111 protein-coding genes (2 of these 111 running past the window's edge) are annotated in these 111,222 nt (G+C 59.9%); 64 read left to right on the forward strand and 47 right to left on the reverse strand.

The window, feature by feature from the left end; translation table 11 throughout:
- Together QOL84_RS18770 and QOL84_RS18775 are read right to left on the reverse strand one after the other, a co-directional pair.
- Positions 1–541, reverse strand: the beginning of a protein-coding gene (locus QOL84_RS18770; RefSeq protein ID WP_283438159.1) for a CaiB/BaiF CoA transferase family protein. The gene continues 680 nt to the left of window position 1, outside the view; 541 of the gene's 1,221 nt are visible here — the first part of the coding sequence; it begins with the start codon at positions 539–541; its stop codon lies off the left edge, out of view.
- 13 nt (positions 542–554) lie between these two features.
- Positions 555–1,736 carry an acyl-CoA dehydrogenase gene (locus tag QOL84_RS18775; RefSeq protein WP_150652811.1) on the reverse strand — a complete coding sequence of 394 codons (1,182 nt, stop codon included), beginning with the start codon at positions 1,734–1,736 and terminating at the stop codon, positions 555–557.
- Positions 1,737–1,894: 158 nt separating this feature from the next.
- On the opposite strand from QOL84_RS18775, the gene QOL84_RS18780 reads away from it, so the two are divergent.
- From QOL84_RS18780 to QOL84_RS18825, 10 genes are all read left to right on the forward strand, one after another.
- Complete coding sequence (locus tag QOL84_RS18780) at positions 1,895–2,794, forward strand: LysR family transcriptional regulator (protein WP_129387232.1); 900 nt, start codon at positions 1,895–1,897, stop codon at positions 2,792–2,794.
- 434 nt (positions 2,795–3,228) lie between these two features.
- Positions 3,229–4,350 (forward strand): Re/Si-specific NAD(P)(+) transhydrogenase subunit alpha, encoded by a 1,122-nt coding sequence (locus tag QOL84_RS18785; protein WP_283438160.1) that lies wholly within the window; start codon positions 3,229–3,231, stop codon positions 4,348–4,350.
- A gap of 15 nt (positions 4,351–4,365) precedes the next feature.
- A complete protein-coding gene (locus QOL84_RS18790) occupies positions 4,366–4,686 on the forward strand; it encodes an NAD(P) transhydrogenase subunit alpha part 2 (RefSeq protein WP_003187417.1) in 321 nt (106 codons plus the stop codon).
- Complete coding sequence (locus QOL84_RS18795) at positions 4,686–6,119, forward strand: NAD(P)(+) transhydrogenase (Re/Si-specific) subunit beta (RefSeq protein ID WP_016985542.1); 1,434 nt, start codon at positions 4,686–4,688, stop codon at positions 6,117–6,119. Before QOL84_RS18790 ends, QOL84_RS18795 begins: the two co-directional genes overlap by 1 nt.
- Before the next feature lie 214 nt (positions 6,120–6,333).
- On the forward strand, positions 6,334–7,827 hold the full coding sequence (scpC, locus tag QOL84_RS18800; RefSeq protein ID WP_129387226.1) for a succinyl-CoA:acetate CoA-transferase ScpC: 1,494 nt from the start codon (positions 6,334–6,336) through the stop codon (positions 7,825–7,827).
- A gap of 321 nt (positions 7,828–8,148) precedes the next feature.
- Entirely contained in the window at positions 8,149–8,364 is a 216-nt protein-coding gene (locus QOL84_RS18805; protein WP_053116413.1) for a DUF1127 domain-containing protein, read from the forward strand.
- A 366-nt stretch (positions 8,365–8,730) separates the two neighbouring features.
- Positions 8,731–9,048: a DUF2388 domain-containing protein gene (locus QOL84_RS18810; protein ID WP_007911658.1), complete on the forward strand. Its 318-nt coding sequence runs from the start codon at positions 8,731–8,733 to the stop codon at positions 9,046–9,048.
- Between the two features lie 108 nt (positions 9,049–9,156).
- The gene (locus tag QOL84_RS18815; protein WP_283438161.1) at positions 9,157–9,474 is read left to right on the forward strand and encodes a DUF2388 domain-containing protein; all 318 of its coding nucleotides are present in this window, start codon (positions 9,157–9,159) and stop codon (positions 9,472–9,474) included.
- 41 nt (positions 9,475–9,515) lie between these two features.
- Positions 9,516–9,836 carry a DUF2388 domain-containing protein gene (locus tag QOL84_RS18820; RefSeq protein WP_007911662.1) on the forward strand — a complete coding sequence of 107 codons (321 nt, stop codon included), beginning with the start codon at positions 9,516–9,518 and terminating at the stop codon, positions 9,834–9,836.
- Positions 9,833–11,794 (forward strand): DUF7844 domain-containing protein, encoded by a 1,962-nt coding sequence (locus QOL84_RS18825; RefSeq protein WP_283438162.1) that lies wholly within the window; start codon positions 9,833–9,835, stop codon positions 11,792–11,794. Before QOL84_RS18820 ends, QOL84_RS18825 begins: the two co-directional genes overlap by 4 nt.
- A 170-nt stretch (positions 11,795–11,964) precedes the next feature.
- Here the strand turns inward: QOL84_RS18825 and QOL84_RS18830 are convergent, their stop codons facing one another.
- The 3 genes from QOL84_RS18830 to trpB all read right to left on the reverse strand — a co-directional run bounded on the left by QOL84_RS18830 (position 11,965) and on the right by trpB (position 14,587).
- Positions 11,965–12,420, reverse strand: coding sequence for an anti-virulence regulator CigR family protein (locus tag QOL84_RS18830; RefSeq protein WP_283438163.1), 456 nt, complete (start codon positions 12,418–12,420; stop codon positions 11,965–11,967).
- Positions 12,421–12,542: 122 nt separating this feature from the next.
- Positions 12,543–13,355: a tryptophan synthase subunit alpha gene (trpA, locus tag QOL84_RS18835; RefSeq protein WP_283438164.1), complete on the reverse strand. Its 813-nt coding sequence runs from the start codon at positions 13,353–13,355 to the stop codon at positions 12,543–12,545.
- Complete coding sequence (trpB, locus tag QOL84_RS18840) at positions 13,355–14,587, reverse strand: tryptophan synthase subunit beta (RefSeq protein ID WP_105704795.1); 1,233 nt, start codon at positions 14,585–14,587, stop codon at positions 13,355–13,357. Before trpB ends, trpA begins: the two co-directional genes overlap by 1 nt.
- Positions 14,588–14,701: 114 nt before the next feature.
- On the opposite strand from trpB, the gene QOL84_RS18845 reads away from it, so the two are divergent.
- Complete coding sequence (locus tag QOL84_RS18845; RefSeq protein WP_283438165.1) at positions 14,702–15,619, forward strand: LysR family transcriptional regulator; 918 nt, start codon at positions 14,702–14,704, stop codon at positions 15,617–15,619.
- Here QOL84_RS18845 and QOL84_RS18850 read toward each other — a convergent pair.
- Positions 15,592–15,918 carry an ElaB/YgaM/YqjD family protein gene (locus QOL84_RS18850; protein WP_129387205.1) on the reverse strand — a complete coding sequence of 109 codons (327 nt, stop codon included), beginning with the start codon at positions 15,916–15,918 and terminating at the stop codon, positions 15,592–15,594. The genes QOL84_RS18845 and QOL84_RS18850 overlap by 28 nt on opposite strands.
- Before the next feature lie 157 nt (positions 15,919–16,075).
- On the opposite strand from QOL84_RS18850, the gene QOL84_RS18855 reads away from it, so the two are divergent.
- Both QOL84_RS18855 and QOL84_RS18860 read left to right on the forward strand, forming a co-directional pair.
- Positions 16,076–16,291, forward strand: a complete 216-nt coding sequence (locus tag QOL84_RS18855) for a dodecin (protein WP_129387202.1) — start codon at positions 16,076–16,078, stop codon at positions 16,289–16,291.
- A 127-nt stretch (positions 16,292–16,418) separates the two neighbouring features.
- Positions 16,419–16,640 carry a DUF1161 domain-containing protein gene (locus tag QOL84_RS18860; RefSeq protein ID WP_283438166.1) on the forward strand — a complete coding sequence of 74 codons (222 nt, stop codon included), beginning with the start codon at positions 16,419–16,421 and terminating at the stop codon, positions 16,638–16,640.
- A 260-nt stretch (positions 16,641–16,900) separates the two neighbouring features.
- On the opposite strand, the gene QOL84_RS18865 is transcribed toward QOL84_RS18860, so the two are convergent.
- Entirely contained in the window at positions 16,901–17,902 is a 1,002-nt protein-coding gene (locus tag QOL84_RS18865) for an LLM class flavin-dependent oxidoreductase (RefSeq protein WP_283438167.1), read from the reverse strand.
- A 242-nt stretch (positions 17,903–18,144) separates the two neighbouring features.
- On the opposite strand from QOL84_RS18865, the gene QOL84_RS18870 reads away from it, so the two are divergent.
- Positions 18,145–18,576, forward strand: a complete 432-nt coding sequence (locus QOL84_RS18870) for an OsmC family protein (RefSeq protein ID WP_283438168.1) — start codon at positions 18,145–18,147, stop codon at positions 18,574–18,576.
- A gap of 259 nt (positions 18,577–18,835) precedes the next feature.
- Entirely contained in the window at positions 18,836–19,075 is a 240-nt protein-coding gene (locus QOL84_RS18875; protein WP_129387190.1) for a DUF1161 domain-containing protein, read from the forward strand.
- A 6-nt stretch (positions 19,076–19,081) separates the two neighbouring features.
- On the opposite strand, the gene QOL84_RS18880 is transcribed toward QOL84_RS18875, so the two are convergent.
- Together QOL84_RS18880 and QOL84_RS18885 are read right to left on the reverse strand one after the other, a co-directional pair.
- Positions 19,082–19,501 (reverse strand): PA0061/PA0062 family lipoprotein, encoded by a 420-nt coding sequence (locus tag QOL84_RS18880; protein WP_283438169.1) that lies wholly within the window; start codon positions 19,499–19,501, stop codon positions 19,082–19,084.
- A 40-nt stretch (positions 19,502–19,541) separates the two neighbouring features.
- Positions 19,542–19,964 carry a PA0061/PA0062 family lipoprotein gene (locus tag QOL84_RS18885; RefSeq protein WP_283438170.1) on the reverse strand — a complete coding sequence of 141 codons (423 nt, stop codon included), beginning with the start codon at positions 19,962–19,964 and terminating at the stop codon, positions 19,542–19,544.
- A gap of 58 nt (positions 19,965–20,022) precedes the next feature.
- Here QOL84_RS18885 and QOL84_RS18890 point away from each other — a divergent pair, with 58 nt between their 5' ends.
- Positions 20,023–21,105 (forward strand): aminopeptidase, encoded by a 1,083-nt coding sequence (locus QOL84_RS18890; RefSeq protein ID WP_283438171.1) that lies wholly within the window; start codon positions 20,023–20,025, stop codon positions 21,103–21,105.
- 93 nt (positions 21,106–21,198) lie between these two features.
- On the opposite strand, the gene QOL84_RS18895 is transcribed toward QOL84_RS18890, so the two are convergent.
- Both QOL84_RS18895 and QOL84_RS18900 read right to left on the reverse strand, forming a co-directional pair.
- Complete coding sequence (locus QOL84_RS18895; RefSeq protein ID WP_283438172.1) at positions 21,199–21,849, reverse strand: HAD family hydrolase; 651 nt, start codon at positions 21,847–21,849, stop codon at positions 21,199–21,201.
- 29 nt (positions 21,850–21,878) lie between these two features.
- Positions 21,879–22,424: a gamma carbonic anhydrase family protein gene (locus QOL84_RS18900; RefSeq protein ID WP_283438173.1), complete on the reverse strand. Its 546-nt coding sequence runs from the start codon at positions 22,422–22,424 to the stop codon at positions 21,879–21,881.
- A gap of 88 nt (positions 22,425–22,512) precedes the next feature.
- On the opposite strand from QOL84_RS18900, the gene prlC reads away from it, so the two are divergent.
- Together prlC and QOL84_RS18910 are read left to right on the forward strand one after the other, a co-directional pair.
- The gene (gene prlC, locus QOL84_RS18905) at positions 22,513–24,564 is read left to right on the forward strand and encodes an oligopeptidase A (protein WP_283438174.1); all 2,052 of its coding nucleotides are present in this window, start codon (positions 22,513–22,515) and stop codon (positions 24,562–24,564) included.
- On the forward strand, positions 24,561–24,848 hold the full coding sequence (locus QOL84_RS18910) for a YheV family putative zinc ribbon protein (RefSeq protein WP_283438175.1): 288 nt from the start codon (positions 24,561–24,563) through the stop codon (positions 24,846–24,848). The genes prlC and QOL84_RS18910 overlap by 4 nt, the downstream gene beginning before the upstream one ends.
- Positions 24,849–24,893: 45 nt before the next feature.
- On the opposite strand, the gene QOL84_RS18915 is transcribed toward QOL84_RS18910, so the two are convergent.
- Positions 24,894–25,538: a dual specificity protein phosphatase family protein gene (locus QOL84_RS18915; protein ID WP_283438176.1), complete on the reverse strand. Its 645-nt coding sequence runs from the start codon at positions 25,536–25,538 to the stop codon at positions 24,894–24,896.
- 303 nt (positions 25,539–25,841) lie between these two features.
- On the opposite strand from QOL84_RS18915, the gene QOL84_RS18920 reads away from it, so the two are divergent.
- From QOL84_RS18920 to QOL84_RS18930, 3 genes are read left to right on the forward strand one after another with little or no spacing between them, the layout of a single operon-like run.
- On the forward strand, positions 25,842–26,588 hold the full coding sequence (locus tag QOL84_RS18920) for a gluconate 2-dehydrogenase subunit 3 family protein (RefSeq protein WP_283438177.1): 747 nt from the start codon (positions 25,842–25,844) through the stop codon (positions 26,586–26,588).
- Between the two features lie 2 nt (positions 26,589–26,590).
- Positions 26,591–28,375: a GMC family oxidoreductase gene (locus QOL84_RS18925; protein WP_283438178.1), complete on the forward strand. Its 1,785-nt coding sequence runs from the start codon at positions 26,591–26,593 to the stop codon at positions 28,373–28,375.
- A 12-nt stretch (positions 28,376–28,387) separates the two neighbouring features.
- A complete protein-coding gene (locus tag QOL84_RS18930; protein ID WP_283438179.1) occupies positions 28,388–29,689 on the forward strand; it encodes a c-type cytochrome in 1,302 nt (433 codons plus the stop codon).
- Positions 29,690–29,764: 75 nt separating this feature from the next.
- On the opposite strand, the gene QOL84_RS18935 is transcribed toward QOL84_RS18930, so the two are convergent.
- Entirely contained in the window at positions 29,765–30,067 is a 303-nt protein-coding gene (locus tag QOL84_RS18935) for a hypothetical protein (protein WP_283438180.1), read from the reverse strand.
- Between the two features lie 233 nt (positions 30,068–30,300).
- On the opposite strand from QOL84_RS18935, the gene QOL84_RS18940 reads away from it, so the two are divergent.
- The 3 genes from QOL84_RS18940 to QOL84_RS18950 all read left to right on the forward strand — a co-directional run bounded on the left by QOL84_RS18940 (position 30,301) and on the right by QOL84_RS18950 (position 33,942).
- On the forward strand, positions 30,301–31,359 hold the full coding sequence (locus tag QOL84_RS18940) for a PA0069 family radical SAM protein (RefSeq protein WP_283438181.1): 1,059 nt from the start codon (positions 30,301–30,303) through the stop codon (positions 31,357–31,359).
- 237 nt (positions 31,360–31,596) lie between these two features.
- The gene (locus QOL84_RS18945; RefSeq protein ID WP_129387148.1) at positions 31,597–32,325 is read left to right on the forward strand and encodes a carbonic anhydrase; all 729 of its coding nucleotides are present in this window, start codon (positions 31,597–31,599) and stop codon (positions 32,323–32,325) included.
- 90 nt (positions 32,326–32,415) lie between these two features.
- Positions 32,416–33,942 (forward strand): SulP family inorganic anion transporter, encoded by a 1,527-nt coding sequence (locus QOL84_RS18950; RefSeq protein ID WP_283438182.1) that lies wholly within the window; start codon positions 32,416–32,418, stop codon positions 33,940–33,942.
- Between the two features lie 123 nt (positions 33,943–34,065).
- Here the strand turns inward: QOL84_RS18950 and QOL84_RS18955 are convergent, their stop codons facing one another.
- The gene (locus tag QOL84_RS18955) at positions 34,066–34,716 is read right to left on the reverse strand and encodes a hypothetical protein (protein ID WP_250605512.1); all 651 of its coding nucleotides are present in this window, start codon (positions 34,714–34,716) and stop codon (positions 34,066–34,068) included.
- Positions 34,717–35,085: 369 nt separating this feature from the next.
- Between QOL84_RS18955 and coxB the strand changes: the two genes are divergently transcribed.
- From coxB to QOL84_RS18975, 4 genes are all read left to right on the forward strand, one after another.
- Complete coding sequence (coxB, locus tag QOL84_RS18960) at positions 35,086–36,216, forward strand: cytochrome c oxidase subunit II (RefSeq protein WP_283438183.1); 1,131 nt, start codon at positions 35,086–35,088, stop codon at positions 36,214–36,216.
- 82 nt (positions 36,217–36,298) lie between these two features.
- Positions 36,299–37,885, forward strand: a complete 1,587-nt coding sequence (ctaD, locus tag QOL84_RS18965) for a cytochrome c oxidase subunit I (protein WP_129387135.1) — start codon at positions 36,299–36,301, stop codon at positions 37,883–37,885.
- A 261-nt stretch (positions 37,886–38,146) separates the two neighbouring features.
- Complete coding sequence (locus QOL84_RS18970; protein ID WP_064116612.1) at positions 38,147–38,698, forward strand: cytochrome c oxidase assembly protein; 552 nt, start codon at positions 38,147–38,149, stop codon at positions 38,696–38,698.
- A gap of 25 nt (positions 38,699–38,723) precedes the next feature.
- Positions 38,724–39,611, forward strand: a complete 888-nt coding sequence (locus QOL84_RS18975) for a cytochrome c oxidase subunit 3 (RefSeq protein WP_129387129.1) — start codon at positions 38,724–38,726, stop codon at positions 39,609–39,611.
- A 9-nt stretch (positions 39,612–39,620) separates the two neighbouring features.
- On the opposite strand, the gene QOL84_RS18980 is transcribed toward QOL84_RS18975, so the two are convergent.
- Positions 39,621–39,824: a twin transmembrane helix small protein gene (locus QOL84_RS18980; protein ID WP_127925322.1), complete on the reverse strand. Its 204-nt coding sequence runs from the start codon at positions 39,822–39,824 to the stop codon at positions 39,621–39,623.
- A gap of 71 nt (positions 39,825–39,895) precedes the next feature.
- Here QOL84_RS18980 and QOL84_RS18985 point away from each other — a divergent pair, with 71 nt between their 5' ends.
- From QOL84_RS18985 to QOL84_RS19005, 5 genes are read left to right on the forward strand one after another with little or no spacing between them, the layout of a single operon-like run.
- Positions 39,896–40,636, forward strand: a complete 741-nt coding sequence (locus QOL84_RS18985) for an SURF1 family protein (RefSeq protein ID WP_283438184.1) — start codon at positions 39,896–39,898, stop codon at positions 40,634–40,636.
- Positions 40,602–41,195: a hypothetical protein gene (locus QOL84_RS18990; protein WP_283438185.1), complete on the forward strand. Its 594-nt coding sequence runs from the start codon at positions 40,602–40,604 to the stop codon at positions 41,193–41,195. The genes QOL84_RS18985 and QOL84_RS18990 overlap by 35 nt, the downstream gene beginning before the upstream one ends.
- Before the next feature lie 10 nt (positions 41,196–41,205).
- The gene (locus tag QOL84_RS18995; protein ID WP_283438186.1) at positions 41,206–42,285 is read left to right on the forward strand and encodes a COX15/CtaA family protein; all 1,080 of its coding nucleotides are present in this window, start codon (positions 41,206–41,208) and stop codon (positions 42,283–42,285) included.
- Positions 42,273–43,172, forward strand: coding sequence for a heme o synthase (cyoE, locus tag QOL84_RS19000; RefSeq protein WP_283438187.1), 900 nt, complete (start codon positions 42,273–42,275; stop codon positions 43,170–43,172). The genes QOL84_RS18995 and cyoE overlap by 13 nt, the downstream gene beginning before the upstream one ends.
- Positions 43,169–43,804, forward strand: coding sequence for an SCO family protein (locus QOL84_RS19005; RefSeq protein WP_283438188.1), 636 nt, complete (start codon positions 43,169–43,171; stop codon positions 43,802–43,804). The genes cyoE and QOL84_RS19005 overlap by 4 nt, the downstream gene beginning before the upstream one ends.
- Before the next feature lie 251 nt (positions 43,805–44,055).
- Here QOL84_RS19005 and QOL84_RS19010 read toward each other — a convergent pair whose 3' ends face one another.
- The 3 genes from QOL84_RS19010 to QOL84_RS19020 all read right to left on the reverse strand — a co-directional run bounded on the left by QOL84_RS19010 (position 44,056) and on the right by QOL84_RS19020 (position 46,584).
- Entirely contained in the window at positions 44,056–44,826 is a 771-nt protein-coding gene (locus QOL84_RS19010; RefSeq protein WP_129387111.1) for a MetQ/NlpA family ABC transporter substrate-binding protein, read from the reverse strand.
- A gap of 76 nt (positions 44,827–44,902) precedes the next feature.
- The gene (locus tag QOL84_RS19015; RefSeq protein ID WP_129387108.1) at positions 44,903–45,577 is read right to left on the reverse strand and encodes a methionine ABC transporter permease; all 675 of its coding nucleotides are present in this window, start codon (positions 45,575–45,577) and stop codon (positions 44,903–44,905) included.
- Complete coding sequence (locus QOL84_RS19020; protein ID WP_129387105.1) at positions 45,577–46,584, reverse strand: methionine ABC transporter ATP-binding protein; 1,008 nt, start codon at positions 46,582–46,584, stop codon at positions 45,577–45,579. Before QOL84_RS19020 ends, QOL84_RS19015 begins: the two co-directional genes overlap by 1 nt.
- Before the next feature lie 260 nt (positions 46,585–46,844).
- Between QOL84_RS19020 and katE the strand changes: the two genes are divergently transcribed.
- Positions 46,845–48,986 carry a catalase HPII gene (katE, locus tag QOL84_RS19025; protein WP_283438668.1) on the forward strand — a complete coding sequence of 714 codons (2,142 nt, stop codon included), beginning with the start codon at positions 46,845–46,847 and terminating at the stop codon, positions 48,984–48,986.
- Positions 48,987–49,069: 83 nt separating this feature from the next.
- Here katE and QOL84_RS19030 read toward each other — a convergent pair whose 3' ends face one another.
- Genes QOL84_RS19030 through QOL84_RS19045 form a run of 4 tightly spaced genes read right to left on the reverse strand, consistent with a single transcriptional unit; the run spans position 49,070 to position 51,869 of the window.
- Complete coding sequence (locus QOL84_RS19030; protein WP_283438189.1) at positions 49,070–49,783, reverse strand: PA5502 family lipoprotein; 714 nt, start codon at positions 49,781–49,783, stop codon at positions 49,070–49,072.
- A 37-nt stretch (positions 49,784–49,820) separates the two neighbouring features.
- Entirely contained in the window at positions 49,821–50,609 is a 789-nt protein-coding gene (gene znuB / locus QOL84_RS19035; protein ID WP_283438190.1) for a zinc ABC transporter permease subunit ZnuB, read from the reverse strand.
- Entirely contained in the window at positions 50,602–51,387 is a 786-nt protein-coding gene (gene znuC / locus QOL84_RS19040) for a zinc ABC transporter ATP-binding protein ZnuC (RefSeq protein WP_007911759.1), read from the reverse strand. Before znuC ends, znuB begins: the two co-directional genes overlap by 8 nt.
- A complete protein-coding gene (locus tag QOL84_RS19045; RefSeq protein WP_007911760.1) occupies positions 51,387–51,869 on the reverse strand; it encodes a Fur family transcriptional regulator in 483 nt (160 codons plus the stop codon). Before QOL84_RS19045 ends, znuC begins: the two co-directional genes overlap by 1 nt.
- Before the next feature lie 66 nt (positions 51,870–51,935).
- Here QOL84_RS19045 and QOL84_RS19050 point away from each other — a divergent pair, with 66 nt between their 5' ends.
- The gene (locus QOL84_RS19050; RefSeq protein ID WP_283438191.1) at positions 51,936–52,856 is read left to right on the forward strand and encodes a zinc ABC transporter substrate-binding protein; all 921 of its coding nucleotides are present in this window, start codon (positions 51,936–51,938) and stop codon (positions 52,854–52,856) included.
- 97 nt (positions 52,857–52,953) lie between these two features.
- On the opposite strand, the gene QOL84_RS19055 is transcribed toward QOL84_RS19050, so the two are convergent.
- Together QOL84_RS19055 and QOL84_RS19060 are read right to left on the reverse strand one after the other, a co-directional pair.
- Positions 52,954–53,907, reverse strand: a complete 954-nt coding sequence (locus tag QOL84_RS19055) for a homoserine kinase (protein WP_283438192.1) — start codon at positions 53,905–53,907, stop codon at positions 52,954–52,956.
- 61 nt (positions 53,908–53,968) lie between these two features.
- Positions 53,969–54,265: a DUF2782 domain-containing protein gene (locus QOL84_RS19060; RefSeq protein ID WP_008081231.1), complete on the reverse strand. Its 297-nt coding sequence runs from the start codon at positions 54,263–54,265 to the stop codon at positions 53,969–53,971.
- 74 nt (positions 54,266–54,339) lie between these two features.
- Between QOL84_RS19060 and polA the strand changes: the two genes are divergently transcribed.
- Entirely contained in the window at positions 54,340–57,144 is a 2,805-nt protein-coding gene (gene polA, locus QOL84_RS19065; RefSeq protein WP_283438193.1) for a DNA polymerase I, read from the forward strand.
- A 424-nt stretch (positions 57,145–57,568) separates the two neighbouring features.
- On the opposite strand, the gene yihA is transcribed toward polA, so the two are convergent.
- Positions 57,569–58,213 (reverse strand): ribosome biogenesis GTP-binding protein YihA/YsxC, encoded by a 645-nt coding sequence (yihA, locus tag QOL84_RS19070; RefSeq protein ID WP_008081236.1) that lies wholly within the window; start codon positions 58,211–58,213, stop codon positions 57,569–57,571.
- Between the two features lie 191 nt (positions 58,214–58,404).
- On the opposite strand from yihA, the gene QOL84_RS19075 reads away from it, so the two are divergent.
- From QOL84_RS19075 to QOL84_RS19105, 7 genes are all read left to right on the forward strand, one after another.
- Positions 58,405–58,710 carry a c-type cytochrome gene (locus tag QOL84_RS19075; RefSeq protein WP_045123119.1) on the forward strand — a complete coding sequence of 102 codons (306 nt, stop codon included), beginning with the start codon at positions 58,405–58,407 and terminating at the stop codon, positions 58,708–58,710.
- A 30-nt stretch (positions 58,711–58,740) separates the two neighbouring features.
- A complete protein-coding gene (locus QOL84_RS19080; protein ID WP_283438194.1) occupies positions 58,741–59,352 on the forward strand; it encodes a c-type cytochrome in 612 nt (203 codons plus the stop codon).
- Positions 59,353–59,608: 256 nt separating this feature from the next.
- On the forward strand, positions 59,609–60,250 hold the full coding sequence (locus QOL84_RS19085) for a thiol:disulfide interchange protein DsbA/DsbL (protein WP_283438195.1): 642 nt from the start codon (positions 59,609–59,611) through the stop codon (positions 60,248–60,250).
- A gap of 14 nt (positions 60,251–60,264) precedes the next feature.
- Positions 60,265–61,143 carry an endonuclease/exonuclease/phosphatase family protein gene (locus QOL84_RS19090; protein WP_129387080.1) on the forward strand — a complete coding sequence of 293 codons (879 nt, stop codon included), beginning with the start codon at positions 60,265–60,267 and terminating at the stop codon, positions 61,141–61,143.
- Positions 61,140–63,215: a diguanylate cyclase gene (locus tag QOL84_RS19095; RefSeq protein ID WP_283438196.1), complete on the forward strand. Its 2,076-nt coding sequence runs from the start codon at positions 61,140–61,142 to the stop codon at positions 63,213–63,215. Before QOL84_RS19090 ends, QOL84_RS19095 begins: the two co-directional genes overlap by 4 nt.
- A 101-nt stretch (positions 63,216–63,316) precedes the next feature.
- Positions 63,317–64,099: an N-acetylmuramoyl-L-alanine amidase gene (locus QOL84_RS19100; RefSeq protein ID WP_283438197.1), complete on the forward strand. Its 783-nt coding sequence runs from the start codon at positions 63,317–63,319 to the stop codon at positions 64,097–64,099.
- Positions 64,100–64,175: 76 nt separating this feature from the next.
- Positions 64,176–65,789 carry an EAL domain-containing protein gene (locus QOL84_RS19105; protein WP_174823955.1) on the forward strand — a complete coding sequence of 538 codons (1,614 nt, stop codon included), beginning with the start codon at positions 64,176–64,178 and terminating at the stop codon, positions 65,787–65,789.
- On the opposite strand, the gene QOL84_RS19110 is transcribed toward QOL84_RS19105, so the two are convergent.
- Together QOL84_RS19110 and algB are read right to left on the reverse strand one after the other, a co-directional pair.
- The gene (locus tag QOL84_RS19110; RefSeq protein ID WP_283438198.1) at positions 65,786–67,576 is read right to left on the reverse strand and encodes a KinB sensor domain-containing domain; all 1,791 of its coding nucleotides are present in this window, start codon (positions 67,574–67,576) and stop codon (positions 65,786–65,788) included. The genes QOL84_RS19105 and QOL84_RS19110 overlap by 4 nt on opposite strands.
- Before the next feature lie 10 nt (positions 67,577–67,586).
- The gene (gene algB, locus QOL84_RS19115; protein WP_129387064.1) at positions 67,587–68,933 is read right to left on the reverse strand and encodes a sigma-54-dependent response regulator transcription factor AlgB; all 1,347 of its coding nucleotides are present in this window, start codon (positions 68,931–68,933) and stop codon (positions 67,587–67,589) included.
- Positions 68,934–69,360: 427 nt separating this feature from the next.
- On the opposite strand from algB, the gene QOL84_RS19120 reads away from it, so the two are divergent.
- The 5 genes from QOL84_RS19120 to QOL84_RS19140 all read left to right on the forward strand — a co-directional run bounded on the left by QOL84_RS19120 (position 69,361) and on the right by QOL84_RS19140 (position 73,838).
- A complete protein-coding gene (locus QOL84_RS19120) occupies positions 69,361–69,648 on the forward strand; it encodes a hypothetical protein (RefSeq protein ID WP_283438199.1) in 288 nt (95 codons plus the stop codon).
- Positions 69,649–69,724: 76 nt separating this feature from the next.
- Positions 69,725–69,889, forward strand: coding sequence for a DUF1328 domain-containing protein (locus QOL84_RS19125; RefSeq protein WP_003177151.1), 165 nt, complete (start codon positions 69,725–69,727; stop codon positions 69,887–69,889).
- Between the two features lie 2 nt (positions 69,890–69,891).
- Positions 69,892–70,356 (forward strand): inhibitor of vertebrate lysozyme family protein, encoded by a 465-nt coding sequence (locus QOL84_RS19130; protein ID WP_283438200.1) that lies wholly within the window; start codon positions 69,892–69,894, stop codon positions 70,354–70,356.
- Between the two features lie 706 nt (positions 70,357–71,062).
- Positions 71,063–72,394 carry a glutamate/aspartate:proton symporter GltP gene (gene gltP / locus QOL84_RS19135; RefSeq protein WP_129387055.1) on the forward strand — a complete coding sequence of 444 codons (1,332 nt, stop codon included), beginning with the start codon at positions 71,063–71,065 and terminating at the stop codon, positions 72,392–72,394.
- A gap of 214 nt (positions 72,395–72,608) precedes the next feature.
- Positions 72,609–73,838, forward strand: a complete 1,230-nt coding sequence (locus QOL84_RS19140) for a nucleoside recognition domain-containing protein (RefSeq protein ID WP_283438201.1) — start codon at positions 72,609–72,611, stop codon at positions 73,836–73,838.
- Between the two features lie 121 nt (positions 73,839–73,959).
- Here the strand turns inward: QOL84_RS19140 and QOL84_RS19145 are convergent, their stop codons facing one another.
- The 9 genes from QOL84_RS19145 to QOL84_RS19185 form a co-directional block, all read right to left on the reverse strand.
- The gene (locus QOL84_RS19145) at positions 73,960–74,586 is read right to left on the reverse strand and encodes an ABC-type transport auxiliary lipoprotein family protein (RefSeq protein WP_283438202.1); all 627 of its coding nucleotides are present in this window, start codon (positions 74,584–74,586) and stop codon (positions 73,960–73,962) included.
- Positions 74,583–75,521, reverse strand: coding sequence for an MlaD family protein (locus QOL84_RS19150; RefSeq protein ID WP_283438203.1), 939 nt, complete (start codon positions 75,519–75,521; stop codon positions 74,583–74,585). Before QOL84_RS19150 ends, QOL84_RS19145 begins: the two co-directional genes overlap by 4 nt.
- 1 nt (position 75,522) lies before the next feature.
- A complete protein-coding gene (locus tag QOL84_RS19155) occupies positions 75,523–76,326 on the reverse strand; it encodes an ABC transporter ATP-binding protein (protein ID WP_007911797.1) in 804 nt (267 codons plus the stop codon).
- On the reverse strand, positions 76,323–77,471 hold the full coding sequence (locus tag QOL84_RS19160) for an ABC transporter permease (protein WP_283438204.1): 1,149 nt from the start codon (positions 77,469–77,471) through the stop codon (positions 76,323–76,325). Before QOL84_RS19160 ends, QOL84_RS19155 begins: the two co-directional genes overlap by 4 nt.
- Before the next feature lie 54 nt (positions 77,472–77,525).
- The gene (locus tag QOL84_RS19165) at positions 77,526–78,554 is read right to left on the reverse strand and encodes a DUF5924 family protein (protein WP_283438205.1); all 1,029 of its coding nucleotides are present in this window, start codon (positions 78,552–78,554) and stop codon (positions 77,526–77,528) included.
- A 185-nt stretch (positions 78,555–78,739) separates the two neighbouring features.
- Positions 78,740–80,119 carry a M16 family metallopeptidase gene (locus QOL84_RS19170; RefSeq protein ID WP_283438206.1) on the reverse strand — a complete coding sequence of 460 codons (1,380 nt, stop codon included), beginning with the start codon at positions 80,117–80,119 and terminating at the stop codon, positions 78,740–78,742.
- Positions 80,120–80,287: 168 nt separating this feature from the next.
- The gene (locus QOL84_RS19175) at positions 80,288–81,946 is read right to left on the reverse strand and encodes a Na/Pi cotransporter family protein (protein WP_283438207.1); all 1,659 of its coding nucleotides are present in this window, start codon (positions 81,944–81,946) and stop codon (positions 80,288–80,290) included.
- 455 nt (positions 81,947–82,401) lie between these two features.
- The gene (locus QOL84_RS19180) at positions 82,402–83,169 is read right to left on the reverse strand and encodes a TerC family protein (RefSeq protein ID WP_283438208.1); all 768 of its coding nucleotides are present in this window, start codon (positions 83,167–83,169) and stop codon (positions 82,402–82,404) included.
- A gap of 70 nt (positions 83,170–83,239) precedes the next feature.
- Positions 83,240–84,547, reverse strand: coding sequence for a CitMHS family transporter (locus QOL84_RS19185; RefSeq protein ID WP_007954069.1), 1,308 nt, complete (start codon positions 84,545–84,547; stop codon positions 83,240–83,242).
- 322 nt (positions 84,548–84,869) lie between these two features.
- Between QOL84_RS19185 and QOL84_RS19190 the strand changes: the two genes are divergently transcribed.
- On the forward strand, positions 84,870–85,271 hold the full coding sequence (locus QOL84_RS19190; RefSeq protein ID WP_283438209.1) for a GFA family protein: 402 nt from the start codon (positions 84,870–84,872) through the stop codon (positions 85,269–85,271).
- Here QOL84_RS19190 and QOL84_RS19195 read toward each other — a convergent pair whose 3' ends face one another.
- A complete protein-coding gene (locus QOL84_RS19195; protein ID WP_283438210.1) occupies positions 85,272–85,598 on the reverse strand; it encodes a DOPA 4,5-dioxygenase family protein in 327 nt (108 codons plus the stop codon).
- A gap of 80 nt (positions 85,599–85,678) precedes the next feature.
- Here QOL84_RS19195 and QOL84_RS19200 point away from each other — a divergent pair, with 80 nt between their 5' ends.
- Positions 85,679–86,347 (forward strand): NAD(P)-dependent oxidoreductase, encoded by a 669-nt coding sequence (locus tag QOL84_RS19200; RefSeq protein ID WP_283438211.1) that lies wholly within the window; start codon positions 85,679–85,681, stop codon positions 86,345–86,347.
- Between the two features lie 30 nt (positions 86,348–86,377).
- Here QOL84_RS19200 and QOL84_RS19205 read toward each other — a convergent pair whose 3' ends face one another.
- Positions 86,378–87,328 carry a choline sulfate utilization transcriptional regulator gene (locus QOL84_RS19205; protein ID WP_283438212.1) on the reverse strand — a complete coding sequence of 317 codons (951 nt, stop codon included), beginning with the start codon at positions 87,326–87,328 and terminating at the stop codon, positions 86,378–86,380.
- A gap of 114 nt (positions 87,329–87,442) precedes the next feature.
- Here QOL84_RS19205 and betC point away from each other — a divergent pair, with 114 nt between their 5' ends.
- The 3 genes from betC (at position 87,443) to QOL84_RS19220 (ending at position 91,634) form a co-directional block, all read left to right on the forward strand.
- Positions 87,443–88,957 carry a choline-sulfatase gene (betC, locus tag QOL84_RS19210; protein ID WP_283438213.1) on the forward strand — a complete coding sequence of 505 codons (1,515 nt, stop codon included), beginning with the start codon at positions 87,443–87,445 and terminating at the stop codon, positions 88,955–88,957.
- A gap of 16 nt (positions 88,958–88,973) precedes the next feature.
- Entirely contained in the window at positions 88,974–89,894 is a 921-nt protein-coding gene (gene choX / locus QOL84_RS19215) for a choline ABC transporter substrate-binding protein (protein ID WP_283438214.1), read from the forward strand.
- Between the two features lie 171 nt (positions 89,895–90,065).
- The gene (locus tag QOL84_RS19220; protein ID WP_283438215.1) at positions 90,066–91,634 is read left to right on the forward strand and encodes a SulP family inorganic anion transporter; all 1,569 of its coding nucleotides are present in this window, start codon (positions 90,066–90,068) and stop codon (positions 91,632–91,634) included.
- Between the two features lie 114 nt (positions 91,635–91,748).
- Here QOL84_RS19220 and aroE read toward each other — a convergent pair whose 3' ends face one another.
- Together aroE and hemF are read right to left on the reverse strand one after the other, a co-directional pair.
- Positions 91,749–92,570 (reverse strand): shikimate dehydrogenase, encoded by an 822-nt coding sequence (gene aroE, locus QOL84_RS19225; protein WP_283438216.1) that lies wholly within the window; start codon positions 92,568–92,570, stop codon positions 91,749–91,751.
- A gap of 9 nt (positions 92,571–92,579) precedes the next feature.
- On the reverse strand, positions 92,580–93,494 hold the full coding sequence (hemF, locus tag QOL84_RS19230; RefSeq protein WP_283438217.1) for an oxygen-dependent coproporphyrinogen oxidase: 915 nt from the start codon (positions 93,492–93,494) through the stop codon (positions 92,580–92,582).
- Positions 93,495–93,643: 149 nt separating this feature from the next.
- Between hemF and QOL84_RS19235 the strand changes: the two genes are divergently transcribed.
- A complete protein-coding gene (locus QOL84_RS19235; protein ID WP_283438218.1) occupies positions 93,644–94,621 on the forward strand; it encodes an NADPH:quinone reductase in 978 nt (325 codons plus the stop codon).
- A gap of 88 nt (positions 94,622–94,709) precedes the next feature.
- Here the strand turns inward: QOL84_RS19235 and tsaC are convergent, their stop codons facing one another.
- The 3 genes from tsaC to QOL84_RS19250 all read right to left on the reverse strand — a co-directional run bounded on the left by tsaC (position 94,710) and on the right by QOL84_RS19250 (position 97,529).
- Positions 94,710–95,267 carry an L-threonylcarbamoyladenylate synthase type 1 TsaC gene (tsaC, locus tag QOL84_RS19240; protein ID WP_129386983.1) on the reverse strand — a complete coding sequence of 186 codons (558 nt, stop codon included), beginning with the start codon at positions 95,265–95,267 and terminating at the stop codon, positions 94,710–94,712.
- A gap of 55 nt (positions 95,268–95,322) precedes the next feature.
- Positions 95,323–96,420 carry a DNA-processing protein DprA gene (gene dprA / locus QOL84_RS19245; protein ID WP_283438219.1) on the reverse strand — a complete coding sequence of 366 codons (1,098 nt, stop codon included), beginning with the start codon at positions 96,418–96,420 and terminating at the stop codon, positions 95,323–95,325.
- Positions 96,421–96,503: 83 nt separating this feature from the next.
- Positions 96,504–97,529, reverse strand: a complete 1,026-nt coding sequence (locus tag QOL84_RS19250) for a LysM peptidoglycan-binding domain-containing protein (protein ID WP_283438220.1) — start codon at positions 97,527–97,529, stop codon at positions 96,504–96,506.
- A 160-nt stretch (positions 97,530–97,689) separates the two neighbouring features.
- Here QOL84_RS19250 and def point away from each other — a divergent pair, with 160 nt between their 5' ends.
- From def to QOL84_RS19275, 5 genes are all read left to right on the forward strand, one after another.
- Positions 97,690–98,196, forward strand: coding sequence for a peptide deformylase (gene def, locus QOL84_RS19255; protein WP_129386974.1), 507 nt, complete (start codon positions 97,690–97,692; stop codon positions 98,194–98,196).
- A 57-nt stretch (positions 98,197–98,253) separates the two neighbouring features.
- Positions 98,254–99,213: a methionyl-tRNA formyltransferase gene (fmt, locus tag QOL84_RS19260; RefSeq protein WP_283438221.1), complete on the forward strand. Its 960-nt coding sequence runs from the start codon at positions 98,254–98,256 to the stop codon at positions 99,211–99,213.
- The gene (rsmB, locus tag QOL84_RS19265; RefSeq protein WP_283438222.1) at positions 99,210–100,520 is read left to right on the forward strand and encodes a 16S rRNA (cytosine(967)-C(5))-methyltransferase RsmB; all 1,311 of its coding nucleotides are present in this window, start codon (positions 99,210–99,212) and stop codon (positions 100,518–100,520) included. Before fmt ends, rsmB begins: the two co-directional genes overlap by 4 nt.
- Before the next feature lie 22 nt (positions 100,521–100,542).
- A complete protein-coding gene (gene trkA / locus QOL84_RS19270; RefSeq protein ID WP_064389689.1) occupies positions 100,543–101,919 on the forward strand; it encodes a Trk system potassium transporter TrkA in 1,377 nt (458 codons plus the stop codon).
- 148 nt (positions 101,920–102,067) lie between these two features.
- On the forward strand, positions 102,068–102,382 hold the full coding sequence (locus QOL84_RS19275; protein ID WP_283438223.1) for a tetratricopeptide repeat protein: 315 nt from the start codon (positions 102,068–102,070) through the stop codon (positions 102,380–102,382).
- Between the two features lie 4 nt (positions 102,383–102,386).
- On the opposite strand, the gene QOL84_RS19280 is transcribed toward QOL84_RS19275, so the two are convergent.
- From QOL84_RS19280 to QOL84_RS19290, 3 genes are all read right to left on the reverse strand, one after another.
- Positions 102,387–102,626: a PilZ domain-containing protein gene (locus tag QOL84_RS19280; protein ID WP_201229523.1), complete on the reverse strand. Its 240-nt coding sequence runs from the start codon at positions 102,624–102,626 to the stop codon at positions 102,387–102,389.
- 108 nt (positions 102,627–102,734) lie between these two features.
- Entirely contained in the window at positions 102,735–103,622 is an 888-nt protein-coding gene (locus tag QOL84_RS19285) for a lysophospholipid acyltransferase (protein WP_283438224.1), read from the reverse strand.
- Between the two features lie 40 nt (positions 103,623–103,662).
- Positions 103,663–104,220: a DNA-3-methyladenine glycosylase I gene (locus QOL84_RS19290; protein WP_283438225.1), complete on the reverse strand. Its 558-nt coding sequence runs from the start codon at positions 104,218–104,220 to the stop codon at positions 103,663–103,665.
- Between the two features lie 81 nt (positions 104,221–104,301).
- Between QOL84_RS19290 and glyQ the strand changes: the two genes are divergently transcribed.
- The 4 genes from glyQ (at position 104,302) to QOL84_RS19310 (ending at position 108,713) form a co-directional block, all read left to right on the forward strand.
- Positions 104,302–105,255: a glycine--tRNA ligase subunit alpha gene (gene glyQ / locus QOL84_RS19295; protein WP_025112261.1), complete on the forward strand. Its 954-nt coding sequence runs from the start codon at positions 104,302–104,304 to the stop codon at positions 105,253–105,255.
- Complete coding sequence (gene glyS / locus QOL84_RS19300) at positions 105,252–107,306, forward strand: glycine--tRNA ligase subunit beta (protein ID WP_123454912.1); 2,055 nt, start codon at positions 105,252–105,254, stop codon at positions 107,304–107,306. The genes glyQ and glyS overlap by 4 nt, the downstream gene beginning before the upstream one ends.
- A 4-nt stretch (positions 107,307–107,310) precedes the next feature.
- A complete protein-coding gene (gene gmhB / locus QOL84_RS19305) occupies positions 107,311–107,850 on the forward strand; it encodes a D-glycero-beta-D-manno-heptose 1,7-bisphosphate 7-phosphatase (RefSeq protein WP_283438226.1) in 540 nt (179 codons plus the stop codon).
- 83 nt (positions 107,851–107,933) lie between these two features.
- Positions 107,934–108,713 (forward strand): lysophospholipid acyltransferase family protein, encoded by a 780-nt coding sequence (locus tag QOL84_RS19310; RefSeq protein ID WP_283438227.1) that lies wholly within the window; start codon positions 107,934–107,936, stop codon positions 108,711–108,713.
- Between the two features lie 168 nt (positions 108,714–108,881).
- Here the strand turns inward: QOL84_RS19310 and QOL84_RS19315 are convergent, their stop codons facing one another.
- A complete protein-coding gene (locus tag QOL84_RS19315) occupies positions 108,882–110,414 on the reverse strand; it encodes a sensor histidine kinase (protein ID WP_283438228.1) in 1,533 nt (510 codons plus the stop codon).
- A 167-nt stretch (positions 110,415–110,581) separates the two neighbouring features.
- Here QOL84_RS19315 and QOL84_RS19320 point away from each other — a divergent pair, with 167 nt between their 5' ends.
- Positions 110,582–111,222, forward strand: the 5' portion of a protein-coding gene (locus QOL84_RS19320; RefSeq protein ID WP_283438229.1) for a response regulator transcription factor. 79 nt of this gene lie beyond the right edge of the window; only the first 641 of its 720 coding nucleotides appear in the window; it begins with the start codon at positions 110,582–110,584; its stop codon lies beyond the right edge, outside the window.

The following is a 111,222-nucleotide window of genomic DNA, read 5'->3' on the forward strand; positions in this document are numbered from 1 at the left end:
GGATATCCGTCAACGCTACGCCAACCTTTACCGGCCCAGCACCTTCATCACCCTCGGGACGACCGGTCAGACTCATCAGCCCGCCCAGCCCCTGAATCATGAAGTCATAGCCAGCACGCTTGGCATAAGGCCCGGTCTGGCCGAACCCGGTAATCGAGCAATAGATCAGGTTCGGATTGATCGCCTTCAGCGACTCATAGTCCAGCCCATAAGCCGCGAGACCACCGACCTTGAAGTTCTCGATAAGGATGTCCGACTTGGCCGCCAACTCGCGCACCAGCTTCTGACCCTCGGGGCGGGTGAAGTCGATGGTCACCGATTGCTTGTTGCGATTGGCCGACAGGTAATAAGCCGCTTCCGAGGTGTTCTCGCCATAAGCGTCCTTGAGGAACGGCGGCCCCCAGGCGCGCGTGTCGTCACCATTGCCCGGGCGCTCGACCTTGATCACTTCGGCGCCAAGGTCGGCGAGAATCTGCCCGGCCCATGGCCCGGCCAGCACTCGCGATAAATCCAGTACCCGCAGATGCGACAGCGCGCCCATGGTCGCTCTCCTATTAATAGAACGCCTGCAGACCGGTTTGCGCACGCCCGAGGATCAGCGCGTGAACGTCATGAGTACCTTCATAGGTATTCACCACTTCCAGGTTAACCAGGTGGCGTGCCACGCCGAACTCGTCGGAGATTCCGTTACCACCCAACATGTCGCGCGCCATACGGGCGATGTCCAGCGACTTGCCGCACGAGTTGCGCTTCATGATCGAAGTAATCTCGACTGCGGCAGTGCCTTCATCCTTCATACGACCCAGACGCAGGCAGCCTTGGAGGGCCAGCGTGATCTCGGTCTGCATGTCGGCCAGCTTTTTCTGGATCAACTGAGTAGCGGCCAATGGACGACCGAACTGCTGACGATCCAGTGTGTACTGGCGAGCGGTGTGCCAGCAGAACTCGGCAGCGCCCAGTGCGCCCCAGGAAATGCCGTAGCGCGCAGAGTTGAGGCAGGTGAACGGGCCTTTCAGACCGCGCACGTCCGGGAAGATGTTCTCTTCCGGCACGAACACGTTGTCCATGACGATCTCACCGGTAATCGACGCGCGCAGGCCAACCTTGCCGTGAATCGCCGGAGCGCTCAGACCTTTCCAGCCCTTCTCCAGTACAAAACCACGGATGTCGCCGGCATCGTCCTTACCCCAGACCACGAACACATCAGCGATCGGGCTGTTGGTGATCCACATTTTCGCGCCGGTCAGGCTGTAGCCGCCTTCGACTTTGCGCGCGCGGGTGATCATCGCGCCCGGGTCGGAACCGTGGTTCGGCTCGGTCAGACCGAAGCAGCCGATCCATTCGCCGGAAGCCAGTTTCGGCAGGTATTTCTGTTTCTGTGCTTCGGTACCGAATTCGTTGATCGGCACCATTACCAGCGACGACTGCACGCTCATCATCGAGCGGTAGCCGGAGTCGACACGCTCCACTTCGCGAGCAATCAGGCCGTAGCTGACATAGTTGAGGCCGCTGCCACCGTACTGCTCGGGGATGGTCGCACCCAACAGGCCGACTTCACCCATTTCGCGAAAGATCGCCGGGTCAGTCTTCTCATGACGGAAAGCTTCGAGAACACGCGGTGCGAGGCTCTGTTGAGCGAATTGCTCGGCGGTGTCGCGGATCATGCGCTCTTCTTCGGTGAGCTGTTGATCCAGCAGCAGGGGATCGATCCAGTTGAAGCTAGCTTTACCGCCCATGAGTGTGTCCTCGCAAATCGGGTGAATTAACGTGGCATTGATCCTAGGCGTGGTTCGCCGTCGCGGCAAACGAGGATTTCGCATTCTGTTGTGCTAATTTCTCACTCCGAAACGTCGCGAGATGCCTTTTATGCGGCGCATTAGTGAGGTTGATGTACATGCGCAGAAAGATCCCCAGCACCACCGCCCTGATCAGTTTCGAGGCTGCCGCGCGCCACGAGAGTTTTACCCGGGCTGCTGAAGAGCTTTCCCTCACCCAGGGCGCGATTTGCCGACAGATCGCCAGCCTTGAGGAGTTCCTCAGCGTCGAACTGTTCCGCCGTTCGCGACGCGGGGTGAAGCTGACCGAGGCGGGACTTTCCTACAGTCGCCGGGTCGCCACGCAACTGGATGCAGTGGAGCGCGACACGTTGTCGGTGATGGGCCAGCAAGGCACCAATGTGATCGAACTCGCGGTGGTGCCGACATTCGGCACGCAATGGCTGCTGCCGCGCCTCAAGGATTTCCAGCTCAAGCACCCGGAAGTCACGGTCAACCTGACCAACCGCACCCGGCCCTTTCTGTTTGCCGATACCGAATTCGATGCAGCGATCTACTTCGGCGATGCCGATTGGTCCGGTACCGAATCCCACAGGCTGATGGGCGAGAATCCGATGCCGGTGTGCAGCCCTGCCCTACTCGGCAACAAGACACATCTGACAGCCGAAGCCATCGCTGAATTGCCACTGCTGCAGCAGACCACGCGGCCTTATGCCTGGCGCCAGTGGTTCAACTCGCAACAGCTGAATATCCCCCGCGACATGACAGGCCCGCGCTACGAGCTATTCTCCATGCTCGCCCAAGCGGCCATGCACGATATGGGCATTGCGCTGATTCCGCCGTTCCTGATTCAGCGCGAGCTGGCCGAGAAGCGCCTGGTGATTGCCAACCCGCAGGCACTCTCCAGCATCAAGGCCTATTACCTGATGATTCCCGAACGAAAAGTCGAATCGGCGTCGTTAAAGGCATTTCGTGACTGGTTGGTGAATCAGGCGCAGAGCTACAGCCTAGAAGGATAAAGGCTTACAGCGATAACTAACCCCGTAGTCAGGAAAGTCGAAGCCCTACAGATATAACTATTTGTCGCAATTTCACTGACTGTACCCAAAAGTCGTACAGACGTCCCACAAGCGCCTGACTACGTGGCTTTGAGCCTTCATCAACGACTCATTACTGCCTATTCACGCCACCGATAAGAAATTTTTCGTTATTCAGCCAGAATCCTTGCAGGGCACGGCCTGTAAGGGATTCGACCAGCCATGTGCGACATTCGGTCACGGCATGACTTGTAGTTAATTTTCCGTCACCCGTCATAATCCCTTGAAGGGCATAAAGTTCGCCTGCAAAATGCCGCGCCCCGCCCTGATTTGGCGGGATCGTGCTGATCGGCCGCCCCAGTCGCACCATCCGTAGTGCATGGGTTTACTCAATAAGATCACGCAGGAGATTTGACGTGCACATTGGTGTTCCTCTCGAAACCCAGACCGGTGAAACACGGGTTGCTGCAACCCCGGAAACCATTAAAAAGCTGATCAGCCAAGGTCATAAGGTCACTGTGCAAACCGGCGCCGGCGTTAAAGCCAGTGTGGTCGACAGTGCCTATGAAGCGGCAGGCGCAACCATTGGCAGTGCCAATGACGCGTTTGCCGCCGAGCTGATTCTCAAAGTGGTCGCCCCAAGCGATGCCGAACTGACGCTGATCAAGCGCGGTACGGTGCTGGTGGGCATGCTCAACCCGTTCAACAACGAAACCATCGCGAAGATGGCCGAATGCGGCATTACCGCGTTCGCCCTCGAAGCGGCGCCGCGCACCTCGCGCGCGCAGAGTCTCGATGTGTTGTCGTCGCAGGCGAACATTGCCGGCTATAAGGCTGTGTTGCTGGCCGCTCACCACTATCCGCGATTCATGCCGATGCTGATGACCGCTGCGGGCACCGTGAAAGCGGCGCGCGTGCTGATTCTCGGCGCCGGCGTGGCTGGATTGCAGGCGATTGCCACGGCGAAACGCCTTGGTGCAGTGATCGAAGCGTCCGACGTGCGTCCGGCGGTGAAAGAGCAGATCGAATCCCTCGGCGCCAAGTTCGTCGACGTGCCTTACGAGACCGATGAAGAGCGTGAATGCGCCGTCGGTGTCGGCGGTTACGCGCGGCCAATGCCGGCGAGCTGGATGCAGCGTCAGGCCCAGGCTGTGCATGAGCGCGCCAAGCAGGCTGACATCGTCATCACCACCGCGCTGATTCCGGGCCGCAAGGCGCCGACGCTGTTGAGCGCCGACACCGTGGCGCAGATGAAACCAGGCTCGGTAGTCATCGACCTCGCCGCGGCTCAGGGTGGCAACTGCCCGCTGACCGTGGCTGATCAAGTCGTGATCGAGAATGGCGTGACCATTTGCGGCCCGACCAATCTGGCCGGTGAAGTCGCTGCAGACGCTTCGGCACTGTACGCACGCAACCTGCTGGACTTCCTCAAGCTGGTGTTCACCAAAGAAGGCCAGTTCGACGTCAACCTCGAAGACGACATCGTCGCCGCGTGCCTGATGTGCCGCGACGGCCAAGTCATCCGCAAAAACGCCTAAGCAGGGATTCAGACGATGGAAGAGCTTATCTCCCCCGGTATCTACAACCTGATCATCTTCGTGCTGGCGATTTATGTCGGTTACCACGTGGTCTGGAACGTTACACCTGCGCTGCACACGCCATTGATGGCAGTGACTAACGCCATCTCGGCAATCGTGATCGTCGGCGCCATGCTCGCGGCCGCACTGACCGTCACGCCGCTGGGCAAAACCATGGGCACCCTCGCCGTGGCGCTGGCTGCGGTCAACGTGTTCGGTGGCTTCCTGGTCACCCGCCGCATGCTTGAGATGTTCAAGAAGAAAGCCCCGAAAGTAAAAGAAGAGGCGCCGAAGTAATGAGCATGAATCTCGTCACGACGCTCTACCTGATCGCGTCGATCTGTTTTATCCAGGCCCTCAAAGGCCTGTCGCACCCGACCACCTCGCGGCGCGGCAACCTGTTCGGCATGCTCGGCATGGCGTTGGCAATTCTTACCACCGTCGGCCTCATCTATAAGTTGGGCGCCGAGTTGGCCACTGCCGGCATCGGTTACGTCATCGTCGGCCTGTTGGTCGGCGGCACGGCCGGTTCGATCATGGCCAAGCGCGTTGAAATGACCAAGATGCCGGAACTCGTCGCCTTCATGCACAGCATGATCGGCCTTGCGGCAGTGTTCATCGCTATCGCCGCAGTCGTTGAACCGCAATCGCTGGGTATCGTTAAACAGCTCGGCGACTCGATCCCGACGGGCAACCGTCTGGAGCTGTTCCTCGGCGCAGCCATCGGTGCGATCACCTTCTCCGGTTCGGTGATTGCGTTCGGTAAGCTCTCGGGCAAGTACAAGTTCCGGCTGTTCCAGGGCGCACCCGTACAGTTTGCTGGTCAGCACAAGCTCAACGCAGTATTGGGTCTGGCCACGCTCGCTCTCGGCCTGACCTTCATGTTCACCGGTAACCTCACTGCGTTCGCGCTGATGCTGGCGCTGGCGTTCGTGATGGGTGTGCTGATCATCATCCCGATCGGTGGCGCCGACATGCCGGTGGTGGTGTCGATGCTTAACAGCTACTCGGGCTGGGCGGCGGCAGGTATCGGCTTCTCGCTGAACAACTCGATGCTGATCATTGCCGGTTCCCTGGTGGGTTCGAGCGGTGCGATCCTCTCGTACATCATGTGCAAGGCGATGAACCGTTCCTTCTTTAATGTACTGCTCGGCGGTTTCGGCAACACGGCAGATGCTGGCCCTGCCGGTGCGAAAGAAGCCCGTCCGGTGAAATCCGGTTCCGCTGACGACGCGACTTTCCTGCTGACCAACGCCGACACCGTGATCATCGTGCCGGGTTATGGCTTGGCAGTAGCGCGTGCACAACATGCGCTGAAAGAGCTGACCGAGAAGCTGACCCACCGTGGCGTGACCGTGAAGTATGCGATTCACCCGGTAGCGGGCCGTATGCCAGGGCATATGAACGTTCTGCTTGCCGAGGCCGAAGTGCCTTACGACCAGGTGTTCGAGATGGAGGACATCAACTCCGAGTTCGGCCAGGCCGACGTGGTGCTGGTGCTCGGCGCGAACGACGTGGTCAACCCGGCCGCGAAGAACGATCCGAAGTCGCCGATTGCCGGCATGCCGATTCTCGAAGCGTTCAAGGCCAAGACCATCATCGTCAACAAGCGCTCGATGGCCAGCGGCTATGCCGGCCTGGACAACGAACTGTTCTACCTGGACAAGACCATGATGGTGTTCGGCGACGCGAAGAAAGTCATCGAAGACATGGTCAAAGCGGTCGAATAATTCCCCGCTGCAACACCGAACGCCCCGACTTGTCGGGGCGTTTTTGTTTGCGCAAACAGTCGGACAATTTGCCGCGTTGTTGCAGATCCGGTAACGGTGTTTTACTTGAAACCCGCTGAATAGACGCCTCGTTTGCGACCTTGGTAGCGGGACAGGCGCCCGTCAAATTCACTAGACTGCGCATCCTGCTACTCGCTTCCCGAGATAATAATCCATGTACCGTGACCGTATTCGCCTGCCTTCGTTGTTGGATAAAGTGATGAGCGCCGCCGACGCCGCCGCTCTGATTGAGGACGGCATGACCGTCGGCATGAGCGGTTTCACCCGTGCCGGCGAAGCCAAAGCCGTCCCTCACGCACTGGCCGAGCGCGCCAAGGTCACGCCGCTGAAGATCAGCCTGATGACCGGCGCCAGCCTGGGCAACGACCTCGACAAGCAATTGACCGAAGCCGGCGTACTGTCGCGACGCATGCCATTCCAGGTCGACAGCACTTTGCGCAAGGCGATCAACGCCGGCCAGGTCATGTTCATCGACCAGCATCTGTCGGAAACCGTTGAGCAACTGCGCAACCAGCAACTGAAGCTGCCGGACATCGCGGTCATCGAAGCCGTGGCCATTACCGAGCAAGGCCACATCGTACCGACCACGTCGGTGGGCAACTCGGCGAGCTTCGCGATCTTCGCCAAACAGGTGATCGTCGAGATCAATCTGGCGCACAACGCCAACCTCGAAGGCCTGCACGACATCTATATCCCGACTTATCGTCCGACGCGTACGCCGATCCCGCTGGTAAAAGTCGACGACCGCATTGGCAGCACGGCGATTCCGATTCCGCCGGAGAAGATTGTCGCCATCGTCATCACCCAGCAGCCGGATTCGCCATCCACCGTGTCGTCGCCTGACGTCGACACCAATGCCATCGCCGATCACTTGATCACGTTCTTCAAGCAGGAAGTCGACGCCGGGCGCATGACCAACAAGCTCGGCCCGTTGCAGGCGGGGATCGGCAATATTGCCAATGCAGTGATGTGCGGCCTGATCGATTCGCCGTTCGAAGACCTGACCATGTACTCCGAAGTGCTGCAGGACTCGACCTTCGACCTGATCGACGCCGGCAAGCTGAGTTTTGCTTCGGGCAGCTCGATCACTTTGTCGGAGCGCCGCAACAGCGACGTGTTCGGTAATCTGGAGAAGTACAAGGACAAACTGGTGCTGCGTCCGCAGGAGATCTCCAACCACCCGGAAGTGGTACGTCGCTTGGGCATCATCGGCATCAACACGGCGCTGGAATTCGACATCTACGGCAACGTCAACTCCACCCACGTCTGCGGCACGCGGATGATGAACGGCATCGGCGGCTCCGGCGATTTCGCCCGCAACGCGCATCTGGCGGTGTTCGTGACCAAGTCGATCGCCAAGGGCGGGGCGATTTCCAGCGTGGTGCCGATGGTCAGCCACGTCGATCACACCGAGCATGATGTCGACATTCTGGTAACCGAAGTCGGTCTGGCCGACTTGCGTGGTCTGGCGCCACGGGAGCGCGCGCGGGTGATCATTGATAACTGTGTGCACCCGGACTTCCGTCAGGCACTCAACGATTACTTCACGGCGGCCTGTGCGATTGGTGGCCACACCCCGCACATCCTGCGTGAAGCGTTGAGCTGGCACATGAATCTGGAAGAAACCGGGCGCATGCTGGCGGTGTAATTCACACAGATAAACCGCTGATGCAAACACAGTTTGCGTCAGCGGAATCTCGCAAGCCTTCAGAACGACAAAAACTGTACTGCTGTACTGGTCACTTCCTACGGTATTTGCCTACCTTTTCGGACTAATCACGCCAAAACGCACCACGTTAGTGCAGACAGGTACAGTTTGCCCAATTTCGACCCGTACACCCCGTATAAACAGTTAACTGGTCACTCACAATACAGTTGAACTGTATCTAGAGAGACTAGGCAAACGAGAGGATCATGGGCACCAGTCAAACCACTACCTGATCCCGCCACAAGCGGAAGGATGTCAACCATGGAACGTACACTCAGTTCCGAACTGTTCTTCGAAGACAAAGCTGCAAAAAACCAGGCTTCCATGCCTCTGCGCGTTCTCGCCAACCTGATGTTGTGGCAGCGCCGCATCTCCAGCCGCCATCAACTGGCTCGTCTGGATTCGCGTCTGCTGGCTGATGCCGGTATCAGCGAAGCACAACGCTACGAAGAGCTGAGCAAGCCGTTCTGGCGCTAAGTAGCGTCGCTGGCTCTGGTCGTTAGACCCACCGCCAGCAACCCGAATTGAACAAACAAAACCCGTCGTGGGAAACCACGACGGGTTTTGTCGTTTGGCCCTTAAAAAGCCAAACAAGTACAGTTCACATAAATTGAAATTAGACCATAACAATTGTAGGAGCTGCCGAAGGCTGCGATCTTTTGATCTTGAAAATCCAGACCAAAAGATCGCAGCCTTCGGCAGGGTTTTTCGTCTGGATGCTGGTTTGGCGAACGGATCTGAGCCTAGTATCCACACAGAACGTGGCGAATGTTGCGCAACAGGCGTCTGACTCCTCAGATACCGAGCCACCTCTCAATACGGTTTATCCACAGGAGTTACCCTATGTCCCGTCTTCGTCTGCTCAGCGCTGCCGCCCTGCTGGCCGTGGCTGCCAACGCCAGCGCCACCAGTTTCATCGTCACCACCGATGCCGTGGTTGGCGCATTGAAGTCTTCGTCTGACGCTACTTCCGACGTCACCTCGTCCTTCCGTGACGACAAAATCGTTTTGGCTGCCCGTGATGACGCCGCCAGCTTCGTTGCCAGCGAAGGCGAGATTCGTGGCGTGAAGCTGGAAAGCGCACTGGACCATATCCGTCACCAGGCACCACAGCTGCAAGCGACTGACGCACAGCTGGCTCAGGCCATCCTGACGATCTAAACGCTGCAAGGCATTGCGGGACACGCCGGGCGTGTCCCGATGTTTCGGCGCTGGCTCTGGCCCGGGCATTGCGCTAGCCTTTGGGTTCGCCAACAGTTACCGAGTCCAATGCGCTTTCTTCCAAATCTGCTGATCCCTTCCTTATTGTTCACCGCCTGCTGGGCGACGTCGGTCGCTGCCTTTGATGCTTTCAATGCGTCGACACAAGGCACTGTCGTCAGCGTCTACGCCACCAGCATGGTGTCTTCAGCGCCTTTCGACCGTAAACTGTTGCTCGCCGCCCATGATGACGCGGCAGCATTTGTGGCCACGGAGGGTGAATGGCGAGGCGCCCGGCTGGAATCGGCGCTGCATTACCTGCGCAAAACCCGGCCGAAACTTCATGTCAGCGACCTTGAACTGGCAGAGGCAATTCTCGTCCAATAGTTATCCCAGTCCCTGGTCATCTTTCCCTCCGGAGTCGTTCCATGCGTAGCCCGCTGATTGCTGCCGCCCTTGGCCTGTTTTTGTTGGCCGACGTCGCCCAGGCGCACACCCTGGTAGCCACCAGTAACATCATCGTTCGTGCCTCCCAGCGCACCATCGATTTCACTTCCGACACCACCACCTCGATTCGCGACTCGAAGATCATCCGCGAAGCCCACGACGACGCCGCCAGTTTCGTCGCCACCAACGGCGATATCCGTGGCGCGCATCTTGAAGCCGCACTCAACACCTTGCGCACGCGCGTGCCGGAAGCGCGCGACGCCAGTGATCAGGTACTCGCCGAAGCCATTCTCGCACTGTGAAGTCACTCGGCGCCTGGCTGCTGGCCGGGATACTGTTGCTGCTTGGCAACAGCGCCCACGCCAGCCTGCAATTGCGGCTCAAGACCGCCGGTCTGAGCCCCGCCCAACAACAGGCCAGTCAGGCGTTGATCGATGAGGCCATGCAGAAGCTGCCGCCGAGTTTCATCGAGCGGCTGGATCGGCGCATCGATGTCGGCTGGACCGACGACATGCCGGGCAATGCCTACGGTCAGGCCACGCTGGTCTCTGAACTCGATCTGAACCGCAAACTGCTCGCCGGTCTTACCGACGGCAGCGCCGCCAAAGAAAAAACCAATCGCCCCCACGGCACGGTTCGGCAAGAACTGCTGGCCACGGTGCTGCACGAAATCACCCACATTTATGACCGCGCGCGCTTGTGGCCGGACGCCGAGCGCACGCTGATCCAGCGCTGCACACGCCGCTTCAACAGCGCCGGGCTGATTGGCATCCCCGATGAATGCCGTGGCCAGAACGGCCGGCGCTTCACCCTCAGCGATGACCCGCGCCTGCTCGACCTCGCCGGTTGGCAGCAATACGTCGGTCGCCGGGGCGAGCGCGAGCAACACAACCGACAGATCGCCCGCAGCCCGGATTTGTACGAGATCTCCAGCCCGAAGGAGTTCGTCGCGGTCAACATGGAGTATTTCCTCCTCGACCCGAGCTACGCCTGCCGACGTCCGGCGCTGTATCGCTATTACCAGCAACACTTTGGCTGGGCGCCGACGGCCAAGGACACTTGCAGCAAGACCTTCGCGTTTTTGAACGCGGGCAACGACTTTGCCAAGCAACCCTTGGGACAAGTCGATCCGGAGCGGGTCTACGCCGTTGATTACCTGCTGGCCGAGGCCAATCAGAACTGGGTCAGCCGTTGGGGCCACAGCATGTTGCGCCTGGTGATCTGCGCGCCGGGACGTCCGCGTGGCCCGGATTGCCGTCTCGACCTGGATCAGCATCTGGTGTTGTCGTATCGCGCGTTTGTCGGCGATGTGCAGTTGTCGAGTTGGGACGGACTGGTCGGCAAATACCCGTCGCGGCTGTTCGTCCTGCCATTGGCTCAAGTCATCGACGAATACACCAAGACCGAACTGCGCAGCCTTGCCTCGGTGCCGCTGAACCTGTCACGCGATGAGATCGAAGGCGTGGTCGAGCACGCGGCAGAGATGCACTGGAGCTACGACGGCAACTACTTCTTCCTCTCCAACAACTGCGCGGTAGAAGGTCTGAAGCTGTTGCGCAGCGGCAGTGACAACAGCCAGTTCGTCGGACTGGATAGCATCATGCCCAACGGCTTGCTGGAAGTTATGAAGGGCCGTGGTCTGGCGGACACCAGCGTGTTGGATGATCCGAAAGAAGCGCTGCGCCTGGGTTATCGCTTCGACTCGTTCCGCGATCGCTATCAAGCAATGTTCGATGTGTTGAAGAAGCAACTGCCGATCAAACAGACCACCGTCGAGGAATGGCTATCGCTGAAGGCCGAAGAGCGCCGCGAGTGGTTCGAACGTGCGGATCTGCGCACCAGTGCGGCATTGCTGTTGCTGGAGCAGGCCAGTTACAGGCGCCAATTGCTGCTGGCACAGGACGAGGTCAAGCAACGCTACCTCGGCGCGCGCGAGCTGGAAAACGGCGGCATGGACAAGGCCAACGCGACCCTGCAGGAAATCCTCGCCAACAGTGGGTTCCTCAGTCGCCCGGCAGAGTTGCTCGATAGCCGTGGTTACGGTTTACCGCAACCGAGCGAATTCAAGCGACTGGAAGATGAAAGCAGCCAGCGGCAGAAGAAGTTGCTGGTGCTTTCCGGGGATCTGGACGCAGAAGTGCGTAAGTTGCTGGAGCCCAAGCGCGCTGCGGAGATTGCCGCCAGTGAGGAGAACGTGAAGCAGATTGGCGCGCACTTGCGCAAATTGCACAAAGCCTCGGGCGGCCTGGAACTGCCCTGAGACTGAGCCTGAGTGCATACCTTGTGGCGAGGGGATTCATCCCCGTTGGGTCGCGAAGCGGCCCCAAAATCAGCGAACCCGGTCAATCAGATAAACCGCGTCCGCTGAACTGCGACTGCTGCGCAGCCGAACGGGGATAAATCCCCTCGCCACAGGTGATATGTGTCAGATCAATAGAGGACACCATCCAGAATTTCGTAGACGATCCCGGTGCCCACCGCGATCAGCACGATATCGCCCCCAGCCCGGCGCCACTCGTAACCCGGATACACCGGCAAACGACCCAACGCGCGATTGTCCAGACGCTCGCCGTAATACCCGTGCGGCAACGGTCGGCCACGCTCCAGATGAATCCCCGGAGGCGGCGGCGCCCCGCGGACAAAGTAGCCATGATTGTCGCGAATGGTCTGGCGCACCGGCCCGAAGTCGTGCGGTGGCGGGCCGCCACGGTGATCGTTTGGCGGGCCACGGTGATCGTCGCGATGGTCATTACCATGATTGTCGTACTGGCCCTGCTGCGGGCCGCCGTGGTCGTGATCATCGCGCTGATCGGCGCTGGCCAGCAGCGGTGTCGCACTGATCAACAGCACGCCCAATCCGGCCATCAGACGTTTCGGCATTTTCATCGGGTCTTTCCTCACGGCACAAACAGCAAAAAGGGCCTCAGAACGATGTTCTGAAGCCCTCGGTCTTGCTCATTTAGTCTGTGCCGCGAGGCGCTAATTCCTCTGTATCAGGAACTTTACCTTCAGCTGACACGGGCCTTACGCACGCCTTCGGAGAGTGCCGAGCACAGGCTCAACACGCCGTCGATGGCCTGAGCTGGCGTCGCTGCATTGGCGATGTGATCGATCAGCGCCGAGCCCACCACCACACCGTCGGCCAGACGCGCGATGGCCGCTGCCTGCTCCGGCGTACGGATGCCGAAACCGATGCTGATCGGCAGATCGGTATGACGACGCAGACGAGTGACCGCCTCTTCGACATGCTCCAGCGTTGCGGCGCCAGCACCGGTCACACCGGCCACCGACACGTAGTAAACGAAACCGGAACTGCCATTGAGCACTTTCGGCAGGCGTGCATCGTCAGTGGTCGGCGTGGTCAGACGGATGAAGTCCAGACCGGCAGCCTGCGCCGGGTCGCACAACTCAGCATTGTGCTCAGGCGGCATGTCGACCACGATCAGACCGTCAACGCCGGCCTCTTTCGCGTCAGCGATGAAACGTGGCACACCGTACATGTGGATCGGATTGAAGTAGCCCATCAGCACCAGCGGCGTGTCGCTGTTGCCTTCGCGGAATTCGCGAACCATTTGCAGGGTTTTCACCAGGTTCTGTTTGGCGCCCAAGGCACGGATGTTCGCCAACTGGATCGCCGGGCCGTCGGCCATCGGGTCGGTGAAGGGCATGCCCAGCTCGATCACGTCGGCGCCGGCACCCGGCAAACCTTTGAGAATCGCCAGCGAGGTGTCGTAGTCCGGATCACCGGCGGTGACGAAGGTCACCAGCGCGGCGCGGTTCTGTTCTTTTAGGTCGGCAAAACGCGTTTGCAGGCGGCTCATCAGTGTTTCTCCTGCTTAGACTGTTCCATGTGATGCATGACGGTCTGCATGTCTTTGTCGCCACGGCCCGAGAGGTTGACCACCATCAGGTGATCCTTCGGCAGCTTCGGTGCACGTTTGAACACTTCAGCCAGAGCGTGGGCGCTTTCCAGTGCAGGAATGATCCCTTCCAGGCGGCAGCATTTGTGGAACGCGTCCAGCGCTTCGTCGTCTGTCACCGAGGTGTACTGAACGCGGCCGATGTCATGCAACCAGGCGTGTTCCGGGCCGATGCCCGGGTAGTCGAGGCCGGCGGAAATCGAGTGGGCGTCGATGATCTGGCCATCGTCGTCCTGCAGCAGGAAAGTACGGTTGCCGTGCAACACACCCGGAACGCCGCCATTCAGGCTCGCCGCATGCTTGCCGGTTTCAATGCCGTAACCGGCCGCTTCAACACCGATGATTTCAACGCTCTTGTCGTCAAGGAACGGGTGGAACAGGCCCATCGCGTTGGAACCGCCACCGATGCACGCCACCAGGCTGTCCGGCAGACGACCTTCCTGAGCCTGCAACTGATCGCGGGTTTCCTTGCCGATAACGGCCTGGAAGTCGCGAACCATCGCTGGATAAGGGTGCGGGCCGGCCACGGTGCCGATCAGGTAGAACGTGCTGTCGACGTTGGTCACCCAGTCACGCAGCGCTTCGTTCATCGCGTCTTTCAGGGTGCCGGTACCGGCAACCACCGGAATCACTTCAGCGCCCAGCAGTTTCATGCGGAAGACGTTGGCCTGCTGACGTTCGATGTCAGTGGTGCCCATGTAGATCACGCAATCCAGACCGAAACGTGCGGCGACGGTGGCAGTCGCCACGCCGTGCATGCCGGCGCCGGTCTCGGCGATGATGCGTTTCTTGCCCATACGCCGCGCCAGCAGGATCTGGCCGATGCAGTTGTTGATCTTGTGCGCGCCGGTGTGGTTGAGCTCTTCGCGCTTGAGATAAATCTTCGCGCCGCCGCAGAACTCGGTCAGGCGTTCGGCGAAATACAGTGGGCTCGGACGTCCGACGTAGTCGCGCTGGAAGTAGGCCAATTCTTCTTTGAACGCCGGATCTTCCTTGGCCGCTTCGTATTCGCGGGCCAGATCGAGGATCAACGGCATCAGGGTTTCTGCCACGTAGCGGCCACCGAACGAGCCGAACAGGCCATTATCGTCCGGGCCGTTGCGCAGATTTGAAGTGTTCGAAGTCTGGGTCATGAGTCGCTCCAGGTGAATTCGGGTCAAAAGACAATGACGATCACTCTACCCCTGACCTTCCAGGCTGAAAACCGATAAGATCGCCACAACCTGTCAGGAAAACTCACAGATATCATGAGCCACGACCTTCCCCCGCTGAACGCCTTGCGTGCGTTCGAAGCCACCGCCCGGCTGAACAGCGTCAGTCAGGCCGCCGAACAGCTGCACGTCACCCATGGCGCGGTCAGCCGGCAGCTCAAAGTGCTGGAGGAGCACCTCGGCGTCAGCCTTTTCGTCAAGGATGGGCGCGGCTTGAAACTCACAGATGCCGGCCTGCGTTTGCGCGATGCCAGTGGCGAGGCGTTTGATCGGTTGCGCAGCGTTTGCGCAGAACTCACGCAAAGTACGGCGGACGCCCCGTTTGTACTTGGTTGCTCCGGCAGCTTGCTGGCGCGCTGGTTCATTCCGCGTTTGGGGCGATTGAATGCAGATCTGCCGGACTTGCGCCTGCATCTGTCGGCCGGAGAAGGCGATCTTGATCCTCGGCGACCGGGGCTGGATGCTTTACTACTGTTCGCCGAGCCGCCGTGGCCAGCGGACATGCAGGTTTACGAACTGGCCGCAGAACGCATCGGCCCGGTCATGAGCCCATTGTTCAGCGGCTATCAGCGCCTGCAAATCGCGCCAGCCTCAGCGCTGCTCAATGAGCCTTTATTGCATACCACTTCACGCCCCCAAGCTTGGCCAAGTTGGGCGCAGCAGAATGACCTCGATGCCAAAGCATTGAAGTTGGGCCAAGGTTTCGAGCATTTGTATTATTTGCTTGAAGCAGCAGTCGCAGGCCTCGGCGTGGCAATCGCGCCAGAGCCGCTGGTGGCTGAAGATTTGAAGGCCGGTCGCCTGGTTGCGCCATGGGGTTTCTGTGAAACCCCGGCGCAACTGGCGTTGTGGCTACCCAAACGCGCCGCAGACGGGCGCGCCCGGCAACTGGCGCAATGGCTCAAGAACGAGCTACGCCAGAGCAATTACTCGCCGCGTTTGAACAGCAGATAAGCCGCGAGCAGACCCAGTGCACCGACTGCCACACCGGCCGTCGTCCACGGGTGTTCCTGCGCGTAATCACGGGTGGCGATGCCGGTTTCGCGGGTTTTGACTTTGACTTCTTCATAGGCATCGGTCAGCAGATGACGCGAATGTTTCAGCGCGCTTTCAGCATTGCTTTTCAGCGCCTTGAGGGTCTTGCGCGACTCGTCCGAAGCGTCGTCCTTCAGGCTTTCCAACGACTTGAGCAGACTCTCGATCTCGGCTTCCATGCTTTGCAACGAGGCTTTACGTAAAGAGGTGTTGGCCATGGTGGCTCTCCTGCATTGGTGATGAGTGGCGTGTGTTGGTTGGGACTTCAGCGGTTTGAGAAAGTGCAGAAAATCTGAACTTCGCCTGCGCAGCGTCACCGAAATCAACAGTGCAGATTCACTGCTAGTCTCAATTCCACACGCCAAGGAGATCGCCATGAGTGACCATCACACGTACAAGAAAGTCGAGCTGGTCGGTTCGTCGCCCAGCAGCATTGAAGACGCCATCAACAACGCGCTGGCCGAAGCCCACAAGAGCATCAAGCATCTTGAGTGGTTTGAAGTGGTCGACACCCGTGGCCACATCAAGGACGGCAAGGCCGCGCACTTTCAAGTGACGTTGAAAGTCGGTTTTCGCATTGCCAGTAGCTGAGTTTGGTCTACGCTTCTGAACTTGCGCGCTGGCCGAGTGCCATAGGAATGGCAAAGCGCTACAGGGTGGCTGCATCGGGTCAATCCCCGGTGCCCGCCTCTTTTAATCCGACCAGGGAGTGCGACCGATGAAGAAGTTCATGTTGGCAGTAGGTTTGTTGAGCCTTGCGGGTGGTGCGTTTGCTGCCGGCAAGCCATGTGAAGAGCTGAAAAGCGAGATTGCGGCGAAGCTGGATGCCAAGGGCGTTTCCGGGTATTCGCTGGAGATTGTCGACAAGGGCGCCAATGGCGGCAAAGTCGTCGGCACCTGCGAAGGTGGCTCCAAGGAAATCGTCTACAAGCGCGGTTGATCGCGTGTGAAATACAAAAAGCCGACGTGAAGGCGTCGGCTTTTTTGTGTCCGGGATTTGAGATTTTTGGTGGTTATGAAATCGAATCCCCCTCACCCCAGCCCTCTCCCCCAAGGGGGCGAGGGGAAAGGGAGCAGATCGGGGGCTGTTCAGACCGTGAGTTCGACTCGATTTTTCAGTTCGATGTATCTCGAACATTCAACCCGATCAGTCCCCTCTCCCTCCGGGAGAGGGCTAGGGTGAGGGTGCCTTTCGGCTTTTCAGCCCTTCATGACCTGCGCGAGCAGTTCGTAGGAGTGCACGCGATCAGCGTGTTCATAAAGGTCGCAGGTGAAGATCAGCTCGTCTGGCTGTGTTTGTTCAACCAAAACTTCCAGCTTGGCGCGGATCTTCTGCGGGCTGCCAACCATCGCCAGACCGAGGAAATCGCCCACCGCCTCGCGTTCATGCGGCAACCACAGGCCGTCCATGGTTTTCACTGGCGGACGCTGCACCAGGCTCTGTCCACGCATCAGCGCCAAAATGCGCTGATACACCGACGTCGCCAGGTAATCGGCGTGTTCATCGGTATCCGCTGCCACCAACGGAACACCGAGCATCACGTACGGCTTGTCGAGCACCGCCGACGGTTTGAAGTGATTGCGATAGACGCGGATCGCCTCATGCATGAAACGCGGGGCGAAATGCGAGGCAAAGGCGTAGGGCAAACCGCGTTCACCGGCCAACTGCGCACTGAACAGACTGGAACCGAGCAACCAGATCGGCACATTGGTGCCCGTGCCCGGCATCGCGATCACACGCTGATCCGGGGTACGCGGGCCGAGGAAGCGCACCAGTTCGGCGACGTCTTCGGGGAAATCGTCAGCGCTGCCGGAGCGTTCGCGGCGCAGCGCACGAGCGGTCATCTGATCGGAGCCCGGCGCGCGGCCAAGACCCAGATCAATCCGTCCCGGATAAAGACTTTCCAGCGTACCGAACTGCTCGGCAATCACCAGCGGCGCATGGTTAGGCAACATAACGCCACCGGAGCCGACACGAATGGTCGACGTGCCGCCCGCCAGATAACCCAGCAAAACCGAGGTCGCCGAACTGGCGATACCGTCCATGTTGTGGTGTTCCGCCACCCAGAACCGCGTGTAGCCGAACTTCTCGACGTGTTGTGCCAGGTCCAGCGAATTGCGCAGCGACTGCGCCGGGCTGCCGTTTTCGCGCACCGGCACCAGATCGAGGGTGGAAAACTTTACGTCGGACAATTGCTTCATAAACCTGCGTCTCCGAGTGAGGAGGCAGGTTTTTCTTGCGAACGAAAACCTGCCAAATCCATAAGCGTGTTTTGTGCAATGAGGGCATATACCCGAGTTTCAATAGTGGCGGCGAAATTTCCTACTAAAAAAGTCAACGATTCAGTCCGGCTGAACTTTGTTCCGCCGTCTATCCTCAGAAGCCTTGCAAGCAAAAACCACGACGGTGCGGCGTTTCCGCGCCAGATCTTGAGGAGGCAGACATGGCTATCGTGAAGAAAGCATCCGCACATTGGGCAGGCGATCTGAAAACCGGCATCGGCTCGATCTCCACCGAAACCGGTGTCCTCAGAGAAGCACCCTACGGCTTCAAAGCCCGCTTCGAAGGCGGCAAGGGCACCAACCCGGAAGAACTGATCGGCGCGGCGCATGCCGGCTGTTTCTCCATGGCGTTTTCGATGATTCTGGGCGATGCGGGGCTCAAGGCCGACAGCATTGATACCCAGGCTGAAGTCACGCTTGACCAGGTTGACGGCGGCTTCGCGATTACCGCAGTGAAGCTGATCCTCAAGGCGAAAATCCCTGGGGCGACTCAGGCGCAGTTTGAAGAGTTGAGCAACAAGGCCAAGGAAGGATGCCCGGTGTCGAAGGTGCTGAATGCGAAGATTACGCTTGAGGCTTCGCTGGCCAGTTGATTCGACGCTGAGCGGTCTGACGCTATCGCGAGCAGGCTCACTCCTACAATTGATCTCCAGCGGTCACAATTTTTGTGAACAACGAAGATCCCCTTTAGGAGTGAGCCTGCTCGCGATAGCCATCTGCAGATCGCCCAAGGTTTGAAACCTTCAGCACAACTTGTGAGCGAAGTCAGAACCCTCGCTGTAAAAATATGGTCGAATAAGTGACAGCAGCTTCAGCGCACGCCCGTGCGCGCTGCCTCAGGGAGCTTCACTCATGAAACGTATTGGCTTGGCGATCCTCTGCAGTGCACTGGCCACCTCGGTTATGGCGGCACCCAAAGACTGCGAAGAACTGAAAAAAGAAATCGAGATCAAGATCCAGGCCAACGCCGTGCCGTCCTACACGCTGGAAATCGTCAGCAAGGAAGAGGCCGACAAGCACGACGTGGCGATGGTAGTGGGCACCTGCGAATACGGCACTAAAGCGATCATCTATCAAAAGAACGACAGCTGAGCCATCTCAGTTGATGCAGTTGTAGTCATGATCCTCGGCGACGATTTCACGCTTGCCGTTGTACAGCCGGGCACTCGGGGTGAACGCCAGCGAACGCCCTTCCAGCACATAACGCTGCCCCGCCTCGAAATGGTCGTAGCGAATGTACAGGTAGCACAGGCGCTCTACCGGCCCGGTCATCAAACTGCCGCCACCGCCAAACACCTCAAAATCGAAGCGCACCCGCAACTCATGACTGCCGGGGGTGACCTGAAAGTAGCGCCCGTCATTCAGTCGTTGATTGTCGAGGCGCTCAGCCATCAGTAATTTGCCGCCGGGTGTCGGTGTCGCAAAGTCGACCCAGGCCATTTGCGGATCGACCGGGGGCAGCGGCGTCTGACAACCCGCTACAAGACTGGCAACGAGCAACAACAGCAACTTGCGCATGATGAATATCCACAGATCCGGATACTCAGCATAGCGCCGATCAAGTGCGCTGACAGCCTGCCGGCGTGCCCTGACCGACCACTTTGCGCTGCTCGTCATAAAGCTTGGCCCACGGTCGGAAACCGATACTGCCAGCCTGCAATTGATAACGCTGGCCGGCATTGAAGTCCTTGAATTTCACACTCAACTGGCAATCGCGCCACAGCGGCTCGGCATCGGGACCGATGTTGGTCGCCTCGACGGGAAATTGATAACGAACCTTCAGCTCATGGCTGCCGGGCTGCACTTCGAAGTAGCGTTTATCGCTGGTCACCTGGGTATCGACTTGCAGCGCTTGCAGCGCCGTGTCCTGTTGCCGTGCATCGAGATCGATCCAGGCTTGCGAAGGGTCAGGATCGGGGATTCCGAAATTGGCACAACCGGCCAGTGTCAGCAGGCCCCCTGTCAGCATCAACGTGCGCATAGCGGTGCTCCTTTAGGCGAGATAGTCTTGCGAAAAGACTCTCCGGGGATTTCTTATTTTGATCAGGCCGTTTCCAAGCCTTGGGTTACTTGATCGCGTTTTTCGGGTTTTGTTTCCGGGTGTGATGTTTTTGTTGCTCAACGGTTGCGTCAGCGTGAGCTATTACAGCCAGTTGGCCAGCGGTCAGCTGCAATTGCTGCGCGCGCGTGAGCCGGTGGAAAAAGTCATCGCCGACCCACACCGCGATGCGAAATTGCGCGCGCACCTGGCTCAGTCACAAAAGGCCCGTGCGTTCGCCAGCGAGCAACTGCACTTGCCGGATAACCAGAGCTATCGCCTGTACGCCGACATTGGCCGGCCGTTCGTGGTGTGGAACGTGTTCGCCACCGCAGAATTTTCCCTGACGCCGCAAAACCATTGCTTCCCGATTGCCGGTTGCGTGGCCTATCGGGGTTACTACAGCCAGAGCGCGGCGCGCGGTGAAGCGGCGATCCAGCGCTTGCAAGGCATGGACGTGTCGATTGGCGGTGTCGAAGCCTATTCGACGCTGGGCTGGTTCAACGACCCGATCCTCAACTCGATGCTGGGCTGGGGCGATGAACGCCTGGCCACGCTGATCTTTCACGAACTGGCGCATCAGCGTTTTTATGTGAAGGACGACACCGAATTCAACGAATCCTTTGCCACGTTTGTCGAGCAGGAAGGCACGCGGCAGTGGCAAGCATTTCGTGGGTTGCCGGCGGACACCGACGCGCGATTGCAGCAGCGTGATCAGTTCATCGAATTGGTCCTCGCTACCCGATCACGGTTGGAGAAGTTGTATGCCCAACCTTTGCCGGCAGAGCAAATGCGCGAGCGCAAAGCGGCCGAGTTCGAGCAGTTCCGCCGGGATTATCGGCTGATGAGGGACAGCCAGTGGGCCGGGGACATGCGTTATGACGCTTGGGTGAATACGCCGTTGAACAATGCGCGGTTGCTGCCGTTTGGGCTGTATGACCAGTGGGTGCCGGCGTTTGCGGCGTTGTTTAAAAAGGTCGGGGGGGATTGGCTGAGGTTTTACGCTGAGGTTGAGCGGTTGGGTGGGTTGCCGGCGGCTGAGCGCAAGGCGGCACTAAGAGCGTTGGCAGATCCGGAAGGCTGAGGTGGCTGAAAGGGCGTCATCGCGAGCAGGCTCACTCCTACAGGGGAATGCGTTCCAAATGTAGGAGTGAGCCTGCTCGCGATAGCAATCTGATCAGCGCCGCAGAAACGCCTGATGCAACTCTTCCAGTGTTTCAAAGTGATAAGCCGGCGCCTCGGCATTCAACTCTTCAAAACTGCCAAACCCATACCCCACCGCCGCCGCATCCAACCCATTGCTGCGCGCACCGATCAGGTCATGCTTGCGGTCGCCGATCATCAGCGTGTTCGCCGGATCCAGCCCTTCTTCTTTCATCAGATGCGCAATCAACTCGACCTTGTTGGTCCGCGTGCCATCCAGTTCGCTGCCGTAAATCACTTTGAAGTGCCGGGCGAAATCAAAATGCCGGGCAATCTCGCGGGCAAATTCCCACGGTTTCGACGTGGCGATATACAGCTGCCGGCCTTGGCCACTGAGGGTTTCCAACAACGGCGTGACGCCATCAAACACGCGGTTTTCATACAGGCCAGTGACCTTGAAACGCTCGCGATAGAAATTCACCGCCTGCCACGCTTTCGCCTCGTCAAATTCATAAAACTGCATGAACGCCTGCAACAGCGGCGGGCCAATGAAGTGTTCGAGTTTGCTCAGATCCGGCTCATCGATGCCGAGCTTGGCGAGGGCGAACTGGATGGAGCGGGTGATGCCCTCACGCGGGTCGGTGAGGGTGCCATCGAGGTCAAACAATACGGTTTGGTAATGCATGGAAATTCCTGGGTAGGCGCAAATTCGATTCAGAGTGTGTCGTAGCCTTCGGCGAGATGCAGGTTCTTGAGCTTTACGTAATTGGCGGCGCTGTAGGTGAAGAAGGCTTTTTCCTTGTCGGAGAGCGGACGCACCTGCTTCACCGGACTGCCGACATAAAGGAAGCCACTTGCAAGGCGCTTGCCCGGCGGCACCAGGCTGCCGGCGCCAATGATCACGTCGTCTTCAACCACCGCGCCGTCCATGACGATGCTGCCCATGCCGATCAATACGCGGCTGCCGACGCTGCAGCCATGCAGCATGACTTTGTGGGCGATGGTCACGTCATCGCCGATCAGCAGCGGGAAGCCGTCGGGGTTGAACGGGCCGGCGTGGGTGATGTGCAACACGCAGCCGTCCTGCACGCTGGTGCGCGCACCGATGCGGATGCGGTGCATGTCGCCGCGGATCACGGTCAGCGGCCATACGGAGCTGTCTGCGCCGATTTCGACGTCGCCGATCACCACCGCCGAGCCGTCGACAAACGCGCCTTTGCTCAAGCGCGGGGTGTGATTCTGGTACTTGCGAACGGACACGATAATTTCTCTCTCTGTCGCCGATAGCTGCGGTGAATGCCGATTGTAATTAAGATGGTTGCATGTTTCCCCAGCCAAGGTGCCAACCGTGAGCGTGAACAACCCTCTGCTGCAGTCCTATGACCTGCCACCGTTCTCCACGATCCGTGCCGAACATGTCCTGCCCGCCATCGAAACGATCCTGGCCGACAACCGCGCCGCCATTGCCGAAATCCTCAAGACTCAGGTCGAGAACCCTACCTGGGCCGGCCTGGTGCTGGCGATGGACGAACTCAATGATCGCCTCGGCGCTGCCTGGAGCCCGGTCAGCCACCTTAATGCCGTGTGCAACAGCGCCGAACTGCGTGAAGCCTACGAGTCGTGCCTGCCAGCCCTGAGCGCCTATTCCACCGAGATGGGCCAGAACCGCGAGCTGTTCCAGGCTTATGAAGCACTGGCCAACAGCCCGCAAGCCGGCGGTTTCGACGTGGCGCAGAAGACTATTCTGGAACACGCCCTGCGTGACTTCCGTCTGTCGGGTATCGACCTGCCGGAAGCCGAACAGAAACGTTATGCCGAAGTGCAGAGCAAACTGTCCGAGCTGGGCAGCCGCTTCTCCAATCAATTGCTCGATGCCACTCAGGCGTGGACCAAGCACGTCACCGACGAAGCCGCACTCGCCGGCCTGACCGATTCGGCCAAGGCGCAAATGGCTGCCGCCGCACAGGCCAAAGGCCTCGACGGCTGGCTGATCACCCTGGAATTCCCGAGCTACTACGCGGTGATGACCTACGCGCAGGATCGTGCGCTGCGTGAAGAAGTCTACGCCGCCTACTGCACCCGCGCCTCGGACCAAGGACCGAACGCCGGCCAGAACGACAACGGCCCGGTGATGGAAGATATCCTCGACCTGCGTCAGGAACTGGCCAAGCTGCTCGGTTTCAGCAGCTTCTCCGAGCTGAGCCTGGCGACCAAAATGGCCGACTCCAGCGATCAGGTGCTGAGCTTCCTGCGCGATCTGGCCAAGCGCAGCAAGCCGTTCGCCGCGCAGGATTTACAACAGCTGCGCGCCTACGCCGCCGAACAGGGCTGCGCCGACCTGCAAAGCTGGGACAGCGGTTTCTACGGCGAGAAGCTGCGTGAACAACGCTACAGCGTCGCTCAGGAAACCCTGCGCGCCTACTTCCCCATCGACAAAGTGCTGGGCGGTCTGTTTGCCATCGTTCAGCGCCTGTACGGCATCGAAATCGCCGAGCAGAAAGGCTTCGACACCTGGCACCCGGACGTGCGCCTATTCGAAATCAAGGAAAACGGCCAGCACGTCGGCCGCTTCTTCTTCGATCTCTATGCCCGCGCCAACAAGCGTGGCGGTGCCTGGATGGACGGCGCCCGCGATCGTCGTCGCACCATCGACGGCGTGCTGCAAAGCCCAGTCGCCAATCTGGTGTGCAACTTCACCCCGGCCGACAGCGGCAAACCTGCGCTGCTGACCCACGATGAAGTGACCACGCTGTTCCACGAATTCGGTCATGGCCTGCATCACCTGCTGACCCGCGTTGATCACGCCGGTGTTTCCGGCATTAACGGCGTGGCGTGGGACGCGGTCGAGCTGCCGAGTCAGTTCATGGAAAACTGGTGCTGGGAGCCGGAAGGCCTCGCGCTGATTTCCGGACACTACGAAAGCGGCGAGCCACTGCCACAGGACCTGCTGGAAAAAATGCTCGCGGCGAAGAACTTCCAGTCCGGCCTGATGATGGTCCGTCAGCTGGAATTCTCGCTGTTCGACTTCGAACTGCACGCCACCCACGGTGATGGCCGCAGTGTCGCGCAGGTGCTCGAAGGTGTGCGTGACGAGGTGTCGGTCATGCGTCCGCCGGTCTACAACCGCTTCCCGAACAGCTTCGCGCACATCTTCGCCGGCGGTTACGCGGCGGGTTACTACAGCTACAAGTGGGCTGAAGTGTTGTCGGCCGATGCTTTCTCGAAATTCGAAGAGGACGGCGTACTCAACGCAGAAACCGGTCGGGCCTTTCGCGAAGCGATTCTGGCGCGCGGCGGTTCGCAGGCACCGATGGTGCTGTTCGTCGACTTCCGTGGTCGTGAGCCATCGATTGACGCATTGTTGCGCCACAGCGGCCTGAGTGAGGACGCGGCAGCATGAGTGAGGGGCCTGTGATTACCAAAAAACGCTTTATCGCCGGGGCAGTCTGCCCGGCGTGCAGCGAGCCGGACAAGTTGATGATGTGGAACGAAGACCTCGTCCCGCATCGTGAGTGCGTGGCTTGCGGTTACTCCGACACGCTCAACGAGCAAGGGCTTTCGGTACCGAAAGAGCTGGGCACGCGGGTTAATACCAGCGCTATCAGCAAAGCTGCGCCAGACAAGACCGTGCAAGCGGTGCAGTTCTTTCCGAATCCGAAGCTGAAGAAGAAGACTGAAGACTGAGCCGCGACATGACCTCCCACAGCGCAATGCCGTGGGAGGTAGTCTTCACTTCAGATTGACTGACTGAAACCAGCTCTTCATCGAGCAAGTAGCGAACGCGCTGGTGCTGCAATCACCATTGGCCAGCGCCGTGCGCAACTTGTCGGCATCAGCCTGCATCACGTAGCGCACGCTGTCGCGAAAGTGGCCGCTTTCACCAAAACCGCCCTGGGTCATTTCGCTCAAGGCATCCTCTTTGCTCCAGCCCTGCACCACCACCCGATACATCGCCGCCATCAGGCCGGTGCGGTCAGAGCCGTGTTTGCAATGCATCAGCACCGGGCCATTGGCTTCGGCGGCCTGAATGGCGCGCAACGTCTTCAGCACATCGGCGTCGTCGACGTGGTTGGTGCGATACGGCAGTTGCACTTGATTGATGCCTGGCTCGGCCAGCCAGCTGCTGTCGGCTTCCGGCAGGAAGTTGATCACCGTGGCGACTTTGAGATTTTTCAGCAACGGGACTGCGCCGCCATCCGGCAACGCGCTGCGGTAGAGCGTTGGCGACATCTGGAACAGGTTGTATTGCACCTCGACCGGCTGCGCCCATTCAGTCAGGCGAACAGCCGTTGCCGACGCGGCGTGGGCCGGCATCCACAGCAACAGCACTACAAGCGATAAACACAAAGCAGAGAACAAACGCACTCGGGACATGCTGGGTGACCGTGTCGGGATTCATCGATGAAAGGAGCCACAGCTTCGATGTTGGGCGGTCAAAGCCCCGTGAGCCATTTGTAAAAGAATCGTGAATCAGCGCTGTTTCATCGGGTTCAGCCAATAAAAACCGCTCTTTTTTCGACTGAATCGGTTCACCCGGAAGCTTAGCCTGCTACCATTTGTCACACGATGTTGCAGACGCGTCCCCCTTTTCCGGGTCATCCCGGCCACGTCGCGACGAAAAAATCCTCGAGCCGTTCGCAGAAACGGCTACCCCTGATGCCTGATGAGGTGCACCCCATGTCTGATGAAAGTCGAGACAACCCGCGGCGTGATTTTTTGCGCAAATCCCTGACCCTGATCCCCGTCGTCACCCTGGCCGGCACCGGTCTGGGCAGCAGCGTCCTGCAAGCCGCGCCTGAAGCAGCGCCGGCAGCACCCGCGCCGCAGCCGGTTCGAGCGGATGCTGGCGTTTATCAGCCGAGCTACTTCACCGCCGAAGAATGGGCGTTCATCAATGCCGCCGTCGCGCAATTGATCCCCAACGATGCTCAAGGCCCGGGCGCGCTCGAAGCCGGCGTGCCGGAATACATCGACCGGCAGATGAACACGCCGTACGCCGCGGGTGCCCTGTGGTACATGCAAGGCCCGTTCAACGCCGACGCTGCTCCTGAAATGGGCTGGCAGAGCAAACTGGTGCCCAAAGAGATCTATCGCCTCGGCATCGCTGCCACGGATCAGTGGGCAAAATCCCTCAACGGTAAAGTATTTGCTGAGCAAGACAGCGCTACCCGAGAAGATTTGCTCAAGCAACTCGAAGCTGGAAAACCGCAGTTCGAAGCGGTTCCGGCGAAGATGTTCTTCAATCTGCTGCTGCAAAACACCAAGGAAGGGTTCTTCTGCGACCCGATCCACGGCGGCAACAAAGGCATGGTCGGCTGGACCATGATCGGCTTCCCCGGCGCCCGCGCCGATTTCATGGATTGGGTGGAACGCAACGAGCAATACCCCTTCCCGGCAGTTTCGATTCGCGGCGAGAGGGCGTAAGCATGGCAACGGTAATGAAGAAGGTTGACGCAGTCATCATCGGTTTCGGCTGGACCGGCGCAATCATGGCCAAGGAACTCACCGAAGCAGGTTTGAACGTGCTGGCGCTGGAGCGCGGGCCGATGCAGGACACCTACCCCGACGGTAACTATCCGCAGGTGATCGACGAACTCACCTACAGCGTGCGCAAAAAACTCTTTCAAGACATCTCCAAAGAGACCGTCACCATTCGCCACAGCGTTAACGACATCGCCCTGCCGAACCGCCAGTTGGGCGCGTTCCTGCCGGGCAACGGCGTCGGCGGTGCCGGCCTGCACTGGTCGGGCGTGCACTTCCGGGTCGACCCGATCGAGTTGCGCATGCGCAGCCACTACGAAGAGCGCTACGGCAAAAGCTTCATCCCCAAGGACATGACCATCCAGGACTTCGGCGTCAGCTATGAAGAGCTGGAGCCGTTTTTCGATTTCGCCGAAAAAGTCTTCGGCACCTCGGGCCAGGCGTGGACGGTGAAAGGTCAATTGGTCGGTCAGGGCAAGGGCGGCAACCCGTACGCGCCGGATCGCTCCAACCCGTTCCCGTTGGAAGCGCAGAAGAATACGGTTTCCGCACAGCTGTTCGGCAAAGCGGCTACAGAGGTCGGTTACAAACCTTACAACCTGCCTTCGGCAAACACCTCCGGGCCGTACACCAACCCTTACGGCGCGCAGATGGGTCCGTGCAACTTCTGCGGTTTTTGCAGCGGTTATGTTTGCTACATGTACTCCAAGGCTTCGCCGAACGTGAACATTCTGCCGGCGCTGAAACCGCTGCCGAATTTCGAGCTGCGCGCCAACGCCCACGTGCTGCGGATCAACCTCGACAGCACCAAGAGCAAAGCCACCGGCGTCACCTACGTCGACGGCCAGGGCCGCGAGATCGAGCAACCGGCGGATCTGGTGATCCTCGGCGCCTTCCAGTTGCATAACGTGCGGCTGATGCTGCTGTCCGGCATCGGCAAACCGTACGACCCGAAGACTGGCGAAGGCGTGGTCGGGCGTAACTTCGCCTACCAGAACATGGCGACCATCAAGGCGTTCTTCGACAAGGACACCCACACCAACAACTTCATCGGCGCCGGCGGCAACGGCGTGGCGCTGGATGACTTCAATGCCGACAACTTCGACCACGGCCCGCACGGCTTCGTCGGCGGTTCGCCGATGTGGGTCAACCAGGCCGGCAGCCGGCCGATTGCCGGCACCTCGAACCCGCCGGGCACCCCGGCCTGGGGCAGTGACTGGAAACGCGCGACCGCCGATTACTACACCCACCAGGTGTCGATGGACGCCCACGGCGCGCATCAGTCCTACCGTGGCAACTACCTCGACCTCGATCCGGTGTACCGCGATGCCTACGGTTTGCCGCTGCTGCGGATGACCTTCGACTGGCAGGAAAACGACATCAAGATGAACCGCTTCATGGTCGAAAAAATGGGCAAGGTCGCCGAAGCGATGGGGCCGAAAGCCATTGCGGTGATCGGCAAGCAAGTCGGCGATCACTTCAACACCGCGGCGTATCAGACCACCCACCTCAACGGCGGCGCGATCATGGGCACCGATCCGAAGACCAGCGCGCTGAACCGCTACTTGCAGAGCTGGGACGTGCACAACGTCTTCGTCCCGGGCGCCTCGGCGTTCCCGCAGGGCCTGGGTTACAACCCGACCGGGCTGGTTGCCGCACTGACCTATTGGTCGGCGAAGGCGATCCGCGAGCAATACCTGAAAAAACCCGGCCCGCTGGTTCAGGCTTAAGGAGCGATGACCATGAAAAATCTCGTTATCGCGACCCTGGCGCTGCTCGGCAGCGCCTCAATTCATGCGGCTGACGTTGATCAAGCATTGATCAAACAAGGCGAATACCTCGCCCGTGCCGGTGACTGCGTGGCCTGCCACACCGCCAAGGGCGGCAAGCCGTTCGCCGGTGGCCTGCCAATGGAAACCCCGATCGGCACGATCTACTCGACCAACATCACCCCGGATAAAACCGGCGTCGGTGATTACAGCTTCGAAGACTTCGATCAAGCCGTGCGCCATGGCGTCGCCAAAAACGGCAGCACGTTGTACCCGGCGATGCCGTATCCGTCCTACGCGCGTGTCAGCGAAACCGACATGCAAGCGTTGTATGCGTACTTCATGCACGGCGTACAACCGGTCGCGCAAGAGAACAAGGCCAGCGACATTCCGTGGCCGTTGAGCATGCGCTGGCCGCTGATGGGCTGGCGCTGGATGTTTGCGCCGAAGGTCGAGGACTACAAAGCAACGAGTACCGACCCGGTGATCGACCGTGGCGCCTATCTGGTTGAAGGCCTCGGCCACTGCGGCGCCTGCCACACGCCACGGGCGCTGACCATGCAGGAAAAATCCCTCAGTGCGGCGGATGGCAGCAACTTCCTCGCCGGCAGTGCACCGCTGGAAGGCTGGATCGCCAAGAGCCTGCGCGGCGATCACAAGGATGGCCTCGGCGGCTGGCGCGAAGAGCAACTGGTGCAGTTCCTCAAGACCGGGCGCAGCGATCGCAGTGCGGTGTTCGGCGGCATGAGCGATGTGGTCACCCACAGCATGCAATACATGACCGACGCCGACCTGACCGCGATTGCCCGCTACCTCAAGTCGTTGCCGGCCAGTGATCCTGCCGATCAGCCGCATCAGTACGACGAGAAAGCGGCCAAGGCCTTGTGGAACGGTGACGACAGTCAACGCGGCGCGTCGGTGTACATCGACAACTGCGCGGCGTGCCACCGCACCGACGGCCATGGTTACACGCGAGTGTTCCCGGCGCTGGCAGGCAATCCGGTGCTGCAATCGGCAGACCCGACCTCGTTGATTCACATCGTGCTCAAGGGCGGTACGTTGCCGGCGACGCACACCGCACCGTCGACCTTCACCATGCCGGGTTTCGCTTGGCGCCTGTCGGATCAGGAAGTGGCGGATGTGGTGAGTTTTATTCGTGGCAGTTGGGGCAACAAGGGGGCGGCGGTCGGCGCTGACGACGTCAGTCGTTTGCGCACCAGCGAAATGAAAAACACTTCGGCAGATGATCTCGGCCAAGTAACCAACAACAACTAATAAAAAGCCCTGCTCGCATTCATTCGGGCAGGGCTTTTATTTTTACATCGCAACTAATCCAGCATTCAACCCATCTTATGGGTTCATGATGTTTACGTAAGCCTTGGCCAGCGCGAGCAACTTGGCCTTGTCATCTGCATCAATATCCCCATCACCATCGACATCTTTTTCATTACGTACATCAAAGGTTTTACCGGCGTCATAAGAAGAGGCGATGATAATCCGCGAATCCAGCAATGACTCGGTCGGCACGCCGTTCTCTGCATCCCAACCCGACTCTTTCAACGCAAATTGCATGGACACCAGTACCTCATCCGGATCAACCGGAGTCGGCCCAAGCTTCTGCAGAAAGATGCCACGATGATTGAAGTTAGACATGATTAATTCCTTTTAAATATTGAATAGCAGAATGACAACAAAACCAATACTAACGACTTGGCGTTTTACACTGCCAGTTCAAAGATGTGTCTCTGGGTTGCAGTAACAGCATTGATCAAAGAAGATCCCGCATTTGCAAGGGTACTGTTGAATCATGTAAATCGCCGAACGGCACTAGCTGTTTCTTCGCACCAGCGATACTGTATGCACATACAGCGATCAGGATGCCTGCGATGCACACGCCTTTGCCACCTCGCGGACGCGGCACCGCGACCAACCCGCACAACCGTTTCGCGCCGAATCGTTCGGTGGCCGAAGATGACGGCTGGTTTCAGGAAGTGCCCGAGACGCAGAACACCGAGGTGATGATCGAAACCGCAAAAACCATCATTACCCGCAACACCTCGCCGGACCTGCCCTTCGACCGTTCGATCAATCCCTATCGCGGCTGCGAACATGGCTGCATCTATTGCTACGCGCGGCCGAGCCACGCCTATTGGGACATGTCGCCAGGGCTGGATTTCGAAACGAAGCTGATCGCCAAGACCAATGCTGCGCAGGTGCTGGAAGAACAGCTGAGCAAACGCGGCTATCAATGCGCACCGATCAATCTGGGTTCAAATACCGACCCGTATCAGCCGATCGAACGCGAACACAAGATCACCCGGCAAATCCTCGAGGTGCTGCTGCGCTATCGGCATCCAGTGACCATTGTCACCAAAGGTTCGCTGATCCTGCGCGATCTCGACCTGCTTACCGAACTGGCGCAGCAACGGCTGGTGGCGGTGATGATCAGCCTGACCACGCTGGACGACGAACTCAAACGCATCCTCGAACCGCGCGCGGCGGCGCCCAAGGCGCGCTTACGCGCGATCCGGGTGATGCGCGAAGCGGGGATTCCGGTCGGCGTACTGTGTTCGCCGATGATTCCGATGATCAACGACAGCGAAATCGAGAGCCTGCTCACCGAAGCCCACGCCGCCGGCGCACAAAGCGCTGCCTACATGATGCTGCGCCTGCCACTGGAAGTGGCGCCGCTGTTTGAGGAATGGCTGGCGGCGCACTATCCGCAGCGCGCCACGCACGTGCTGAGCCTGATCCGCCAGAGCCGTGGCGGCGAGCTCTATGACAGTCGTTTCGGCGCGCGCATGCGCGGCGAAGGGGTGTTTGCCGACCTGCTCGCGCAACGTTTTGCCAAAGCCATCAAGCGTCTGGGTTTGAATCACCGCGAAGGCTACAACCTTGATTGCAGCGCCTTCTGTCCGCCGGGTCGCCAGATGTCGTTGATTTAGCGACAATTGGCCTATGGTTGAGGGGTTGGAGTCCTTCCGCCGAAACCCGCAGTCACGTTTTTTGTGACCTGGAACACACGTTCTAGAGCGTTTGATTCAGTTTGAGTTAAGTTTCGGCGGCTACCTTGTTCATCGAGTGACTGACGGGTCGGGATGACCCGGATAGTTTTAAACAGCCACTGGCTTCATACCGGAATACCGGGGAAGACTCCCTGAATCCGCCTAAGAGGATGAATCATGAGTGACAAGGATAAACAGCCGTTGGCTGCGTCGGCGCAAACCCCTGAAGCGGAATCCGCCGATGCAGCGCTGCGCCAGATCGTAGACGGCTTTTTGCATTTTCATCATGAGATTTTTCCGCAGCAGGAAGAACTCTTCAAGAAACTCGCCACGGCCCAGGCGCCGAAAGCGATGTTCATCACCTGCGCTGATTCGCGCATCGTTCCCGAGCTGATTACGCACAGCTCGCCCGGCGATCTGTTCGTGACCCGTAACGTCGGCAACGTTGTCCCGCCTTACGGGCAGATGAACGGCGGCGTTTCCACCGCAATCGAATACGCGGTACTGGCGCTCGGCGTGCAGCACATCATCATCTGCGGCCACTCCGATTGCGGCGCCATGCGTGCAGTGCTCAACCCGGACAGCCTGGAAAAAATGCCGACGGTCAAAGCCTGGCTGCGCCACGCGGAAGTGGCAAAAACCATGGTGCATGAGAACTGTAACTGCGCCGACGAAAAAGAAAGCATGCCGATCCTCACCGAGGAAAACGTCATCGCCCAACTGCAGCACTTGCGCACCCATCCTTCGGTAGCCTCGCGCATGGCGAACGGTCATCTGTTCATCCATGGTTGGGTCTACGACATCGAAACCAGCGAAATCAAAGCTTACGACGCGGATCAGGGACGTTTCCTGCCGCTCGATGGTAGCCATCCGATTCCGGTGGCGACGCCGAAAGCGCGCTTCTAAATCTTCCTAAAAATCTGTGTGGTTTGACGCCGGCCGCTGTTTCAGCGGTTCGGCGAAGCCATGCCTGAAGAAAACTTCGGGAGAATCGCCATGCGTGCGGCTCAATTGAAAGCGGTGTTGCCACGGGAGTTGCTCGCTTCAGTGGTTGTGTTTCTGGTCGCCCTGCCGCTGTGCATGGGTATTGCGATTGCGTCAGGGTTGCCGCCGGCCAAGGGCCTGATCACCGGGATCATCGGGGGTCTGGTGGTCGGTTGGCTGGCGGGTTCGCCGTTGCAGGTCAGTGGGCCGGCGGCGGGTCTGGCGGTGTTGGTGTTCGAGCTGGTGCGCCAGCACGGCATCGAGATGCTTGGGCCAATTCTGTTACTTGCCGGTTTTCTGCAACTGGTCGCCGGCCGATTGAAACTGGGTTGCTGGTTTCGGGTCACGGCGCCAGCGGTGGTCTACGGGATGCTGGCGGGGATCGGCGTGTTGATCGTGCTGTCGCAGGTGCATGTGATGCTGGATGCGTCGCCTAAACCTTCAGGGCTGGATAACCTCACGGCATTCCCGGCAGCAGTGGCACAGGCCTTGCCGTCGTTCGGCTGGCAGGCGGGTCTGCTTGGGCTGTCGACGATTGCTGTGATGTGGCTGTGGGAGAAGTTTCGCCCGCATTCGCTGCGCTTCGTTCCCGGTGCATTGCTCGGTGTCGGGCTGGCGACCGGGGCGAGTCTGTTGCTGGCGTTGCAGGTGAAACGCGTCGAGGTGCCGGCGAATCTGGCGGAAGCTATTGATTGGCTGAAGCCTGCGGACTTGCTCAGTCTGGCTGACCCGACGCTGTTGATCGCGGCGTTCGCGGTGGCGTTTATCGCCAGCGCCGAAACCCTGTTGTCCGCCGCTGCGGTGGATCGCATGCACAACGGCGTACGGTCGGACTTCGACCGCGAACTGTCGGCGCAAGGTGTCGGCAACATGCTCTGCGGTCTGGTCGGCGCGCTGCCGATGACCGGGGTGATCGTGCGCAGTTCGGCCAACGTTCAGGCCGGCGCGACCACGCGTTACTCGACGATCTTCCATGGCCTGTGGCTGCTGGCGTTTGTGCTGTTGCTGTCGAGCGTGCTGCAAAGCATTCCGGTGGCGAGCCTGGCGGGCGTGCTGGTCTATACCGGATTCAAACTGGTCGACCTGAAAGCCTTTCGCGGTCTGAGTCGCTATGGGCGGATGCCGATGTTCACCTATGTGGCGACAGCGCTGGCAATCATCTTCACTGACCTGCTGACCGGTGTATTGATCGGTTTCGGTCTGACGATGTTGAAGCTGGCGTTCAAGGCTTCGCGCTTGAAGATCAGCCTGATCGATCTGCCGCAGGACGGTGAGATGGAGCTGCGTCTGGTCGGCGCGGCGACCTTCCTCAAGGTGCCGGCGCTGACCCAGGTGCTGGGCAGTATTGCGGCGGGCACGACGGTGCATGTGCCGCTCAACAATCTGAGCTACATCGACCATTCGTGTCTGGAGTTGCTGGAAGAGTGGGGCCGGGCGAATGCGGCGAAGGGCTCGAAGCTGTTGATCGAGTCGCGTGGGTTGAAGCGCAGGCTTGAGGGACGGATTCGCACAACAACAGGCATCGGTGCAGCCGGCTAAATCTCCCGGTTGAACTCAACCCCTGTAGGAGCTGCCGCAGGCTGCGATCTTTTGATGTTGTTTTTAACAATCAAGATCAAAAGATCGCAGCCTGCGGCAGCTCCTACATTGGATCGTGTGAACTCAGGCGGCAGGCTGGTCGAGTTCCAGGCCCACGCCCAGTCGGCGGCCCATGCACGGCCAGCGTTTCCACGCCGCGCCGGTGTCCGGGCTGCTGAGTTTGTCGCGGTAGGCTTCTACCGACTCCAGCGCAAAACTCTCGTCGTTGAGCATCTCGTCGATCGCGTGATGCACCGCTTCGTCCAGTTGGTTGGCAAATTCCTCACCGATCAATTGGTGAGCAATCAAGTTGGCGACCGTCATGTCCAAGGGGATCAGTGGCTGGCCGAAATGCTTGATGTACAGGTCGTTGACCTCTTCGACAAAACGGTGCGCCAGATAGGCTTCGTCGAGCAGGCTGTCCAGGCCAACGTGCCCTGCCATGATGGCGGGAGGCTGGAGGAAATACTGCTCGGCGATTTTCAGCACCGGTTTGATCTGCGATTCGATTCCCGCTTCCCTGGCGACTTCATTGGCTGCGTCCAGCAGGTCAGGCACTTCATCGATATAGGCGGCGACAAAACGCGTCAGCACGCCTTGGGCGTCGGCTTCCGGCAATTGAATGGCCGGGTGTAAATGAGGCAGCTTGCTTTCCAGCTGACGAGTCAGCAGGCCGGTGTCTTTTTCGTGTTGTTGGGCTTTTTGGATCTGCTCGCGCAATGCGGCGGTGTTCATGAAAACTCCAGGAAACAAGGCAATGAAATAGGGAAGACATAACTTAGCTGGCTTACGAAAAATGCTAAGACGCATTTGTCATAATTATTTCATCCTTGATGCACCTGCGTTATATCGATTTGCCACCACTCGTCTGCATCCTTCTCCATTCGTGCCCTCGAATGCAAGCACCCGCTGTTTCAGATGATTTACGTCGGCACATTGCAATTCTCAGTCGCTGTCTATACTCGCCAGTGAATGGAGTTAGCTGATGACGCCCGACTGCACCCGCAGCAAGGCCCGGCGATTCAAGTTCGTAGTCTGATGCAGCCGCTCCCTTGCCGCAGGCGAAAGCCGGCGGGATAACAAGAACGATAAGGGGAACCCGCAATGATGCGACATCCACACGTCTGGATGGGCCTCCTGTTGTGGTCGATTTTCAGTCCGGCACACGCCGCATGGACTGTGAATATGGCGCCTGGAGCGACTGAAATCAGTCACGCAGTATTCGACCTGCACATGACCATTTTCTGGATATGTGTGGTGATCGGGATCATCGTCTTCGGCGCCATGTTCTGGTCGATGATGGTGCACCGCCGTTCTACCGGGCAGGTCGCCGCAAAATTCCACGAAAGCACCACCGTCGAGATTCTCTGGACCATCGTACCTTTCCTGATTCTGGTGGCGATGGCCGTGCCGGCGACCGCCACCCTGATCAGGATGTACGACACCAGTGAGCCGGATATCGATATCCAGATCACCGGTTATCAGTGGAAGTGGCACTACAAGTACCTGGGCCAGGACGTCGAGTTCTTCAGCAACCTGGCCACCCCCGCCGAGCAGATCCACAACAAGGAAACCAAGGGCGAGCATTACTTGCTCGAAGTCGACAAGCCGTTGGTGCTGCCGACCGGGGCCAAGGTGCGCTTTCTGGTGACCTCCGCCGACGTCATCCACTCTTGGTGGGTGCCGGCCTTCGCGGTCAAGCGCGATGCGATCCCGGGGTTCGTCAACGAGGCGTGGACGCGCATCGACAAGCCCGGCATTTACCGTGGCCAGTGCGCCGAACTGTGCGGCAAGGATCACGGCTTCATGCCGATCGTGGTCGAGGTCAAGGAGAAGGCCGACTACGACAAGTGGCTCGCTGACCGTAAAGCCGAAGCCGCGCAACTCAAAGAGCTGACCAGCAAGGACTGGACGCTCGACGAACTCAAGGAACGCGGCGACAAGATCTATCACACCACCTGCGTGTCCTGTCACCAGGCGGAAGGTCAGGGCCTGCCGCCGATGTTCCCGGCGCTCAAGGGCTCGGAACTGATCATGAAAGGCAGCAAGGCCGATCACCTGCATCGCGTGGTCTTCGGCAAACCGGGCACGGCCATGGCGGCGTTCGGCAAGCAGCTGTCGGAAGTCGATATCGCAGCGGTGGTGACCTACGAACGTAACGCCTGGGGCAACAACAAGGGCGACATGGTCACGCCAAAAGAAGTGCTGGAGATGAAACAGGCGGGGGACAAATGAGCCGGCCTATCGCATCTACCCGCCACGGTTCGCGGCTCACTGCCGCGAGCCACCCCGCCTGTTCACGTAAAGGAGACCGGCCATGAGCGCTGTAATCGATGACCACGGTCATGCCGACCACGCCCACGGTCCCGCCAAAGGCCTGATGCGCTGGGTGCTGACCACCAACCACAAGGACATCGGCACGCTGTACCTGTGGTTTGCGTTCTGCATGTTCCTGCTTGGCGGTACGTTCGCGATGGTGATTCGCGCCGAACTGTTCCAGCCAGGGCTGCAAATCGTCGAGCCGGCGTTCTTCAACCAGATGACCACCATGCACGGTCTGGTGATGGTTTTCGGCGCGGTGATGCCGGCCTTCGTCGGCCTCGCCAACTGGATGATCCCGTTGATGATCGGCGCGCCGGACATGGCCCTGCCCCGGATGAACAACTTCAGCTTCTGGCTGTTGCCGGCGGCATTCCTGATTCTGGTGTCGACCCTGTTCATGCCCGGTGGCGGGCCGAACTTCGGTTGGACGTTCTATGCACCGCTGTCGACGACGTACGCGCCGGAAAGCGTTACCTACTTCATCTTCGCCATCCACTTGATGGGGATCAGTTCGATCATGGGCGCGATCAACGTGATCGCCACCATCCTCAACCTGCGTGCCCCCGGCATGACGCTGATGAAAATGCCGCTGTTCGTCTGGACCTGGCTGATCACCGCATTCCTGCTGATCGCAGTGATGCCGGTGCTGGCCGGCTGCGTGACGATGATGTTGATGGACATCCACTTCGGCACCAGTTTCTTCAGTGCTGCCGGTGGCGGTGACCCGGTGTTGTTCCAGCATGTGTTCTGGTTCTTCGGCCATCCCGAGGTGTACATCATGATCCTGCCGGCCTTCGGCGCCGTCAGCTCGATCATCCCGACCTTCTCGCGCAAGCCGCTGTTCGGCTACACCTCGATGGTCTACGCGACGGCGAGCATCGCGTTCCTGTCGTTCATTGTCTGGGCGCACCACATGTTCGTGGTCGGCATTCCGCTGGTGGGCGAGCTGTTCTTCATGTACGCGACGCTGCTGATCGCGGTGCCGACCGGGGTGAAGGTGTTCAACTGGGCCAGCACCATGTGGCAAGGCTCGCTGACCTTCGAGACGCCGATGCTGTTTGCCGTGGCGTTCGTGATCCTGTTCTCCATCGGCGGTTTCTCCGGGCTGATGCTGGCCATCGCCCCGGCGGACTTCCAGTACCAGGACACCTACTTCGTGGTCGCGCACTTCCATTACGTGCTGGTGCCGGGGGCGATCTTCGGGATCTTCGCCTCAACCTATTACTGGCTGCCGAAATGGACCGGCCACATGTACGACGAAACCCTCGGCAAGCTGCACTTCTGGCTGTCGTTCGTCGGCATGAACCTGACCTTCTTCCCGATGCACTTCGTCGGTCTTGCGGGGATGCCGCGACGGATTCCGGACTACAACCTGCAGTTCGCCGACTTCAACATGGTCTCGTCGATTGGCGCGTTCATGTTTGGTGCGACGCAGATTTTCTTCCTGTTCATCGTCATCAAGACCATTCGCGGCGGCCCGCCAGCACCGGCCAAACCGTGGGATGGCGCGGAAGGTCTGGAGTGGAGCGTGCCGTCCCCGGCGCCGTACCACACCTTCACCACACCGCCGGAAGTGAAATGAACACCCGGCCTTTTGTGAAATTGGTGCAGAGGCACAGATCCCCGGTGGATGCTCACAAATCTTCTTTGGATGCACATAGAGCCCCCGTGGCGAGGGGATTTATCCCCGTTGGGCTGCGCAGCAGCCCCAAAATCTGCAATCGAGATTTATCAGGCAAACCGTGTGCGCTGGATTCAGGGCTGCTGCGCAACCCAACGGGGCGGTGCGACGTTTCGCTAAATCCCCTCGCCACAAACGCGTCACCGGTGGAGGGTGGAAGCCATGGCTGACTCGATTTCGATGAAGAAACTGGTCACCCGCCTCCTAGGGGTGGTGCTGGCGATGTTTGTTTTCGGTTTTGCCCTGGTGCCGATCTACGACGTGATGTGCAAAGCCTTCGGCATCAACGGCAAGACCGCCGGGCAGTACGAGGGTGAGCAAGTGGTCGACACTTCGCGCCAGGTGCGCGTGCAGTTTCTGTCGACCAACAACGTCGACATGCCATGGGATTTCTATCCCAAGCATGACGAACTCACCGCCAACCCCGGCGCAGTCAACGAGATGATCTTCATCGCGCGCAACCCCACCGACAAACCGATGAGTGCGCAAGCCGTGCCGAGCATCGCGCCGAGCAACGCCGCGGCGTATTTCCACAAGACCGAATGCTTTTGCTTTACCCAGCAGGTGCTGCAGCCCGGTCAGCAGATCGAGATGCCGGTGCGCTTCATTGTTGACCGCGACATGCCCAAGGATGTGAAGCACCTGACGCTGTCCTACACGCTGTTCGATATCACTGCCCGACATCCGCCGGTGGCTGTAAACACTGGCGGTTGAGCGTGCCCGATAAGGAGAACAATAAATGGCAACTCATGAGCATTATTACGTTCCGCCGCAAAGCAAATGGCCGATCATTGCGACCTTCGGCATGGCCATCACCGTGTACGGCCTCGCCACCTGGTTCAATGATCTGAAGGCGGCGCGCCCGGAATCCCACGGCCCGTACATCTTTTTCGTCGGTGGCCTGTTGCTGGCGTACATGCTGTTCGGCTGGTTCGGGGCGGTGATCAAGGAAAGCCGCGCGGGACTCTACAGCCCGCAGCTGGACCGCTCGTTTCGCTGGGGCATGAGTTGGTTCATCTTCTCCGAGGTGATGTTCTTCGTCGCCTTCTTCGGCGCGCTGTTTTACGTGCGGCACATCTCCGGCCCGGCGCTCGGTGGCGAAGGGCCGAAAGGCATCGCGCATATGCTCTGGCCGAACTTCCAGTTCACCTGGCCGCTGCTGCACACGCCGGATCCGAAACTGTTCCCGCCGCCGAAAGAAGTCATCAGCCCGTGGGGCTTGCCGCTGATCAACACGATCCTGCTGGTCAGCTCCAGCGTGACCATCACCATCGCCCACCATGCACTGAAGAAAGGCCATCGCGGCGCGCTGAAAATCTGGCTGGCGATCACCGTGTTGCTGGGCTGCTGCTTCCTGGCCTTGCAGGCTGAGGAATACATGCACGCTTATCACGAACTGGGGCTGACCCTCGGTTCGGGCATCTATGGCGCGACGTTCTTCATGCTCACCGGTTTCCACGGCGCCCACGTGACCATCGGCACGATCATTCTGTTTGTGATGCTGATGCGGATCATGAAGGGCCATTTCGACGCCGAACACCAGTTCGGCTTCGAAGCAGCGAGCTGGTATTGGCACTTCGTCGACGTCGTGTGGATCGGCTTGTTCATCTTCGTTTACGTACTCTGAGGATCCGCACTACCAAGGCGCATGCGACACCAATTGGCCGCTGTAAAAGCCCCAGGCGATCAAGCCGACGGTGACAGCGGCCAATGCCACCCGAACACTCAAGGCGATGACCAGGCGATTGGAACTGCTGTCGTCCTTGACCAGGAAAAACAGGCCGCTGAACAGGCTGATCACCGTGGCAATCAGCATCAGGACGATCGCTGTTTTGAGCATGGGAAGAACTCCGGGGGACAGGCGATGCAGTTGAGTATAGCGAGCGCAACGACTGACTTTGTGGCGCAGCCATGAAGCGTTTTCGTCCGGGCGTGATTCCGACCGTGGTGGTGGCGCTGTTGCTGCCGCTGCTGGTGTCTTTGGGCTTCTGGCAACTGAGCCGGGGCGCGGAGAAAACCGCCCTGCTCGCCAGTTACGCCGAACGCCGCGCCGCTGAACCGATGGCCAGCACCGAACTCCTTAATAGCGCCGACCCGGCTTATCGCCGTGTGCATCTGCACGGCCAGTTCGATGCCGCGCACAGTCTGTTGCTGGATAACCGCCAGCGTAACGGCAAGGTCGGCGTCGAGCTGCTGCAACCGTTTCAGGATCAACGCACCGGTCTGTGGCTGCTGGTCAATCGCGGCTGGTTACCGTGGCCGGATCGCCGCGTGCCGCCGCAATTCACCACGCCCACAGAGGCGTTGAATGTCGACGCCTGGGTCTACGTCGCCCCCGGCGCCACTTTCCAACTCCACGCCGATCCGGTCAGCAGCACCTGGCCGCAAACCATCACCGCCGTCGAACCCGCCAAGCTGTGGCAAACCCTCGATCGTGACGGCTTTGCCTACGAATTACGCGCCGAACCCGGCCCGACCAGCTACGAGGCCGATTGGCCGGTGGTTGCCATGGGCCCGGAAAAACACCTCGGTTACGCCGTGCAGTGGTTCGCCATGGCCACGGCCCTGCTCGGCCTCTACGTCTATTTGGGCTTGCACAACGCAAAGGAGAAACACCATGGGAACGGCCATGAATCCACCCAGCATGTCTGAGGCGAAACCTGCCGCCAGCCGTCGGCGCGGACGCATTCAGTTGCTGCTGATCCTGCTTGGCGTGATCGGCCCGATGGTGCTCGCCACCGGCATGTACAAATTGCAGTTCTGGGTGCCGGAAGGTCGCAGCTATCACGGCGAACTGATCGGCAACGGCCAGACCCGCGCCGACCTCGGCGTGCAAGCCGATGAAGAGCGCTGGCAGATGCTGGTCACTGCGCCGAAGGATTGCGCGGTCGATTGCCAGCAACTGGTGTATCTGGCGCGGCAGATCCAGGTCGGTCTGGGCCGCGATGCCGGTCGCGCCAGTCATGCGCTCGCCGTCGCGCAACCGCTCAGCGCTGATTACGCGGACAAGCTGACCCGCGAATATCCGCAACTGCAACGCTATCCGCTGGACGCCAGCGTTTTCAGCAAGGCCACCGGCGACAAAGCCACGCCGCAGCTGTGGATCATCGACCCGCACGGCAATCTCGTGCTGCGTTACGAGCCGAATGTGAAAGGCAAGGATCTGCTCAACGACCTGCGTCACCTGCTGAAACTGTCGAACATCGGATAAGGGCATCGTCATGGCCAAACCTGGATTTCGCCTCGCGCTGTTTGCCACCCTGCTGGCGCTGATTGTGGTGCTGCTCGGCGCTTATACGCGCCTGACACACGCCGGCCTCGGTTGTCCGGACTGGCCGGGCTGCTACGGTTTTATCAGCGTGCCGAAAAGCGAAGCGCAACTGGCCCATGCCGAGCTGCATTACCCCGACTCGCCAGTGGTGGCGCACAAGGGCTGGAACGAGATGATCCATCGCTATTTTGCCGGCACCCTCGGCCTGCTCATTTCGATTCTGGCCGGGCGCGCGTGGGTCAATCGGCGTCATCCGGGGCAGCCGTTGAAACTGCCGCTGTTTCTGCTGGCGGTGGTGTTCGCGCAAGCGGCGTTCGGCATGTGGACGGTGACGCTCAAGCTTTGGCCGCAGGTGGTCACCGGGCATTTACTCGGCGGGTTTGCGACCTTGAGTCTGCTGTTCTTGCTGACCTTGCGATTGTCCGGCGTGCTGCCGGCGCTGACGGTGCCCAAGCGTTTGCAGTATTGGGCGACGGCAGGATTGTTGTTGGTGATTGGTCAGATCGCGCTGGGTGGCTGGGTCAGTTCCAACTACGCAGCGGTGGCGTGTATCGACTTCCCGACCTGCCATGGGCAATGGCTGCCGCCGGCGGATTTCGCCAATGGGTTTCATCTGACTCAACACATCGGCCCGAATTATCTCGGCGGGCAACTGGATAGCGACGCGCGCACGGCGATTCACCTGACCCACCGTATCGGCGCGCTGCTGGTGACGTTGGTGTTGCTCGGCCTCGCATGGCAATTGAAAGTGGTCGGCATGACGCGGCTGGCCGGCCTGGTGGTGATCGCCCTCGCCGCACAAATTACCCTCGGCATCAGCAACGTACTTTTCCATCTGCCACTGCCGGTGGCGGTGGCGCATAACGCTGGCGGTGCGGTGCTGTTGCTGACGATGGTGCTGGTCAACTATCACGCGCGCACCAGTCTGGTCCGGGTCAAGCAACCAGTGCTTGCGCGCTGGCGCCTGAGCCCGCGCAAACACGCGGCAGCGCCCATCACAATAAAAGGAGAAACGCCGTGGCGATTCTGATTGGCGAACGTCCGCATCAGGCGATCTGGCGTGATTATCTGGAGCTGACCAAACCGAAAGTCGTGGTGCTGATGCTGATCACCTCGCTGGTCGGCATGTTTCTCGCGACCCGCGCCGGCGTGCCGTGGACGGTGCTGGTGTTCGGCAATCTGGGGATTGCGTTGTGCGCTGGTGGTGCGGCGGCGGTCAATCATGTGGTGGATCGGCGCATTGATGCGGTGATGGCGCGCACGCACAAACGGCCGCTGGCCGAGGGCCGGGTTTCACCGGCGGCGGCGCTGACCTTTGCGCTGGTGTTGGCCTTGCTCGGTCAGGCCTTGTTGCTGACTTTCACCAATCCGCTGACGGCATGGCTAACGCTTGCTTCGCTGCTCGGTTACGCGGTGATCTACACCGGTTTCCTCAAACGCGCGACGCCGCAGAACATCGTCATCGGTGGCCTCGCCGGCGCCGCCCCGCCGCTGCTCGGCTGGACCGCCGCCACCGGCCACGTCAGCGCCGAACCGTTGTTGCTGGTGCTGATCATCTTCGCCTGGACGCCACCGCACTTCTGGGCGCTGGCGATTCATCGCAAGGAGGAATACGCCAAGGCCGACATCCCGATGCTGCCGGTCACCCACGGCGAGCACTACACCAAAGTGCACATTCTGCTGTACACCTTCGCACTGCTGGCGGTGAGTCTGCTGCCGTACGTGATCCACATGAGCGGCGTGCTCTACCTGATTTGCGCCCTCGCCCTCGGCGCAAGGTTTCTGCAATGGGCCGTGGTGCTGTACCGTGGCACTCGGCCGCACGCGGCGATCAACACCTTCAAGTACTCTATTTATTACTTGTTCCTGCTGTTCATCGCCCTGCTCGTAGACCACTACTTACTGTTGAACCTATGACTCGAACCCAGAAAACCGTCTTCATCCTCGTCGCCGTGATCGCGCTGATCCTCGGCCTGACCGTCAACAAAGTGCTGAGCGGCAAGGGCCAGGGCGACCCGACTGCGCTGATCGACGCCGGCATCATCCTGCTGCCGCAGAGCCGCAACCTGCCGGACGTGACGATGACCGATCAGGACGGCAAACCGGTGGCGATCAATGATCTGAAAGGTAAATGGAGCCTGTTGTTCTTCGGCTACACCTTCTGCCCGGACATATGCCCGACAACGCTGGCGCAGCTGCGGCAGATCAAGAGTGAATTGCCCAAGGACGCTGTGGACAAGTTGCAGATCGTGCTGGTCAGCGTTGACCCGAACCGCGATAACCCGAAACAGTTGAAGCAGTACCTGGGCTACTTTGATCCGCAGTTCATCGGCCTGACGCCGACTTCGATCGAAGAACTGCAGAAGGTGGCGAACGCGGTGAGTATTCCGTTTATTCCGGCGGATACCAGTAAGCCGAATTACACCGTCGACCATAGCGGCAATCTCGCGGTGATCGCGCCGGATGGCACGCAGCGGGGGTTTATCCGTGCGCCGTTGAATAATGCCAAATTGGTTGCGCAGTTGCCGGTGATGCTTAATCGCAAGTGACGGGTCAAAAGCCAAGAGCCCCTCACCCTAACCCTCTCCCGGAGGAAGAGGGGACTGACCGAGGTGTTTTTTCGAGTTGCGCCGACCTGCAATTGTGAGTCGAACTCAGGCTCGAAAAGCTTGAAGATCGGCCCCCTCTCCCTCGGGAGAGGGCTGGGGTGAGGGGCAGCTTCACAACAGTTCCAAAGCCAAACACCAGACATAAAAAAGGGGACGCTCGCGGCGTCCCCTTTTCGTTGCAACAATCTAAATCAGAACGCCGGCAATACCGCGCCTTTGTACTTCTCGGTGATGAATTTCTTCACCTCCGGGCTGTGCAGGGCCGCAGCCAGTTTCTGCATCGCGTCGCTGTCCTTGTTGTCCGGGCGGGACACGAGGATGTTCACGTACGGCGAGTCGTTACCTTCAATCACCAGCGCATCCTTGGACGGATCGAGCTTGGCTTCCAGCGCGTAGTTGGTGTTGATCAGCGCCAGATCGACCTGGGTCAGCACGCGCGGGATGGTCGCGGCTTCCAGTTCACGGATCTTCAGGTCTTTCGGGTTCTGCGCGATGTCTTTGACGGTCGACAGGATGTTGGTCGGATCCTTCAGGGTGATCACGCCAGCCTTGGCCAGCAGCAACAGCGCACGGCCGCCGTTGGTAGCGTCGTTCGGAATCACCACATTGGCGCCGCTTGGCAGATCATTGATGTTCTTCAGTTTGCTCGAGTAAGCGCCCAGCGGCTCCAGGTGCACACCGGTCACGGCGACAAGGTTGGTGCCCTTGGCCTTGTTGAACTCATCGAGGTACGGCTGGTGCTGGAAGAAGTTGGCGTCCAGGCGCTTTTCCGCGACCTGTACGTTCGGCTGAACGTAGTCGGTGAAGACCTTGACCTTCAGATCCACGCCTTCTTTGGCCAGTGCCGGCTTCACGAACTCGAGGATTTCTGCGTGCGGCACTGGAGTGGCGGCAACGGTGAGGGTTTCGGCGTGGGCCGAGAATGCTGCAACGGCAGCAATAGCAGCGATCAGTTTTTTCATTCAGCTAACTCCTTTTGAGGCGCCCGTCTGGCGCCTGCCAGCGAATGGCCGGCTCATGTCTTCTTACAAAACCGGTTTATTTGCGCGAGAAATGCACGACCAAACGGTCGCCCACCATTTGCAGCACTTGCACCAGAATCAACAGCAACACCACGGTGACGATCATCACGTCGGTCTGGAAACGCTGGTAGCCGAAGCGGATGGCCAGGTCACCCAGACCACCGGCGCCGACCACACCGGCCATTGCCGTGTAGGACACCAGGGTAATCGCGGTCACCGTAATCGCTGCGAAGATGCCCGGGCGAGCCTCTGGCAGCAAGGCGTTGACGATGATCTGCCGCGTGGTAGCACCCATCGACTGGGTCGCTTCAATGATGCCGCGATCAACTTCACGCAGCGCGGTTTCCACCAGACGCGCGAAGAACGGCGTCGCGCCGACCACCAACGGCGGAATCGCACCGGCCACGCCCAGCGACGTGCCGGTGATCAGCACGGTGAACGGGATCATCACGATCAACAGAATAATGAACGGCAGCGAACGCAGGATGTTCACCGCCAACGACATGAACGCGTAGAGGCCACGGTTTTCCAGCAACTGACGCGGGCTGCAGAGGAACAGCAACACGCCCAGCGGCAGGCCGAGCAACACGGTGAACAGCAGCGAACCGCCGAGCATCAGCATCGTGTCGCCGGTGGCCAGCCAGATTTCGTACCAGTCGATATTGGTGAAGAAACTGATCAGGTCTTCCATTAGCGCAATACCTCCATGTGAACGTCAGCGGCGGTGAAGCGGGCGAAGGCCGCTTCCATGTCGCCACCGGTGACGGCGAGGGTCAATTGCCCGTACGGAATGTCTTTGATGCGGTCGATGCGACCGGCGAGGATGCTGTAGTCGACGCCGGTTTCGCGGGCGACGGTACCGAGCAACGGCGCGTAGGTCGCTTCGCCCTGGAAGGTCAGACGCACGATGCGGCCCGGCACGTGAGCGAAGTCATCACGCTGCTCGCTCTCGTCGACCTGCTCGCTTTCCTGGACGAAACGCTTGGTGGTCGGGTGCTTCGGATGCAGGAACACATCGGCCACCGAACCTTGCTCGACAATCACGCCAGCGTCCATCACCGCCACTTGATCACAGACGCGACGGATCACATCCATCTCGTGGGTGATGAGGACGATGGTCAGCTTCAGTTCGCGGTTGATCTCGGCCAGCAGTTGCAGGACCGACGCGGTGGTCTGCGGGTCGAGGGCACTGGTGGCCTCGTCGCAGAGCAGAATCTTCGGCTTGGTCGCCAGGGCGCGGGCAATGCCGACGCGCTGCTTCTGGCCACCAGACAACTGCGCCGGATACTTCTTGGCGTGGTCGGACAGACCAACCCGCGCCAGCAACTCGGCTACACGCTTGTCGATGTCGCTGCTCGACAATTCGCCCGCCAGGGTCAGCGGCAACGCCACGTTGTCGGCCACGGTCTTGGAGGCGAGCAGGTTGAAATGCTGGAAGATCATCCCGACTTGCTGGCGGAAACGGCGCAGGCCGTTGGCGTCCAGCGCGGTGACTTCTTCGCCGTCGACGATGATCTTGCCGCCGCTGGAGTTTTCCAGGCGATTGATCAGGCGCAGCAGGGTACTTTTGCCCGCGCCGGAATGGCCTATCAGGCCGAACACCTGCCCGTTCTCGATAGAGAGACTGGTCGGGTGCAGCGCGGGAATATCCTTACCGGCGACGCGGTAAGTCTTGTGGACGTTTTGAAACTCGATCACGTAGCGAACCTTGTGGGGCGCGTTAGAAAAGGATCAGCGGTTAGCCGGGCGCGCATTTTAGCCTGTCCGTATAGAGGTTCTTAGCATTTATTTCTCAATTAACCATCGATTTGGCAATAACAAGATCAAAGGTCATAAAAAAGGAACGTCCAAAGCAGCCCATCAGTCACTAAGTAAGCGACTTGAAAACCCTGGGTGCCGTGCCCGGGAACCACTCAAGAGTCCCCGGCAAGCATCGGGGTCAACCGAGGAGTTTACGACTGATGAGCAAGAAGCCTACGTCCGACAAAAGCCAAATGGCCGGAACCGATGCCCCGGATCGAGCCAACACCAACGCCAAACTCGACAGCCTGGAGAAGTTCCGCTCCGACGCCACTGGCCAAGCCCTGCGCACCAATCAGGGCGTCAAGATTGCTGACAACCAGAACACCCTGAAGGCCGGCCCGCGCGGGCCGTCGCTGCTTGAAGACTTCATCATGCGAGAAAAGATCACGCATTTTGACCATGAGCGGATTCCGGAGCGCATCGTCCACGCACGCGGCACTGGCGCGCATGGTTTCTTTCAGGCCTACGAGAACCATTCGACGCTGACCAAGGCCGGTTTCCTACAGGATCCGGGAAAAAAGACCCCGGTGTTCGTGCGCTTTTCCACGGTGCAGGGCCCGCGTGGTTCTGGCGACACCGTACGCGACGTGCGTGGTTTCGCGGTGAAGTTCTTCACCGATGAAGGCAACTTCGACCTGGTCGGCAACAACATGCCGGTGTTTTTCATTCAGGACGCGATCAAGTTTCCCGATTTCGTCCACGCGGTAAAACCCGAGCCGCACAATGAAATTCCTACCGGCGGCTCGGCCCACGATACGTTCTGGGACTTTGTGTCCCTGGTGCCGGAGTCGGCGCACATGGTCATCTGGGCGATGTCCGACCGGGCGATCCCGAAAAGCCTGCGCAGCATGCAAGGCTTCGGCGTGCACACCTTCAGGTTAATCAACGCCGAAGGCAAATCACGCTTCGTCAAATTCCACTGGCGCCCTACCGCCGGTACTTGCTCGCTGGTGTGGGACGAGGCGCAGAAGCTCGCCGGTAAAGACACCGACTACCACCGTCGCGACCTCTGGGAAGCGATCGAGATGGGCGATTACCCGGAATGGGAACTCGGCGTACAGATCATCGAGGAGGAAAACGAGCACGACTTCGATTTCGACATCCTCGACCCGACCAAGTTGATCCCCGAAGAAATCGTGCCGATCACGCCGCTGGGCAAAATGACGTTGAACCGCAACCCGGACAACTTCTTTGCCGAGACCGAGCAGGTCGCGTTCTGCCCCGGCCACATCGTGCCGGGCATCGACTTCTCCAATGACCCGCTGCTGCAAGGTCGGCTGTTTTCCTACACCGATACGCAAATCAGCCGACTTGGCGGGCCGAATTTTCATGAGCTGCCGATCAACCGTCCGGTGGCGCCATTCCATAATGGCCAGCGCGATGCGCAGCACCGCACGGTGATCGACAAGGGTCGCGCTTCTTATGAGCCGAACTCGATTGATGGCGGCTGGCCAAAAGAAACGCCGCCGGCCGCGCAGGACGGTGGGTTCGAGAGTTATCCAGAGCGCATCGACGCCAACAAGATTCGCCAGCGCAGCGAGTCGTTCAGCGATCACTTCTCTCAGGCGACATTGTTCTTCAAGAGCATGAGCAAGCATGAGCAGGAACACATCATCTCTGCTTACAGCTTCGAGCTGGGCAAGGTTGAGCGCGAGCACATTCGGGCGCGTGAGGTGAATGAGATTCTGGCCAACATCGATCTGGAACTGGCCAAGCGTGTGGCGGCTAATCTGGGTCTGCCGGCGCCGAGCAAAGGTACGGTGGATGTGCGCAAAGTATCTTTCGATCATTCGCCAGCATTGAGCCAGGCAAATCTTTTGCCGGAGAACATCAAGACGCGAAAAGTGGCGATTCTTGCCGCTAACGGCGTCGATGGTGCGGCGATTGATGCAATGAAGAAGGCATTGGCCGCTGAGGGTGCGCATGCCAAGTTGCTCGGCCCAACTTCAGCGCCGGTGAAAACTGCGGACGGCAAAATGTTGCCTGTCGATGCATCGATGGAAGGCATGCCGTCGGTGATTTTCGATGCGGTGTTTGTGCCGGGTGGCGCGGCGTCGGTCAAGGCGTTGAGCGGCAACGGCGTGGCGTTGCATTACCTGCTGGAGGCGTACAAGCATTTGAAGGCGATTGCGTTGCAGGGCGAGGCGAAGCAGTTGCAGGACCTGCTGAAACTGGAAGCGGATGCTGGATTGCTGCAGGGCAAGGACGTGGCGGCGTTGACCAAACCGTTCTTTGCGGCGATCGGGCAGCACCGGGTTTGGGATCGCGAGCCTAAGGCGAAAGCCATTCCGGCTTAAAAAGCAAAAGATCGCAGCCTTCGGCAGCTCCTACAGGGTGTACCTGAATCCCATGTAGGAGCTGCCGCAGGCTGCGATCTTTTTTACGGTTTACGCGGACTCAACACCATCTGTGCCGCCACCGTACGCACGATTTGCTTGTCAATCTGCAGATCAAAATCCGGATTGAGCTTCTTCACCCGCTTGGTCAGCAACGTCGCCAACCATGGATAATCATTCGTGCGTGGCGCCTGAATGGTCACCCCACACTCATAATTCACCACATCGGCGGCGATGGCATCCAATTGCCGGCGAAGTTTGCGGCTATCGGTGATGTTCAGCGCGACCGTGGTGCTCTCGGCAGTCGGATCGATCACCTTGGCTTTGGGCTTGGCTTCGGCTGCCAGCAGCGCCGCTTCAGCCTTTTCCAGCTCAGCCTTGCGCGCTTCGGTAATGGCACCGTTAACGCCACCGGTCAGCGCCGGGGCTTTCGGCATCAGCGCACGGGCGCGGCTCAATGCAGTGGCGGCCGCATTCACATCTCCCTTCTGCAACACAATCTGGCTGCGGCGCAGATACGCTTCGGCAAGCTGCCGCTGGTATTGCTCAAGGGATTGGTCGTTTGGGGTGTCTTTCTGCAAAGCAGCCAATTGGTCTTCGGCAGTGGCCAGTTCGCTGCTGGCCAGACTTTGCTCCAGCTGTGCGATGGCCGTAGCTCGCGCATCGGGGGCTTGGGCCTCCGGCGGCGTGCTTTGGCAGGCGCCCAGCAGCACTGAAAATGCGACAAGGAGCAGATAACGGGAGGCGAACGGCTTCATTCCTGCGACTCTCTATTTGCGCAAAAAGCGGCCAAGTCTACACCCCACGACGGGGCAGAACAAAACTCAACAGAAACAGTGCGGCCGCCGTCACAACGATTGACGGCCCGGCCGGGGTGTCCTTGAACCAGGACAGCGCCAGCCCGCCGAACACGGCGAGCATGCCCAGCAGGCTCGCGCCCACCGCCATCTGCTCCGGCGAACGGGCGTGACGCTGTGCCGCAGCTGCCGGAATGATCAGCAGCGAAGTAATCAGCAACACACCGACGATTTTCATCGCCACCGCGATCACCACCGCAATCAACAGCATAAGTGCCATGCGCAGGCCCGCGACCGGCAGGCCTTCGACCTTGGCCAACTCTTCATGCACGGTGATCGCCAGCAATGGCCGCCACAGCGTCACCAGCAACACCAGCACCGCCGCGCTGCCGCCGAGGATCCACGCCAGGTCGGTCGGGCTGATCGCCAGCAGGTCGCCGAACAGATAAGCCATGAGGTCGATCCGCACTTCATGCATGAAGCTTAGTACCACCAGGCCGAGAGAGAGCGTGCTCGGTGCGAGAATTCCCAACAGCGTGTCAGACGCCAGCGGTTGGCGCTGTTGCAGGGTCACCAAAAGCACCGCCAGCAGCAGGCAGCCTACGGTGACCGCAACGGTCGGGCTGACATCCAGCAAAAAGCCCAGCGCCACACCAAGCAGCGCCGCGTGGGACAAGGTATCGCCGAAGTAAGCCATGCGTCGCCAGACCACAAACGAACCGAGCGGCCCGGCCACCAGTGCCAGCGCCAGACCTGCAAGCAGGGCATACAACAGAAAATCAGCCATGCTTGCAGTTGTCTCCATGAACGTGAGGTTGGCCAATAACCGGCCCTTTGACCACCGAACCGTGCAGGTCGTGGGCGTGGTCGTGATGGTGGTGATAAACCGCCAGGCTCTGCGCGTTCTTGCCGAACAGTTCGACAAACGCCGGATCGCCGCTGACCTGCTCGGGATGCCCGGAGCAGCAGACGTGACGGTTGAGGCAGACCACCTGATCGGTGGTGCTCATCACCAGATGCAAATCGTGGGACACCATCAACACGCCGCAACCATGGCGATCGCGCAGACGGGTGATCAGGCTGTACAGCTCGGCCTGGCCGGCGACGTCGACGCCTTGCACCGGCTCGTCGAGTACCAGCAATTCCGGCTCGCGCAGCAATGCCCGAGCGAGCAGTACGCGCTGCATTTCACCGCCGGAAACGCTTTGCACCGGGCTGTCGATGACGTGTTCGGCGCCAACTTCTTTCAATGCCGCCAACGCACGCGGACGATCAACGCCCGGTACCAGTCGCAGAAAGCGCAGCACCGAAAGCGGCAACGTTGGATCAACGTGGAGTTTTTGCGGCATGTAGCCGACGCGCAGTTTCGGCTTGCGCCAGACGCTGCCGCTGTCCGGCTTGAGCAAGCCAAGCACGGCGCGCACCAGCGTGGTCTTGCCGGCGCCGTTGGGGCCGATCAGGGTGACGATCTGCCCCGGCTCAACGCTCAGCTCGATGTTGTCCAGCACAGCCTGCCCGGCAAACGTGACGGCGACCTGCTCCAGACGGATCAGCGCATTGCTCATCAAGCCCCCTGGCAACCGGAGCACAGGCCGACGACTTCGACGGTCTGCGCTTCGACGATGAAGCCAACGTCTTTGGCGCTGTTGATGATCGCGTCGCTGATCACTTTTTGCTCAAGCTCGATGGCAGCGTGGCAATCGCGGCAGATCAGGAACTGGCCCTGATGCGCGTGTTCAGGGTGTACGCAGCCGACGAAGGCGTTGAGCGAGGAGATGCGGTGCACCAGGCCGTTTTCCAAGAGGAAATCCAGCGCGCGGTACACGGTTGGCGGCGCAGCGCGACGGCCATCCTGCTCGCTCAGCACCGCGAGAATGTCGTAGGCGCCCAGCGGCTTGTGGCTCTGCCACACCAGTTCCAGCACCCGGCGGCGCAACGCGGTCAGGCGCAAGCCTTTCTGGGCGCACAAGGTATCGGCCTCGGACAAAGCGCTGTGCACGCAATGAGAGTGGTCGTGGGGACGGCTGGCAATCGGTGTAATAGGCATGGGCGGCGACGAGTTTTGATAGAGACGTTATTATGTTACCCGTTCTCGCCTCCTTGAGTGGTCATCGTGTCCCGACTTTTTTCTGTTTTTGTGGCTTTTGTCGCCAGTTTCCTGCTGATCGGTTCGGCCCAGGCCGAGGTCAAAGTCCTCACCAGCATCAAACCGTTGCAGCTGATTGCAGCGGCCGTGCAGGACGGCGTGGCGATTCCCGAAGTGCTGCTGCCGCCAGGCGCCTCGCCGCACAATTACGCGCTGCGGCCATCCGACGTACGGAAGGTGCAGTCGGTGGATCTGCTCTACTGGATCGGCCCGGACATGGAAGGCTTTCTGCCGCGCGTGCTCAACGGTCGGACGCTGCCGAGCATCGCCGTGCAGGATCTGCCGGGGATGAAGCTGCGTCGTTTCGCTGAAGACAGCCACTCCCACGCCGAAGACGCCGACGAACATGATCACGACCACCGCCCGGGCACGCTGGATGCACACTTGTGGCTATCGCCGGTGAATGCGCGGGTGATTGCCGACAAGATGGCCGCAGACCTCAGCGCTGCCGACCCGGCCAATGCCGAACGCTATCAGAGCAACGCCAAGGCGTTTGATCAGCGTCTGGATGCACTGGATCAGCGTTTGAAGCAGCGTCTGGCCAGTGTTGAAGGCAAGCCGTACTTCGTCTTTCACGAGGCGTTTGATTATTTTGAAGAGGCTTATGGCTTGAAGCACACCGGGGTGTTCAGCGTGGCCGCTGAAGTGCAGCCGGGCGCGCAGCATGTCGCGGCGATGCGCAAGCGGTTGCAGGAAGTGGGCAAGACGTGTGTGTTCAGCGAGCCTCCGTTACGCCCGCGTCTGGCCGAGACTTTGGTGGCCGGGCTGCCGGTGAAACTGGCGGAACTGGATGCGTTGGGCGGGTACACCCCGGCGACAGCTCAGGGTTATGAGCAAGTGTTGGAGAAGTTGGGTAACGATCTGGCCGGGTGCCTGGAATCGTTGTAATCCCATAGAAAAAGATCGTCCGAACGCGGCCCGAGCCTTCGGCAGCTCCTACAGGTGATCCCATGTAGGAGCTGCCGGAGGCTGCGATCTTTTGATCTTAAAGGGCGAAAGGTAGCGGTGTATTGACCTGCTGCCGCTGCGCCAACCGCTGTTCAAACTCCCGCGGATCGTGAATCAACACATCCTGCCCGGCAAACTGCTCCGCCGCGATCAACCGCGACAGCCAGAACCGCACACAGGCCACACGCAACATCGTTGGCCACAACTCAGCCTCCGCCGCCGTGAACGGCCGCAGCGCCGCATAGGCGCCGAGAAACGCGCGCGCGCGCGGCCCATCGATCAAACCATCCTCGTCCGAACACCAGTCGTTCAAGGCAATCGCCACGTCATACAGCATCGGCCCCGAGCAGGCGTTGTAGAAGTCGATCAGCCCGGTCAGGTGCGTGCCTTCGAACATCGCGTTATCGCGAAACAGGTCGGCATGGATGTTGGCCCGAGGCAGCGCGAGAATCTTCTCCTTGCGCTCGGTGATTTCGTCCAGCGCCTTTTGCAGCAAGGCACGCGGCTCATCGCTCAGGTGCGAAAGAAACGCCGTGCCCTCTTCCAGCATCCAGTCGAGGCCACGATCAGTCTTGCGCTTGATCATGCGCTCGCCGTGGGTCGCCAGATGCAGATGCGCCTGCAACTCGCCGACCTGCGCGCAATGCTGAGCATTGGCGACCTTGATGTGCTTGCCGGACAGGCGCGGTTGCAGCAGTGCCGGTTTGCCTTTCAGATCACGCAACGCCACGCCGTCGGTGGTGCGCAGTGCGTAAGGCACCGGCAGATCGGCTTCGTGGAGCACGTCGAGCAGGTCGATGAAGAACGGCATCTCCTGCACCGGCCCGCGCTCGACCAGGGTCAGGACGAACTCGCCCTGCTCCAGGCTGATAAAGAAGTTGGTGTTTTCGCTGCCGGCGGCGATCCCCTGGAAATCAAGCAGGCGGCCAAGCCCGTAAGGGGCGAGAAAGGTTTCCAGCTCGGGCCGAGCCAGGGGAGTGAACACAGACATGGTTAAAAACTGCTCAGTTCAGGCGTCGCGCTCAGGCGACGCCGATTAAAAGTCGGGAATCTTACTTCCAGGTAAAGATTTCCCACGACGGAATCAGCATATCCGGCTGGTCGGAGCGAATGTAGTTCGCGTCCGTACCATCGGCGCGCACCAGGAAATACGGTTTGCCACCCTTCGGCGTGACCTTGATCGCATAGACGAAGCCACTGCGACTGTATTCCTGGATGACCTTGTCGCCTTCCGTGTGCGTGTTGATCGTAACTTCCGGCTCCGAGGCGGGCGCATCATCCGCCGCCATCGCGGCCAACGGTGAGGCAGCAATCAGACCGACCAGCAGCAAGCGATTTAACGTACGCATGATAACCTTGTCCCTTTGTCGTCAACGGTCCCGCTATTCTAGCGCCGGACCCGCCGAAAAGGTTGATCCTGCTCATGAGCCAAGCCCCCCTCGTCCTGGTGGACGGTTCGTCTTACCTGTACCGCGCGTTTCACGCGCTGCCACCACTGACTACTTCCAAAGGCCTGCCGACCGGTGCGGTCAAAGGCGTGCTGAACATGCTCAAGAGTCTGCGCAAGCAGTACCCGGACAGCCCGTTCGCCGTGGTGTTCGACGCCAAGGGCGGGACATTTCGCGATGAGATGTACGCCGAATACAAAGCCAATCGCCCAAGCATGCCCGACGACATGCGCGTGCAGATCGAGCCGCTGCACCAGAGCGTGATTGCCCTCGGTTTCCCGCTGCTGTGCGTGGAAGGCGTCGAGGCCGACGACGTGATCGGCACCCTCGCCCGCAGCAGCGCAGCGGCGGATCGCCCGGTGATCATCTCCACCGGCGACAAGGACATGGCGCAACTGGTCGACGGCCACATTACCTTGGTCAACACCATGTCCGGTAGTTCGATGGACGTGGAAGGCGTAAAGGAGAAATTCGGCGTCGCACCGGAGCAGATCATCGATTATCTGGCGCTGATGGGCGATTCGTCCGACAACATTCCGGGCGTTCCGGGCATCGGCCCGAAGACCGCTTCCGGCCTGCTGGTGGGCGTCAACGGCGGCTTGACCGAGCTGTACGCCAATCTCGACATCGTCCCGACCCTGCCGATTCGCGGGGCGAAAACCCTGCCGGCCAAGCTCGAAGAGCACAAGGAGATGGCATTCCTCTCCTATCAACTGGCGACCATCAAGATCGACGTGCCGCTGGACGTCGAACTCGATGATTTGCAGATGGGCGCGGAAGACCCGGCCAAGCTCTACGAGTTGTACTCGCTGCTGGAATTCAAAAGCTGGATCAATGATCTGGATCGCGACGCCAAACGCCTGGAATTGAGCGCGGCCAGCGAGCCTGCACCGGCCGGCGATCTGTTCAGCGCGCCAGATATCGAAACTCCCGCTGCTCCGACCGAAGCGGCGTACGAAACCATCCTCGATCAGGCACGTTTCGATGTCTGGCTGGAAAAACTCAGCAACGCCAAGCTGTTCGCCTTCGACACCGAAACCACCGGCATCGATGCACAGCAGGCGCAACTGGTCGGCCTGTCGTTCGCCGTGCAGGCCAACGAGGCCGCGTACATTCCGCTGACCCACTCCTACATCGGCGTGCCGGAGCAACTGGATCGCGACACCGTGCTGCGCGCGCTCAAGCCGATTCTCGAAGACCCGAGCAAGCTCAAGGTCGGCCAGCACGCCAAGTTCGACATGAATATTCTCGCCAACTGCGCCATCGGCGGCGATCAGAGCCAAGGCATTACCGTGCGCGGTATCGCCTTCGACACGATGCTTGAGTCCTACGTACTCAACTCCACCGCCACCCGCCACGACATGGACAGCCTCGCGCAGAAGTACCTGGATCACACCACCGTGAGCTTCCAGGACATCGCCGGCAAAGGCGCCAAGCAGTTGACCTTCGACCAGATCGCGCTAGAGCAGGCCGGCCCGTATGCCGCCGAAGACGCCGACATCACCCTGCGTCTGCACCAGACGCTGTTCGAAAAACTCAGCGCCATTCCGAGTCTGGCCAGCGTTTTGACCGACATCGAGATTCCGCTGGTGCCGGTACTGGCGCGCATCGAGCGCCAAGGTGCGTTTGTCGATGCTGAGCTGCTCGGCATCCAGAGCATCGAGCTGGGCAACAAAATGGTTGCGCTGGAGCGCGAAGCGTTCGAGATCGCCGGGGAAGAATTCAACCTTGGCTCGCCGAAGCAACTGGGCGTGATTCTCTACGAGAAACTTGGTCTGCCGGTGCTGAAGAAGACTGCCAAGGGCCAGCCGTCCACTGCTGAAGAAGTGTTGGCGAAACTCGCTGAGGACGATCACCGCTTGCCGAAGGTGCTGATGGAGCACCGCTCGATGAGCAAGCTGAAAAGCACTTACACCGATCGCCTGCCGGAGCAGATCAACCCGCGTACCGGGCGTATCCACACTTCGTATCATCAGGCCGTGGCGTCGACCGGCCGCTTGTCCTCCAGTGATCCGAACCTGCAGAACATCCCGGTGCGTACCGCTGAAGGTCGTCGTATCCGCCAGGCGTTCGTCGCGCCAAAGGGCTACAAACTGCTGGCAGCGGACTATTCGCAGATCGAGTTGCGGATCATGGCGCACCTGTCCAAGGACGAAGGCCTGATGAATGCCTTCCGCAACAATCTGGACGTGCACACCGCGACTGCTGCCGAAGTGTTCAAGGTCGAGCTCAATGAAGTGACTTCCGATCAGCGCCGTGGCGCCAAGGCGATCAACTTCGGCCTGATCTACGGCATGGGCGCGCAGAAGCTCGGCAAAGACATCGGCGTCGACACCAAGACCGCCAAGGCTTACATCGATACCTACTTCGCCCGTTATCCGGGGGTTCGCGAGTACATGGATCGCACCCGCGCGCAGGCGGCGGATCAGGGTTATGTCGAGACGTTCTTCGGGCGTCGCCTGTATTTGCCGGAGATCAACTCCAACAAGCCGCAGGAACGCGCTGCCGCCGAGCGCACGGCGATCAACGCGCCGATGCAGGGCACGGCTGCCGACATCATCAAAAAAGCCATGGTCGCGGTGGATAACTGGCTGGCGACGTCCGGGCTGGACGCCAAAGTCATCCTGCAGGTGCACGATGAACTGGTGCTCGAGGTTCGCGAGGATCTGGTCGAGCAGGTCAGTGCCGAGATTCGCCTGCACATGAGCGAAGCGGCGAAACTGGATGTGCCGCTGCTGGTCGAAGTGGGTGTGGGCAACAATTGGGATGAGGCTCACTGAAACTTTTAAACACGGTTTGCCGCGACATGGCGTCGCGGCAGCACCGGTAGAACCTGCTTATTTCGAAAAGCGCTTGGGATTATTCCAAAGCTTTTTGAAAAAAATCTGAACTAATCTGGAAGGAAACTACTCAGAGTTACTGAATGGCTGGTGAAGCCCTTCAATGCTCCTATGTTGTGTTAAGTGTTGGCAGATATCTGAACCCCGCCCTAGCGGTTCGGAACTTGAACCCCGGAATTTCTCCCTCCCCAATGAAATCCGGGGCTTTTTTTGCCCAAAATTTGTCTGTAGCGCGTTCATGCTGCGTTGAAAGCACAGCTCAAATGCTCATTTAGGTTCCCTAAAGTCGAGCGCGACCCCGGCCGCTTTTCACTGCCCTTTCGCCTTGCCTGAACACACTACAAACAAATTTCCATATCCCGACTTACTCGGCTGCCGCCTCGGCGCCTTTGTCTGCCAGTTCCATCCAGCCGGCCAGTACAGTGTAGGCCTCTTCCAGGCCCATGCGTTTTGGCGCGGAGAAGAGCTGGATGGTGACCAGGTCGCCCCAACCCTTGCGAATTTCCGACTGCACTTTGAGCAGAGTGTTCTTGGCTGCGCCGTAGGTGAGTTTGTCGGCCTTGGTCAGCAGGATGTGCATCGGCATGCCGGCCGCAACGGCCCAGTCGAGCATCAACAGGTCGAAGTCAGTCATTGGATGACGGATGTCCATCATCAAAATCAAACCCTTCAAACTCTCGCGGCCACCGAGGTAAGCCTCAAGGTGACGCTGCCAGTGCATCTTCAGCGGGATCGGTACTTTTGCGTAACCGTAGCCCGGCAGGTCGACCAGACGACGATCTTCGTCTAGCTTGAAGAAGTTCAACAGCTGTGTGCGACCCGGGGTTTTCGAGGTTCGCGCAAGGCTGGCGTGAGTCAAAGTGTTCAGCGCGCTGGATTTGCCGGCGTTGGAACGGCCGGCAAACGCCACTTCGAAGCCTTCGTCGTCAGGGCATTGATCGACTTTGGCGGCACTGAGCATGAACGTGGACTGTTGGCACAGGCCGAGGATGGGATTCTTGAGTTGCATGGGATTTCCGATGTGGGCGGCGCCGGGATTGGGCGCGGAACGCGGTGTCGCTTCCGTTTCAGTGACGCCAGTATATAATGCCGCAGATTTTGTGTGTGCTTTGTCCCAGCGTAGGATGAAGTTCACGAGAGCGACAGACCTTGATTGCGCATTAGAACGCAGAACGCTCTCAACCCTGAAAAGGTCGTTTTATGACGAAATGGCTGCTGGCTGCCGGAGTCTTGATGCCGCTTTACAGCGCACAGGCTACACAGGATCCGGAAGCCGTGTACAACCGTGTTTGTGGTGCCTGTCATTCCGGCCAACTACCCATGGCGCCCGAAAGAGGCGATCAGGAAGCTTGGACGCCGAGGTTGGCGAAAGGTATGGGGACGCTGGTGCAACACGTGACCCAGGGTTTCAAGGCGATGCCGCCGCGTGGTTTGTGCATGGACTGCAGTGCCGAGGATTACCAAGCCATCATCCTTTGGATGAGCGCGAGTAAGCCCGGTCCATAACTTAACCCTTAGCCGTAGTTGGATTAGCTGATGAACAAATTGATCGTGAGTCTGCTGTTGACCGTGGGAATTTCAGGCTTCGCCCATGCTGCCGGTGATGCCGCAGCAGGCCAGGCGAAAGCTGCCGTATGCGGAGCCTGCCATGGCCCGGACGGGAACAGCATGGCGCCAAACTTTCCGAAACTGGCCGGTCAAGGTGAACGCTACCTGACCAAGCAGTTGCACGACATCAAGTCGGGCAAGCGCACCGTGCTGGAAATGACTGGTCTGCTGACCAACCTGAGCGATCAGGATCTTTCCGACATCGCGGCGTACTTCGCCAGCCAGAAAGGCAGCGTCGGCGCAGCCGATCCGAAGATCGTCGCACGCGGTGAAGCGCTGTTCCGTGGCGGCAACCTCGCCAAGGGCCTGCCCGCCTGTACCGGTTGCCACTCGCCGAACGGCGCCGGTAACGCGGCTGCCGGCTTCCCGCATCTAGGTGGCCAACACGCTCAGTACATCACTAAACAGCTGACCGATTTCCGCAAGGAAGAAGGTGGGCGCACCAACGATGGTGACACCATGACCATGCAGACCATTGCCAAGCGCCTGAGCGACGAAGACATCGCTGCGGTCTCCAGCTACATTCAGGGTCTGCACTAAGCGCGCCGGGTCGAGCGTTGGATGAAGGCCGAAGATCAAAAGATCGCAGCCTTCGGCAGCTCCTACAGGGGGGTTACGTGACCCAATGCAGGAGTGCAATGTTAACGCTCGATTAATCCGTCACAGCAAGTATAAAAAGGGTGGCTTTGGCCGCCCTTTTTTGTGGCCGCTGCCGTTACACTACAGAACTCATGCCCGCCAGGATCTGTCTGAAAACAGGTCGCGCGAGGCGACCAAAATTGTCCAGGAGTAAAGCATGCGTAATCTGATCATCAGCGCCGCTCTCGTCGCTGCCAGCCTGTTCGGCGTGACCGCTCAAGCCGCCGAAGCCCCAGCCGCCCCTTACGTCGAGCTGGCCAACCCGGTACCGGTTGCAGAGCCTGGCAAGATCGAAGTGGTCGAGCTGTTCTGGTACGGCTGCCCGCACTGCTACGCCTTTGAACCGGTGATCAACCCATGGGTCGAGAAGCTGCCATCGGACGTCAACTTCGTGCGTATTCCTGCCATGTTCGGCGGCCCGTGGGACGCTCACGGCCAAATGTTCCTGACCCTGGAAGCCATGGGTGTCGAGCACAAGGTGCATAACGCCGTGTTCAACGCCATCCAGAAAGAACACAAGAAACTGACCGACAAGAACGACATGGCTGACTTCCTCGCCACCCAAGGCGTGGACAAGGACAAGTTCCTCGCCACCTTCGACTCGTTCGCCATCAAAGGGCAGATCGTCAAGGCCCGTGAACTGGCCAAGAAGTATGAAATCACTGGCGTGCCAACCATGATCGTCAACGGCAAGTACCGCTTTGACATCGGCTCTGCCGGTGGTGCCGAAGAAGCATTGAAACTGGCTGACCAACTGGTCGCCAAAGAGCGAGCGGCAACCAAGGCTGCTGCCAACTAAGCGCCGCCACCGCCATGCGCCGCTGGAAGTCTGAACGCATCGTTGGCCTGCATGACCCGCAGGTCAACGAGCATCACCTGGCGTCCACGGGCTTGCCCGCGGACCAGCGTCTGCGCCTGCTCAGTTTCAACATTCAGGTCGGTATAAGTACCGAGCGCTATCGGCATTACCTGACGCGCAGCTGGCAGCATCTGCTGCCGCACAACGGCCGTTCAGGCAATCTGCAAAAGATCGGCGACCTGCTTGGCGACTTCGATCTGGTCGCCCTGCAGGAAGCCGATGGCGGCAGCCTGCGCTCAGGCTACGTCAATCAGGTCGAACACCTCGCCCAGCTCGGCGCCTTCCCTTACTGGTATCAACAACTCAATCGCAACCTTGGTCGACTGGCCCAGCACAGCAATGGCGTACTCAGTCGCCTGAAACCATCGGCGATCGAGGATCACCCGTTGCCCGGCCCGAAAGGTCGCGGCGCGATTCTGCTGCGTTTCGGCGAAGGCCCGGAAGCGCTGGTAGTGGTGATGATGCACCTGGCGCTTGGCGCACGAACCCGCAGCCTGCAACTGGCCTATATTCGTGAACTGATCGGTGGCTACAAACATCAGGTATTGATGGGCGACATGAATACCCACGCCAGCGACCTGCTGCAACATTCTCCGTTACGCGATCTCGGCCTGCTGGCCCCGCAGGTGGAAGCGACATTCCCCAGCTGGCGTCCTCAGCGTTGCCTTGATCATATTTTGCTCAGCCCGACCCTGACCCTGGAAAAGGTCGAAGTGCTGGCACAACCGATTTCCGATCACCTGCCGGTCGCGGTAGAGATTCGTCTGCCGGGTTCGCTCACGGCCGATGCATTGCCCGCGTTGAGTCCTGCCCCTCGCGGAACCCCTGAATGAGCGACGAAGCCCAGCGCTGGAAAGAGAAGTACCTCAAAAGCATCGAACAACAGGACAAACTCGAACGCCGCTGGGCCGCAAGGCTCGACCTGCTGCGGCGTGGCCTGGTGCGCAGCACGCTCGCGGCTGAGGGCACCGACAAGGTCGTTGATCAGTGCATGAAAGAGATGCGCGACGTGGTGCGCACCGACGACATGGACGCCGGCCTCGCTGCCCTCCTGCCACGCCTGGAAAAAGCCGTGCTCGATTCCGAGCAGCGCCGCGAAACCCGGATCGATCAGGTCAGCACCGCACTGACAGCATTGGTCACTCAATTGCAGTCGCTGCCGCTGCCGCGAGAAGTCGCGCAACCCCTGAAGAAATTTGCCAAACAACTGGATAGTCGCGTTGGCTCGGCGCGGGAAATGCCGCTGCTGCTGAGTGAACTCAGTGGTTTGCAAGGCAAGGCCTTGACCCAGCTGGAAACGCCTGCCGAGCCGGGACGCCCGGGGTTGCTGCAACGTTTGTTCGGCAGTCGTGACAACGAGGAGACGCTTGCGCCAGCAGCCGACACGCACGCGCCGGCGCCGCTAGCGCCACAGGTACAAGCGCCCGTCGCCTCGGAGCCAGCGGCAGCGGCAGTGCAAACTGCCCCCACCGTCGCTGCTGAGCCGCCGATTACCGCTCCTGCGGTCAAAGCACCCGCACCCGTGATCGCAACACCGACGCCCTCGCCGCAGACGCCGGCAGTGCCTGAAGTGTTTGCCTTCGTACCGCCCACTGTCGTCCCCGAAGCGGCGCATGCTCCGGTCGCAGCTGAACCGGTCAAGCCCGAACCCGAAGTCGTCATCACGCCCACGCCCGTGCACGCTTCGGCCACAATCGACGCCTTCAATCCCGATGAACTGATCCACCCCGGCGATCCGCACCCGCTGATCCTCGACAGCCTGCCGCTGCCCGAGCCGATCGCACAGGCTCTGGCAGCCATCGACCCGGAGCAATCCGAGCAAGACATCCTTTTCGCCCTGCCGGATTCTCCCGAGCCGTCCTACAGCTCCGTGGCCAAGCACATCGAAGAAACCCTGATTGGCCTGCTCGACGACCTGACCCTGCCCGAGCGCCACCGGCCGCAAGCCGAAGCCATGCGTGAGCGACTGCAACATGGCCTGAACTGGTACGAACTGATCCCGATCCTCGACGATCTCGCGACGTTGATGCTGGCGATCACTGACAGCGGCCAGCACGAATTCGAAGCCTACTTGCAGCAGCTCAACGAACGCCTCGAGGCGTTTCAGAGCAACCTGCAAGCCGCCAGCGAGGGCCATGCCGACAACAGCTCGGCGGCGCGAGCGATGGACACGCAGATTCGTGAGCAGGTCGACGGCCTGCAGACCAGCATGCAGGAAGCGGCGGATCTCGACGACCTCAAGCAAGTGCTGGAGAACCATCTCGAAGGCCTGCTCGGCACCATGGATCAACACCAGAAACAGCGTGATGCCCGCGAGCAGGAAGTCGCGACGCGGCTTAAAAGCCTGTCCGAACGCGTGGCGCACATGGAGCAGGAAGCCCAGGGTTTCCGGGAACACCTTGAAGTGCAACGGCAGAAAGCCCTGATCGACCCGCTCACCGGCCTGCCCAACCGCGCCGCGTGGAGCGAGCGTCTCGAACACGAGATCAAGCAGTGGCAGCAGCATGGCAATACCTTGAGCCTGGCCATGCTCGACCTTGATCACTTCAAGCGGATCAACGACAACTACGGTCACCTGGCCGGCGATAAAGTCCTGAAAATCATTGCCAGCGTGCTGCGCAAACGCCTGCGCGGCGCGGATTTCATAGCCCGTTTTGGTGGCGAAGAATTCGTCCTGCTGCTACCCGCCACTCCGCCAGCGGTCGGCGCAAAACTGCTGGAAACGCTGCGCGCGGCAATCGAAGCCTGCCCGTTCCACTTCAAGGGCGAGCGTGTGACGATCACCATTTCCATGGGCCTGGCGTCATTCAAGCCGGGAGAGCACAGTGATCTGGTGCTGAAAAGAGCCGATCAGGCGCTGTACCGGGCGAAAAATGCCGGGCGCAACCGCGTCGAGCTGGGCTGAGCCAATTGTTCCATTTTGTTTAATTCCGCCCGCTGACCGTCGGGACGCAAGGCAGTACGTTACACTGTTGCATTACTGTCTTGCGTGTACTGCCTTCTGCCATGAAATTTTTTACTTTCCTCGCGTCGCTGCTCGTTCTGGCCGGTTGTGCCAGCGGCCCGCGTTACGACACCAGCCATCCTTCGGCCAATTACGACAGCCGCATCCAGTTCGTGATCGTGCATTACACCTCGGCCTCGCTGGAGCGCTCGCTGCAACTGCTGACCCACGGCGAAGTCAGCAGCCATTACCTGATCGGTGACGACAAGGCTGGCACCGTCTACAAACTGATGGATGAAAACCAGCGCGCCTGGCACGCCGGCGAAAGCCAATGGCAGGGCCGCACGTGGCTCAATTCCAGTTCGATCGGCATCGAAATCGTCAATCCGGGCTTCAAGGACACGCCGACCGGACGCCTGTGGTATCCGTACAGCGAGGCGCAGATTCAAGCGCTGATCGCCCTGCTCAAGGACATCAGCAAACGCAATGGCATCAGCCCGCGCCACATCATCGGTCACAGCGACATCGCGCCGCTGCGCAAGCTTGATCCGGGGCCGCTGTTTCCATGGAAACGCCTTGCTGCTGAAGGCCTTGGCCTGTGGCCCAACGAGCAAGCGGTGGCACGCCAACAAGCGCTATTGAGCAGCAGCGAATTACCGAGCATCAGCTGGTTCCAGGCGCAATTGGCGCACATGGGCTACGACACACCGCAGACCGGTGAACTGGACGTCGCCACTCGCCATGTCCTCGCCGCGTTCCAGATGCATTTCCGTCCAGCACGTTTCGATGGCACGCCAGATGCGCAAACGGCCGCCCTATTGCTCGTACTGAATCAGACAAAATAATGACGCCCGCCCGACGGTCAGGGCGAAATTGCAATCAGCAGCTATAACTCATTGGTAATTCTTCGGATATTCCATGATGGTTGCTACCCGAGAGACGCTGCGTAGCTGGTTTTATCGCCCCTGGTTTTTGGCGATGATCGCGGCCGTCCTCAGTGCCAGCCTGCTGATCGCCGGCGCAATGTTCGTCGCGATGCATCAGGTCGAGCAGAACGAAAGCCAGGAAATGAACGCGCAGGGCGAACGCTTCCTCGCCCGTCTCGAACAATTATTCGGCCAGTTGCGCGAAAGTCTCGATGATCTGGAAGCACAACCGTTGCGCAGCTGCGACGACGAGATGATCGCCACCCTGCAGCAAGTCACCTTCAATTACCGCTTCGTCTATGAGGCGGCTTACAGCGATGGCACGCGAACCTGCTCCAATCGTCCGCGCCAGGAAGCTCTGCCAGTCGTCCGCCAGCCCGACATCAAAGGCCCGACCTACAGTTATTGGCTGAACACCACCACTGAACCCGATGAAAACCGCGCCGCGCTGATGCTCGGACGCGGCAATTTTCGCGTGGCCACGTCTCGCGGGCATCTGACCGACATGGTCGACCTCTCGCCCGGCAGTAGCCTGTTGGTCGTGCTGGATCACGGCACCCGCGCCATCCCGGTACTGGGTACAGAGCAAGCCTGGCCACCCACCGAACACTGGCCGCCGAAAAGCCGCGAGGCCCTGCAAGTCACACAAACGCGCCTTGTCTACCGCATGCCCACCGACAACCCGGAATATCAATTGGTGCTGATCTCGCCGCGCACCGGCATGCACATTCCTGCCGTCTGGTGGTGGATGGTGCCCGCCTGCCTGTTGCTCGGCGCACTGGCGGGCTTTCTGGTATTCCTGCTGGTGCGCCAACGCCAGTCACTCGACGCCGAATTGCACGGCGCGATCCGTCGTGGCGAGTTGCAGGTGCTCTATCAACCGATCTTCGACCTCGACAGTCGCAACTGCGTCGGCGCTGAAGCTCTGCTGCGCTGGCGCCGCCCGGACGGCACGCTGACCAGCCCTGACCTGTTCATTCCAATGGCGGAAAACACCGGACAGATTCGCCAGATGACCGATTTCGTCCTCCAGCGTCTGCTCGAACAACTGGGCCAACTGCTGCGTGCCAACCCGCAACTGTATATTTCGGTGAACCTCGCCGCTTGCGACGTCATGGTGCCGCGCATCGGCCAGGTCATGGCACGGCTGCTGACGTTGCACCGGGTGGCGGCGCGGCAGATTGCTTTCGAAGTCACCGAACGCGGCCTGATCGATGTGGTGGTGGCGCGGGAGAACCTGCAAGCGTTGCGTGATGTCGGCCACCAAGTGCTGATCGACGACTTCGGTACCGGCTATTGCAGCCTCGCCTACCTGCAAACCCTGCCGGTGGATTGCCTGAAGATCGACAAGGCTTTCATCGACGCGCTCGGCCATGACGCGGCCAGCAGTGGCGTCGCCCCGCACATCATTCACATGGCGCAGGCACTGGATCTGAAGGTGATTGCCGAAGGCATCGAGCTGGAGTCGCAAGCCGAATTGCTCAGCAGCGAAGGCGTCAAGTTCGGCCAGGGCTGGCTGTTCGCCCATGCCCTGAGCGCGGTGCAGTTCATTGAGCTGATCACCCGGGGCCGGCGCCTTGCCGCGCGACGCATGGACGACGAAGCTTAAACCGTCAGCGCCATATAGAACTGCGTGCCCTGCCCCGGCCGCGAATAAACGCCCATGCGCCCGCCGTGCAACTGGACAATTTCCTTGCACAGCGCCAGGCCGAGACCGGCGCCGCCCTTCTTGCGTCCGACCTGCACGAACGGCTCGAAAATGCGTCCCTGCTGGCCATAGGCAATGCCTTCGCCGTTGTCTTCGACACTGATGATCACCCGCTCGCCATGGCGCCGCGCCTGCAAACGGATCTGGCCGTCGCGGGCGGTATGGCGCAGGGCATTGTCGATCAAGTTGTCGAGCACCCGATCCAACTGCGCCTGATCGGCCTGCAAGCGCGGCAAAGGTCCCTGCACTTCGACAGTCAGCGCAATGCCTTTGCCCGCCGCAAAGTCGGCAAACCGCAATTGCGCCTGCTCCAGCAGATCTTCAATGGAGCACGGCGCCAGCGACAGTTTCTGCAAACCGTTCTGGTAGCGTGAGAAATTGAGCAGATCGTTGATCAACTGCATCAGGCGCTGCATTTCTTCATTCACGGTATCGAGCAGATCCGCCTCGCGTGAATCCGCCGGAAACTTCGCCCGCTCACGGAACAGGCCGAAGGCCATGTGCATGCCGGTGACCGGTGTGCGCAGTTCGTGGGAGGCGCGCAGAACGAACTCGCTACGGACCCGCTCGAACGCGCGCTGCTCGGTGACATCGTGCAGCACCATCACCGCACCGAGGATGTGACCCTGGGTGTGGCTGACCGGCGTCAGGCTGTAGGTCAGCAGGCGTGATTCGCCATCGACCTCAATGCTCAAATCTTCCGGCGCTCGCTCAAGCGTGCCACCGCGCAAGACCAGTTGCAGCTGCGAATCCAGCTCCGGCCGTTGCAGCGCCGAGCCCAAACCTTGACCGAGGCGATCATCGTCCCAGCCCAATTGGCGTTGAGCGACCGGGTTGAGGTGCTCCAGCTGGCCCTGGCGGTCGATCATCAATAAACCGTCATCGATGCTGTCGAGCACCGCCTGCAAGCGCTGCTGGCCGGCCAGCAGTTCGTCGACGTTGGTCGCCTGATGCTCACGCAGCGCTTCGGCCATCAGCCCGAAGCGCTTGGTCAGCTGGTTCATTTCCATGGCCGAGGAAATCGGCAGGGTCACTTCGAAATTGCCTTGGCCGATGTTGTCCGCCGCCTGCGCCAGCGCCTCGATCGGCGCACCGAAACGCCGGGCGATGCCGTGAGCCGTGACGAAACCGATGATCAACACCGCCAGCCCGACCAGCCCGAGCAGGCCGGCGACCAACAACGCGCGGTCGCGGGCGTCATGCTGCACCGCATTGATGTTGTCCAGTGCATGCTTGTGTTCGGTGATCAGGCCGTTGCGCAAAGTATTGAAGCGTTCCCGGAAATCGGCGTCGCTGCTCAGTGCGGTGGCGGGGTCGCGGGACAGATCGAAGGCTTGCAGGAAACTCAGGTAATCGGCCTTGGCCTGGCTGAAACCATACTGGCGACCGTCGCCCACCTGCTCTTGGGCGATGCCCTCGTCAAGCAACTCGAAGTAATGCTGTTTGGAGGCTTCAAAGGCCGCCGGGTCAGGCTTTTCCGCGAGCATGATGATCAGTTGATCACCGAGCGTCTGCCGAAGCTTTAGCCCCAGGTCGAGGGTGACGAAGTTATTGCGCACCAGCGCTTCCTGCGATCCGGCCATTTGCATCACGCTGACCAGCCCGAGCAACAACCCGAGCAAGGCCACCGTGATCAAGGCGGAAATGCTCAGGAACAAGCGGGTCCGCAACTTCATCGCCAGTTTCATCGCCAGACACTCACAAGTTGTACTGCTTGCGCTTGCGATACAGCGTCGAGGCGTCGATTCCGAGGGTTTTTGCCGCTTGATCCAAGGTTCCAGCGGTGGCGAGGACGGCGCCGATATGGGCCTTTTCCAATTCATCGAGACTCAACGCGGCGCCAACGCGCGGCGCATTGTTGGCGGGTTGTTCGGCCATGCCGAGGTGGCTGATTTCTACGCGCTCCTGTGGGCAGATGATGCTCGCCCGCTCAACCACGTTGCGCAGCTCACGAATGTTGCCCGGCCAACGGTAGCCGAGCAGCGCTTCACGGGCCTCGTCACTGAAACCGCGTGCCGGGCGTGCGTACTCTTTGACGAAGCGTGCGAGGAAGCGATCAGCGAGGGTGAGAATGTCCTCGGCACGTTCGCGCAACGGTGGCAGATGCAGGGTAATGACATTGAGGCGGTAGAGCAGGTCTTCACGGAAGCGCCCGTCGCGGACCATGTCTTCCAGATTAAGGTTGGTCGCCGCCAGAATGCGCACATCGGCGCGACGGGTGACTGGATCCCCTACCCGCTCGTATTCCTTGTCCTGAATGAAACGCAGCAACTTCGGTTGCAACGTCAAGGGAAAATCGCCGATCTCGTCGAGAAACAGCGTGCCACCGTCAGCCTGATTGACTCGACCCAACGTACTTTCGCTAGCGCCGGTAAATGCCCCGCGACTGTGACCGAACAATTCACTTTCCATCAATTCGGCAGTCAGCGACGGGCAGTTGATGGTCACGCAGGATTTTTTCTCACGCTTGCTCCAGCCGTGAATTGCCCGGGCCAGCTCGCCTTTACCGGTACCGGACTCACCGAGGATAAGGATGTTGGCATCGGTGCTCGCCACCTGGCGCGCAGTCTCCAGTACGACTTTCATGGCCGGGCTGTGGGAATCGAGACCGTCCTTCGGTTTGCGCATCTCGCCTTCGAGTGCTTCGAGACGCGCCGACAACTGGCGCACCTCAAGTTGCTTGGCGGTCGCCAGACGCAATTGATCGGGGCTGCACGGTTTCACCAGATAATCAGCAGCGCCCGCCTGAATCGCATCCACCGCAGTATCGACTGCCGAGTGAGCGGTGACGATCACCACGCGCATCCACGGCGCCTGCACGCGCATTTGCGCCAGCACGTCGAGACCGTTGTCTTCGCCCAGACGCAAATCAAGGAAGCACAGGTCGAAAACCTGGCGTTGCAGCAAAGCGTCGGCCTGGGCCGCGCTGTTGGCAGTGGCGACCGTATAGCCTTCGTCTTCGAGGCAATAACGGAAGGTACGCAGGATGGCGGATTCATCATCCACCAGCAGAATGCGGCCTTGATGCTCAGTGGCAGATTCCATTTTTCCTACGCTCCATAGTGATTGGTCTTGGGTTAGTCCCGGAAAAATCGGGCAAGTTGCATGGTTGATTCTGAACGATGCCAGCCATAGGAGGGTAGCTCTCTCCTTCCATTACGGCCAATACGTTGATTTTGTTGGTTTTTTAAACAATCACCGGTTTGCAGGGCGTTGCCTGCGTCCTTTTCTGACATCTGCGACCGGCTCGCAATTCCATAAGAATGAATTCTCCTACGAAATAATCGTGCATTGCGCACGATCGCAGATGACCCATCGTGCAGGATGCGTCGCTATTCATTTTTTACATCTATATAAGCCTTTGATTTTATTGATTATTTTTCAATTAAAAAATTGGCACGCAGGCTGCAATACCTCATTCAGCCCGGGCAGATCAGAACTGCCCCAACCGAATAAGAGTGAGGAACCCAGGATGACTCGCCAACGCGCCGCCCAAGTACGCATCTCGCCACTGCACATCCAGCAAGGTCTGTTTGGCGTACTTGCGCTGCTTATCACCCTGATTGCTTGCCAGCAATACCTGCGCTGGGAAAACAGCCAGCAGCCAGAGGCACCGCTGATCTCGATGCAGCACAGCACCCAGAGTCATTTCAGCGCTGTCAGCAGCACCCAGGACGACAACGCGGCGATGCACATGATGGCGGTCGATCAGGCGCAGCCACTGGATCAAATGCCACGTGAAGAGCGTTGGGTTTTCTGACTGATTGAAAAATGAATTCAGGCGCGATGCGCCGGAACACGTAACACCCCTAAATAGAGAAGTAAGGAGAATCACCATGTTGAGCTGGGCAATTACATTCTTGATCATTGCCATCATCGCCGCAGTACTGGGCTTCGGTGGTATCGCGGGCACCGCCACGGGTATCGCCAAGATTCTCTTTGTCGTGTTCCTGGTGATGTTCATCGCTTCCTTCTTCTTTGGCCGTCGCGGCCGAGGTTAACGATGACTGTTTTAAAGACACTGGCAGCCGCCCTGCTTCTGGGCGGTAGTGCCATGGCGATGGCGGCCAACGATGGCCAGGCGCGGGTCAACGAACTGTTGAGTTCCGACCCGCAATATCGCGAAACGTGGGAAGGCGTGGTGAAGAAGGAAGAACGCCTGCCGGAATGGGTGATGAACCTGTCCGGCACGCCGGACCAGCAAATGAATGCCGTGACTGAAGATGGCGACAAGTATCTGGTCGGCCCGCTCTGCGAATCCGCAGACAAGTGCCTGAATCACCGCTTGATCGTCGCGTTCAGTTTCGACAAGAAAGATGCCTACGCCATGCTCGTCGATGTGCCAGAGGGACTGCCGGCCGACAAGTCGCCAACGCGACATGCCACCTACCGCTTCCTCGGCAAACCCGATCAGGGCATGCAGGATCTGTTGATGGAAACGCTGAAAAAAGATCCGCAGTGGTACTGATTTGAACATGAAGGCAGCAGCCCTGCTGCTTTCCATTGCGCCCACCCGAGGAGGGCCGGCGCATGACCAAGGGGCCGGGACGTTCTGACTGTTACAGGGTCGGAGTGACCTACGGGGACATGGAGTGCCTGCGCAAGGGCCGGGTCAGGGTAAGTAAAAGCTGCGCCGCAGGTTCGCCGGCCCACAGTGGTTCGACGGACTTGCGCTGAGCTTTCAATCGATCAAAACGTTGATCCAGAGCGTCCAGTCCTTCCTTTTTATCGTCGACACTGCGCGCGAAAACATTACGCGGTGTTTCATGGCGACCGTATATCGAGAAAAAAACCTTTTAAACAGTGGGACTTCTAGTCTTCCCGCGTAGGCTTTTTCCTAAAATTCTCGACGAATTTTCTCGTTCAAAAAATAATCAATCTACGCTGTGATGGCCGGTTCACGGCACTTATGCCGGCCGAAATGTCACAATCGAACCGGTTGGGACGCCAGTTTCATTTAAAAAAGCTCATGCCGATTCGGCATAGGGTAGGCGTTTACGGCATTAGACGGCGCAACCTTGCATCGGAATAGTTGCGCCTTTTTTCGCCTGCCGAAGAGCCGTAAACACGCGCTTCGGGGCACCTTATACGGAGGCAGATGCACAGACTTTTCCGCTAAAAAGCGTTCCAGTTCCTGCATGTGCCTGAGTCAAACGCAAGTAAGGGTAAAGATAATGAAGAAGGCAAAAATTAGCCTCGCCTGGCAGATCCTCATCGGTCTGGTTTTGGGTATTGCAATTGGTGCGTTGCTCAACCACTTCAGTGCCGAGAAGGCCTGGTGGATCAGCAACGTCCTGCAACCAGCAGGCGATATCTTTATCCGTCTGATCAAGATGATCGTGATCCCGATCGTCATCTCCTCGCTGATCGTCGGCATTGCCGGTGTCGGTGACGCCAAGAAACTCGGGCGCATCGGCCTGAAGACGATCATCTACTTCGAAATCGTCACCACCATCGCCATCGTTGTCGGTCTGTTGCTGGCCAACCTGTTCCATCCGGGTGCCGGCATCGACATGAGTACCCTCGGCACCGTGGACATCTCCAAGTACCAGGCGACCGCCGCCGAAGTACAACATGAACACGCGTTCATCGAGACCATCCTCAACCTGATCCCGTCGAACATCTTCGCGGCCATGGCCCGCGGCGAAATGCTGCCGATCATCTTCTTCTCCGTATTGTTCGGTCTCGGTCTGTCGAGCCTGCAATCGGACCTGCGCGAGCCGCTGGTGAAGATGTTCCAGGGCGTCTCGGAAAGCATGTTCAAAGTCACCCACATGATCATGAACTATGCGCCGATCGGCGTGTTCGCACTGATCGCGGTGACCGTGGCCAACTTCGGTTTCGCTTCGCTGGTGCCGCTGGCCAAACTGGTGATCCTGGTGTACGTCGCCATCGCCTTCTTCGCCTTCGTGGTACTGGGCCTGATCGCCAAGCTGTTCGGTTTCTCGGTGATCAAGCTGATGCGCATCTTCAAGGATGAGCTGGTGCTGGCCTACTCCACCGCTTCGTCGGAAACCGTGCTGCCACGCGTGATCGAGAAGATGGAAGCCTACGGCGCGCCGAAAGCCATCTGCAGCTTCGTGGTACCGACCGGTTATTCGTTCAACCTCGACGGTTCGACCCTGTACCAGTCGATCGCCGCGATCTTCATTGCCCAGCTGTACGGCATTGACCTTTCGATCAGCCAGCAACTGTTGCTGGTGCTGACCCTGATGGTCACCTCCAAAGGCATCGCCGGTGTACCGGGCGTGTCCTTCGTGGTGCTGCTGGCCACTCTGGGTAGCGTCGGCATTCCGTTGGAAGGCCTGGCGTTCATTGCCGGTGTCGACCGCGTCATGGACATGGCCCGTACCGCACTGAACGTGATCGGTAACGCGCTGGCCGTACTGGTTATCTCGCGCTGGGAAGGCATGTACGACGACGCCAAGGGCGAGCGCTACTGGAATTCCCTGCCACACTGGCGCAGCAAGGAAAAACTGCCAGCAGGCGAAATCTCGAAAAACTGATACACCTGTAGGAGCTGCCGCAGGCTGCGATCTGTTGATTCTGTTTTTAAAGGCAAGATCAACAGATCGCAGCCTTCGGCAGCTCCTACAGTAGATTGAGGTCAACCCGGGAAATGGGGTGGCAGCAGGTACATACAAACCCCGGAGAAATCCGGGGTTTGTCGTTTCTGGCGACCCCGCTATCATTCGCGGCATTCTTCGGGGGATTTGACTGATGCTTAATGGCCTGTGGCTTGGCTTCTTCATCGTCGCAGCCGTATCGGCGCTGGCGCAGTGGCTGATCGGCGGCAACGCCGGGATCTTTGCGGCGATGGTGGAGAGCATTTTCGCCATGGCCAAGCTCTCGGTCGAAGTCATGGTGCTGCTGTTCGGCACCCTCACTCTGTGGCTGGGTTTTCTGCGCATTGCCGAGAAGGCCGGGATCGTCGAATGGCTGGCGAAGGTGCTTGGGCCGCTGTTTCTGCGGCTGATGCCGGAAGTCCCGGCCGGCCACCCTGCCCTTGGCCTGATCACCCTCAACTTTGCTGCCAACGGCCTGGGTCTCGACAACGCCGCGACGCCAATCGGCCTGAAAGCCATGAAGGCGCTGCAGGAACTCAATCCCAGCGCCACCATCGCCAGTAACGCGCAAATCCTCTTCCTGGTGCTCAACGCCTCCTCGCTGACCTTGCTGCCGGTGACGATCTTCATGTACCGCGCCCAACAAGGCGCGCCGGACCCGACGCTGGTGTTCCTGCCGATTCTGCTGGCGACCAGTTGCTCGACGATTGTCGGCTTCCTCTCGGTGGCGTTCATGCAACGCCTGCGGATCTGGGATCCGGTGGTGTTGGCGTATCTGATTCCCGGTGCGCTGATCCTTGGTGGATTCATGGCGCTGTTGGGCACGCTGTCGGCGACGGCTTTGGCGGGATTGTCGTCGATCCTCGGTAATCTGACGTTGTTCGGGTTGATCATGCTGTTTCTGATCATCGGCGCGTTAAAGAAAGTGAAGGTCTACGAGGCGTTTGTCGAAGGCGCGAAGGAAGGCTTCGATGTCGCGAAGAATCTGCTGCCGTATCTGGTAGCGATGCTCTGCGCGGTCGGCGTACTGCGTGCCTCCGGGGCGCTGGACTTCGGGCTGGACGGGATTCGTCATCTGGTCGAGTGGGCCGGTTGGGACACACGGTTTGTCGATGCCTTGCCGACGGCGATGGTCAAACCGTTTTCCGGCAGCGCGGCAAGGGCGATGTTGATCGAGACGATGCAGACCTCGGGGGTCGACAGCTTCCCGGCGCTGGTCGCGGCGACGGTGCAGGGCAGTACTGAAACGACGTTCTATGTGTTGGCGGTGTATTTCGGCGCGGTGGGGATCCAGCGGGCGCGGCACGCGGTGGGGTGTGCGTTGCTGGCGGAGTTTGCCGGTGTGGTTGGCGCGATCACGGTCTGCTACTGGTTCTTCGGATAACCACAGATCAAAACTGTAGGAGTGAGCCTGCTCGCGATAGCGGTTTATCAATCGCCTTCATTGATGACTGATACACCGCTATCGCGAGCAGGCTCACTCCTACAGGGGTTTTGTGTTGGGCTTAGGGTTTTGGGGGAGCGAGTTTCTGGCCTTGGTCGACGGCCCACGCGACGACTTTCGCGGTCAGGCGATCACTGGCCTGGCCAAAGCCTGCGACCACCGCCGGCACCTGCACATCACTCAGCGGCTGGCGTTCTTCAAAGCGCCGGCTGGCCAGAATCCGCTGGTCATAACCGCGCACCAGCAACGCATCGACCCGCACCACGACGCTGGCCTGCGTGCCCTGATATTCAGTCTGAAACGCCTGCAAACTCCCGCCCAATTCCAGATCCGCAGCAAAGTTGCTGTCATCGGTACTGAGCAACGTCACCCGACCATCCCGCTGAAATCCATCCAACAAGCGATTGCGCACCAGCACCGGTGCCGGATCGCTCCAGCGCGAGCCTTTGTAGCTGCTGATCACATCCCCCTGAGGAATCACCGCAATCGTCGGCCGGTTCAATGCTTCACTGGCCTGCAACTTGTTAAGTCGCAACGACCAATGCTGCGTTGCCGCCGAACTGGCCGAGGCGGGCGCCTGTGCCGTCGGCAGGCGATAGACATCCGACGGCTCGGCCTTGGGCAGAATCGAACACGCGCTGATCAGCGAAATGCCAGCAGCGAGAAGGGCGAGGCGAGTCAGCTTCATGGCGTGAATTCCTTGTTCTTGTCACGGCCCAGCAGGTAGCCGCTGGGGTTGGCCTCAAGGCGTTGCGAGATGGCCCGCAGCGAAGTCAGCGTCTCACGCAATTCGCGGATCGCCGGGGCCAGGCCATTGAGGCCCTGCATGCCGTTGTCGAGGGAGTTTTCATTTTTGCTGAGCAAGGTGCTGATCGTCGTGGTGCTTTGCTCCAGCGACTTCATCGCCTGCTCGGCGCTGCCCAGCGCTTGTTTGCCTTGATCGTTGATCAAGCCGTTGGCGTTGCGCATCAGCAGCGAGGTCTGTTCGAGCATGCTGCCGGCCTGTTTGCCGACGGTCGCCAGTTGCTGCATCGCCTGTTTGATGTCGCCGCGCTGATCGTTGATGGTGCCGGTGGTTTGCTCCAGATGGGCGAGGGTCTTGCTGACGCGCTCGACGTTCTCGGAGGAGAACATCTGGTTGGCGTTCTGCAGCAGCGCGGTGATTCCGCTCATCAAATCGTTGGAGTCATTGAGCAGGCGCGAAATAGGCGAGGGCGAGGCGACAATCAGCGGCAGTTTGCCGTCATGGCCGGTCAGTTTCGGGCTCTCGGGGGTACCGCCGCTGAGCTGGATGATCGACGTACCAGTGATCCCGGCCAGCGCCAGTTTGGCCTGGGTGTCTTCCTTGACCGGCGTGTCACCGGCCAGACGAATCCGCGCCAGCACCCGCCGTGGGTCTTTCGGATCAAGGCGCAAATTGATCACATCGCCGACCTTGATCCCGCTGTACTGCACCGGGCTGCCCTTGGACAGCCCGCTGACCGCCTCGCTGAAGACAATCTCGTAATCCTTGAACTCGGTGTCGACGCTGGACTTGGCCAGGAACAGACCGAAGAGCAGGGCGCCTGCCACCACAATCACGGTGAACAGGCCGATCAACACATGATGCGCTCGGGTTTCCATGTCAGACCTCGTTAAGCAATTTGGCGGCGTCCAGCGCCGAGCGGCCGCGCGGGCCGTGGAAGTATTCGTGAATCCACGCGTCATCGGTTTCCGAAACGACATCGATGGGTCCTGCGACCAGCACCTTCTTCTGCGCCAGCACCGCCACGCGGTCGGTGATCGTGTAGAGCGTGTCGAGGTCGTGGGTCACCAGAAACACGCTGAGGCCGAGCGCATCGCGCAGGGTCAGGATCAATTGATCGAACTGTGCCGCGCCAATCGGATCGAGGCCGGCGGTGGGTTCGTCGAGAAACAGGATATCCGGATCCAGCGCCAACGCCCGCGCCAGCGCGGCGCGCTTGATCATGCCGCCGGACAGCGACGCCGGGTATTTGTCCGCCGCCGACAGCGGCAGCCCGGCCAGCGCCAATTTGACTGCGGCCAGATGCTCGGCATCGTTGCGGCTCAGTCCAGCGTGTTCGATGAGGGGCAGGGCGACATTCTCGGTCACCGTCAGCGAGGAAAACAGCGCGCCTTTCTGGAACAGCACGCCGAAACGTCGTTCGACCAGCGAGCGTTCGTGCTCGGACAGGCTCGGCAGGTTCTTGCCGAACACTTTGACCATGCCTTCGCTGGGCCGGCGCAAGCCGACAATGCTGCGCAGCAGCACCGATTTGCCGCTGCCGGAGCCGCCGACCACCGCGAGGATTTCGCCTTTGTACAAATCCAGATCGAGGTTCTCGTGCACGCTCTGGCTGCCGAAGCGATTGCACAGGCCACGGACTTCGATCACCGCCTCCGAGGGCGCGCGGGGTAGACGACTCACCAGCCCATCTCCATGAAGAACAGTGCGGCCACCGCGTCGAGCACGATCACCACGAAAATCGATTGGACCACGGCGGAGGTGGTGTGGGCGCCGACCGACTCGGCGCTGCCGCTGACCTTGAAGCCTTCCAGGCAGCCAATCGCGGCAATGATGAAGGCGAAGATCGGCGCTTTGACCAAGCCGACCAGAAAGTGCTGCACGCCGATGTCCGACTGCAACAGCGTCAGGAACATCGCCGGCGAGATATCCAGCGACACCGCGCAGACCACGCCGCCGCCAATGATCCCGCAGAGCATCGCCAGAAACGTCAGCATCGGCAGCGCCACCAGCATCGCCAGCACGCGCGGCACCACCAGCAGCTCCATCGGGTCGAGGCCGAGGGTGCGGATCGCGTCGATTTCTTCGTTGGCCTTCATTGAGCCGATCTGTGCGGTGAAGGCACTGGCAGTGCGGCCCGCCATCAGGATCGCCGTGAGCAGCACGCCGAATTCACGCAAAAACGAGAAACCGACCAGATCGACGGTAAAAATCGTCGCGCCAAAACTGGCCAGCACCGTCGCGCCGAGGAACGCTACCACCGCGCCGACCAGGAAAGTCAGCAAGGCCACGATCGGCGCGGCGTCGAGGCCGGTCTGTTCGATGTGCGCAATCATTGGCGTGATGCGCCAGCGCTTGGGCCGGAACAAACTGCGAGCGATGGTTTCGAGGATCAGGCCGACGAAGCCGAGCAGTTGCAGGGTGTCTTGCCAGACCGTGTCGACGGCGCGGCCGATGCGCGTCAGCAACTGCACGCTGACGCTGATTTCCGGCTCCTTGATCGGCACACAGAAATCGGTCATCGAGCGATACACCGTTTGCAGCAGCGCGCGGTCGGCGGTGGAAATCGTGCAATCAGGATGCTCGGCAGATTTACCGAGGCGCTCGGAACCGAGCAACTCGACCAGCAACGAAGCGCCAGCGGTGTCGAGGGCGCCGAGGCTGTTGAGGTCGATCGGAGTGTTGCCGTCGTACTGGCCGTGGAGCTTTTCGCTCAGGGTCTTCAGCTCGGCGTAATGGGCAAGCGTCCAGTCCCCGGTCACCCGCAGGCGGGCAGGGCTGTTCGACGTGTCCAGGTGGGCATTGCCGCTGATCGAGCTGCTGGTCATAAGCTCCGTGCTTTTCGGCTAAATACGCTGGCATACGTAATAGCACGAACCGGATTACTTTTCTTTGATCGCTGTGCTGTCGGTGACTTCAAAGCGCAGCACGCCGATGACCTGGCCATCCTCGGTCAGCACCCGCACCTGCCATTTGCCCGCCGGGTTGCCGGGGAAATTCTGCTTGTGCGTCCACGCCCGGTAGCCTTCCTTGCGCCCGCCGTGGATGTCGAGAGGGATGCGGTCGACCTCTTTGCCGTTGAACTGCCAGACGTGGTAAATCCGCTCATCGAGCCCGCGCGGCGCGTTGATCGCGGTGTAGGCGTACAGGCCATCGCCACGAATCTGCTCGGCGCTGACCGTGTCGAGGCTCGCGCCGGGGGTGCGATCCTGCATTTGCGTGCTGATCGCCACGTCGGTCATCCACAACGTCGCCGGCGGCACCCATGAACGCAGGGTCCAGCCGACAGCGCCGATACCGACGGTGATGCACAGGATCGCCAGCGCATTACGCAGCGTGCGGATCGGGAAGATCGACGCCAGGCTCGGGAACGACAACAGCACGGCAATCCCCAGCGCCCATTTGAAGCTCTGCGAAGTGGTCAGGTGCATGATCACCGGCAACGCGGTAAGCAGGGCGGCGAACAGGGTCAGGGTGTGTAGCGCGAGAAATGCCCAGCGCCGTGGTGCCAGCCATTTGTAATAGAGCGGATCGACGATCGAGATCAGCGCCGCGACGCTGAGCAGGCCGGTGAAGAACAACTGGCCGCTGTTCCAGGTCGTGGTGATGAAGAAGAACGGCAGAACGAAAAACAGGCTTTCCTGATGGATCATCTGCGTCGCGTAACGCAGCAGCGGCTGGGGAATCTCGCGTTTGAACACACGGGTGAAGAGGCCGGTGAGGGTGTTTTCCAGCATCAGCCAGATCCAGCTGAGCAGCATGATCACGGTGATCCAGCTCGCCAGTCCCTGCTGACGATCGACCATGATGAAACTGCCGACCCCGGAGATGAAACCGCCGAGCGCAATGACCCCGGGATAGCGCTTCATCAGTTCGAGAATGCGCTGGATCAGGAGCTGTATTTTCGGCATTTGGGCGGTTCACAACGCTGTAGGAAAAAACCTCGACAGAGTAGCGCCCGCCGGGCGCTGTGGCGAGGCTGCCGGTCACTTATTCGGTGTATTTCAGGGCCTCAAAAGATCGCAGCCTGCGGCAGCTCCTACATTTGGAACGCAATCCCCTGTAGGAGCTGCCGCAGGCTGCGATCTTTTGATCTTCAACCCCGCTTACGATGCAAACGCCAGCCGATCAGGATCAGCAACACCAGAACCAACCCGCCCGCACTCAGCCACAACACCTGATCATCACTGATCAACGGCTTCTCGATCCGCAAATACCCCGGTTGCAGCAGCAACTCACGCATGGCCTTGTTCGCCGCCGCCAGCGTCACTCCTTGCAGCTCGCGCGCGGGGTTGGCAAAGCGGCCATCTTCGTAATCGCCCAGCGCACTCCAGTAATAATCGGCCATCGCGCTGTTGCCCTGCACCGCCCACGCCTGATGGGCGATCGCCGCCTGTTTGATCCGCGCGAAGGTGTCGGCATCGAGGCCGTTTTTCAGCAGATCAGCCTTGAGGTCTTCGAGTACCTGGATGGCTTCGTCGACATCATCGCGATCCAGATCGGCATTCAGGCTCATGAAGCCGACGCCACCAAACACTTCGCGCTCGGCCCACGGCCCGTACGACAAGCCGTGATTGAGGCGGATCTGCCGATATAGTGCCCAGTCGAGGTAATCCTTGAGGATGTCGAAGGTCTCGTCGTACTGATCGTCCAGCACCGGTTCCGGCACCAGCCAGTGCAACTTGGCGCTGTCGCCGATAAAACCACGGGTGAGGGTGCGCTCATGCGCAGCGCTGGTGCGAATGTCCGGCAGCGGCCGATGTTCACTCGGATCCACCGCTTCGAGGGCGCCCCAGGTGCGTTCCAGATAAGCCGGCAGCAATTTGTCGAGTTCACCGACGACGATCAGCGTCATGTTGTTCGGCGCGTACCAGGCCTTGCGCACCTTCTCCAGTTGCTCTTGAGTCAGGTGGCCGACCTCGGCGCGCTGCGGGCATTTCAGGCCCAGTTCGACGGCGAGCTGATTGCTTGCGGTGTGGCCGAGATCCTGACGGTCGAGAAAGCGTTGCAGACGCGTGTAATGGCCGCCGTCCTCGCGCTCGACCACGCGTTTGGCCGCATTGATGGCGTTGTCGTCGATGCGCGTTTGCGTGAGCAGGTCGAGCAGCAGGTCGAGGACCTTGCGCTGGTTTTTCGCCGGGGCTTCGATGACGAACGTGGTGTCGGCGTTGCTGGTAAAGGCATTCCAGTCGCCACCCAGCGCCTGCATGCGTTCCTCCAGCCCACCTTCGCCAGTGGCGTCGATGCCGCTGAACAGCAGATGTTCGAGCAGGTGCGGCAGCTCTTTGTCATTGCAGTCGAAATCGTCGAGGCCGACGCCAACCACCAGTCGGATCGCCACATGCCCGCGCTCGGTGCCGGGCTTGAGCAACAACTGCAAACCGTTGGGCAGCGCATAGCCTTCGACCTGAAAACGATCCAGGGCAAAGGCGGGCAAGGAACCGAGCAACAGACAGGCGAACAACAGGCAACGCATAACAGGCTTCCATACGGCTGATTTGGAGATCCGTGTCGTCAGTCAGGGCCCCATCGCGAGCAGGCTCACTCCTACATTTGGAATGCGTTCCCCTGTAGGAGTGAGCCTGCTCGCGATAGCGACCTGAAGGCTGAATCAATGTAACTGACTAACACTGACCACAGACGTTCAAGGCGAATGCGTGATGTCGGCAATATCATCCGACTCCAGCGCCCCGGTGTCCGCCGTCTCCAGCACCACATAGGCACTGCCGCAGAACAGTGAATTCAACCGTTTCATGTCGGCAATCAACTCCAGGTGCAGCGAACTGGTTTCAATACTCTGCACGATCTTGCGTTGCAAACGGCTGACATGCGCATGGGCCAAACGACGCTCCTGCGCGCGAAAACGGCGTTTCTCGCGCAGCAATTGCCGGGCACTTTCGCGGTCGCCGCTGAGAAACACCGACAGGCCCAAGCGCAAATTGGCAATCAGTTGCTGCTGCAAACCAGCCAGGTCTTCCAGACCTTCCTCGGAAAACGAGCGGCGCTGCGAAGTCTTCTGCTGCTGAATCTTGCGCAGCATGCGTTCGATCAGGTCGGCGGCCAGTTTCAGGTTGATCGCCAGTTCGATGATCTCGGCCCAGCGCCGACTGTCCTGCTCGCCAAGATCCTCGCGGGGCATCTGCGCCAGGTACAGCTTGATCGCGCTGTACAGCGCTTCGACGTCGTCGGTGAGCCGGCGCATTTCCTGGGTGACAGCGGTCTGCTTGCCGCGCAACACATCGAGCGTGGCGTCGAGCATGTTGTCGAGCAGATCGCCCATGCGCAGGGTTTCCCGCGCGGCGTTGGCCAGCGCCAGACTCGGCGTGACCAGCGCAGTAGCGTCCAGATGCCGTGGTTTGGCGGTGCCGTTGACCTCCGGGCGCTCCGGCAGCAGCCACGCACACAAGCGCGCCATAGGCCCGACGCTTGGCAGCAGAATCAGGCAACGCGCAGTGTTGTAGAGCAGGTGGAAGCCGATGACCATTTCCTGCGGGCTGAAATCGAGGCTGTCGATCCAGTGCACCAGCGGGTCGAGCACCGGGATGATCAGCAGCAGGCCGATCAGTTTGTACAACAGACTGCCCAGCGCCACTTGCCGGCCGGCGGCGTTCTGCATGCTGGTGCTCATGAACGCAAGAATGCCGCTGCCGATATTGGCGCCGATCACCAGACCGATCGCTACCGGCAAACTGATCACACTGGCGCCGGCGAGGGTCGCGGTGAGCAGCACGGCGGCGAGGCTGGAGTAGGAAATCATCGCGAATAGCGCGCCGACCAAGGCGTCGAGGAGGATGTCGCCGGTCAGCGAGGCGAAAATCACCTTCACCCCTTGGGCGTGGGTGATCGGCGCGGCGGCCTCGACAATCAATTGCAGCGCGAGAATGATCAGCCCCAATCCGATGGCCACGCGGCCCATCTGCCCGAGCCGCGTCTGTTTGCGCGACAGAAAGAAAATCACCCCGAGAAAAATCAGCAGCGGCGACAGCCACGACAAGTCAAACGTCAGCACCCGCGCCATCAGCGCGGTACCGACGTCAGCGCCGAGCATGGTCGCCAGCGCCGGGGTCAGCGCCATCAGCCCCTGGCCGACGAAGGAAGTGACGAGCATGGCTGTAGCGTTGCTGCTTTGCACCATCGCGGTGACGACGATGCCAGCCACGAACGCGAGCCAGCGCTTGGACATGTTCTGGCCAATCACATGGCGCAGATTGGTGCCGTACACCCGCAAGATGCCGGTTCGAACGATGTGCGTGCCCCAGATCAACAAGGCCACGGCAGAAAGCAGATTGAGCAGGGTGAGCATGCAAACCCCCTGTATTAGCAGCGCCCCAGAGGAGCAAGTTGACGGTACCGCGCGGTTTCTACGTTTTTGATACTTAAGCTGTAGTTGGCTAACGGACTGGGCGCCAGCATTGCACAGCTAAAGTGTGGATTGAAACAAAAGTGTCATGAAAAGCGCTTCATGCACCTCTCAGATTTCGAATCCGCCAATGATCCTGTGGCGAGGGGATTTATCCCCGATGGGTCGCGCAGCGGCCCCCGTTGTTTAACCCAAAATCAGGGGACTGCTGCGCAGTCCATCGGGGATAAATCCCCTCGCCACAGGTTTTTGCGGGTACAAAAAAGTCTGGATGTTGCCCTAAACAAATGTGGGAGCGAGCCTGCTCGCGAAAGCGGTGGGTCAGCCAACATTGCTGTCGGCTGACACTCCGTCTTCGCGAGCAGGCTCGCTCCCACAGGGGTGTAGGGTGTTGCGTTTTACTGGCCCGGTACGTCCTTGCGCAGTTTCACCGGGTCTTGTTGCTGTTTCTTCTTGGCCATTGCGCCGCGCAGCTTGATGTTGATCGCCTCAACCGCCAGCGAGAAGCCCATGGCGAAGTAGACGTAGCCTTTCGGCACATGCACATCGAACGACTCGGCAATCAGCACGGTACCGACCACCAGCAGGAACGACAGCGCGAGCATTTTCAGCGACGGGTGCTTGTCGATGAACTCGCTGATCTTGCCCGACGCCAGCATCATCACCAGCACTGCCACAACGATCGCCGCGACCATCACTGGCACGTGGGAAACCATGCCGACAGCGGTGATCACCGAATCCAGCGAGAAGACGATGTCGATGATCGCGATCTGGATGATCGTGTAGAGGAAGTTGCCGCCCTTGCCGCCGGGGGTGTCGTCGCTTTCGTCTTCACCTTCCAGCGCGTGGTACATCTCTTGCGAGCTCTTCCACAGCAGGAACAGACCACCGAAGAACAGGATCAGGTCGCGGCCGGAAATGCCTTGGCCGAACACTTCGAACAGGTCGGCGGTGAGGCGCATGACCCAAGTGATCGACAGCAGCAACAGGATACGGGTGATCATGGCCAGGCCAAGACCGAAGATCCGGGTGCGCTGCTGCATGTGTTTGGGCATGCGGCTGACCAGGATCGAAATCATGATGATGTTATCGATGCCGAGGACGATTTCCAGGGCGGTCAGGGTGAAGAAGGCAACCCAGATTTCGGGGTTGGTCAGCCATTCCATGTGTATTCCTTTGAGCGTGTGTTAAACCAAGACGCCAGCAAGCAGCTGGCGTGTTGGTGAGTTGATGCCGTTACAAAGTGCTGAACAGCGGGAAAGTCCCCAACAGCAATGCAGCCACCAGTATGCACAGGCAGACCAGTACTGCCCACTTCAGGGTGAAACGTTGATGGTCACCGAACTCGATACCGGCCAGCGCCACCAGCAGGTACGTCGACGGCACCAGCGGGCTGAGCAAGTGGACGGGCTGACCGACGATCGAGGCACGCGCCATTTCCACTGCGGTGATGCCGTAATGGCTGGCCGCTTCGGACAATACCGGCAACACACCGTAGTAAAACGCGTCGTTCGACATGAAGAATGTGAACGGCATGCTCACCAGCGCCGTGATCACCGCCAGGTACGGGCCGAGGAAGTCCGGAATCACTGCCAACAGGCTTTTCGACATGGCGTCGACCATGCCGGTTCCGGACAGGATACCGGTGAAGATACCCGCGGCGAAAATCAGACTGACCACCGACAGCACGCTGCCGGCGTGGGCTGCGACCCGATCCTTCTGCATTTGCAGGCACGGGTAGTTAACGATCATCGCGATACTGAACGCGACCATGAACAGCACCGGCAGCGGCAGCAGGCCGGCGATCAGCGTGCACATCAGCGCCAGGGTCAGCAGGCCGTTGAACCAGATCAGTTTCGGACGGCGCGCATCCGGGAATTGCGACACGCTGATTTCGCTGTGATCGATCTCGTCGCCGATCAGGTGCAATTCACCCAGGCGTGCACGTTCACGTTTGCCGTAGAAGTAGGCAATGATCAGGATCGCCACCACACCGGCGGCCATCGCTGGAATCATCGGTACGAAAATGTCCGAAGGATCGACATGCAGCGCACTCGCCGCACGTGCGGTCGGGCCGCCCCACGGGGTCATGTTCATCACGCCACCGGCGAGAATGATCAGGCCGGCCATGATTCGCGGGCTCATGCCGATGCGGCTGTACAGCGGCAGCATCGCGGCCACGCAGATCATATAAGTGGTCGCGCCGTCACCATCGAGGGAGACGACGAGCGCCAGTACGGCGGTACCGACCGAAACTTTCAGCGGGTCGCCCTTGACCAGTTTGAGGATCTTGCGCACGGCCGGGTCGAACAGGCCGGAGTCGATCATCAGGGCGAAATAGAGAATGGCAAACATCAGCATCACGCCGGTCGGCGCGAGCTTGGTGATGCCTTCAAGCATCATCGGGCCGATCTTCGGTGCGAAACCACCGAACAGCGCGAACAGAATCGGGATGATGATCAGAGCGATCAGCGCGGACAGGCGCTTGGTCATGATCAAAAACATGAACGTGATGACCATGGCGAAGCCAAGGAAAGTCAGCATGGGAATACTCCAGGCGTAGCGCGGCTAGTTGAGTGAGCGGATCGGGCGGGATCAGCGCAGAACGCGAAGCACGAGGCGTACGGGCGGAGTTGAAGCGGGGAGGCGGGCTACAGAGGACATCAGAATCACCATTGTTGTTGTTAATTGGGCCGTTCGTGCGAGGTATCACACGCGTTGGCCAACCGGTCTGTTGCCGGAAGTGGAGGCGATCCTAATCGCGGAAGCTTTCAGCTACCTTTCGCTGAAGAAAGCTTTGAATGAACGGTCAACCGGCCGTCGGATACGGCTAGAGTCAATAAACCCGGGAAGGAGGGCTGTGGCCATGAGCCAATTGCACAGCGGCGGCTGTCATTGCGGACACATTCGTTATCAGTTCAGCGGGGCGTTGCAGGACATCGCCCACTGCCATTGTTCGATCTGCCGCAAGGTCAGCGGCGGAATAGTCACGACGTGGATCAGCGTGGCGGCAGCGAATTTCCAATGGCTGGCGGGGGCGCCTTCGCGCTATGACTCGTCCAGCAGCTGCGCGCGATTCTTCTGCCCGAACTGCGGCGCGCAACTGGCGTTGCTGACAATGCTCAGCCCCGAGAGCATCGACGTGACCATCGCCACCCTTGATCGCCCGGAGCGGGCGCCGGCTGAACGACACATCTGGACCGACAGCCAATTACCTTGGCTGCACCTGGATGAGCATCTGCCGGGCGAAGCCGAAGAAACGCTGTGATTAAAAAATAGACAGGTCCAGCGGCCGCATCGCGCCCATCCAGATCGCGTGCTCGGTATGGTCGAGCAAGTCATCGCCGGTGTCCGGGTGCAGGAACACCACCAGACCTTTGCGGTTCAGCGCCAGCCACGGCAGCACCTCGCCAATCAGCTCGGGGCCGAAGGCCAATTGGCAGCTCCAGTCCGGGTGCGGGCCGACCGGGCGTTCGTGGACGCGGCCCATCTTCAACGGGAATAACTGCGCAGCTTGCTCACATAACGCGCGCGCCTGACTGATGGTGACGGCGTCGAAATAGACGTGGGCGTGGTAGCCCTTGATCACTTGCATTGGAAAGCCTCAATCGGTTCGAACCCTCGGCGTTGCCCGTATGTCACACGCCATACAAGGGATAACAAAAGGGATCAGCCATGAAAAATGCCGAAACCCCGACGGTGAAAGTGGTGCTCTATGGTGCCATGGCCAGCCTGGGCGGTGCGTTGATGGCTGAATTGCTGCGCCGCCAGCATGAAGTCATCGCCATTCTCGACGATCTGACCGCACTTGCGCCGCGTCCGGGTTTGCGTACCAAAAGCGGCGATCTGTTCGATGTCGAGCGGGTCAATCAAAGCGTAGCGGGGAGTTCGGCGGTGATTTGCCTGCTGGATGCGCCGGGTTTGCCGTTCAACAGTGATCACGTGGAAAGATCTGTGGTGCTGGGGCCGGTGGAACAGGTGCTGGCTGTCGATGCGCTGGTCGATGGCCTGCAACTGGCCAACGTCTCGCGACTGTTTCTGGTGGGCGATTTTGCCGTACTCGACGAGCCGGATCTGGATGATCGCCTGCAACGTCACGCTGCCGAGGAAATCCGCGAAGCCGTGCAAAGCAGCCCGCTGCGCTGGACGCTGGTGAATGCCCCGCACGGCGTGGCCGGACTGACCATCGAGCATTTCAGTCAGGTCGGCGGCAACCTGGAACCGGGCCTGGCCGAACCGCTGGAACGCCTGAATCGCGTGGCGGTCGGCATTGCCGATGAGCTGCGGCTGAATCTGCATGTGGGCGAACACGTAAATTTCATCGCCGCCACAGATCCCTCGTAGGAGCTGCCGCAGGCTGCGATCTTTTGACCTTCAAACCGCAATCGAAGGCAACGCCAACCCGGCCAACGATTCGGCGCTGTTCGCCTGCTCGACCATCAACCAATCGACAAACTGCTGAATCAACGCCCCACGCCGTTTGCGCTGCGGCAACACTACGTAATACCCCAACCGCGACAGCGTTGTTTCAGCAATCGGCCGACACAACAAACCCTGGGTCAGCAAGTTGTCCACAAGGTGGCGCCAACCGATCGCCACACCCTGCCCGCCAATCGCCGCCTGGATCAACAGCGTGTAATTGTCGAAGCGCAATTGCCCCGGCGCCGGCGGCGTGTTGATGCCTAACTCGCGAAACAAGCCGCTCCAGTCAAACCAGTTGCTGCTGTTTTCGCCACGCAGATGCAACAACGGCAACTCCAGCAGCGCCTGAGCGGGCAAGGGCAGGGCGCGCTCCTTGAGCAATTGCGGGCTGCACACCGGGAACACTTCTTCGCTGAACAGCCAATGACTTTCGCCCTGCTTAAAACGCCCGTCGCCGAACAGGATTGCCACGTCGATATCGGTGCGCAGCATGTTGTGGTTGCGTTCGCTGGTCACCAAGCTGACATCGACATGCGGATTGGCTTCATGGAAGCGGTGCAGGCGCGGCATCAGCCAATACGCAGCGAAAGCGAAATCGGTGGCGACCTGCAGCACTTCATGTTGCTGCTGTGCACTGATTGCGCTCAATCCAGCGTCGATATTCTGCAAACCGAGGGAAACCTGCTCGAACAGGATGGCGCCGACTTCGGTCAATTCGATCCCGCGGTAAATGCGATCAAACAAGCGCGTGCCGAGTTGCTCTTCCAGGCGTTTGATCTGCTGGCTGATCGCCGGTTGCGTAGTGCCCAGCTCTACCGAAGCGGCGGTAAAACTGCGATGTCGCGCCGCCGCTTCGAATGCGCGCAACAGGTCGAGGGACAGATCACCCAAGGCTTCATACATAAGCAGTGCTTATCCTAGTCATTGTTCCGCGCGGGCTTTACCGGATACAGCATGGACTCCATGCTCGAACGCAGCAATGTCGCATAAATATTCACTATGGAATGCCGCGATCACATGAAGCGCAAGAATATTCTTTTCATCATGGCCGATCAGATGGCCGCGCCAATGTTGCCGTTCTACGGCCCGTCGCCGATCAAACTGCCGAATCTTTCCCGCCTCGCCGCCCAAGGCGTGGTGTTCGATGCCGCTTATTGCAACAGCCCGTTGTGCGCGCCGTCGCGTTTCACCCTGGTCAGCGGCCAGTTGCCGAGCAAAATCGGCGCCTATGACAACGCCGCCGATTTCCCTGCCGATGTGCCTACTTACGCCCATTACTTGCGCCGTCTCGGCTACCGCACCGCGCTGTCGGGCAAGATGCATTTCTGCGGCCCCGATCAGTTACACGGTTACGAAGAGCGCCTGACCAGCGACATCTACCCGGCCGATTACGGCTGGGCAGTGAACTGGGATGAGCCGGACGTACGGCCGAGCTGGTATCACAACATGTCCTCGGTATTGCAGGCCGGGCCGTGCGTGCGCACCAACCAACTCGATTTCGATGAAGAGGTGGTGTTCAAAGCGCAGCAGTATTTGTTTGATCACATCCGCGAGGATGGCGATCAGCCGTTCTGCCTGACTGTTTCAATGACGCACCCACACGACCCGTACACCATTCCCAAGGCGTTCTGGGATTTGTACGACGATGCCGATATCCCTTTGCCTACGTCCCCGGATCAACACGAACTCGATCCGCACTCGCAGCGCCTGCTCAAGGTTTACGACCTGTGGGATAAACCGCTGCCTGTGGATAAGATCCGTGATGCGCGCCGGGCGTACTTCGGTGCGTGCAGCTATATCGACGCCAACGTCGGCAAACTTCTGCAAACCCTCGAAGAAACCGGGCTGATCGATGACACCATCATCGTGTTCTCCGGCGACCACGGCGACATGCTCGGCGAGAAAGGCCTCTGGTACAAAATGCATTGGTACGAAATGGCTGCCCGCGTGCCGCTGTTGATCAGTGCGCCAGGGCAGTTCAATTCAGGTCGTGTCAGTGCTGCCGTATCCACTGCCGACCTGCTGCCAACTTTCGTGGAAATGGCCGGCGGAACGCTGGAACCGGGCCTGCCATTGGATGGCCGTTCGCTGGTCTCACACCTGCAAGGGCAGGGCGGCCATGACGAAGCGTTCGGCGAATACATGGCCGAAGGCACCGTCAGCCCGCTGATGATGATCCGTCGCGGCGCCTACAAATTTATCTACAGTGAAAGCGACCCTTGCCTACTCTTCGATGTAAGCAACGACCCGCGCGAACTAGAAGAACTCAGTCAATCGCCGCAATATCGCCCGCTGTTCGACGATTTTCTCGCTGAAGCGCGGGCCAAGTGGGACATTCCGGCGATTCACCGGGAGGTCCTCGCCAGCCAGCGCCGCCGCCGTTTTGTTGCCGAGGCGTTAACCATCGGCAAGCTGAAGAGCTGGGATCACCAGCCGCTGGTGGACGCCAGTCAGCAGTACATGCGCAACCACATCGATCTCGACGATCTGGAACGCAAAGCACGTTATCCACAACCCTGCCAAAACCAATAATGTTAAGGGGAAGTCCATGCGCAAGTTATCCACAGTAGTGACGGTCGGCCTGCTCGCGCTGAGCAGCGCTTCGGCCTTCGCCGAGCAAAGTTGCGAGACGGTGAAAATGGCCGACCCGGGCTGGAGCGACATCGCCGCGACCAACGCCATCACCGGGCTTCTGCTGGACGGCATGGGCTACAAGGCCAAGGTCGACACCCTCGCGGTGCCGATCACCTTTGGCGGTTTGAAGGATGGCCAGGTGGATGTGTTTCTCGGCAACTGGATGCCGGCGCAGCAGGGCTTCTACGACAAGTTCGTCGCCACCGGTGACGTCACGCAACTGGCGAAGAACCTCGACGGCACCGAGTTCACCCTCGCCGTACCCGACTACGTGTGGGACGCGGGTGTGCATAACTTCGCCGACCTGAACAAATACGCCGACAAATTCGAGCGCAAGATCTACGGCATTGGTTCGGGTGCGCCAGCGAATATCTCGCTGCAGGAAATCATCAAGAAGAACGACTTCGACATGGGCCAGTGGAAGCTGATCGAGTCCAGCGAACAGGCGATGCTCGCCGAAGTGTCGCGGGCGGTGAAGAAACAGAAATTCGTCACCTTCCTCGGCTGGACCCCGCACCCGATGAACGTGCAGTTGAAGATGCATTACCTGAAGGGCGGCGAGAAGTACTTCGGCGACACCGGCAGCGTGTTTACGCTGACGCGCAAGGGTTACGCCGAGGCCTGTCCGAATGTGGGTAAATTGCTGACCAATCTTTCGTTCACTCAGGCGATGGAGAACAGCATCATGGCTGAGGTGGTGAACAAGAAGGTCACTAATGCCGAGGCGGCGAAGGCGTGGATCAAGGCGAACCCGGCGGTGCTGGATAAGTGGCTGGATGGGGTGAAGACGGTTGACGGGAAGGATGCGTTGGCGGCGGTCAAAGCCAAGCTCTGATTTAGCGCGCACAGATCGTTCCCACGCTCCGCGTGGGAATGCCGCAACGGACGCTCCGCGTTCGGCTTTGAATGGGACGCAGAGCGTCCCGGGCTGCATTCCCACGCAGAGCGTGGGAACGATCGGCGTAAGGGCTGATAACCTTGCATAAAACCCCAACCGCGAGGACCCATGGCCTTTCCCAGCCGCCACTCTCTCTTCCCTTTCCTGACCTGGCTACCGCGGCAAACCCGCGCCAGCGTCGGACGGGACCTGATCGTCGGCCTCAGCGGTGCGATTCTCGCGTTACCCCAGTCGATTGCCTACGCGCTGATCGCCGGTCTGCCACCTGAGTACGGTCTGTATGCCGCGATCATCCCGGTATTGATCGCTTGCCTGTGGGGTTCATCGTGGCATCTGATTTGCGGCCCGACCGCAGCGATTTCGATTGTGCTGTACGCCAGCGTCAGCCCTTTAGCGGTGCCGGCATCGCAGGACTACATCACCCTGATCCTGCTGCTGACTTTCCTCGCCGGAGTTTTCCAGTGGCTGCTCGGTTTGCTGCGCTTCGGCGCGCTGGTGAATTTCGTCTCGCATTCGGTGGTGCTGGGTTTCACCCTTGGCGCGGCGGTGGTGATTGCTATCGGGCAATTGCCGAATCTGCTGGGTCTGGAATTGTCGGCTAAAGCCACGGCGCTGGCGAGTCTGATGGATCTGCTGCAACACCTCAGGGCTGTGGATAAACCTTCGCTGGTGCTCGGCTTGACCACGGTGGTGGTCGGTATGGTCCTGAAACAACTGCTGCCGCGCTGGCCGACGCTGTTGATAACGTTGATCCTGGCCAGCCTGCTGGTGTGGTTGTGGCCGGCGATGTTCGGCCATGTGCATCTGGTCAGTGCGTTCGTTGGACGATTGCCACCGTTCAGTGGCTTGCCGCTGGATCTGGATTTGATTTTGCGCCTGCTGCCGAGCGCTGTGGCGGTGGGCATGCTCGGGCTGGTCACCAGCCTGTCGATCGCGCGCTCGATTTCGGCGCGGTCGCAGCAATTACTCGATGCCAATCAGGAAGTGCGTGCGCAAGGTTTATCGAACATTGTCGGGGCGTTCTTTTCCGGATCGTTGTCGGCCGGATCATTTACCCGCTCAGGATTGAGTTACGAGGCGGGCGCCTGCTCGCCTCTGGCCGGGATTTTTTCAGCGATCTGGGTGGCGTTGTTTGCGATCTTCGGCGCGGGATTGATTTCACACATTCCAATTCCGGCGATGGCGGGCAGCATTCTGCTGATTGCCTGGGGGCTGGTGGATCATCGCGGCATTCGCTCGTTGCTGCGAGTCAGCCGCGCCGAATTCGTGGTAATGGCGCTGACGTGTCTCGCGACCTTGCTGCTGGAGTTGCAGACGGCGATTTATGCCGGGGTGCTGGCGTCGCTGTTTTTCTACCTCAAGCGCACTTCGCAACCGCGTGTGCAGCATTGGCGCGACGGTGAGGACGATGTTTTACGCGTCGGCGGCTCGATCTTTTTCGGCGCCAGCCATTACCTGCAAGTGCGCCTGCAGCGCATGCACGGCGCGCGGGTGGTGATCGAGGCGCAGCAGATCAACTTCATCGATTATTCGGGGGTGGCGATGCTGCATCAGGAGGCGCGGCGGTTGTTGAGCCAGAATCGCAGTTTGACCTTGCGCCGGGCGCGGCCGCAGGTGGTGGAGGAGTTGAGGAAGCTTGAAGGGCCGGAGAAATGTCCGATCCGGTTTGAGGATTGATCTGATAGCACCGCATAACACTGTAGGAGTGAGCCTGCTCGCGATAGCGGAGTGTCAGATAAAACCTTATCAACTGACACTCCGCTATCGCGAGCAGGCTCACTCCTACAAGGATTATTGCGCCAGTTGGCGGCGCAGTTCGGCCAATACTGGCGCCGTATCAGGCCGCACACCCCGCCACAAAAAGAACGCCTCAGCGGCCTGCTCCGCCAACATCCCCAAACCATCCATCGCCACCGCCGCGCCATGCTCGCTGGCCCAGCGGCAGAACGCCGTCGGTTCCTTGCCGTACATCATGTCGTAGCACAGGGTCTTGCCCGGCTCGATCAGGCTCGGCGCAATCGGCGGTACATCGCCGGTCAGGCTCGCCGATGTAGCGTTGATGATCACGTCCACCGGCTCGCGCAGCCAGTCAAAACCACTGGCCGACACCGGCCCCAGATCGCAGAACAACTCCGCCAGCAACTCAGCCTTGTCGACCGTGCGATTGGCGATGATCACCGACGCCGGTTTCTCCGCCAGCAATGGCTCCAGCGCCCCACGCACCGCGCCGCCAGCGCCGAGCAGCAGGATGCGTTTGCCGCTCAGGCTGAACCCGGCGTTCACCGTCAGGTCACGCACCAGCCCGGCGCCATCGGTGTTATCGCCGAGCAGCGAACCGTCGGCCAGTTTGCTCAAGGTGTTCACCGCGCCGGCGCGCTCTGCGCGGGCGGTCAGGCTGTCGGCCAGACGGTAGGCGTCTTCCTTGAACGGCACGGTCACGTTGGCGCCGCGACCGCTTACGAAAAACGCCTTGGCGCAGCCGGAGAAGTCGTCCAGCGGCGCCAGCAAGGTGCTGTAGTCGAGCTGCTGTGCGGTTTGCTCGGCGAACAACTTGTGAATCATCGGCGATTTGCTGTGGCCGATCGGATTACCGAAAACGACGTAACGATCCATCAGTAATCCTCAGGCCTGGGTCAGCCAGTCGCGGTCTTGCAGGAAGTACTCGGTCAGGCGCGCTTCTTCGCTGCCGGGCTCGGCTTTCCAGTCGTAGCCCCAGCGCACTTGCGGCGGCAGCGACATCAGAATCGACTCGGTACGCCCGCCCGATTGCAGGCCGAACAGCGTGCCCCGGTCGTAAACCAGATTGAATTCGACGTAGCGGCCACGGCGAAACTCCTGGAATTCACGCTGCTGGGCGGTGAAGGCATCGTTTTTCCGGCGCTGCACGATCGGCAAATACGCATCGATGTAGGCGTCGCCAATGGCGCGCATGAAGGCGAAGCTGGTGTCGAAGTCCCACTCGTTCAAATCATCGAAGAACAGCCCGCCGATACCGCGCGGTTCGTGGCGATGCTTGATGTGGAAGTAGGTGTCGCACCAGGCTTTGTAGCGCGGGTAGATGTCCGGTCCGAATGGCGCGCAAGCCTGTTGAGCAACGCGATGCCAATGGATGCAGTCTTCTTCGTTGCCGTAATACGGGGTCAGGTCGAAGCCACCACCGAACCACCAGACCGGCTCTTCACCTTCCTTCTCGGCGATGAAAAAGCGCACGTTGGCGTGGGACGTCGGCACATGCGGGTTGTGCGGGTGAATCACCAGCGACACACCGAGGGCTTCAAAACCGCGACCGGCCAATTCCGGGCGATGGGCGCTGGCCGACGGTGGCAGACCGTTGCCGTAGACGTGGGAAAAGTTGACGCCGCCCTTTTCGATCAGCGTGCCGTTCTCGATCACGCGGGTGCGACCGCCACCGCCCGCCGGCCGGGTCCAGGCGTCTTCGACGAAGCGCGTGCCACCGTCTTCGGTTTCGAGTGCAGCGCAGATACGGTCTTGCAGGTCGAGCAGATAGGCCTTTACGGCGTCGGTGCGGGTCGTCATGGCTTCACCTTGAATCGGGCGGCGCCCCGCAGGCGGGCGACGCAAATGGGCGCGTAGCATACCACCGCAGACTGGCGCGCCGCAGTTGACGAAGATCAAGCATGGGAGTTGGATAGGGGGTTCACGACAGACCCAAGGAGAGCAGGCAGATGGCAAAGCGTATCCAGTTCCGCGCCCACGGCGGCCCCGAAGTGCTCGAATTTGTTGACTACGAACCCGCCGCGCCCGGCCCCAATCAAGTGCGCGTGGAGAACAAGGCGATCGGCCTGAACTTCATCGACACCTATTTCCGCAGCGGTCTGTACGCGCCGCCAGCCTTGCCGTCCGGTCTCGGTGCGGAAGGTGCAGGCGTGGTTGACGCGGTTGGCAGCGGCGTCACCCGCTTCAAGGTCGGTGATCGTGTGGCGTATGGCAGTGGCCCGTTGGGCGCTTACAGCGAGTTGCACGTGTTGCCCGAAGCCAATCTGGTGAAACTGCCGGATGAAATCAGCTTCGAAACGGCCGCTGGGGTAATGCTCAAGGGCCTGACCGTGCAGTATCTGCTGCGTCAGACTTATGAACTGAAAGGTGGCGAAACCATTCTGTTCCACGCCGCTGCCGGTGGTGTCGGTTCGCTGGCCTGCCAATGGGCCAAGGCCCTGGGCGTGAAGCTGATCGGCACGGTCAGTTCGAAAGAGAAGGCCGAACTGGCCAAGGCCAATGGTGCGTGGGCGACCATTGATTACAGCCATGAGAACGTTGCCGAGCGCGTGCTGGCGCTGACCGATGGCAAGAAAGTCCCGGTGGTGTACGACGGTGTGGGCAAGGACACTTGGCTGACTTCGCTGGACAGCGTTGCACCGCGTGGTCTGGTGGTGAGCTTCGGCAATGCGTCGGGTGCGGTGGACGGGGTGAACCTGGGGATTCTTTCGGCGAAGGGTTCGCTGTACGTGACGCGGCCGACGTTGGCGACTTATGCCAATAACGCTGAGAATTTGCAGCGGATGGCGGATGAGCTGTTTGAGATGATCATCAGCGGCAAGATCAAGGTGGATATCAGTCAGCGCTATTCGTTGGCGGATGCGGCCAAAGCGCAGACTGAGCTGTCGGCTCGACGGACGACAGGTTCAACCATTCTGTTGCCTTGACCGGCCCCATCGCGAGCAGGCTCACTCCTACAGGGGAACGCATTCCAAATGTAGGAGTGAGCCTGCTCGCGATGGGAGCAACTCGGTTCTAAGCCGGGCGTACGACGTTGCCCGTGGCCAGATCACGAATCAGGCTCGGGTTCTTGCGCCCACCCAATTCCCCGCCCAGCACCAGATCAATCTGCCCCCGGAAATACTGCTCGACGCGCAACCGCGTGCGCGCCGCCGGGCGTCCTTGCGGGTTGGCCGAGGTCGAAATCAACGGCCCGACCATCGAACACAAATCGCGCACTTGTGGATGATCACTAACGCGCAACGCCACAGTGTCGTGCACGCCCGTCACCCATTCCGGCAACAAGCCCTGATGCGGCACCAGCCAGGTGTTTGGCCCCGGCCAGGTACTGGCCATGCGGTCGATCCATTCTTGCGGGAAGTCTTCGAACAGGAAATCGAACTGGCGAATGTTGTCGGCCACCAGAATCAGGCCCTTGTCGACCGAGCGATTCTTGATCGCCAGCAGCCGATCCACCGCCTCTTCATTCCACGGGTCGCAACCCAGCCCCCAGACGGCTTCGGTTGGATAGGCAATCACCGCCCCGGCGCGAATCTCTCGTGCGGCTTGTTGCACACGCCAACTGTTGACCATGAAAAAACTCTCCGCAAACAGGTTTCGCGCAGTTTACCGATCTTCCTTGTAAAACCTAGCTCACCCGCGCAAACCAGCGGCCGTTTTCGCATACCGCGCGGCCATCCATTTCCAGTTCGGTCAGGGCTGCCAGCACTTTCGGTAACGCCCAGCCGATGCTGTCGGCCAGACCTTCGCTGGTATGCGGCGCGGCGTGGAGTAGGGCGAGCAACGGGTGATCGACTTTCGCTGTGTCTGTGGACAACGGCAAATGCTGCCAGCCGCGCAGCGCTTCGAGAATGTGTTCGATGGTTTCCACCAGCACCGCACCGTCGCGAATCAATTGGTGACAACCGCGCGCACCGGGGTGATGGATCGAGCCGGGGATTGCATACACCTCGCGCCCCTGTTCCGCCGCCAGCCGCGCAGTGATCAATGAACCACTGGCGACGCTGGCCTCGACCACCAGCACACCGAGCGACAAGCCGCTGATGATCCGGTTACGCCGCGGGAAGTTGCTAGGCGTCGGCCCGGCGTCCAGCGGAAACTCCGAAACCACCGCGCTGCCAGACGCAATCATCGCGTCAGCCAGGCGCCGATTGCGCTGTGGATAAAAATTTTCCAGGCCGGTGCCCAACACACCCACGGTCAAGCCACCGACATCCAGTGCCGCCTGATGCGCGGCGGCATCAATACCCAGTGCGAGACCACTGGTGATGACAAAACCAGCCCCGGCAAGGCTGCGCGAGAACGCCGCCGCCGTATCCATCCCCGGGCGTGAGGCACGACGGCTGCCGACCATCGCCAGTTGTGGTTTTTCCAGAATCAGTGGGTCGCCAGCAACAAACAGCAGCGGCGGCGGATCGGGAATCTGCGCCAGCAGCGCCGGATAATCCGCCTGATCGGACATCAGCAAATGATGCTCCGGGCGCTCTAGCCAGCGCATTGCATGGCTGGCGCCATCGCGCACCTCAGGACTGCGCCGCGCTTCGGCGCAGGCCGCCGGCATTCCCAGCGAGCGCCAGGCACTCGCTGGCGCGCTGATGGCTTTGGACGCCGAGCCGAAGGCTTCGAGCAATTTGGCAAAGCGCTTCGGACCGATTTCCGGCAAGCGGTGCAGGCGCAGGCGCGCTTCCAGTTCCGCCGGCGAAACCGGCGTGCAGACAGAGAGCATCGTGGATCATCCTTGATCGTTATAAGTCCCGAACCATTCGGAACAAGCTGTGGATAACTCTGTTGGTAACTTGTGAAGCAAGCTTACGGATTTCGCACCTTGTCGAGCACCGCCAGCGAGCGTGAAGCATTGAGGACAAGGCCATAGCTGAGCTTGTCGTAAGTGCGGAACACCATCAGCAACCCGGCGCGTTCGTCGGGAATTTTCAGCGGCTGGCCGGTAATGCGGTCACGCACGGTCTCGCCGGTTTTCATCACCACCAGCACATTGCCTTCGGCCAGACCGTCACGCTTGCCCTTGTTCAGGGTGACCACGTCCATCACGCCGATCTGCGTGACGCCGCGCGGCACGTCGATGATCACGCCGTTGATGGCGCTGGTCGGCGCGCTGGGCATGAAGGTCGAATTAATAGAACGCTCTTCACCGCTGAACAAGCGGTCACCGAGGCGCACTTCCTGGGTGGTGCGTTGCAGCGCGAGGGTAGCGACGTCGCCTTCGGTGGCAACGATTTCGCCACCGCCGATGTCATCGGCGTTGATCCCGAGAAACTCCTTGGTCTGCGGATCGGTGTAGACCTTGCCCTGACGGAAGATGCCGTACACCGGCTGATTCGGGTCGAAATGGCCGCGCGCAAAGATACGGTCACCGGTACCGCTGAGCACGCGTTCGGCATCGCCGGCAACGATATATGGCGCCTTGTCGAACTCCTCGACCTTGTCGACGATGCGGTTGCTCAGCAGAAAACTGTTGATCGACTTGAGCGGAATGCTCGGAATCGCCTCGGCCACCGGGCTGGTGCGGATCCGTGGCGAAAGCTTGATGGTGCCGCGCGACTCACCGCGATTGAGCATCAGGCGGGGCTGACCGTTGACGTAACTGAGCGTCAGCGTGTCGCCAGGGTAGATCAGGTTGGGGTTTTCAATCTGCGGATTGGCCCGCCACAGCTGCGGCCATTGCCAGGGTTCGCGCAGGTATTTGCCGGAAATGTCCCAGAGTGTGTCACCCGCAACCACCGTGTATTGCTGTGGAAAATCATCCCTGAGTTGCACCTGCCCTTGCGCCACGCCGGCCGAAGCCAGCAACAGCAGGGCGAGTAGTGTTTTCCTCATGCAGTGAATCCCTTTATCATGTGCGTTCGCGTGAACCGTCAGAGCCCCCGTGGCTCGCTTGAGCAAATTGCACAAGCTACGCTTCACAACGGTAGCCTGCATCTTCGGACCTGCCAGGCCATCGCCCGACTTTACTCAATACGTGCAGCAATCAAAGCCTATGGCCATTTTAGACATCCTCGAATTTCCGGACCCGCGTCTGCGCACTATCGCCAAACCAGTGGCTGTAGTGGACGACGAAGTGCGTCAGTTGGTCGACGACATGTTTGAAACAATGTATGAAGCGCCGGGCATCGGCCTTGCCGCGACCCAGGTCAACGTGCACAAACGTATCGTCGTGATGGACCTTTCCGAAGACCGCACCGAACCCCGGGTGTTCATCAACCCTGAGTTCGAATCGCTGACCGACGAAATGGAGCAATACCAGGAAGGTTGCCTGTCGGTCCCGGGTTTCTACGAAAACGTCGATCGCCCGCAGAAGGTCAGGATCAAGGCGCTGGACCGCGACGGCAAGCCCTATGAACTGATCGCCGAAGGCCTGCTCGCGGTGTGCATCCAGCACGAATGCGACCACCTCAACGGCAAATTGTTCGTCGATTACCTGTCCACGCTCAAACGCGACCGGATCAAGAAGAAACTGGAAAAGCAGCACCGCCAGAACGCTTGATGCCCCTCTTCAAAGGCTTGCTGCGGCAAGCCTTTTTCTTTTTATGAGACTCCCTTCATGACTGAGCCACTGCGCATCGTTTTTGCCGGCACCCCGGAATTCGCCGCCGAACACCTCAAGGCCCTGCTGAGCAGCCCTTACGAGATCGTTGCGGTCTACACCCAACCGGATCGTCCGGCCGGTCGCGGGCAAAAACTGATGCCGAGCCCGGTCAAACAGCTCGCGCTGGAAAACAATATCCAGGTGTTGCAGCCGCCAACGTTGCGCAACGCCGATGCGCAGGCTGAACTGGCCGCACTGAAGCCGGATTTGCTGGTGGTGGTCGCCTACGGCCTGATCCTGCCGCAAGTGGTGCTGGATATTCCGCGTCTGGGCTGCATCAACAGCCACGCCTCGTTGCTGCCACGCTGGCGCGGTGCGGCACCGATTCAGCGCGCCGTCGAACACGGTGATGCCGAAAGCGGCGTGACCGTGATGCGCATGGAAGCCGGCCTCGACACCGGGCCGATGCTGCTCAAGGTCACCACCCCGATCAGCGCTGAAGACACGGGCGGCAGCCTGCACGACCGTCTCGCCGAGATGGGCCCGCCGGCCGTGGTGCAGGCGATTGCCGGTCTGGCTGCTGGCACCCTTGAAGGCGAAGTGCAGAACGATGAACTCGCCACTTACGCGCACAAACTCAACAAAGACGAAGCACGCATCGACTGGAGCCGTCCGGCGGTTGAGTTGGAGCGCCTGGTGCGCGCCTTCAATCCATGGCCGATTACCCACAGCACCCTCAACGGTGAAGCGCTTAAAGTACTGGCAGCAACCATTGCCGACGGCAAAGGCGCGCCGGGTGAAATCCTCAGCGCCAGCAAGGACGGGCTGATCATCGCCTGCGGTGAACAGGCGCTGAGCCTGACCCGCCTGCAATTGCCCGGCGGCAAGGCGCTGAACTTCAGCGATCTGTTCAACAGCCGTCGCGAGAAATTCGCCGTCGGCACCGTGCTCGGCGCAGTGGTGGACGCGCAATGAATCCGCGTCTGGCCGCCGCCAAGGCACTCGCCGCCGTCCTCAGTGGCAAAGCTTCGTTGAACAGCTCACTGCCGACGCAACTGGACAAGGTCGAGGATCGCGATCGCGGTTTCACTCAGGATCTGGCCTTTGGCACCGCGCGCTGGCAGCCACGTCTGTCGGCGCTGGCCGAGAAGCTGCTGCAGAAACCGTTCAAAGCTGCGGATGCCGATGTCGAAGCGCTGCTGCTGGTCGGTCTCTATCAGTTGCTCTACACCCGCGTGCCGGCCCACGCCGCCATCGGCGAAACCGTCGGTTGCGCCGACAAGCTGAAAAAGCCTTGGGCGAAGGGCCTGCTCAACGCCGTGCTGCGCAATGCCCAGCGCGAAAGCGAGACGATTTTCGCCGAACTGGAGCGCGATCCAGTGGTGCGCACTGCTCACCCGCGCTGGTTGCAAAAGTCCCTGAAAGCCTTCTGGCCGGAACAGTGGGAAGCCATCTGTGAGGCGAACAACGCGCATCCGCCGATGATCCTGCGGGTCAATCGCCGCCATCACAGCCGCGACGCTTACCTCGGTCTGCTGACTGAGGCCGGCATTGCTGCGACACCGTGCGTGTACAGCCGCGACGGCATCATCCTCGAAGCCGCCGCCGACGTGCGCAGCCTGCCGGGTTTCGCCGAAGGCTGGATCAGCGTGCAGGACGAAGCCGCGCAACTGGCCGCTGACCTGCTCGACCTGGCGCCGGACCAACGCGTGCTCGACGCCTGCTGCGCGCCGGGCGGCAAGACCTGCCACATCCTCGAAGCCGAACCGGCACTGGCCGGCGTGGTGGCGGTGGATCTGGAAGCCAAGCGTCTGGTGCGAGTCAAAGAAAACCTCGAACGCCTGGGTCTGGACGCCGAATTGATCGCTGCCGATGGCCGTGATATCGACAAATGGTGGGACGGCAAACCGTTCCAGCGCATCCTGCTCGATGCACCATGCTCGGCCACCGGCGTGATTCGTCGCCATCCGGACATCAAGCTGACCCGTCAGCCCGACGACATCGTCGCCCTCGCGCAACTGCAAGGCGAGCTGCTCGAGGCGATGTGGAAAACCCTCGAAGTCGGCGGCATCCTGCTCTACGCGACCTGCTCGACCTTGCCGACCGAAAACACCGAAGTCATCGCCGCGTTCCTTGAGCGCACGCCTGGCGCCCGCGAACTGGATCTGGCCACCACGGCAGGGATAAAACAGCCCCACGGCCGCCAATTGCTGGCCCAGCAGGGTGGGCATGACGGTTTCTACTACGCCAAGCTGATCAAGATCGCTGCCGCGCGCGGCTAAACGGATTCAACGGAGTGACTGGATGAAAATCATCATTCTCGGTGCGGGACAGGTCGGCGGTTCGCTGGCGGAACACCTGGCCAGCGAGGCCAACGACATTACCGTGGTCGATACCGACGGCGAACGCCTGCGCGACCTCGGCGATCGCCTCGACATCCGTACCGTGCAGGGCCGTGGCTCGCTGCCGTCGGTGTTGCGTCAGGCCGGTGCCGATGACGCCGACATGCTGGTGGCGGTGACCAACAGCGACGAAACCAACATGGTCGCCTGCCAGGTCGCCCACACGCTGTTCCACACCCCGACCAAGATCGCCCGGGTGCGTGAAGCGTCCTACCTCAATCGCGAGGAACAACTGTTCCAGAACGAAGCGATCCCGGTCGACGTGCTGATCAGCCCCGAGCAAGTGGTGACCAACTACATCAAGCGCCTGATCCAGCATCCGGGTGCCTTGCAGGTCATCGATTTCGCCGAAGGTGCGGCGCAACTGGTGGCGGTGCGTGCCTATTACGGCGGGCCGTTGGTGGGTCAGCAACTGCGCCAGTTGCGCGAGCACATGCCGAACGTCGAAACCCGCGTCGCGGCGATTTTCCGCCGTGACCGGCCGATCCTGCCGCAGGGCGATACGGTGATCGAGGCCGACGATGAAGTCTTCTTCATCGCCGCGCGTGAGAATATTCGCGCGGTGATGAGTGAAATGCGCCGTCTCGATGAAACCTACAAACGCATCGTCATTGCGGGCGGCGGGCAGATCGGCGAGCGTCTGGCCGAGGCCATCGAAAGCCGTTATCAGGTGAAGATCATCGAGATGAACCCGGCGCGTTGCCGTTATCTCTCCGATACCCTCGACAGCACCGTGGTGTTGCAGGGCAGCGCGTCCGACCGCGATTTGCTGCTGGAAGAGAACATTGCCGACGCCGACATCTTCCTCGCGCTGACCAACGATGACGAAGCCAACATCATGTCGTCGCTGCTGGCGAAACGGCTGGGGGCGAAGAAGGTCATGACGATCATCAACAACCCGGCCTACGTCGATTTGATTCAGGGCGGCGACATCGACATCGCCATCAGCCCGCAACTGGCGACCATCGGCACCTTGCTGGCCCACGTGCGCCGTGGCGATATCGTCAGCGTGCACTCATTGCGGCGCGGCGCGGCGGAGGCGATCGAGGCGATTGCCCACGGTGATGCGAAATCGAGCAAGGTGATTGGCAAGCCGATCGAGAAAATCGGCCTGCCGCCGGGCACCACGATCGGTGCGGTGATCCGCAACGAACAAGTGATCATCGCCCACGACGATACGGTGATCGAAGCGGGCGACCATGTGATTCTGTTCCTTGTGGATAAAAAGCATATTCGCGATGTGGAGAAGCTGTTTCATGTGGGGTTGAGCTTTTTCTGAGGCTTGCGCTGACGGCACTGGCGCCTTCGCGAGCAGGCTCGCTCCCACAGGGGAAACGCATTCCAAAATGTGGGAGCGAGCCTGCTCGCGAAAGCGGCCTCACTAAACAAGATCAATACCTGACACTCCGCCGATAAGGAATCCACCCATGCTCGAATCCCTGGAAAAAATGCTCGCCAAGGGTGTGGATAACTCTCTGCTGCGCTTCGGCTTGGGCAAGGGCTATCTGGATCTGGGCGAAAATGCCAAAGCCGCCGAGCATTTCCAGCGTTGTGTCGGCTTTGATCCGAAGTATTCCGCCGCTTGGAAACTGTTAGGCAAGGCGCAACTCGCGCTGGACGATCACGCCGCTGCGCGTCAGGCGTGGGAGCAAGGTCTGGAAGCGGCCCGCGCCCATGGCGACAAACAGGCCGAGAAAGAAATGACCGTGTTTCTCAAGAAGCTCGATCGACAGGCGCAGTAGGGTTTTACAAATACCGCAGGCCGATGCCTTCGGCGTCGACCGTCACCACTTCCATCCGCACTCGCGGCGCGCCTGTGGGTAAGTCCTGCACCTGGCCATAAACCACCGCGCCTTTGGGCAATGAAGCCAGGCGCGGGTGCTGGACGTACACGCCAGTCGGGGACAGGTTGCGGGTTTGCCCGAGGCATTCGCCGAAGCTGTCGTGGGTGATCTTGATGCGGAAGGATTTGCGGTGTTCGGACATCTTGGTGCGCCCTTTTTTGAACGAGTTGTGGATAACTGAAGGAGCAAGATCAAAAGATCGCAGCCTGCGGCAGCTCCTACAAGTTATCCACAGAGTGTGCCAACTTCGTTAATACCAGCGCTCTTCGCCGGGTGGACGCTTTTTGAAGCGCTTCATGCTCCACATGTACTGACTTGGATAGGCGGCGACGTAGCGTTCGACGACTTTGCTCATTGCCGCACAGGATTCGGCGGTGTCGGTGCTGTACATGGCTTCGGGCGCGGCTTCGAGGATCACTTTGTAGCCAGAACCGTCGGGCAAGCGCAGCGCATGCAGGAATACGCCGACGGCTTTGCCACCGGCCAACATGTTCGGCACGAATTTGCTGGTCAGCGCTTGAGTGGCGAAGAACGGCACGAAGATCCCGGCGGATTCGGCTGGTTCCGGGTCAGCGGGGATGCCCACTGCACCACCTTTGCGCACTTCTTTGATGACGCTGAGGATGCCTTCCTTGGTGGAGGCGGCGACTTTGTTGCCCAGTTGCACGCGCTGTTTGCGTAGCAAATCGTCCACAGCCTTGAGCTTTGGCGGGCGGTAGAAAATGATTGGTTTGCACTGGCTGCAATAGAAGTGATTGAGCACTTCCCAGTTGCCCAGGTGGCTGGTGATGCCGACCACGCCTTTGCCCGAGGCCAAGGCGTCTTTCAGCACGTCGAGGCCTTCGACTTCGCGCACCAGATCAATCGAACGCTGCGCCGGCCAAATCCACGCGCAGGCGCTTTCAGTCAGCGACTTGCCGATGTCTTTCAGGCTTTGGCCGACCAGACGCTCACGTTCGGTCGCATCCATCTGTGGAAAACATTTGGCGAGGTTGATCCGCACCACGTCGCGGGAGCGGTTGGGGGTTTTCCACATGATCCAGCCGATCGCCGAACCCACGGCCTGTACGGCCCGCCATGGCAGCAGGGCAAACAGCCGCAGAGCGCCTACCAGCAAGGCGCCTTTAAACTTTTCCACAGGTCACTCCTGATCTTGTGCGGTGCGCGAGGCGGCCATTCTAACCGCCGTTGGCGAGCTGCGCGTAGCGGTCGCAGTCTTGGGTGTGGTCCATGACCATGCCCGAGGCCTGCATCAGTGCGTAGCAAATGGTCGGGCCGACGAACGTGAACCCGGCCTTTTTCAGGCCTTTGCTCATCGCCAGCGCTTCGGGGGCGATCGCCGGGACTTCGCTGCGATCCTTGAAATGATTGATGATCGGTTGGTCGCCGACGAACGACCAGAGGAACCCCACTGGATCCTCCAGCGCCAGCCAGGCCTGGGCATTGCGGCGGGCGGCATTGAGTTTGAGGCGGTTGCGGATGATCCCCGGATCGAGCATCAACTCGTCGATTTCAGCGTCGCTCATTTGCGCCACGCGCTGTACGTCGAAGCCGAACAACACCTCGCGATAACGCTCGCGTTTGCGCAACACGGTGATCCACGACAGCCCGGCCTGGAACCCTTCGAGCAAAAGCAACTCGAACAAACCCTGCGCATCGCGTAGCGGCGTGCCCCACTCCTGATCGTGATAAGCCATGTACAGCGGATCTTCGGTACACCAAAAGCAGCGTGGCATAAGGCTCCAGGGGGTGGAGGTGCGACTGAATCGGGTATACTCCCGCTCTTTAAATCGCAGCCCAAGAAACAGGTGAATTTCGTGAGCCAGCCTACGCCAGCCGTGCGTACCTTCCAAGACTTGATCCTCGCGCTCCAGCAATACTGGGCCGAGCAAGGTTGCGTGGTACTTCAGCCCTACGATATGGAAGTAGGCGCCGGCACTTTCCACACCGCGACCTTCCTCCGTGCCATCGGCCCGGAAACCTGGAACGCCGCTTACGTGCAGCCAAGCCGCCGTCCGACTGACGGCCGTTACGGCGAAAACCCGAACCGTCTGCAGCACTACTATCAGTTCCAGGTCGTGCTCAAGCCGAACCCGGATAACTTCCAGGAACTGTACCTGGGCTCGCTCAAGCATGTCGGCCTGGACCCACTGGTTCACGACATTCGCTTCGTCGAAGACAACTGGGAATCGCCGACCCTCGGCGCCTGGGGTCTGGGCTGGGAAGTCTGGCTGAACGGCATGGAAGTGACTCAGTTCACTTACTTCCAGCAAGCGGGCGGCATCGAGTGCTACCCGGTGACCGGCGAGATCACTTACGGTCTCGAGCGTCTGGCCATGTACCTGCAAGGCGTGGATTCGGTCTACGACCTGGTCTGGGCTGACGGTCCGATGGGCAAAGTCACCTACGGCGACGTGTTCCACCAGAACGAAGTGGAGCAGTCCACTTACAACTTCGAACACGCCAACGTCGACAAGCTGTTCGAACTGTTCGACTTCTATGAAAGCGAAGCCAAGCGCCTGATCGAACTCGACCAGCCGCTGCCGTTGCCGAGCTACGAAATGGTCTTGAAGGCCTCGCACACCTTCAACCTGCTGGATGCGCGCCGGGCGATCTCGGTGACTGCCCGTCAGCAATACATTCTGCGCGTGCGCACCCTGGCGCGTTCCGTTGCGCAAGCCTACCTGCTGGCACGCGCCAAGCTGGGCTTCCCGATGGCGACCCCGGACCTGCGTGACGAAGTACTGGCCAAGCTGGAGGCAGCACAATGAGTGCGCAAGATTTTCTGGTTGAACTGGGCACCGAAGAACTGCCACCGAAAGCCCTGAATACCTTGGCTGAAGCGTTCCTCGCCGGTATCGACAAGGGCCTGCAAGCCGCTGGCCTGAGCTACGAGACCAAAACCGTCTACGCCGCGCCGCGCCGTCTGGCTGTGCTGATCACTGCGCTGGCTACCCAGCAACCGGATCGCAGCATCAACCTCGACGGCCCGCCTCGTCAGGCGGCGTTCGACGCTGAAGGCAATCCGACTCAGGCAGCCTTGGGTTTTGCCAAGAAATGCGGCGTCGATCTGAGCGAAATCGATCAGAGCGGCCCGAAACTGCGTTACAGCCAGAGCATCGCCGGCAAGCCGACCGCGAGCCTGCTGCCGACCATCGTCGAAGATTCGCTGAACGACCTGCCGATCCCGAAACGCATGCGTTGGGGTGCGCGCAAGGAAGAGTTCGTGCGTCCGACCCAATGGCTGGTGATGCTGCTCGGTGACCAGGTCATCGACTGCACCATCCTCGCGCAAAAGGCTGGCCGTGATTCCCGTGGTCACCGCTTCCATCACCCGGAAAGCGTGCGCATCGGTTCGCCGTCGAGCTACCTCGCCGACCTGCGTGCCGCTTATGTGCTGGCCGATGCCAACGAGCGTCGCGAGATCATCAGCAAGCGCACCGAAGAGCTGGCCACCCGTCAGGAAGGCACGGCAATCGTTCCGCCGGCATTGCTCGACGAAGTGACCGCGCTGGTTGAATGGCCGGTGCCGCTGGTGTGCTCGTTCGAAGAACGTTTCCTCGACGTGCCGCAGGAAGCGCTGATCACCACCATGCAGGACAACCAGAAGTACTTCTGCCTGCTGGATGCCGACGGCAAGTTGCTGCCACGTTTCATCACTGTGGCCAACATCGAAAGCAAAGACCCGCAGCAGATCATCGCCGGTAACGAAAAAGTGGTTCGCCCACGCCTGACCGACGCCGAGTTCTTCTTCAAGCAAGACAAGAAGCAGAAACTCGAAGCTTTCAATGATCGCCTGAAGAACGTGGTGTTCCAGGAAAAACTCGGCAGTGTCTACGACAAGGCCGAGCGCGTATCAAAACTGGCTGCGTACATCGCCGCACGCATTGGCGGCAACGCGTCGTGGGCTGCTCGCGCGGGCCTGCTGTCGAAGTGCGACCTGGCCACTGAAATGGTTGGCGAGTTCCCGGAGATGCAAGGTGTCGCCGGTTACTACTACGCCCTCAATGACGGCGAGCCGGAAGACGTCGCGCTGGCGCTGAACGAGCAATACATGCCACGCGGTGCCGGTGCAGAACTGCCGGCGACCCTGACCGGTGCGGCCGTCGCGATCGCTGACAAGCTCGACACCCTGGTCGGTATCTTTGGTATCGGCATGCTGCCAACCGGCAGCAAAGACCCGTACGCCCTGCGCCGTGCGGCTCTGGGTGTTCTGCGTATCCTCATCGAGAAGAAACTTGATCTGGACCTGAACGATGCCGTGGCGTTCGCCGTGGCCGCATTCGGTGCCAAGGTCAAGGCTGCCGGCCTCAACGAGTCCGTGCTGGAATTCATCTTCGACCGTCTGCGTGCGCGTTATGAAGACGAAGGCGTTGAAGTCGCCACTTACCTGTCGGTACGTGCGCTGAAGCCGGGTTCGGCGCTGGACTTCGATCAGCGTGTGCAAGCGGTGCAAGCGTTCCGCAAACTGCCGGAAGCGGCAGCGCTGGCGGCAGTGAACAAGCGTGTGTCGAACCTGTTGAGCAAACTCGAAGGCGCGGTACCGACTGAGGTACAAGCGAAGTACTTCGACAACGCCAACGAGTTCTCGCTGTACTCGGCGATCCAGCAAGCGGATCAAGCGGTACAGCCAATGGCTGCGGCGCGTCAGTACAACGAATCGCTGGCACGCCTGGCCGCCTTGCGCGAGCCGGTGGATGCATTCTTCGACGCGGTGATGGTCAATGCCGACGATGCCAATGTACGAGCCAACCGTTACGCGCTGCTGGCGCGTCTGCGTGGCCTGTTCCTCGGTGTTGCCGACATTTCGCTGCTGGGTTGAGGGATTGCTGTTGAAACTGCTGATTCTCGATCGGGACGGAGTGATCAATTACGACTCCGACGCTTACATCAAGTCCGTGGCGGAGTGGATGCCGTTGCCCGGCTCGATCGAGGCGATTGCGCAGTTGAGCAAGGCCGGCTGGACGGTGGCAGTCGCCACCAACCAGTCGGGCATTGCTCGCGGCTATTACGACCTCACTACTCTCGATGCCATGCACGCGCGATTGCGCGAGTTGGTGGCGGAGCAGGGCGGTGAGGTCGGGCTGATCGTGTATTGCCCGCATGGGCCGGACGAAGGCTGCGATTGCCGCAAGCCGAAACCGGGGATGCTGAAAACCATCGCGGCGCATTACAACGTCACGCTTGCCAATGTCTGGTTCGTCGGCGACAGCCTTGGTGACCTGGAGGCCGCCAAAGCCGTCGATTCACAGCCAGTTTTGGTAAAGACCGGAAAAGGCGAAAAGACTCAGGGCAAAACCCTGCCGGTGGGCACTCTGATTTTTGACGATCTGGCGGCGATTGCCGCAGAACTTATCCACAACTAGAGTACTTCTGAAGTTCCTGACCAGGGATTGATCGGGAGTGCGCTTGAACACTCGGGCATTGCCCCGTAACGGTAAACGTCACTATGTCGATACTGCGGGCCATCAGAATTTTTCTCTTTTACCTGCTGCTGGGCACCACCTCCCTGCTGTGGTGCAGCTTGAGTTTTTTTATCGCGCCGTTTTTGCCATTCAAGGCGCGTTATCGTTTCATCAACGTGTACTGGTGCCGTTGCGCCTTGTGGTTGACCAAGGTGTTTCTCGGTATCCGTTACGAAATCAAAGGCGCGGAAAACGTGCCTGACCGGCCCTGCGTGATTCAATCGAACCACCAGAGCACTTGGGAGACGTTCTTTCTCTCCGCTTATTTCTCGCCGCTGAGCCAAGTGCTCAAACGCGAACTGCTGTATGTACCGTTCTTCGGCTGGGCCATGGCCATGTTGCGGCCTATCGCGATTGACCGCGACAACCCGAAAGCTGCATTGAAACAAGTCGCTGCCAAGGGTGATGAGCTGCTCAAGGACAACGTTTGGGTGCTGATCTTCCCGGAAGGCACACGCGTGCCGTTTGGCACTGTCGGCAAGTTCTCCCGCAGTGGTAGCGCTTTGGCGGTGAATGCGGCGCTTCCGGTACTGCCGATTGCACACAATGCCGGCAAGTTCTGGCCGAAAGTCGGCTGGGGCAAAAAGTCCGGCGTGATCACTGTGGTCATCGGTGAACCGATGTACGCCGAAGGCACAGGCCCGCGCGCCATCGCCGAGTTGAACGACCGGGTGCAAGCCTGGAACGAGAAGACTCAACGCGAAATGGGCTCTCTGCCACCGGCCCCGCAGGCACCCGCGGCAAATGATCAGATCGCTGTCTGAGATTTTGTGGATAACCTGTGTACGGTTTTGCTGAAAAGGCCTGATTATTGAAATTAAGTAATTGATTTACTTATATATTTCTCAAGCTCATAAAAGACCGTAAAATGTGCATAAGTTTTTTTAGGATGTAAAAAAGCCGGCCGATATAGCCGGTTTTTTTGTGCCTGTTCACTCGTGAATCAGCGGCAACTCAAATAGGAACGTGGTGCCTTGATCGACCACGCTCAGGCATTCGATTTTGCCGCCATGGTGGTCGACCACCGCTTTGACCATCGACAAGCCCAGGCCAACGCCGTCGATGCCTTGGGCTGAGGAAAAGCGTCGGTACTGACTGAAAAGATCGGGCAATTCATCGGCGGCGATGCCTTTGCCTTGATCGATCAATTCACAGTGCAACCACTCCTCGCGGCAACAGACGCGCAGGGTGATCGTGGTGTCGGCCAGGCTGTACTTGATCGCGTTCTCCAAAAGGTTGAACAGCGCGCGAGTCAGCAAGCCTTGGTCAGCATTGATCAGACGTTCCTGCGATTCCTCATCCATGTCATGCAGCAGCTCGATGCGTTTCTGCTGGGCGATGGGCAACGCCTGATCCAGCACATCCAGCACCAGCATCGCGAACAGCGTCGGCTGAAATTGGTACGCCTCGGATTCAGCCCGCGCCAACAGAACAAAACCGTCGGTAAGATCCAGCGCGCGACGCACCTGGCGTTCGATTTGTTCGAACAACGGCGCATCGGCCCCGACTTGATGACGGTGCACATCGAGCAAGGCGAGGATGGCAGAGTGCGGCGCGCGCAGGTCATGGGAAAGAAAGCGCAACAACACACTGCGTTGCTCCTCGGCCGCGCGTTCAGCGCTGAGGTCGGTGAGACTCAGCAGCCAACCGATCGGCGTGTCACCGTCCACCGGCAGCAGGGCGGCCCGCTCCAGACGCAGGCTGCGCTCCTTGTGATCACGGAACTCCAACAGCGGCAGGGCGGACAATGGCGGACGCTGCTCTGTGGATAATTCCGGGTAACCAAGACGTGCGAGTTGTGCAAGTACGTCATCCCCCACCAGGTTGTTATCGAAGAGCTGGCGAGCCTTGCGATTGCCCAACAATATCTGCCCTTTGGGATCGCTGATCAGTGTGGCAACCGGCAGGTATTCCAGGCCGTCGGCAATAAACCGCCGGGTATCGCGGGTTCGGCTCATGGCTTGCTCAAGCGCCATGATCTGGCCCTGCAAGCGATCAGCCCCGATGAATTGCGAGCGACGGCGTTCGGGGAAAACCTTCGGTTCGTTGTCCAGCCGTGCCAGTTCCCAACCGAAATAGGTCAGCACCACGCTCAGGCGCCGCCAGTTCCAGATCAGATAGCCAAACAACATGCCCAGCACTGCGGGTGTCGGCGACCACCAACGGCGCATTTCCGCTAAACCTGCACTGGCCAGCAGCGCGCACGCCATGCAGATCAACGTGACCCAGAGTGCCCAGCGCGGACGCCACAACAGCAGGCCAAGACTGCCGGCCACCAAGGCGACCGACAACAAGGCGCCCATGGCCGCAGACGAATCGTGCAAGTTGATCTGTGCGCGATAAGACAACAGCGCAGTCAGCGGCAACAGCACTAGACTTATCCACAACCATTCGCGCACCAACTGGCGAAACAGGCGTTGCACCTGGCTCGGCTCTCGGCTTTCACGCCGACGATCAGGGTTCATGTGGAAAAAGGGCAGGGCAGTGTGAATGGTTTCATAGGCCACAGGTCTGAGACGTAGACCGAAGAATCATAGCGGACGTCGACCGACGGCGGCTGCTTACTTTCATAGCGAGGGCCGAGCGACTATGGTTGTCCGCCAACTGCCCAAGCAACAAGGAATCACCGCGTATGCGCGTTGCGATACTGGACGACGAACCCGCCGAACTGCGCCGGGTCGAGCAAACCCTGCAGCAAATGGCCGATGCCGGCGAACAGCCGTGGTCACTGCACAGCTTCGAGCGCGGTGAAGACCTGCTACGGCAACTGCGCCGGGAAACCTTCGACCTGCTGATCCTCGACTGGCAACTGCCCGACCTCACCGGCCTGGCCCTGCTGCGCTGGACCCGCGAACACATGGAAGCGCCACCGGCGGCGATCATGCTGACCAGCCGCGATGGCGAGAGCGATATCGTGCAGGCGTTGAATGCCGGGGCGGATGATTATGTGAGCAAGCCGTTTCGGCCGAATGAGTTGAAAGCGCGGGTGGCTGCGGTGCTACGGCGACATAGCCAGCAACGGGCGGCGGCGACGGAAGTGCTGAGCTTTAACGATCTGACGTTTGATGACGCTGAGCTGACTGTCACCCGCGAGGGAAAGCCGATTGTCATGACCGAGCGCGAGTATCGACTGGCGCGGTGTTTGTTCAGCAACCTGGGTCGACCGTTGTCGCGGGATTATCTGTATGAACGGTTTTGGCCGCATGAGGAAATGGCCTCGTCGCGGCCGTTGGATACGCATATCTATCGGCTGCGGAACAAGCTCGGGCTGAC

The sequence above is a fragment of the Pseudomonas helmanticensis genome (assembly GCF_900182985.1).
GTDB classification, from domain to species: Bacteria; Pseudomonadota; Gammaproteobacteria; order Pseudomonadales; family Pseudomonadaceae; genus Aquipseudomonas; species Aquipseudomonas helmanticensis.

What these genes read in the sequence shown, in the direction of transcription:
- QOL84_RS18775 (WP_150652811.1), bottom strand. Translation starts at nt 1,736, where the DNA reads ATGGGCGGTAAAGCTAGCTTCAACTGGATCGATCCCCTGCTGCTGGAT.
- QOL84_RS18780 (WP_129387232.1), top strand. Translation starts at nt 1,895, where the DNA reads ATGCGCAGAAAGATCCCCAGCACCACCGCCCTGATCAGTTTCGAGGCT.
- QOL84_RS18790 (WP_003187417.1), top strand. Translation starts at nt 4,366, where the DNA reads ATGGAAGAGCTTATCTCCCCCGGTATCTACAACCTGATCATCTTCGTG.
- QOL84_RS18795 (WP_016985542.1), top strand. Translation starts at nt 4,686, where the DNA reads ATGAGCATGAATCTCGTCACGACGCTCTACCTGATCGCGTCGATCTGT.
- scpC (WP_129387226.1), top strand. Translation starts at nt 6,334, where the DNA reads ATGTACCGTGACCGTATTCGCCTGCCTTCGTTGTTGGATAAAGTGATG.
- QOL84_RS18805 (WP_053116413.1), top strand. Translation starts at nt 8,149, where the DNA reads ATGGAACGTACACTCAGTTCCGAACTGTTCTTCGAAGACAAAGCTGCA.
- QOL84_RS18810 (WP_007911658.1), top strand. Translation starts at nt 8,731, where the DNA reads ATGTCCCGTCTTCGTCTGCTCAGCGCTGCCGCCCTGCTGGCCGTGGCT.
- QOL84_RS18815 (WP_283438161.1), top strand. Translation starts at nt 9,157, where the DNA reads ATGCGCTTTCTTCCAAATCTGCTGATCCCTTCCTTATTGTTCACCGCC.
- QOL84_RS18820 (WP_007911662.1), top strand. Translation starts at nt 9,516, where the DNA reads ATGCGTAGCCCGCTGATTGCTGCCGCCCTTGGCCTGTTTTTGTTGGCC.
- QOL84_RS18830 (WP_283438163.1), bottom strand. Translation starts at nt 12,420, where the DNA reads ATGAAAATGCCGAAACGTCTGATGGCCGGATTGGGCGTGCTGTTGATC.
- trpA (WP_283438164.1), bottom strand. Translation starts at nt 13,355, where the DNA reads ATGAGCCGCCTGCAAACGCGTTTTGCCGACCTAAAAGAACAGAACCGC.
- trpB (WP_105704795.1), bottom strand. Translation starts at nt 14,587, where the DNA reads ATGACCCAGACTTCGAACACTTCAAATCTGCGCAACGGCCCGGACGAT.
- QOL84_RS18845 (WP_283438165.1), top strand. Translation starts at nt 14,702, where the DNA reads ATGAGCCACGACCTTCCCCCGCTGAACGCCTTGCGTGCGTTCGAAGCC.
- QOL84_RS18850 (WP_129387205.1), bottom strand. Translation starts at nt 15,918, where the DNA reads ATGGCCAACACCTCTTTACGTAAAGCCTCGTTGCAAAGCATGGAAGCC.
- QOL84_RS18855 (WP_129387202.1), top strand. Translation starts at nt 16,076, where the DNA reads ATGAGTGACCATCACACGTACAAGAAAGTCGAGCTGGTCGGTTCGTCG.
- QOL84_RS18860 (WP_283438166.1), top strand. Translation starts at nt 16,419, where the DNA reads ATGAAGAAGTTCATGTTGGCAGTAGGTTTGTTGAGCCTTGCGGGTGGT.
- QOL84_RS18865 (WP_283438167.1), bottom strand. Translation starts at nt 17,902, where the DNA reads ATGAAGCAATTGTCCGACGTAAAGTTTTCCACCCTCGATCTGGTGCCG.
- QOL84_RS18870 (WP_283438168.1), top strand. Translation starts at nt 18,145, where the DNA reads ATGGCTATCGTGAAGAAAGCATCCGCACATTGGGCAGGCGATCTGAAA.
- QOL84_RS18875 (WP_129387190.1), top strand. Translation starts at nt 18,836, where the DNA reads ATGAAACGTATTGGCTTGGCGATCCTCTGCAGTGCACTGGCCACCTCG.
- QOL84_RS18880 (WP_283438169.1), bottom strand. Translation starts at nt 19,501, where the DNA reads ATGCGCAAGTTGCTGTTGTTGCTCGTTGCCAGTCTTGTAGCGGGTTGT.
- QOL84_RS18885 (WP_283438170.1), bottom strand. Translation starts at nt 19,964, where the DNA reads ATGCGCACGTTGATGCTGACAGGGGGCCTGCTGACACTGGCCGGTTGT.
- QOL84_RS18895 (WP_283438172.1), bottom strand. Translation starts at nt 21,849, where the DNA reads ATGCATTACCAAACCGTATTGTTTGACCTCGATGGCACCCTCACCGAC.
- QOL84_RS18910 (WP_283438175.1), top strand. Translation starts at nt 24,561, where the DNA reads ATGAGTGAGGGGCCTGTGATTACCAAAAAACGCTTTATCGCCGGGGCA.
- QOL84_RS18915 (WP_283438176.1), bottom strand. Translation starts at nt 25,538, where the DNA reads ATGTCCCGAGTGCGTTTGTTCTCTGCTTTGTGTTTATCGCTTGTAGTG.
- QOL84_RS18920 (WP_283438177.1), top strand. Translation starts at nt 25,842, where the DNA reads ATGTCTGATGAAAGTCGAGACAACCCGCGGCGTGATTTTTTGCGCAAA.
- QOL84_RS18925 (WP_283438178.1), top strand. Translation starts at nt 26,591, where the DNA reads ATGGCAACGGTAATGAAGAAGGTTGACGCAGTCATCATCGGTTTCGGC.
- QOL84_RS18930 (WP_283438179.1), top strand. Translation starts at nt 28,388, where the DNA reads ATGAAAAATCTCGTTATCGCGACCCTGGCGCTGCTCGGCAGCGCCTCA.
- QOL84_RS18935 (WP_283438180.1), bottom strand. Translation starts at nt 30,067, where the DNA reads ATGTCTAACTTCAATCATCGTGGCATCTTTCTGCAGAAGCTTGGGCCG.
- QOL84_RS18940 (WP_283438181.1), top strand. Translation starts at nt 30,301, where the DNA reads ATGCACACGCCTTTGCCACCTCGCGGACGCGGCACCGCGACCAACCCG.
- QOL84_RS18945 (WP_129387148.1), top strand. Translation starts at nt 31,597, where the DNA reads ATGAGTGACAAGGATAAACAGCCGTTGGCTGCGTCGGCGCAAACCCCT.
- QOL84_RS18950 (WP_283438182.1), top strand. Translation starts at nt 32,416, where the DNA reads ATGCGTGCGGCTCAATTGAAAGCGGTGTTGCCACGGGAGTTGCTCGCT.
- QOL84_RS18955 (WP_250605512.1), bottom strand. Translation starts at nt 34,716, where the DNA reads ATGAACACCGCCGCATTGCGCGAGCAGATCCAAAAAGCCCAACAACAC.
- coxB (WP_283438183.1), top strand. Translation starts at nt 35,086, where the DNA reads ATGATGCGACATCCACACGTCTGGATGGGCCTCCTGTTGTGGTCGATT.
- ctaD (WP_129387135.1), top strand. Translation starts at nt 36,299, where the DNA reads ATGAGCGCTGTAATCGATGACCACGGTCATGCCGACCACGCCCACGGT.
- QOL84_RS18970 (WP_064116612.1), top strand. Translation starts at nt 38,147, where the DNA reads ATGGCTGACTCGATTTCGATGAAGAAACTGGTCACCCGCCTCCTAGGG.
- QOL84_RS18975 (WP_129387129.1), top strand. Translation starts at nt 38,724, where the DNA reads ATGGCAACTCATGAGCATTATTACGTTCCGCCGCAAAGCAAATGGCCG.
- QOL84_RS18980 (WP_127925322.1), bottom strand. Translation starts at nt 39,824, where the DNA reads ATGCTCAAAACAGCGATCGTCCTGATGCTGATTGCCACGGTGATCAGC.
- QOL84_RS18985 (WP_283438184.1), top strand. Translation starts at nt 39,896, where the DNA reads ATGAAGCGTTTTCGTCCGGGCGTGATTCCGACCGTGGTGGTGGCGCTG.
- QOL84_RS18990 (WP_283438185.1), top strand. Translation starts at nt 40,602, where the DNA reads ATGGGAACGGCCATGAATCCACCCAGCATGTCTGAGGCGAAACCTGCC.
- QOL84_RS18995 (WP_283438186.1), top strand. Translation starts at nt 41,206, where the DNA reads ATGGCCAAACCTGGATTTCGCCTCGCGCTGTTTGCCACCCTGCTGGCG.
- QOL84_RS19005 (WP_283438188.1), top strand. Translation starts at nt 43,169, where the DNA reads ATGACTCGAACCCAGAAAACCGTCTTCATCCTCGTCGCCGTGATCGCG.
- QOL84_RS19010 (WP_129387111.1), bottom strand. Translation starts at nt 44,826, where the DNA reads ATGAAAAAACTGATCGCTGCTATTGCTGCCGTTGCAGCATTCTCGGCC.
- QOL84_RS19015 (WP_129387108.1), bottom strand. Translation starts at nt 45,577, where the DNA reads ATGGAAGACCTGATCAGTTTCTTCACCAATATCGACTGGTACGAAATC.
- QOL84_RS19030 (WP_283438189.1), bottom strand. Translation starts at nt 49,783, where the DNA reads ATGAAGCCGTTCGCCTCCCGTTATCTGCTCCTTGTCGCATTTTCAGTG.
- znuB (WP_283438190.1), bottom strand. Translation starts at nt 50,609, where the DNA reads ATGGCTGATTTTCTGTTGTATGCCCTGCTTGCAGGTCTGGCGCTGGCA.
- znuC (WP_007911759.1), bottom strand. Translation starts at nt 51,387, where the DNA reads ATGAGCAATGCGCTGATCCGTCTGGAGCAGGTCGCCGTCACGTTTGCC.
- QOL84_RS19045 (WP_007911760.1), bottom strand. Translation starts at nt 51,869, where the DNA reads ATGCCTATTACACCGATTGCCAGCCGTCCCCACGACCACTCTCATTGC.
- QOL84_RS19055 (WP_283438192.1), bottom strand. Translation starts at nt 53,907, where the DNA reads ATGTCTGTGTTCACTCCCCTGGCTCGGCCCGAGCTGGAAACCTTTCTC.
- QOL84_RS19060 (WP_008081231.1), bottom strand. Translation starts at nt 54,265, where the DNA reads ATGCGTACGTTAAATCGCTTGCTGCTGGTCGGTCTGATTGCTGCCTCA.
- polA (WP_283438193.1), top strand. Translation starts at nt 54,340, where the DNA reads ATGAGCCAAGCCCCCCTCGTCCTGGTGGACGGTTCGTCTTACCTGTAC.
- yihA (WP_008081236.1), bottom strand. Translation starts at nt 58,213, where the DNA reads ATGCAACTCAAGAATCCCATCCTCGGCCTGTGCCAACAGTCCACGTTC.
- QOL84_RS19075 (WP_045123119.1), top strand. Translation starts at nt 58,405, where the DNA reads ATGACGAAATGGCTGCTGGCTGCCGGAGTCTTGATGCCGCTTTACAGC.
- QOL84_RS19080 (WP_283438194.1), top strand. Translation starts at nt 58,741, where the DNA reads ATGAACAAATTGATCGTGAGTCTGCTGTTGACCGTGGGAATTTCAGGC.
- QOL84_RS19085 (WP_283438195.1), top strand. Translation starts at nt 59,609, where the DNA reads ATGCGTAATCTGATCATCAGCGCCGCTCTCGTCGCTGCCAGCCTGTTC.
- QOL84_RS19090 (WP_129387080.1), top strand. Translation starts at nt 60,265, where the DNA reads ATGCGCCGCTGGAAGTCTGAACGCATCGTTGGCCTGCATGACCCGCAG.
- QOL84_RS19095 (WP_283438196.1), top strand. Translation starts at nt 61,140, where the DNA reads ATGAGCGACGAAGCCCAGCGCTGGAAAGAGAAGTACCTCAAAAGCATC.
- QOL84_RS19100 (WP_283438197.1), top strand. Translation starts at nt 63,317, where the DNA reads ATGAAATTTTTTACTTTCCTCGCGTCGCTGCTCGTTCTGGCCGGTTGT.
- QOL84_RS19105 (WP_174823955.1), top strand. Translation starts at nt 64,176, where the DNA reads ATGGTTGCTACCCGAGAGACGCTGCGTAGCTGGTTTTATCGCCCCTGG.
- QOL84_RS19110 (WP_283438198.1), bottom strand. Translation starts at nt 67,576, where the DNA reads ATGAAACTGGCGATGAAGTTGCGGACCCGCTTGTTCCTGAGCATTTCC.
- algB (WP_129387064.1), bottom strand. Translation starts at nt 68,933, where the DNA reads ATGGAATCTGCCACTGAGCATCAAGGCCGCATTCTGCTGGTGGATGAT.
- QOL84_RS19120 (WP_283438199.1), top strand. Translation starts at nt 69,361, where the DNA reads ATGACTCGCCAACGCGCCGCCCAAGTACGCATCTCGCCACTGCACATC.
- QOL84_RS19125 (WP_003177151.1), top strand. Translation starts at nt 69,725, where the DNA reads ATGTTGAGCTGGGCAATTACATTCTTGATCATTGCCATCATCGCCGCA.
- QOL84_RS19130 (WP_283438200.1), top strand. Translation starts at nt 69,892, where the DNA reads ATGACTGTTTTAAAGACACTGGCAGCCGCCCTGCTTCTGGGCGGTAGT.
- gltP (WP_129387055.1), top strand. Translation starts at nt 71,063, where the DNA reads ATGAAGAAGGCAAAAATTAGCCTCGCCTGGCAGATCCTCATCGGTCTG.
- QOL84_RS19140 (WP_283438201.1), top strand. Translation starts at nt 72,609, where the DNA reads ATGCTTAATGGCCTGTGGCTTGGCTTCTTCATCGTCGCAGCCGTATCG.
- QOL84_RS19145 (WP_283438202.1), bottom strand. Translation starts at nt 74,586, where the DNA reads ATGAAGCTGACTCGCCTCGCCCTTCTCGCTGCTGGCATTTCGCTGATC.
- QOL84_RS19150 (WP_283438203.1), bottom strand. Translation starts at nt 75,521, where the DNA reads ATGGAAACCCGAGCGCATCATGTGTTGATCGGCCTGTTCACCGTGATT.
- QOL84_RS19160 (WP_283438204.1), bottom strand. Translation starts at nt 77,471, where the DNA reads ATGACCAGCAGCTCGATCAGCGGCAATGCCCACCTGGACACGTCGAAC.
- QOL84_RS19165 (WP_283438205.1), bottom strand. Translation starts at nt 78,554, where the DNA reads ATGCCGAAAATACAGCTCCTGATCCAGCGCATTCTCGAACTGATGAAG.
- QOL84_RS19170 (WP_283438206.1), bottom strand. Translation starts at nt 80,119, where the DNA reads ATGCGTTGCCTGTTGTTCGCCTGTCTGTTGCTCGGTTCCTTGCCCGCC.
- QOL84_RS19175 (WP_283438207.1), bottom strand. Translation starts at nt 81,946, where the DNA reads ATGCTCACCCTGCTCAATCTGCTTTCTGCCGTGGCCTTGTTGATCTGG.
- QOL84_RS19180 (WP_283438208.1), bottom strand. Translation starts at nt 83,169, where the DNA reads ATGGAATGGCTGACCAACCCCGAAATCTGGGTTGCCTTCTTCACCCTG.
- QOL84_RS19185 (WP_007954069.1), bottom strand. Translation starts at nt 84,547, where the DNA reads ATGCTGACTTTCCTTGGCTTCGCCATGGTCATCACGTTCATGTTTTTG.
- QOL84_RS19190 (WP_283438209.1), top strand. Translation starts at nt 84,870, where the DNA reads ATGAGCCAATTGCACAGCGGCGGCTGTCATTGCGGACACATTCGTTAT.
- QOL84_RS19195 (WP_283438210.1), bottom strand. Translation starts at nt 85,598, where the DNA reads ATGCAAGTGATCAAGGGCTACCACGCCCACGTCTATTTCGACGCCGTC.
- QOL84_RS19200 (WP_283438211.1), top strand. Translation starts at nt 85,679, where the DNA reads ATGAAAAATGCCGAAACCCCGACGGTGAAAGTGGTGCTCTATGGTGCC.
- QOL84_RS19205 (WP_283438212.1), bottom strand. Translation starts at nt 87,328, where the DNA reads ATGTATGAAGCCTTGGGTGATCTGTCCCTCGACCTGTTGCGCGCATTC.
- betC (WP_283438213.1), top strand. Translation starts at nt 87,443, where the DNA reads ATGAAGCGCAAGAATATTCTTTTCATCATGGCCGATCAGATGGCCGCG.
- choX (WP_283438214.1), top strand. Translation starts at nt 88,974, where the DNA reads ATGCGCAAGTTATCCACAGTAGTGACGGTCGGCCTGCTCGCGCTGAGC.
- QOL84_RS19220 (WP_283438215.1), top strand. Translation starts at nt 90,066, where the DNA reads ATGGCCTTTCCCAGCCGCCACTCTCTCTTCCCTTTCCTGACCTGGCTA.
- aroE (WP_283438216.1), bottom strand. Translation starts at nt 92,570, where the DNA reads ATGGATCGTTACGTCGTTTTCGGTAATCCGATCGGCCACAGCAAATCG.
- hemF (WP_283438217.1), bottom strand. Translation starts at nt 93,494, where the DNA reads ATGACGACCCGCACCGACGCCGTAAAGGCCTATCTGCTCGACCTGCAA.
- QOL84_RS19235 (WP_283438218.1), top strand. Translation starts at nt 93,644, where the DNA reads ATGGCAAAGCGTATCCAGTTCCGCGCCCACGGCGGCCCCGAAGTGCTC.
- tsaC (WP_129386983.1), bottom strand. Translation starts at nt 95,267, where the DNA reads ATGGTCAACAGTTGGCGTGTGCAACAAGCCGCACGAGAGATTCGCGCC.
- dprA (WP_283438219.1), bottom strand. Translation starts at nt 96,420, where the DNA reads ATGCTCTCTGTCTGCACGCCGGTTTCGCCGGCGGAACTGGAAGCGCGC.
- QOL84_RS19250 (WP_283438220.1), bottom strand. Translation starts at nt 97,529, where the DNA reads ATGAGGAAAACACTACTCGCCCTGCTGTTGCTGGCTTCGGCCGGCGTG.
- def (WP_129386974.1), top strand. Translation starts at nt 97,690, where the DNA reads ATGGCCATTTTAGACATCCTCGAATTTCCGGACCCGCGTCTGCGCACT.
- fmt (WP_283438221.1), top strand. Translation starts at nt 98,254, where the DNA reads ATGACTGAGCCACTGCGCATCGTTTTTGCCGGCACCCCGGAATTCGCC.
- rsmB (WP_283438222.1), top strand. Translation starts at nt 99,210, where the DNA reads ATGAATCCGCGTCTGGCCGCCGCCAAGGCACTCGCCGCCGTCCTCAGT.
- trkA (WP_064389689.1), top strand. Translation starts at nt 100,543, where the DNA reads ATGAAAATCATCATTCTCGGTGCGGGACAGGTCGGCGGTTCGCTGGCG.
- QOL84_RS19275 (WP_283438223.1), top strand. Translation starts at nt 102,068, where the DNA reads ATGCTCGAATCCCTGGAAAAAATGCTCGCCAAGGGTGTGGATAACTCT.
- QOL84_RS19280 (WP_201229523.1), bottom strand. Translation starts at nt 102,626, where the DNA reads ATGTCCGAACACCGCAAATCCTTCCGCATCAAGATCACCCACGACAGC.
- QOL84_RS19290 (WP_283438225.1), bottom strand. Translation starts at nt 104,220, where the DNA reads ATGCCACGCTGCTTTTGGTGTACCGAAGATCCGCTGTACATGGCTTAT.
- glyS (WP_123454912.1), top strand. Translation starts at nt 105,252, where the DNA reads ATGAGTGCGCAAGATTTTCTGGTTGAACTGGGCACCGAAGAACTGCCA.
- QOL84_RS19310 (WP_283438227.1), top strand. Translation starts at nt 107,934, where the DNA reads ATGTCGATACTGCGGGCCATCAGAATTTTTCTCTTTTACCTGCTGCTG.
- QOL84_RS19315 (WP_283438228.1), bottom strand. Translation starts at nt 110,414, where the DNA reads ATGAACCCTGATCGTCGGCGTGAAAGCCGAGAGCCGAGCCAGGTGCAA.